Annotated in this window: 111 protein-coding genes and 1 tRNA gene (2 of these 112 running past the window's edge); 51 read left to right on the forward strand and 61 right to left on the reverse strand. The window is 60.2% G+C overall.

Features of this window, described 5'->3' with window-relative positions; genetic code table 11:
- The 4 genes from C4S63_RS12130 to C4S63_RS12145 all read right to left on the reverse strand — a co-directional run.
- On the reverse strand, positions 1–552 hold the 5' portion of the coding sequence (locus tag C4S63_RS12130; protein WP_103917705.1) for a DUF4124 domain-containing protein. The gene continues 177 nt to the left of window position 1, outside the view; 552 of the gene's 729 nt are visible here — the first part of the coding sequence; the start codon lies at positions 550–552; the stop codon falls past the left edge of the window.
- Positions 553–705: 153 nt separating this feature from the next.
- Complete coding sequence (gene glnA / locus C4S63_RS12135; RefSeq protein WP_103917706.1) at positions 706–2,112, reverse strand: glutamate--ammonia ligase; 1,407 nt, start codon at positions 2,110–2,112, stop codon at positions 706–708.
- Between the two features lie 230 nt (positions 2,113–2,342).
- Positions 2,343–2,597: a sulfurtransferase TusA family protein gene (locus C4S63_RS12140; protein WP_231874160.1), complete on the reverse strand. Its 255-nt coding sequence runs from the start codon at positions 2,595–2,597 to the stop codon at positions 2,343–2,345.
- 149 nt (positions 2,598–2,746) lie between these two features.
- Positions 2,747–3,844 carry a tRNA (5-methylaminomethyl-2-thiouridylate)-methyltransferase gene (locus tag C4S63_RS12145; protein WP_103917785.1) on the reverse strand — a complete coding sequence of 366 codons (1,098 nt, stop codon included), beginning with the start codon at positions 3,842–3,844 and terminating at the stop codon, positions 2,747–2,749.
- Positions 3,845–4,002: 158 nt separating this feature from the next.
- Here C4S63_RS12145 and C4S63_RS12150 point away from each other — a divergent pair, with 158 nt between their 5' ends.
- On the forward strand, positions 4,003–4,941 hold the full coding sequence (locus C4S63_RS12150) for a metallophosphoesterase (RefSeq protein WP_235000007.1): 939 nt from the start codon (positions 4,003–4,005) through the stop codon (positions 4,939–4,941).
- On the opposite strand, the gene C4S63_RS12155 is transcribed toward C4S63_RS12150, so the two are convergent.
- The 3 genes from C4S63_RS12155 to C4S63_RS12165 are packed head-to-tail and all read right to left on the reverse strand — an operon-like array spanning position 4,931 to position 8,058.
- Positions 4,931–5,935: an alpha-L-glutamate ligase-like protein gene (locus tag C4S63_RS12155; RefSeq protein WP_062815680.1), complete on the reverse strand. Its 1,005-nt coding sequence runs from the start codon at positions 5,933–5,935 to the stop codon at positions 4,931–4,933. The two genes, C4S63_RS12150 and C4S63_RS12155, sit on opposite strands and share 11 nt — an antisense overlap.
- A gap of 1 nt (position 5,936) precedes the next feature.
- Positions 5,937–7,463: an inactive transglutaminase family protein gene (locus C4S63_RS12160; protein WP_103917708.1), complete on the reverse strand. Its 1,527-nt coding sequence runs from the start codon at positions 7,461–7,463 to the stop codon at positions 5,937–5,939.
- 1 nt (position 7,464) lies between these two features.
- Positions 7,465–8,058, reverse strand: a complete 594-nt coding sequence (locus C4S63_RS12165; protein ID WP_103917709.1) for a RimK/LysX family protein — start codon at positions 8,056–8,058, stop codon at positions 7,465–7,467.
- 332 nt (positions 8,059–8,390) lie between these two features.
- Between C4S63_RS12165 and typA the strand changes: the two genes are divergently transcribed.
- A complete protein-coding gene (typA, locus tag C4S63_RS12170; protein WP_062815677.1) occupies positions 8,391–10,199 on the forward strand; it encodes a translational GTPase TypA in 1,809 nt (602 codons plus the stop codon).
- Between the two features lie 107 nt (positions 10,200–10,306).
- Here the strand turns inward: typA and C4S63_RS12175 are convergent, their stop codons facing one another.
- Positions 10,307–10,627, reverse strand: coding sequence for a DUF2007 domain-containing protein (locus C4S63_RS12175; RefSeq protein ID WP_063508258.1), 321 nt, complete (start codon positions 10,625–10,627; stop codon positions 10,307–10,309).
- A 19-nt stretch (positions 10,628–10,646) separates the two neighbouring features.
- Positions 10,647–10,973: a DUF4377 domain-containing protein gene (locus tag C4S63_RS12180; RefSeq protein ID WP_103917710.1), complete on the reverse strand. Its 327-nt coding sequence runs from the start codon at positions 10,971–10,973 to the stop codon at positions 10,647–10,649.
- 291 nt (positions 10,974–11,264) lie between these two features.
- Here C4S63_RS12180 and trmL point away from each other — a divergent pair, with 291 nt between their 5' ends.
- Positions 11,265–11,735: a tRNA (uridine(34)/cytosine(34)/5-carboxymethylaminomethyluridine(34)-2'-O)-methyltransferase TrmL gene (gene trmL / locus C4S63_RS12185; RefSeq protein ID WP_103917711.1), complete on the forward strand. Its 471-nt coding sequence runs from the start codon at positions 11,265–11,267 to the stop codon at positions 11,733–11,735.
- A gap of 149 nt (positions 11,736–11,884) precedes the next feature.
- Here the strand turns inward: trmL and secB are convergent, their stop codons facing one another.
- From secB to C4S63_RS12200, 3 genes are read right to left on the reverse strand one after another with little or no spacing between them, the layout of a single operon-like run.
- Complete coding sequence (gene secB, locus C4S63_RS12190) at positions 11,885–12,358, reverse strand: protein-export chaperone SecB (RefSeq protein ID WP_062815673.1); 474 nt, start codon at positions 12,356–12,358, stop codon at positions 11,885–11,887.
- 13 nt (positions 12,359–12,371) lie between these two features.
- Positions 12,372–12,650: a glutaredoxin 3 gene (gene grxC / locus C4S63_RS12195; RefSeq protein ID WP_103917712.1), complete on the reverse strand. Its 279-nt coding sequence runs from the start codon at positions 12,648–12,650 to the stop codon at positions 12,372–12,374.
- 2 nt (positions 12,651–12,652) lie between these two features.
- Positions 12,653–13,069 carry a rhodanese-like domain-containing protein gene (locus C4S63_RS12200; protein WP_063508192.1) on the reverse strand — a complete coding sequence of 139 codons (417 nt, stop codon included), beginning with the start codon at positions 13,067–13,069 and terminating at the stop codon, positions 12,653–12,655.
- Positions 13,070–13,181: 112 nt separating this feature from the next.
- Here C4S63_RS12200 and C4S63_RS12205 point away from each other — a divergent pair, with 112 nt between their 5' ends.
- From C4S63_RS12205 to C4S63_RS12215, 3 genes are read left to right on the forward strand one after another with little or no spacing between them, the layout of a single operon-like run.
- On the forward strand, positions 13,182–14,342 hold the full coding sequence (locus C4S63_RS12205) for a murein hydrolase activator EnvC (RefSeq protein ID WP_103917713.1): 1,161 nt from the start codon (positions 13,182–13,184) through the stop codon (positions 14,340–14,342).
- 40 nt (positions 14,343–14,382) lie between these two features.
- On the forward strand, positions 14,383–15,684 hold the full coding sequence (locus C4S63_RS12210; protein ID WP_103917714.1) for a S41 family peptidase: 1,302 nt from the start codon (positions 14,383–14,385) through the stop codon (positions 15,682–15,684).
- Positions 15,684–16,448 carry a divergent polysaccharide deacetylase family protein gene (locus C4S63_RS12215; RefSeq protein WP_103917715.1) on the forward strand — a complete coding sequence of 255 codons (765 nt, stop codon included), beginning with the start codon at positions 15,684–15,686 and terminating at the stop codon, positions 16,446–16,448. Before C4S63_RS12210 ends, C4S63_RS12215 begins: the two co-directional genes overlap by 1 nt.
- A gap of 6 nt (positions 16,449–16,454) precedes the next feature.
- Here C4S63_RS12215 and C4S63_RS12220 read toward each other — a convergent pair whose 3' ends face one another.
- From C4S63_RS12220 to hisB, 5 genes are all read right to left on the reverse strand, one after another.
- Entirely contained in the window at positions 16,455–17,336 is an 882-nt protein-coding gene (locus tag C4S63_RS12220; RefSeq protein WP_062815667.1) for a bile acid:sodium symporter family protein, read from the reverse strand.
- A 235-nt stretch (positions 17,337–17,571) separates the two neighbouring features.
- Positions 17,572–18,348, reverse strand: coding sequence for an imidazole glycerol phosphate synthase subunit HisF (hisF, locus tag C4S63_RS12225; RefSeq protein WP_062815666.1), 777 nt, complete (start codon positions 18,346–18,348; stop codon positions 17,572–17,574).
- Positions 18,349–18,360: 12 nt separating this feature from the next.
- Positions 18,361–19,101: a 1-(5-phosphoribosyl)-5-[(5-phosphoribosylamino)methylideneamino]imidazole-4-carboxamide isomerase gene (hisA, locus tag C4S63_RS12230; RefSeq protein ID WP_063508187.1), complete on the reverse strand. Its 741-nt coding sequence runs from the start codon at positions 19,099–19,101 to the stop codon at positions 18,361–18,363.
- A gap of 85 nt (positions 19,102–19,186) precedes the next feature.
- On the reverse strand, positions 19,187–19,828 hold the full coding sequence (hisH, locus tag C4S63_RS12235) for an imidazole glycerol phosphate synthase subunit HisH (protein WP_062815664.1): 642 nt from the start codon (positions 19,826–19,828) through the stop codon (positions 19,187–19,189).
- A 9-nt stretch (positions 19,829–19,837) separates the two neighbouring features.
- On the reverse strand, positions 19,838–20,443 hold the full coding sequence (gene hisB, locus C4S63_RS12240; RefSeq protein WP_062815663.1) for an imidazoleglycerol-phosphate dehydratase HisB: 606 nt from the start codon (positions 20,441–20,443) through the stop codon (positions 19,838–19,840).
- Between the two features lie 80 nt (positions 20,444–20,523).
- Here hisB and C4S63_RS12245 point away from each other — a divergent pair, with 80 nt between their 5' ends.
- Complete coding sequence (locus C4S63_RS12245; protein WP_063508242.1) at positions 20,524–20,841, forward strand: acetyl-CoA sensor PanZ family protein; 318 nt, start codon at positions 20,524–20,526, stop codon at positions 20,839–20,841.
- A 13-nt stretch (positions 20,842–20,854) separates the two neighbouring features.
- Here the strand turns inward: C4S63_RS12245 and C4S63_RS12250 are convergent, their stop codons facing one another.
- Positions 20,855–22,798, reverse strand: coding sequence for a sensor histidine kinase (locus C4S63_RS12250; RefSeq protein ID WP_235000008.1), 1,944 nt, complete (start codon positions 22,796–22,798; stop codon positions 20,855–20,857).
- A gap of 100 nt (positions 22,799–22,898) precedes the next feature.
- Between C4S63_RS12250 and C4S63_RS12255 the strand changes: the two genes are divergently transcribed.
- The 5 genes from C4S63_RS12255 (at position 22,899) to C4S63_RS12275 (ending at position 27,751) form a co-directional block, all read left to right on the forward strand.
- Positions 22,899–25,106, forward strand: coding sequence for an AsmA family protein (locus C4S63_RS12255; RefSeq protein WP_103917717.1), 2,208 nt, complete (start codon positions 22,899–22,901; stop codon positions 25,104–25,106).
- A 107-nt stretch (positions 25,107–25,213) separates the two neighbouring features.
- Complete coding sequence (gene mutY / locus C4S63_RS12260; protein ID WP_103917718.1) at positions 25,214–26,293, forward strand: A/G-specific adenine glycosylase; 1,080 nt, start codon at positions 25,214–25,216, stop codon at positions 26,291–26,293.
- 34 nt (positions 26,294–26,327) lie between these two features.
- Positions 26,328–26,612 (forward strand): oxidative damage protection protein, encoded by a 285-nt coding sequence (locus C4S63_RS12265; protein ID WP_062815658.1) that lies wholly within the window; start codon positions 26,328–26,330, stop codon positions 26,610–26,612.
- A gap of 53 nt (positions 26,613–26,665) precedes the next feature.
- Positions 26,666–26,741 (forward strand) — tRNA-Phe (locus tag C4S63_RS12270).
- A 218-nt stretch (positions 26,742–26,959) separates the two neighbouring features.
- The gene (locus C4S63_RS12275) at positions 26,960–27,751 is read left to right on the forward strand and encodes a M48 family metallopeptidase (RefSeq protein WP_103917719.1); all 792 of its coding nucleotides are present in this window, start codon (positions 26,960–26,962) and stop codon (positions 27,749–27,751) included.
- A gap of 81 nt (positions 27,752–27,832) precedes the next feature.
- On the opposite strand, the gene C4S63_RS12280 is transcribed toward C4S63_RS12275, so the two are convergent.
- A complete protein-coding gene (locus C4S63_RS12280) occupies positions 27,833–29,368 on the reverse strand; it encodes an NAD(P)/FAD-dependent oxidoreductase (RefSeq protein ID WP_062815656.1) in 1,536 nt (511 codons plus the stop codon).
- A gap of 106 nt (positions 29,369–29,474) precedes the next feature.
- Here C4S63_RS12280 and C4S63_RS12285 point away from each other — a divergent pair, with 106 nt between their 5' ends.
- Positions 29,475–30,494, forward strand: coding sequence for an AraC family transcriptional regulator (locus C4S63_RS12285; RefSeq protein WP_103917720.1), 1,020 nt, complete (start codon positions 29,475–29,477; stop codon positions 30,492–30,494).
- Positions 30,495–30,510: 16 nt separating this feature from the next.
- Here the strand turns inward: C4S63_RS12285 and hldE are convergent, their stop codons facing one another.
- On the reverse strand, positions 30,511–31,929 hold the full coding sequence (gene hldE, locus C4S63_RS12290; protein WP_062815654.1) for a bifunctional D-glycero-beta-D-manno-heptose-7-phosphate kinase/D-glycero-beta-D-manno-heptose 1-phosphate adenylyltransferase HldE: 1,419 nt from the start codon (positions 31,927–31,929) through the stop codon (positions 30,511–30,513).
- A gap of 222 nt (positions 31,930–32,151) precedes the next feature.
- Between hldE and C4S63_RS12295 the strand changes: the two genes are divergently transcribed.
- The 4 genes from C4S63_RS12295 to C4S63_RS12310 are packed head-to-tail and all read left to right on the forward strand — an operon-like array spanning position 32,152 to position 36,192.
- The gene (locus tag C4S63_RS12295) at positions 32,152–33,318 is read left to right on the forward strand and encodes a hypothetical protein (protein WP_062815653.1); all 1,167 of its coding nucleotides are present in this window, start codon (positions 32,152–32,154) and stop codon (positions 33,316–33,318) included.
- Between the two features lie 18 nt (positions 33,319–33,336).
- Complete coding sequence (gene lpxL, locus C4S63_RS12300) at positions 33,337–34,251, forward strand: LpxL/LpxP family Kdo(2)-lipid IV(A) lauroyl/palmitoleoyl acyltransferase (protein WP_103917721.1); 915 nt, start codon at positions 33,337–33,339, stop codon at positions 34,249–34,251.
- Positions 34,197–35,429 carry an O-antigen ligase family protein gene (locus C4S63_RS12305; protein WP_146063380.1) on the forward strand — a complete coding sequence of 411 codons (1,233 nt, stop codon included), beginning with the start codon at positions 34,197–34,199 and terminating at the stop codon, positions 35,427–35,429. The genes lpxL and C4S63_RS12305 overlap by 55 nt, the downstream gene beginning before the upstream one ends.
- The gene (locus C4S63_RS12310) at positions 35,416–36,192 is read left to right on the forward strand and encodes a glycosyltransferase family 25 protein (protein ID WP_103917723.1); all 777 of its coding nucleotides are present in this window, start codon (positions 35,416–35,418) and stop codon (positions 36,190–36,192) included. The genes C4S63_RS12305 and C4S63_RS12310 overlap by 14 nt, the downstream gene beginning before the upstream one ends.
- 19 nt (positions 36,193–36,211) lie before the next feature.
- On the opposite strand, the gene C4S63_RS12315 is transcribed toward C4S63_RS12310, so the two are convergent.
- The 11 genes from C4S63_RS12315 to C4S63_RS12365 form a co-directional block, all read right to left on the reverse strand.
- Positions 36,212–36,721: a DapH/DapD/GlmU-related protein gene (locus C4S63_RS12315; protein WP_103917724.1), complete on the reverse strand. Its 510-nt coding sequence runs from the start codon at positions 36,719–36,721 to the stop codon at positions 36,212–36,214.
- 2 nt (positions 36,722–36,723) lie between these two features.
- Positions 36,724–37,500 (reverse strand): sulfotransferase, encoded by a 777-nt coding sequence (locus C4S63_RS12320; protein ID WP_103917725.1) that lies wholly within the window; start codon positions 37,498–37,500, stop codon positions 36,724–36,726.
- On the reverse strand, positions 37,497–38,450 hold the full coding sequence (locus C4S63_RS12325; RefSeq protein WP_103917726.1) for a glycosyltransferase: 954 nt from the start codon (positions 38,448–38,450) through the stop codon (positions 37,497–37,499). Before C4S63_RS12325 ends, C4S63_RS12320 begins: the two co-directional genes overlap by 4 nt.
- A complete protein-coding gene (locus C4S63_RS12330; protein WP_103917727.1) occupies positions 38,447–39,871 on the reverse strand; it encodes a hypothetical protein in 1,425 nt (474 codons plus the stop codon). The genes C4S63_RS12325 and C4S63_RS12330 overlap by 4 nt, the downstream gene beginning before the upstream one ends.
- A 4-nt stretch (positions 39,872–39,875) precedes the next feature.
- A complete protein-coding gene (gene rfaP / locus C4S63_RS12335; RefSeq protein ID WP_103917728.1) occupies positions 39,876–40,724 on the reverse strand; it encodes a lipopolysaccharide core heptose(I) kinase RfaP in 849 nt (282 codons plus the stop codon).
- Entirely contained in the window at positions 40,721–41,815 is a 1,095-nt protein-coding gene (locus C4S63_RS12340) for a glycosyltransferase family 4 protein (protein ID WP_103917729.1), read from the reverse strand. Before C4S63_RS12340 ends, rfaP begins: the two co-directional genes overlap by 4 nt.
- Positions 41,812–42,837, reverse strand: a complete 1,026-nt coding sequence (gene waaC / locus C4S63_RS12345) for a lipopolysaccharide heptosyltransferase I (RefSeq protein ID WP_063508321.1) — start codon at positions 42,835–42,837, stop codon at positions 41,812–41,814. The genes C4S63_RS12340 and waaC overlap by 4 nt, the downstream gene beginning before the upstream one ends.
- A 23-nt stretch (positions 42,838–42,860) precedes the next feature.
- A complete protein-coding gene (waaF, locus tag C4S63_RS12350; RefSeq protein ID WP_103917730.1) occupies positions 42,861–43,919 on the reverse strand; it encodes a lipopolysaccharide heptosyltransferase II in 1,059 nt (352 codons plus the stop codon).
- A gap of 8 nt (positions 43,920–43,927) precedes the next feature.
- The gene (locus C4S63_RS12355) at positions 43,928–44,854 is read right to left on the reverse strand and encodes a branched-chain amino acid transaminase (RefSeq protein WP_063508319.1); all 927 of its coding nucleotides are present in this window, start codon (positions 44,852–44,854) and stop codon (positions 43,928–43,930) included.
- Between the two features lie 36 nt (positions 44,855–44,890).
- A complete protein-coding gene (gene glnE / locus C4S63_RS12360) occupies positions 44,891–47,761 on the reverse strand; it encodes a bifunctional [glutamate--ammonia ligase]-adenylyl-L-tyrosine phosphorylase/[glutamate--ammonia-ligase] adenylyltransferase (RefSeq protein WP_103917731.1) in 2,871 nt (956 codons plus the stop codon).
- A 270-nt stretch (positions 47,762–48,031) separates the two neighbouring features.
- Positions 48,032–49,768: a GspE/PulE family protein gene (locus tag C4S63_RS12365; protein WP_231866159.1), complete on the reverse strand. Its 1,737-nt coding sequence runs from the start codon at positions 49,766–49,768 to the stop codon at positions 48,032–48,034.
- 318 nt (positions 49,769–50,086) lie between these two features.
- Between C4S63_RS12365 and C4S63_RS12370 the strand changes: the two genes are divergently transcribed.
- From C4S63_RS12370 to C4S63_RS12385, 4 genes are all read left to right on the forward strand, one after another.
- Positions 50,087–50,767 (forward strand): TIGR00153 family protein, encoded by a 681-nt coding sequence (locus C4S63_RS12370; RefSeq protein WP_062815637.1) that lies wholly within the window; start codon positions 50,087–50,089, stop codon positions 50,765–50,767.
- A gap of 10 nt (positions 50,768–50,777) precedes the next feature.
- Entirely contained in the window at positions 50,778–52,046 is a 1,269-nt protein-coding gene (locus tag C4S63_RS12375; protein WP_062815636.1) for an inorganic phosphate transporter, read from the forward strand.
- A 305-nt stretch (positions 52,047–52,351) separates the two neighbouring features.
- A complete protein-coding gene (gene argA, locus C4S63_RS12380) occupies positions 52,352–53,671 on the forward strand; it encodes an amino-acid N-acetyltransferase (RefSeq protein WP_103917733.1) in 1,320 nt (439 codons plus the stop codon).
- Between the two features lie 95 nt (positions 53,672–53,766).
- Entirely contained in the window at positions 53,767–54,192 is a 426-nt protein-coding gene (locus C4S63_RS12385; protein ID WP_103917734.1) for a hypothetical protein, read from the forward strand.
- Positions 54,193–54,248: 56 nt separating this feature from the next.
- On the opposite strand, the gene C4S63_RS12390 is transcribed toward C4S63_RS12385, so the two are convergent.
- Positions 54,249–54,635, reverse strand: coding sequence for a type II toxin-antitoxin system VapC family toxin (locus tag C4S63_RS12390; protein WP_103917735.1), 387 nt, complete (start codon positions 54,633–54,635; stop codon positions 54,249–54,251).
- Positions 54,636–54,875 carry a type II toxin-antitoxin system Phd/YefM family antitoxin gene (locus tag C4S63_RS12395; protein WP_103917736.1) on the reverse strand — a complete coding sequence of 80 codons (240 nt, stop codon included), beginning with the start codon at positions 54,873–54,875 and terminating at the stop codon, positions 54,636–54,638.
- Between the two features lie 216 nt (positions 54,876–55,091).
- Between C4S63_RS12395 and ilvD the strand changes: the two genes are divergently transcribed.
- The 7 genes from ilvD (at position 55,092) to C4S63_RS12430 (ending at position 63,664) form a co-directional block, all read left to right on the forward strand.
- Positions 55,092–56,939: a dihydroxy-acid dehydratase gene (ilvD, locus tag C4S63_RS12400; protein WP_103917737.1), complete on the forward strand. Its 1,848-nt coding sequence runs from the start codon at positions 55,092–55,094 to the stop codon at positions 56,937–56,939.
- Positions 56,940–57,127: 188 nt separating this feature from the next.
- Complete coding sequence (locus tag C4S63_RS12405; RefSeq protein ID WP_103917738.1) at positions 57,128–58,444, forward strand: DsbA family protein; 1,317 nt, start codon at positions 57,128–57,130, stop codon at positions 58,442–58,444.
- Positions 58,445–58,569: 125 nt separating this feature from the next.
- Positions 58,570–58,956 carry an MAPEG family protein gene (locus tag C4S63_RS12410; RefSeq protein ID WP_063508183.1) on the forward strand — a complete coding sequence of 129 codons (387 nt, stop codon included), beginning with the start codon at positions 58,570–58,572 and terminating at the stop codon, positions 58,954–58,956.
- Positions 58,957–59,045: 89 nt separating this feature from the next.
- Complete coding sequence (locus C4S63_RS12415) at positions 59,046–60,041, forward strand: 2Fe-2S iron-sulfur cluster-binding protein (RefSeq protein ID WP_103917739.1); 996 nt, start codon at positions 59,046–59,048, stop codon at positions 60,039–60,041.
- Between the two features lie 199 nt (positions 60,042–60,240).
- Positions 60,241–61,527, forward strand: coding sequence for a paraquat-inducible protein A (locus tag C4S63_RS12420; RefSeq protein WP_103917740.1), 1,287 nt, complete (start codon positions 60,241–60,243; stop codon positions 61,525–61,527).
- Positions 61,524–63,140: an intermembrane transport protein PqiB gene (gene pqiB / locus C4S63_RS12425; protein ID WP_103917741.1), complete on the forward strand. Its 1,617-nt coding sequence runs from the start codon at positions 61,524–61,526 to the stop codon at positions 63,138–63,140. Before C4S63_RS12420 ends, pqiB begins: the two co-directional genes overlap by 4 nt.
- Positions 63,137–63,664 (forward strand): membrane integrity-associated transporter subunit PqiC, encoded by a 528-nt coding sequence (locus C4S63_RS12430; protein WP_103917742.1) that lies wholly within the window; start codon positions 63,137–63,139, stop codon positions 63,662–63,664. Before pqiB ends, C4S63_RS12430 begins: the two co-directional genes overlap by 4 nt.
- Before the next feature lie 216 nt (positions 63,665–63,880).
- Here C4S63_RS12430 and C4S63_RS12435 read toward each other — a convergent pair whose 3' ends face one another.
- The 7 genes from C4S63_RS12435 to C4S63_RS12465 form a co-directional block, all read right to left on the reverse strand.
- A complete protein-coding gene (locus C4S63_RS12435; protein ID WP_062815626.1) occupies positions 63,881–65,110 on the reverse strand; it encodes a heme biosynthesis HemY N-terminal domain-containing protein in 1,230 nt (409 codons plus the stop codon).
- Complete coding sequence (locus C4S63_RS12440; RefSeq protein ID WP_103917743.1) at positions 65,107–66,072, reverse strand: uroporphyrinogen-III C-methyltransferase; 966 nt, start codon at positions 66,070–66,072, stop codon at positions 65,107–65,109. The genes C4S63_RS12435 and C4S63_RS12440 overlap by 4 nt, the downstream gene beginning before the upstream one ends.
- Positions 66,073–66,388: 316 nt before the next feature.
- Positions 66,389–67,087 carry a uroporphyrinogen-III synthase gene (locus tag C4S63_RS12445; RefSeq protein WP_062815624.1) on the reverse strand — a complete coding sequence of 233 codons (699 nt, stop codon included), beginning with the start codon at positions 67,085–67,087 and terminating at the stop codon, positions 66,389–66,391.
- A 5-nt stretch (positions 67,088–67,092) separates the two neighbouring features.
- A complete protein-coding gene (gene hemC, locus C4S63_RS12450; RefSeq protein WP_103917744.1) occupies positions 67,093–68,025 on the reverse strand; it encodes a hydroxymethylbilane synthase in 933 nt (310 codons plus the stop codon).
- 114 nt (positions 68,026–68,139) lie between these two features.
- Positions 68,140–68,451, reverse strand: a complete 312-nt coding sequence (locus C4S63_RS12455) for a TRL-like family protein (protein WP_062815622.1) — start codon at positions 68,449–68,451, stop codon at positions 68,140–68,142.
- An 83-nt stretch (positions 68,452–68,534) separates the two neighbouring features.
- Positions 68,535–69,275: a LytTR family DNA-binding domain-containing protein gene (locus tag C4S63_RS12460; protein WP_062815621.1), complete on the reverse strand. Its 741-nt coding sequence runs from the start codon at positions 69,273–69,275 to the stop codon at positions 68,535–68,537.
- 15 nt (positions 69,276–69,290) lie between these two features.
- A complete protein-coding gene (locus C4S63_RS12465) occupies positions 69,291–70,328 on the reverse strand; it encodes a sensor histidine kinase (protein WP_103917745.1) in 1,038 nt (345 codons plus the stop codon).
- Between the two features lie 192 nt (positions 70,329–70,520).
- Between C4S63_RS12465 and argH the strand changes: the two genes are divergently transcribed.
- Genes argH through lysA form a run of 3 tightly spaced genes read left to right on the forward strand, consistent with a single transcriptional unit; the run spans position 70,521 to position 73,390 of the window.
- Positions 70,521–71,921: an argininosuccinate lyase gene (argH, locus tag C4S63_RS12470; RefSeq protein ID WP_103917746.1), complete on the forward strand. Its 1,401-nt coding sequence runs from the start codon at positions 70,521–70,523 to the stop codon at positions 71,919–71,921.
- A gap of 57 nt (positions 71,922–71,978) precedes the next feature.
- The gene (locus C4S63_RS12475; RefSeq protein ID WP_082810754.1) at positions 71,979–72,146 is read left to right on the forward strand and encodes a lipoprotein; all 168 of its coding nucleotides are present in this window, start codon (positions 71,979–71,981) and stop codon (positions 72,144–72,146) included.
- Between the two features lie 2 nt (positions 72,147–72,148).
- Positions 72,149–73,390, forward strand: coding sequence for a diaminopimelate decarboxylase (lysA, locus tag C4S63_RS12480; protein WP_062815618.1), 1,242 nt, complete (start codon positions 72,149–72,151; stop codon positions 73,388–73,390).
- A gap of 4 nt (positions 73,391–73,394) precedes the next feature.
- On the opposite strand, the gene nhaC is transcribed toward lysA, so the two are convergent.
- On the reverse strand, positions 73,395–74,879 hold the full coding sequence (nhaC, locus tag C4S63_RS12485) for a Na+/H+ antiporter NhaC (protein WP_103917747.1): 1,485 nt from the start codon (positions 74,877–74,879) through the stop codon (positions 73,395–73,397).
- Positions 74,880–75,101: 222 nt separating this feature from the next.
- Positions 75,102–75,944: a 23S rRNA (adenine(2030)-N(6))-methyltransferase RlmJ gene (locus tag C4S63_RS12490; protein WP_063509023.1), complete on the reverse strand. Its 843-nt coding sequence runs from the start codon at positions 75,942–75,944 to the stop codon at positions 75,102–75,104.
- Positions 75,945–76,140: 196 nt separating this feature from the next.
- On the opposite strand from C4S63_RS12490, the gene dapF reads away from it, so the two are divergent.
- The 5 genes from dapF (at position 76,141) to C4S63_RS12515 (ending at position 79,894) form a co-directional block, all read left to right on the forward strand.
- Entirely contained in the window at positions 76,141–76,995 is an 855-nt protein-coding gene (gene dapF, locus C4S63_RS12495; RefSeq protein ID WP_062815992.1) for a diaminopimelate epimerase, read from the forward strand.
- A 14-nt stretch (positions 76,996–77,009) separates the two neighbouring features.
- Positions 77,010–77,732 (forward strand): DUF484 family protein, encoded by a 723-nt coding sequence (locus C4S63_RS12500; protein ID WP_062815615.1) that lies wholly within the window; start codon positions 77,010–77,012, stop codon positions 77,730–77,732.
- Positions 77,729–78,658, forward strand: a complete 930-nt coding sequence (gene xerC, locus C4S63_RS12505) for a tyrosine recombinase XerC (RefSeq protein WP_103917748.1) — start codon at positions 77,729–77,731, stop codon at positions 78,656–78,658. The genes C4S63_RS12500 and xerC overlap by 4 nt, the downstream gene beginning before the upstream one ends.
- Positions 78,659–78,879: 221 nt before the next feature.
- Complete coding sequence (locus C4S63_RS12510; RefSeq protein ID WP_062815991.1) at positions 78,880–79,587, forward strand: HAD family hydrolase; 708 nt, start codon at positions 78,880–78,882, stop codon at positions 79,585–79,587.
- Complete coding sequence (locus C4S63_RS12515; RefSeq protein WP_103917749.1) at positions 79,580–79,894, forward strand: YqcC family protein; 315 nt, start codon at positions 79,580–79,582, stop codon at positions 79,892–79,894. Before C4S63_RS12510 ends, C4S63_RS12515 begins: the two co-directional genes overlap by 8 nt.
- A gap of 303 nt (positions 79,895–80,197) precedes the next feature.
- On the opposite strand, the gene C4S63_RS12520 is transcribed toward C4S63_RS12515, so the two are convergent.
- Positions 80,198–81,160, reverse strand: a complete 963-nt coding sequence (locus C4S63_RS12520) for a ChuX/HutX family heme-like substrate-binding protein (RefSeq protein WP_062815612.1) — start codon at positions 81,158–81,160, stop codon at positions 80,198–80,200.
- A 193-nt stretch (positions 81,161–81,353) separates the two neighbouring features.
- A complete protein-coding gene (gene hemP / locus C4S63_RS12525) occupies positions 81,354–81,530 on the reverse strand; it encodes a hemin uptake protein HemP (RefSeq protein WP_062815611.1) in 177 nt (58 codons plus the stop codon).
- 224 nt (positions 81,531–81,754) lie between these two features.
- On the opposite strand from hemP, the gene C4S63_RS12530 reads away from it, so the two are divergent.
- The 3 genes from C4S63_RS12530 to C4S63_RS12540 all read left to right on the forward strand — a co-directional run bounded on the left by C4S63_RS12530 (position 81,755) and on the right by C4S63_RS12540 (position 83,757).
- Positions 81,755–82,273, forward strand: a complete 519-nt coding sequence (locus C4S63_RS12530) for a DUF6231 family protein (RefSeq protein WP_062815610.1) — start codon at positions 81,755–81,757, stop codon at positions 82,271–82,273.
- Between the two features lie 196 nt (positions 82,274–82,469).
- Positions 82,470–83,153: a hypothetical protein gene (locus tag C4S63_RS12535; protein ID WP_062815609.1), complete on the forward strand. Its 684-nt coding sequence runs from the start codon at positions 82,470–82,472 to the stop codon at positions 83,151–83,153.
- Between the two features lie 184 nt (positions 83,154–83,337).
- The gene (locus C4S63_RS12540) at positions 83,338–83,757 is read left to right on the forward strand and encodes an OsmC family protein (protein WP_235000009.1); all 420 of its coding nucleotides are present in this window, start codon (positions 83,338–83,340) and stop codon (positions 83,755–83,757) included.
- A 250-nt stretch (positions 83,758–84,007) separates the two neighbouring features.
- Here C4S63_RS12540 and C4S63_RS12545 read toward each other — a convergent pair whose 3' ends face one another.
- The 4 genes from C4S63_RS12545 to C4S63_RS12560 form a co-directional block, all read right to left on the reverse strand.
- Positions 84,008–84,517: a dihydrofolate reductase gene (locus C4S63_RS12545; protein ID WP_062815607.1), complete on the reverse strand. Its 510-nt coding sequence runs from the start codon at positions 84,515–84,517 to the stop codon at positions 84,008–84,010.
- Positions 84,518–84,607: 90 nt separating this feature from the next.
- Positions 84,608–85,441 (reverse strand): thymidylate synthase, encoded by an 834-nt coding sequence (locus tag C4S63_RS12550; RefSeq protein ID WP_103917751.1) that lies wholly within the window; start codon positions 85,439–85,441, stop codon positions 84,608–84,610.
- Positions 85,438–86,250, reverse strand: a complete 813-nt coding sequence (gene lgt, locus C4S63_RS12555; RefSeq protein ID WP_103917752.1) for a prolipoprotein diacylglyceryl transferase — start codon at positions 86,248–86,250, stop codon at positions 85,438–85,440. Before lgt ends, C4S63_RS12550 begins: the two co-directional genes overlap by 4 nt.
- Before the next feature lie 5 nt (positions 86,251–86,255).
- Positions 86,256–87,059: a sulfite exporter TauE/SafE family protein gene (locus C4S63_RS12560; RefSeq protein ID WP_063509016.1), complete on the reverse strand. Its 804-nt coding sequence runs from the start codon at positions 87,057–87,059 to the stop codon at positions 86,256–86,258.
- A 154-nt stretch (positions 87,060–87,213) separates the two neighbouring features.
- On the opposite strand from C4S63_RS12560, the gene C4S63_RS12565 reads away from it, so the two are divergent.
- Positions 87,214–87,963 (forward strand): NRDE family protein, encoded by a 750-nt coding sequence (locus tag C4S63_RS12565; protein ID WP_103917753.1) that lies wholly within the window; start codon positions 87,214–87,216, stop codon positions 87,961–87,963.
- Positions 87,964–87,972: 9 nt separating this feature from the next.
- Here the strand turns inward: C4S63_RS12565 and C4S63_RS12570 are convergent, their stop codons facing one another.
- The 3 genes from C4S63_RS12570 to C4S63_RS12580 are packed head-to-tail and all read right to left on the reverse strand — an operon-like array spanning position 87,973 to position 92,259.
- Positions 87,973–89,403 carry a M20/M25/M40 family metallo-hydrolase gene (locus tag C4S63_RS12570; RefSeq protein WP_103917754.1) on the reverse strand — a complete coding sequence of 477 codons (1,431 nt, stop codon included), beginning with the start codon at positions 89,401–89,403 and terminating at the stop codon, positions 87,973–87,975.
- Between the two features lie 44 nt (positions 89,404–89,447).
- A complete protein-coding gene (ptsP, locus tag C4S63_RS12575) occupies positions 89,448–91,724 on the reverse strand; it encodes a phosphoenolpyruvate--protein phosphotransferase (RefSeq protein ID WP_062815601.1) in 2,277 nt (758 codons plus the stop codon).
- Entirely contained in the window at positions 91,717–92,259 is a 543-nt protein-coding gene (locus tag C4S63_RS12580) for an RNA pyrophosphohydrolase (RefSeq protein WP_103917755.1), read from the reverse strand. Before C4S63_RS12580 ends, ptsP begins: the two co-directional genes overlap by 8 nt.
- A gap of 211 nt (positions 92,260–92,470) precedes the next feature.
- Here C4S63_RS12580 and C4S63_RS12585 point away from each other — a divergent pair, with 211 nt between their 5' ends.
- Positions 92,471–93,124, forward strand: coding sequence for an HAD family phosphatase (locus tag C4S63_RS12585; protein ID WP_062815599.1), 654 nt, complete (start codon positions 92,471–92,473; stop codon positions 93,122–93,124).
- A 26-nt stretch (positions 93,125–93,150) separates the two neighbouring features.
- On the forward strand, positions 93,151–94,059 hold the full coding sequence (locus C4S63_RS12590; RefSeq protein ID WP_103917756.1) for a hypothetical protein: 909 nt from the start codon (positions 93,151–93,153) through the stop codon (positions 94,057–94,059).
- 279 nt (positions 94,060–94,338) lie between these two features.
- Here C4S63_RS12590 and C4S63_RS12595 read toward each other — a convergent pair whose 3' ends face one another.
- Entirely contained in the window at positions 94,339–94,950 is a 612-nt protein-coding gene (locus C4S63_RS12595; RefSeq protein WP_103917757.1) for an outer membrane beta-barrel protein, read from the reverse strand.
- A gap of 223 nt (positions 94,951–95,173) precedes the next feature.
- On the opposite strand from C4S63_RS12595, the gene C4S63_RS12600 reads away from it, so the two are divergent.
- From C4S63_RS12600 to C4S63_RS12630, 7 genes are all read left to right on the forward strand, one after another.
- Positions 95,174–97,645 (forward strand): heavy metal translocating P-type ATPase, encoded by a 2,472-nt coding sequence (locus C4S63_RS12600; protein WP_103917758.1) that lies wholly within the window; start codon positions 95,174–95,176, stop codon positions 97,643–97,645.
- Complete coding sequence (locus C4S63_RS12605) at positions 97,642–98,037, forward strand: cupredoxin domain-containing protein (RefSeq protein ID WP_063509769.1); 396 nt, start codon at positions 97,642–97,644, stop codon at positions 98,035–98,037. The genes C4S63_RS12600 and C4S63_RS12605 overlap by 4 nt, the downstream gene beginning before the upstream one ends.
- Positions 98,034–98,540 carry a DUF411 domain-containing protein gene (locus tag C4S63_RS12610; RefSeq protein WP_103917759.1) on the forward strand — a complete coding sequence of 169 codons (507 nt, stop codon included), beginning with the start codon at positions 98,034–98,036 and terminating at the stop codon, positions 98,538–98,540. The genes C4S63_RS12605 and C4S63_RS12610 overlap by 4 nt, the downstream gene beginning before the upstream one ends.
- 266 nt (positions 98,541–98,806) lie before the next feature.
- Positions 98,807–99,430, forward strand: coding sequence for a LysE family translocator (locus C4S63_RS12615; RefSeq protein WP_062815594.1), 624 nt, complete (start codon positions 98,807–98,809; stop codon positions 99,428–99,430).
- A gap of 207 nt (positions 99,431–99,637) precedes the next feature.
- On the forward strand, positions 99,638–99,997 hold the full coding sequence (locus tag C4S63_RS12620) for a hypothetical protein (protein WP_103917760.1): 360 nt from the start codon (positions 99,638–99,640) through the stop codon (positions 99,995–99,997).
- Positions 99,998–100,033: 36 nt separating this feature from the next.
- Positions 100,034–101,878, forward strand: coding sequence for a copper resistance system multicopper oxidase (locus C4S63_RS12625; RefSeq protein WP_103917761.1), 1,845 nt, complete (start codon positions 100,034–100,036; stop codon positions 101,876–101,878).
- Entirely contained in the window at positions 101,875–102,612 is a 738-nt protein-coding gene (locus tag C4S63_RS12630; protein WP_235000010.1) for a copper resistance protein B, read from the forward strand. Before C4S63_RS12625 ends, C4S63_RS12630 begins: the two co-directional genes overlap by 4 nt.
- 110 nt (positions 102,613–102,722) lie before the next feature.
- Here C4S63_RS12630 and can read toward each other — a convergent pair whose 3' ends face one another.
- Positions 102,723–103,370, reverse strand: a complete 648-nt coding sequence (gene can, locus C4S63_RS12635; RefSeq protein ID WP_062815591.1) for a carbonate dehydratase — start codon at positions 103,368–103,370, stop codon at positions 102,723–102,725.
- A 49-nt stretch (positions 103,371–103,419) separates the two neighbouring features.
- Complete coding sequence (moaA, locus tag C4S63_RS12640; RefSeq protein WP_103917762.1) at positions 103,420–104,433, reverse strand: GTP 3',8-cyclase MoaA; 1,014 nt, start codon at positions 104,431–104,433, stop codon at positions 103,420–103,422.
- A 272-nt stretch (positions 104,434–104,705) separates the two neighbouring features.
- On the opposite strand from moaA, the gene C4S63_RS12645 reads away from it, so the two are divergent.
- Entirely contained in the window at positions 104,706–105,194 is a 489-nt protein-coding gene (locus tag C4S63_RS12645; RefSeq protein WP_062815988.1) for a peptidylprolyl isomerase, read from the forward strand.
- Between the two features lie 263 nt (positions 105,195–105,457).
- On the forward strand, positions 105,458–106,465 hold the full coding sequence (locus C4S63_RS12650; protein WP_103917763.1) for a putative solute-binding protein: 1,008 nt from the start codon (positions 105,458–105,460) through the stop codon (positions 106,463–106,465).
- 62 nt (positions 106,466–106,527) lie between these two features.
- On the opposite strand, the gene C4S63_RS12655 is transcribed toward C4S63_RS12650, so the two are convergent.
- The 7 genes from C4S63_RS12655 to C4S63_RS12685 all read right to left on the reverse strand — a co-directional run.
- The gene (locus C4S63_RS12655) at positions 106,528–107,184 is read right to left on the reverse strand and encodes a class I SAM-dependent methyltransferase (protein WP_103917764.1); all 657 of its coding nucleotides are present in this window, start codon (positions 107,182–107,184) and stop codon (positions 106,528–106,530) included.
- 14 nt (positions 107,185–107,198) lie between these two features.
- Entirely contained in the window at positions 107,199–108,665 is a 1,467-nt protein-coding gene (locus tag C4S63_RS12660; protein ID WP_103917765.1) for a cobyric acid synthase, read from the reverse strand.
- Positions 108,666–108,797: 132 nt separating this feature from the next.
- The gene (gene cobO, locus C4S63_RS12665; RefSeq protein WP_103917766.1) at positions 108,798–109,409 is read right to left on the reverse strand and encodes a cob(I)yrinic acid a,c-diamide adenosyltransferase; all 612 of its coding nucleotides are present in this window, start codon (positions 109,407–109,409) and stop codon (positions 108,798–108,800) included.
- Positions 109,410–109,593: 184 nt separating this feature from the next.
- A complete protein-coding gene (locus C4S63_RS12670; RefSeq protein WP_103917767.1) occupies positions 109,594–110,358 on the reverse strand; it encodes an ABC transporter ATP-binding protein in 765 nt (254 codons plus the stop codon).
- A complete protein-coding gene (locus C4S63_RS12675) occupies positions 110,358–111,299 on the reverse strand; it encodes an iron ABC transporter permease (protein WP_103917787.1) in 942 nt (313 codons plus the stop codon). Before C4S63_RS12675 ends, C4S63_RS12670 begins: the two co-directional genes overlap by 1 nt.
- 25 nt (positions 111,300–111,324) lie before the next feature.
- Positions 111,325–112,224, reverse strand: a complete 900-nt coding sequence (locus C4S63_RS12680; RefSeq protein ID WP_369826430.1) for a cobalamin-binding protein — start codon at positions 112,222–112,224, stop codon at positions 111,325–111,327.
- A 19-nt stretch (positions 112,225–112,243) separates the two neighbouring features.
- Positions 112,244–113,414: the 3' portion of a TonB-dependent receptor domain-containing protein gene (locus C4S63_RS12685; RefSeq protein ID WP_103917768.1), read on the reverse strand. Its footprint extends 659 nt past the window's final position; 1,171 of the gene's 1,830 nt are visible here — the last part of the coding sequence; the start codon falls outside the window, past its right edge — the gene reads right to left on this strand; the stop codon is at positions 112,244–112,246.

Here is a 113,414-nt window from a genome sequence, read left to right on the forward strand (position 1 = left end):
ATTCTGCACCGTACTGCGATGGATATACACCTGCACCGGCTCAGAGCTGATCAGAACCTCGTCATCAGAATTGAGCACTTTGACCACGAGAGTGTGCGTACCCCGAATAACGGTATTTAGCGCCATACCTGGCTGGGCCTCCCCATTATCGAAAAGCACCAGTCGGTCATCTCCCTGAAGGGACGGCTGCAGATCCACAGAGACCACTACCGGTTCTTGCTGATTACGGATAGTGCTTTCCGGCTCAGGACGGGTAATCACAAGAGAACGATACCCTTCGGGCGGCTCGTCCTCCTCAATCTGAGACTCAGCTTCAGGCAATTTGACCCTCTTCATGGGCACCGCATTGGGAGGTCGAAGGTGCACCTCTTCGGAAGCGCTTGCGCCCTCTGCAGGCTGATCACTGAAAATCACATTGCCATTCTTGTCGACAGACCGATATATCTTTGCCGATGCATTGGGCTCTTCCCCGTCAACCTCTACCGCTGTTTCGGCACGTAGCCCGCCAGAGCACATCAGCAAGGCAGTCAGCAACATTCCTGCATTCTTCATGATTGCCTCCCTTGAACACCCTTTGATTCTCACCCGCCAAGCCAGCACAAGAAAGGGCCAAATGCACAAATTCTGTGCTTATTTCAGACTCATACAGACAAAAAAAGCCCCCGACTAGCGGGGGCCTTCTTTCTGCAGATTTCCCGAAGGAGATCAGCAGGAGTAGTACATGTCGAACTCGACCGGGTGCGGAGTCATGTTGAGACGCTCGATCTCACCACGCTTCAGGCTGATGTAGCCTTCCAGCATATCCTTGGAGAACACGTCGCCTTCGGTCAGGAAGTCCATGTCGGCTTCTAGGCAATCCAGCGCCATGGTCAGGGTATGGGCCACGGTCGGGATGTCCTTGGCTTCTTCAGCCGGCAGATCATAGAGATCCTTGTCCATGGCATCGCCCGGGTGCAGCTTGTTCTTGATACCGTCCAGACCTGCCATCAACAGGGCCGCGAAGCACAGGTACGGGTTGGCAGACGGATCCGGGAAGCGCGCCTCGATACGACGGGCCTTGGCGTTGCTCACGAACGGAATACGGATGGAAGCAGAACGGTTACGGGCAGAGTAGGCCAGCATTACCGGGGCTTCGAAGCCGGGCACCAGACGCTTGTAGGAGTTGGTGGAACCGTTGGTGAAGGCATTCAGGGCACGAGCGTGCTTGATGATGCCGCCGATGAAGTACAGGGCTTCGTCGGACAGACCTGCGTAGCCGTCACCGGCAAACAGGTTCTTGCCATCTTTACCCAGGGACACGTGAACGTGCATACCGGAACCGTTATCACCGATCAGCGGCTTGGGCATGAAGGTGGCAGTCTTGCCGTAGGCGTGAGCCACGTTGTGCACACAGTACTTGAGGATCTGCACTTCGTCGGCCTTGGCGGTCAGGGTGTTGGCGCCAACACCGATTTCACACTGGCCCGCAGTACCCACTTCATGGTGGTGCACTTCGATGTTCAGGCCCATTTGCTCCATGGCGGAACACATGGCACCACGCAGGTCGTGCAGGCTATCTACCGGCGGAACCGGGAAGTAGCCGCCCTTCACACCCGGACGGTGACCGATGTTGCCACCTTCGAAGTCCTCGTGGGATACCCACGCGGCTTCTTCGGAGTGAATGTTGTACATGGAACCCTGCATGTCGGATTTCCACTGCACGGAATCAAATACGAAGAATTCCGGCTCAGGACCAAACAGCGCAGTGTCGGCGATGCCAGTGGATTTCAGGTATTCCTCGGCGCGACGAGCCACAGAGCGGGGATCACGCTCGTAACCCTGCATGGTGGACGGCTCAAGGATATCGCAACGCAGGTTGATGGTTGCCACGTCAGTGAACGGGTCCAGTACAGCGGAGGAATCATCCGGCATCATCACCATGTCGGACTCATTGATGCCTTTCCAGCCGGCAATGGAAGAACCATCGAACATTTTGCCGTCCTGGAAGAAATCTTCGTCGATTTCACCCACGGGGAGGGTTACGTGCTGCTCCTTACCACGGCTATCGGTGAAGCGCAGGTCCACCCATTTCACATCATTATCTTTGATCAGCTTGAGGGTCTTTTCAGACATTGTCGTGCGTCCTCCTAAGGAACAGCGGGTTTGTCTCTGACTCGTTGCCCCACCCCGCATCAGGGCAGAACAGAGAGCCGGTATTCTCGGCCACCAGGCCTGCTTTGCCAATAGGGAGGCAAGTTCCATGCCAGCCCTTTTTTAGCGCATTTGACGGTTAAACGCGCAACCGAAGGAAAGCATACACCCTTACAGTGCATTAATATGGTGCGATGCACCATTATTATGCACTAAAAAAGTGCGCCGTTATCCTCCCCGACCCGCAAAACCACAAATACCTCGTTGCCGGCCTCGCCGGTTTCCAGCACCTCATGGCCATTGATGCGGCACCAGGCAGGAATATCGTTCAGTGCACCAGGGTCGGTGCAGACCACTCGCAGGCAATCGCCAGTCGCCAAAGTGCGCACCTTGTTCTGCGTCTTGATCACCGGCATGGGGCACAACATGCGGCGCACATCCAGTTCATGAAGGGCTTCGGTCATCATCAAAGCGTACCTGCTTCAGCGTGTTGAGGGAGCGGTTCTATTCATGGAGAAAGAGACGAACAAGTCAGTGGCGAGTTGCGAGAAGCGAGGCTCGAAGAGCAACCCGGGTTTTACCTGTCGGTCCTAGAGACTTGCTTCTCGTCACTGATTTACCCCACATTCCATGCCAGCGGCACCGCATCCGGTTGCACCGGCGCCACGGTCACCTGGCGGGCCACGCCATCCGGGCTGCGCACCTCCAGGGTCACCTCGTCCAGGGAGCGACCCTTGGAATAGCGGGCAATAATAGCGGCGGCCTGCTGCAGCTCAGCTTCGCTCTCGAAGTTGCCATCCACCAACGCAAGGGGCCCCGGGCAGCTGACCGTGGTAATGCTGGTGAACTGGTAACGGTAACCTTCCAGAAAACGGTTTTCCCCTTCCTCGCGGCTGATGATCAATTTGTAGTGGGGCTGCGGACGCAGATGGCGCCCCACCTTCAAGAGCATGATGTCATCCAGTTCATAGCGGCGCTCGTTACGCGCCTTCCAGAGATCCGCCAGCTTGTTGGAATAGGATTCGTCGGTGAGGAAACAGCAGCCGCCGGCAGGCTGGGCAAAATCATCCAGCCCAAACTCCTTGGCAAGCGCCATCTGGGGCTTGCGGTTACGGCCGGTAAAACCGTATAGCGCTTCGCGATTCACCCAGCCCTCGCGCTCCGGCAGGGTAGGAGGCAGGTTTCTGGCGCACAACGGGCGCAGCAAGCGGTCATCCGCCCCGGACTCCTGGCTGATGATCGGCATGGTTTCCTTGCGCTGGCTTTTGGGTCGCTGGCCAATCACTTCGCCGGTCACAATAAAATCGAAGCCCCGGTCACCGGCCAACTCCCGCGCCTTGTTGATCATCAGGGTGGCCTGATTGACCATGAAAATCTTGCAGTCAAGGCAGGGGTTCAGATTGGCCCCGTAGCCATGTTTCGGGTTGAGCACCACATCCTTGTACTCCTCGGAGATATCAATGATGTGCATTTTTATGCCCAACTGCTCAGCCACCCACAGGGCATTGTTGCGCTTTTCCTTGTTCTGGTCTTTCTTGCGGATGGCATGGGTATGGCCTTCCACACAGAAGCCGGTGAAGAAATTAACGCCTTCCACCTCGATCCCTTGCTCCTGCATCACTTTCACTGCCAGCATGGAGTCCAGCCCGCCAGACACCAGAGCGATAGCGCGGCGCTTGATCGGTTGGATTGACTCAGTTACCGAAGACGTCATGTGAAAAAACCTGCTGCCTTGATTGGCGCTCAAAAAATGGGCGGCGAAGTATAGCAATCACGCACTCCTGACGCACCCTTCACACCCGGGGCATGTCACTTCAGGGTCATATCAGCACAGCACAATTGGGCTCCAGACCGGCCCGGGAGCCCAATCGTTTGCGACAACTGCTGCGCCTACTTACCCTGCTGATTGCTGCAGCCAGCCTTGGCTGGTGGTGGCATACCCCCCATGGCCCCTGGCTAATGCACAAGGAGCCACTGGCGGGGCAGCGCCTTTGCGTCATTGGCGACGGAGGCTGGGGCAATGCCCCCTCCCTGGCAGTGGGGCAAGCGCTGGTGGAGCTGAACTGCGACCAGATCCGCTATCTGGGGGATCTGGTCTACCCGGACGGCATCACGGGTCCGGAAGACCCCCTACTGGAAAGTCGCTTTTTCGCCCCACTGGGCCCGGCACTGGATGCCGGCATCCCGGTTTATCTGGTATTGGGCAATCATGACTGGAAACAGAATGCCGAGGCCTGGCTGGAGGTGGCCCGGCAACACCCGCTGATCCACTTCCCTCACTACTACTATTTCGAGCAATGGCCAGACGCCTGCGCCTTCAGCCTGGAAACCACCTGGTTCGAAAAATGGTATTACCTGCGACGCCAGGGTGCCTGGCTGACACAGGCCATGGAGACCGCACAAGATCGGCAATGCGGGTTCAGCATGGCCTTTTCCCACCACCCCATGATCAGCTCCGGCTCCCATGGCAATGCCGGGGAAATGATTCAACTGCACCTCAACAGCAAGCTGATTGGCAGACTGGACCTGCTGCTGGGCGGCCACGATCACATTCTCTCCGACGAGGGGGAATATCAGGGCACCCGGCAGCTGATCTCCGGCTCCGCCAGTATCAACAATGACCTGGGCCCGCCCAGTGACAACCAACGCTTCACCCGCGCCACCCATGGCCTGGTGACCCTGGATATCCACGACGATGGCAACAGCCTGCGGGCAAACTACCGCTTCTACAGTGTGCTGGGCGACCCTGACGACCCACTGATCACGCTGTTATGGGAGGGAGAAAAACGCGGCCAGGGGATCAGGGGGTGACAGGGGGAGCCGGCTCGCTCACCGGCACAGGGCCAGCAATGGCAAAGTGGGTTTTCGAAAAGGCGATACGCTCGGCCGCCGGGCGACGAGTGTTGCCCAGCCTGTCCAGGTGATCCTCAATAATCCGGCAGCGACGCAGCAGACCATCATCCATGGCAATCTGGATATTCAGCCCGGGACGGGCATTCAGCTCCAGCATCATCGGCCCGAACTCCCGATCCATCACCAGATCCACACCGAGATAACCCAGGCCGGTGAGATCATAGCAGCGAGCGGCGAGCTCAAGACACTCTTCCCAGTCAGGCACGGTAAGACCCGCCACCGCATTGGCGGTATCCGGGTGCCGCTCGATCTTCTGGTTGTGCCATGTGCCCCCCAGGGTCACACCACTGGACAGATCCAGACCCACGCCAATGGCCCCCTGGTGCAGGTTGGCCTTGCCCTGGGACTGGCGGGTGGGCAAACGCAGCATGGCCGCCACCGGGTAGCCTTGCAGCACGATAATGCGGATATCCGGCACCCCTTCGAAGCTGATGCGATTGAACAACTCGGTGGAACGCACACGGTATTCGATCAGGGCCTGGTCACGGTGGCCGCCCAGGGAATAAATGCCGGAGATAATCCCGGAAATATGATGTTCCAGCTCTTCGGTGGTCACGATGCGCCCGGAGGCAGAACGGAAATAATCTTCAAAGCGATCGGCAATCACCATGATACCGTCACCGCCCGCCCCCTGGGCCGGCTTGATGACGAAATCCCGATGGGTCTCCACCACCCGGTGCAGGGTGGAAATACCCTGCTCCGTGGCGATGGCACCGTACAGTTCCGGCACCCGGATGCCCGCATCCAGCGCCATCTGCTTGGTCTGCAACTTGTCATCAACCAGCGGATACAGGCTGCGTTTGTTATAGCGCAGAATGTAATCGCCGTTGCGCTGGTTGATACCCATCACGCCACGGGCACGCAGTGCTTTGCGGGTCTTGGACCAGAACATGTCAGCGCTCCACCATGGCCCGGAAGCGCATCAGCTCGGTGAGCCGGTAGCCCCGGTAGTGCCCCATCAAGACCATCACCGCGGCCAGACAGAGCAACACTCCCGGGAAGGTAAAGACGAAATACACCAGGGGCTGCCACACCATCAACAAGTGGCACAACACCGCCGCAACCAGGGTGCCCAGCGCCACTTTCAGGGACTGGGAACCGCCCCGCTCTTCCCAAACGATGGAAATCCGCTCGATCACCATGGTGAGAATGACCATGGGAAACAGCGCCACGGACAGACCTGACGACACACCCAGCTTGTAGCCAAGCAGGCTGATCACCGCCATCACTATCACCACAAAGGTGAGCACAATGGACAATCGTGCCAGCAGCTGAAGCTTCAAATGCTCAAGATAAGAGCGCACTGACAGGCCGATGGCAGTGATAAAGGTAAACAACAACACCCCCCAGATAACCTGGGTTTCCCGGAATGCCAGGGCGATCAACACGGGGGTAAAGGTGCCCAGGGTTTCCATGCCAACCAGAGAGCGAATCAGCAGCACCAGCAGCACCCCAACCGGGATCATCATCAGGATGCGGAACAGCTGCTGCGAGGGCAGAGGCAACTCATAAAGCGAAAAGTCGATAAAGCTGCTGGCATCCTGCAGCCGCAAAGAGCGCGCCAGCTGCAGGGCACTCATTTCATTGCGATGGACGCTCAGTGTCAGGTTGGCAGAACGCCCCCCTTCGATATTCAGCAACGGCTCGTTGCCGCTCCACCACACCACACGATCACTGGGCAAACCCTGCTGGCCATCCAGCGGGTTGAAGTACAACCAGCGTTTGCCGTTGTAGGTGCGCAACCACAGTTCCGGCTGTTGCTCCTGGCTTTCCACCAGTCGCAGGGTATGCACCGGCTGAGCCGGAATGTGGGACATGGCCAGCAGCAGATCCACTACCTGGGCCCGGTTCTCCGGACTCACATCCCCACCAAGCAACAACTGGACGTTGTCGTTTTCCAGCTCGTTCACGCGCTTGATGGTTTCGCCAATAAAGGTTTCCACATCGGCGGAGTGCTGACGAATCGGTTGCAACAGCGCCTCAGCGGCCAGCTTTTCCACGCCATCCAGCACCGGTGCCGGCCGGAACTGTGGCCCGGGCTCATTCTCGCGGGTTTCCGCAAAACGGGGGGTGAGCATCAGCCGGTAGTAAAGGTATTGATTGCCCTCGGCACGGCGGGCCGACCAGGTGACCTGCCGGTTACCCTTCTCCACATTGACGTTCACGCCGTAGTTATTGGAGACAAAGCTCTCATTGAGGGTGGTGTAGCCCGCCCCTTGCGGTGGCACAAACATACGCACCTTGATGGGCTTGTTGGCCCTGGCCGTAAAACTGACCTGGGCGTCCACCACCCATACCGGGTCTTTCTCGTCCTGGGTCAACGGCACTTTCTGCACCAGCAACTGGTACGCAATGCTGCCGCCACCCAATAGCAAAAGAAACACGGCCAGAATCCGTGCCTGAAATTTGACAGACCCCATGTTAATGCGCCCCGGCAGCCTCCATCGTCAGTGTATCTTCATTCTCATCACGGCAGCGTGGCCTGCCCAAAGACATGGACAGCGACGGATCTATCAAGGCGCCCAGGCCCTTCAGGGCGTCAGCTCCAATCAACAGCGGATAACGAAACTCGCTGCGATCGGTCAGATTGACATCAATCTGTTGGCGCCGATTGCCTACGCATACCGTCAACGTCACCATCGGCCGGCGACTGAAATCCCGCTCGCCATCCTGCACGCTTTCCGCCCGGCGTTTGATCCGCACATGCCCGGCCAGGGGCAACTCTATGTCATCCCACTGGCTCTGAGTGATGCCCCATTCTTCGCGGTCATCTCTGTCGATGGCGATATCAAACTCAACCATTTTCACCCCGTCACGCTCAAAGGTCTTTATGTAACGGGCGCTCAGGGAGGCTGAATCCGCTCCCGTGTCCAACTTTGCCGGCACCGTAATGCCCAATTCACGGATATGCACACTTTCGTGCAGACCATAGATTCTCTTGTTGGCTGGCGGCGCCTTGGACAGAGTCACAGCAGGCACCAGCACCCCTATCAACACCAAGGGGATTCGCATCATAACAACCTGATTATAAAAGCATTATTGCCGAAAAATCGGCACCGACAACGGAGAATGACAGTGGCTCTGACTCTTCTCCGAGGAAATGGTTGCGCCATTCTAGGCGATCCGCCGCCGACTCGCAGGAACAACTGTGAATTTTTGAATCTTTTCACATTCGCAAATCTTACGCGAAAGCCTGACCGACGGGCTATCACCTGCGCGCAGCGCTGGTATAATGCGCGCCCCCGCGAGATGCAAGCGCCTTTTTTCAGGGCCACCAGGCGGGGCCACGTCCATGTCGGAACAAGGCCCCTGGCGCATTTCGCCCATTTCTTAACGGAGCTACATCTGTGATTGAACGTCTGCGCAATATCGCCATCATCGCCCACGTTGACCACGGCAAGACCACCCTGGTGGACAAGCTGTTGCAACAATCCGGCACCCTGGGAGATCGCGCTGGCGATATTGAGCGGGTAATGGACTCCAACGATCTGGAGAAGGAACGTGGCATCACCATCCTCTCCAAGAACACTGCCATCCAGTGGAATGAATACCGCATCAACATCGTCGACACCCCCGGCCACGCCGACTTCGGTGGCGAGGTGGAGCGGGTCATGTCCATGGTGGATTGCGTACTGCTGCTGGTAGACGCGGTGGATGGCCCCATGCCGCAAACCCGTTTCGTCACCCAGAAAGCCTTTGCCGCCGGCCTAAAGCCCATCGTGGTCATCAACAAGATCGACCGTCCCGGCGCACGTCCGGACTGGGTCATGGATCAGGTGTTCGACCTGTTCGATAACCTGGGCGCCACTGACGAGCAGCTGGACTTCCCGGTGATCTACGCCTCCGCCCTGAACGGCATCGCCGGCCTGGAAGCGGACAACATGGCCGACGACATGACCCCGCTGCTGCAGACCATTGTCGACAAGGTGGACTACCCGAACGTGGACGCGGACGGCCCCTTCCAGATGCAGATCTCTTCCCTGGACTACAACAGCTACCTGGGCATCATCGGCATCGGCCGGGTCAAGCGCGGCAAGATCAAGGCCAACAGCCCGGTCAAAGTCATCGGCGCTGACGGCAAGGTCCGTAGCGGCAAGATCCTCACCATCATGGGCTACCACGGCCTCGAGCGGGTCGACGCCCCCACGGCCTCCGCTGGCGAAATCGTCTGCATCACCGGTCTGGACCCGCTGAACATTTCCGACACCCTGTGTGACCCGGCCAGCGTGGAAGCCCTGCCGCCACTCAGCGTGGACGAGCCCACCGTGAGCATGTTCTTCCACGTGAACACCTCGCCGTTTGCCGGCCAGGACGGCAAGTTCGTCACCAGCCGCCAGATCCGCGAGCGCCTGGAAGCCGAGCTCAAGCACAACGTGGCCCTGCGCGTGGAAGAAACCGGCAGCGCCGACCAGTTCCGCGTTTCCGGCCGTGGCGAACTGCACCTGTCGGTGCTGATCGAAAACATGCGCCGGGAAGGTTTCGAGCTGGCTGTGGGGCGTCCCCAGGTCATCATCCGTGAAGTGGATGGCGTCAAGCAGGAACCCTACGAAACCGTGATTGCGGATGTGGAAGAGCAACACCAGGGCGCCATCATGGAGCATCTGGGTCTGCGCCGCGCAGAAATGACCAACATGGAACCGGACGGCAAGGGTCGCGTTCGCCTGGAATTCCTGGTGCCAAGCCGCGGCCTGATCGGCTTCCGCAGTCAGTTCCTGACTCTCACGTCCGGCACCGGCATCCTCAACAGCACCTTCAGCCATTACGGTGAATTCAAGGCCGGAGACATGGCCAAGCGCATCAACGGTGTGCTGGTGTCCATGGTGAAAGGCAAGGTGCTGGGCTTCGCCCTGTTCAACCTGCAGGAGCGTGGTCGCATGCTGATCGACCCGAACGTGGATGTGTACGAAGGCCAGATCATCGGCATTCACAGCCGCGGCAACGACCTGGTGGTCAACCCCACCAAGGGCAAGCAGCTGACCAACATGCGTGCTTCCGGCACCGATGAAAACATCGTCCTGACCCCGCCGATCCGTTTCAGCCTGGAGCAGGCCCTGGACTTCATCGAAGATGACGAGCTGGTGGAAGTCACCCCGAACTGCCTGCGCATCCGCAAGAAGCTGCTCACCGAAACCGAGCGCAAGCGCGCAGGGCGCTAACCCAACACTGGCCAGAGCAAGCAATACGCACAGTCGCATTGCTTGCCCAGCGCCAAGGTTGCATAAAAAAAGCCGGGCATTGCCCGGCTTTTTTGTATCGATTTCTTTTAACGCAGCAATACCAGCATCATCACCGCACCAAGAATCATCCCCAGCAACAGACCCCGCGTAAAAGAAGCCTGCGCCTGTGGGCGATGGGTCTCCGGGGAGTCCGCCGGCTGACTGGCCTCGAAATCCGTGATCACTTCACGGGCCCGCGCTTCATCACTTTCGGCAACCCACACCGATGCCAGCCCTGCCGCAGGCAATTCGCCGACAGCCCCCTGCAACATGTCGCCCTGCACCTGTGCCATGATGCCGACCTGATCCAGCAGGTCCGCCAGCATATGCGCCTCAATGGCATCGCGGGCCCGAAACACACACTTCACGACACCCTCCAGCCTTGCATCAAGGGTTGACCGCCTCCTTCTTCACCACCTCCAACAGGGTATAACGCAAACTGCTGGCATCCGCTGGCGGTGACGCCACATCTTCTATCCGCACGCGCAACGTGTAATTGTGCCCGGGCTCGAACTCAAACCCTTCGATATGATTATAGAAAAGCTGAAAGTTGGTCTCGCCATCACTGCGCACCCGCAGGCAGTCCATGGGCCCCGCGCCGATACAGGCCGAGGTATAAGGAGCGACATGCAGGATTTCACCGGCCTTGTCTTCCTTTTCACCACAAGCCACCAGTAAAAACAGCACCGCAAACAGCATGTGTTTCAGTATCATGGTACCAGCCTTGTTCTTTTCGCTTATCAGGCGTTAAGCAGTACCATGAGCCGCACGCCAAGGCAAAAGAAAGAACCTTTTTGCAGCCTGTATACACCCAGTCAGCAACTGTAAATGTCGCCATACCGTAACGAGATGTCAGGACCTGGCTCACCGTCCCCCAGGGGAAAACGGCCGCCAGCCCGCAAGGCTCTGCTGATAATGTAAGATGCCCGCACGGCTCAATCGCAATCACGCCCCGGCGAAAAACGTCCTCCGGCGCCACTGCGTACACACTTGAAACAGGTACCCATGCTCCATATCGCACTGTTCGAACCGGAAATCCCGCCCAATACTGGCAATATCATCCGCCTGGCCGCCAACACCGGGGCGCATCTGCACCTGATCGAACCACTGGGTTTTTCCCTGGAAGAAAAGAAGCTGCGCCGGGCTGGCCTGGACTACGACGAACTGGCCCATCTCACTGTGCACGCGGATTTTAAGGCTTTTCTGCAAGCCATGGCCGGCCGACGCCTGTTTGCCCTCACTACCCGGGCCAGCCAGCCACACAGTGATGCCATTTTTGCGGACGAAGACGTGCTGCTGTTCGGCCCCGAAACCCGCGGCCTGCCCACCGACATTCTCAACAGCCTGCCACCCACACAAAAACTGCGACTGCCCATGGTGGCCAACAGCCGCAGTCTCAATCTGGCCAATGCGGTGGCGATAACGTTGTATGAGGCGTGGCGGCAGTTGGACTACCTAGGGGCAGTGAATAATTAATAGTTAATAATTAATAACGGCGCGATCCCGCTCTATACTAGCCCGAAGCACAAGAGGCCGCGCCCAAACCATGGACGCGGCCTCCTTGTTTTGAGTAACGGCTACGTTGCTCGCGTAGCTGTCAACTGCCCACTATCAACTGTCAACTTTTACTGCACCGTCTCACCCTCAGCTTCCGCCTGCGCTTTTGCCTGCTGTTGGCGTTGCTGCTGGTACAGGGCATCGAAGTTAATGGGCTGCAGCACCATCTGCGGGAAGGAGCCCTTGGCGACCAGATCCGAGACCACTTCGCGTACGTAAGGGAACAACAGGTTCGGACAGTAGGCACCCAGCAGCTGGGCCCGTTCTTCGCCTTCCACACCCTTTACGGTGAAGATACCGGCCTGCTTCACTTCTGCCAGATAGAAGGTTTTTTCTTCCTTCTCATCCTTGGCGGTGACGGTAACGGTCAACTCCACTTCGAATTCATCGGTCTCACCAATGCGGCGGGCACCGTTGTTCAGCTGTACGTTGACCTTGGGTTTCCACTCTTCCAGAAACACCTGCGGGGCGCCCGGGCACTCAAACGACGCGTCTTTCAGATAAATGCGCTGCAGCTGGAAAACCTGTTGTTGTTCGGCCATCTTTTTTCTCCTGTTACCGTGTTCCCGACTCCCCCGAATTGGCACCGAGCAGCGTATCCAGCTCCCCTGCGCGCTCCAGAGCGTAAAGTTCATCACAACCGCCGATGGGGCGATCATCAATAAAGATCTGTGGCACCGTGCGCCCCCCACCGCGCTGCATCATGACTGCGCGCTGGTCCGGCTGACGGTCCACATCCGTTTCCTGGTACGACACATTCTTGCTGTTAAGCAACTGCTTGGCACGAATGCAGAACGGGCACCAACCTGTGGTATAAAGCTCGACCTTAGCCATGCCTACCCCTTCACCACGGGCAGGCTGGCACCACGCCAGGCATTGAGCCCGCCCTGGATACGATAGAGCTCCACAAAGCCCTTGCCGCGCAGCTGACGACCCAGATGTGAGGCCTTGGCACCCATATCACAAGTCAGAATAATGGGTTTGTCCTTGTATTTTTCCAGTTCTGCAATACGCTCAAGGGCCTGGCTGGCAGGAATATTGATGCTGCCGGCGATATGACCCGCACGAAACTCATCGCTGTCGCGCAGGTCGACTATCACCGCATCCTTCTGGTTCACCAGATTGGTGGCCAGCTGAGGACTCAGAGCCTTGCCGCCACGGCGGGACTCAAGCACAAAGAAAACGGCCCACAGCAGAAAGAAGGCGGACACCAGAAGGTAATGGTTACTGGCAAATTCAAGCAATTGGCTCATTGGAACCCCGAATCAGTGGCAATGGGCGAGGCTGTGCAGAAAATTGGACAGCCCCACGCCGACGGAAAATCGGCGCCAAGTATACACACCCGCAAGGGGGTAAGGTAAAACCATGCGCCCCGGATTACTGCTGTTACTCCTTCTACCCGCCCTGGCCTGGGGCGAGAGTGCACCGTCAAAAGCCCAACTGAAGCAGCTCAAGGAACGCATCAGCGAACTCAGTGCTGCCCAGAACCGGGAACTTCGCGAGCGGGATTCGGTTCAGGCTGATCTGCGTGAGGCAGAGCTGCGCATCAGTCGTCTGTCCCGGGAACAACGCAGTCTGGAACAACAGGCCGACAAGGCCCGCCAGCGGTTGGCAGAACTGGAACAGGAACAGGCTCAGCTGGCCCGGGAAAAACAGACCCAGCTCCGCTGGCTGGCCAAAACCGTTCGTGCCAGCTACCAGGCCGGTCGCCAGGAACGCATCAAACTGCTCCTCAACCAGGAGCAACCGGACCAGATTGCCCGCCTGCTGCGCTACCAGGAATACTACCAGCGTGCCCGCAGCCAGCGCTTGCAGCAGGTTAATGGAGAACTGGATGAGCTGATGGCGGTCAGTCTGCGCGTGGAACAGGCCCGCCAGACAATGCTCGACAAACGAAGCGAAATGCAACAGCACGCGAACAAGTTGCAAGAAGCCCAGAAAAACCGTCAGCAGACCCTGGCCAGCCTGAACCGCTCACTGGACGACCGCAGCACAAGCCTCAGCCAACTCAAGCGGGACCAGCAACAGCTGGAAAAACTGCTTTCAGACATGCAGCGCAGTCTGGACGACATCCCCGCGGACCTGGGCGGCAAACCCTTCGGCAAGTTGGCCGGCAAGCTCCCATGGCCGGTACAGGGGAGCATCGGCACCCGCTATAACAGTGCCCGCGAAGGCGCCCTGCGCTGGCAGGGCGTGATCCTCAATGCCCCTGCTGGCACACCGGTACGGGCGGTCTACGCCGGGCGGGTCGTGTTCGCTGACTGGTTGCGCGGCTACGGCCTGCTCACCATTGTCGATCATGGCAATGGTTACCTGACGCTGTACGGCTATAACCAGAGCCTGCTGCGGGAAGTGGGCGAATGGGTATCCGCCGGGGACAGCCTGGCTCTGGCCGGCAATTCCGGCGGCAACCGCGCCAGCGGTCTGTACTTCGAGATACGCCATCGGGGCAAGGCGGTGAACCCCACACGCTGGTGTAATCGCCGTGTTACACTGCCGCCACTGGCCCACAACACAAACGATTAAAGCACGCCCACTGAGACCGCGTGCCTGCCGGGGATTCTGAATGCCAACGCCGACCTTCTCTTTTCTGCGCACCGCCATGGTGACAGCATTATTGTCCGCCGCCCCCCTTGCCGTGCTTCATGCTGAAGACCCGGCGCTGGATCAACAGGCCCGTCAGCAAGGTGTACCGGTGGATGAACTGCGTGCCTTTGCCGAAGTGATGGAGCGTATTCGTGGCGCCTACATTGATGAAGTGGATGACCGGGAACTGCTGGAGTCAGCGATTCGCGGCATGCTCTATGAACTGGACCCCCACTCCAGCTACCTGACCCCGGATCAGTTCGACGATCTGCAGGTCACCACCACCGGCGAGTTCGGCGGCCTGGGTATCGAAGTCACCATGGAAGACGGCTTCGTCAAGGTCGTCACCCCGGTGGACGGCTCCCCGGCCAGCAAGGCCGGCATCCAGGCCGGCGACCTGATCCTGAAAATCGACGAGACGTTCGTGAAAGGCCTGACGCTGGGCGAAGCGGTGGAGCTGATGCGCGGCGAGGTCGGCTCGGAGATCGAACTGATGGTGCTTAGCGAGGGGGACGAAAAACCGCATCAGGTCACCCTCACACGCGACAAGATCCAGCTGCACAGCGTCAAATCACGCATGCTGGAACCGGGAATGGGCTATTTGCGGATTTCCCAGTTCCAGAACAACACCGGCGACGATGCCCGCAAGGCACTGGACAAGCTGGCCAAGGAAGATACCTTGCGCGGCCTGGTGCTGGACCTGCGCAACAACCCCGGCGGTGTTCTTGGCGGCGCCGTGGAAGTGGCCGACCTGTTCATGGACAGCGGCCTGATTGTCTACACACAGGGCCGTGAGCAAAGCAGCCGAAGTGACTTCAATGCCAAACCCGGCGATCGCCTGAATGGCATGCCCATGGTGGTGCTGGTGAACGGCGGCAGCGCGTCCGCCTCGGAAATTGTTGCCGGTGCCCTGCAGGATCAGGGCCGCGCCATCGTGGTAGGCAATCGCACCTTCGGCAAGGGTTCGGTGCAGACCGTGCTGCCGCTGAGCAAGGACAAGGCCCTGAAGCTGACCACCGCCCGTTACTACACGCCCGATGGACGTTCCATCCAGGCCGAAGGCATTGAACCGGATATTGTCGTGGATGTGGTCACCAAACTGGAAGTCCGTGAAGACATGCAGGTACGGGAAGCCGACCTGCCACGCCACCTGAACAATGAAAACGGCGAGAGCCAAAACGATGGCAAGCGCCAGTCGCTGGCCCAGGAAGATTATGCCCTGGCGCAGGCGCTGTCCGTGCTGAAAGGCGTGGTATTGGCCCGCAGCAACGAAGGCCGCTGATGCGCCGTTTCGCAACCGCTCTGGTGCTGCTGCTGGCAGTCACCACGGCCACGGCGAAGCCGCGCATCGCCATCATCATTGATGACCTGGGCTATCACCGTTACCACGGCCAGGCCATTGCCGACCTGCCGGCAGCGGTTACCTGTGCCGTAATTCCCTATTCCCCCCATGGCCGCAAGCTGGCCGAACGCGCCAGTCTGGCCGGCAAGGAAGTTCTGGTGCACATGCCCATGGACGCCGGAGACCACATCCGCCTGGATCGCGGCGGCCTGCGACTGGGAATCAGCGAACAAGAACTGCTGGATACGGTGCGTCAGTCTCTCAGCCAGATCCCCCAGGCCCGGGGCCTGAACAATCATATGGGCAGTGCATTCACCGAACAGCCAGAGCCCATGGGCTGGTTGATGGCGGAACTGAAAGCCCACCAGCTGTTCTTTGTAGACAGCCGCACCAGTGGCCGCTCGGTGGCCCAGCGGATAGCCCGGCAACAGGGACTGGCCAACGCCGGTCGTGACATCTTTCTGGATAACGATCGCAATCTGGTCAAGATCAACGACCAGTTCAACAAACTGATCCGCCTGGCCCGTGAACGGGGCCAGGCCATTGCCATCGGCCACCCCTATCCGGAAACCGTGCACTATCTGCAGCAGGTATTGCCATTGATGGACGATGCCGGCATTGAGGTGGTGCCCGTCTCATCCCTGCTGGAAACCCCGACTCTGGATACCGCCACCACCGGTGACGGTAGCCACGCCGGATCGTGAACCCGGTTACGGGGTCACCTGACCCTTGCCAATCCCGGTAAGCCGGGCAAAACCGATCATCAGGAAACCGAAAACAAACATCAGCACCCCGTAAACCGCCGATGGCACCGACATGGCTTCCGAATGCAACAGGGTCAGGGTCACCATCAACCCGAGTGTGCCATTCTTGATGCCCAGCTCGATGGCCACGGTAAAGGCCTGGTCCCGGCTCAGGCCGATCAGGCGCCCGCCGACCAGACCCAGCAGCAGGCCGGCAACATTCAGAATCATCGCCGACAACCCCGCCTTGCGGAACAGCTCCAGGGCTTCCTCACCCAGCTCCACCATCAGCAACACGATGACTGCCACCAACACCAGCAGGCCCAGCAGCCCCACGGCCTTCTCCCCTTTTTCCGCCCAGTCCTGGCGGAAATGGCGAAGGGTCATGCCGATGGCCACCGGCAGCAGGATAATCACAAACAGGGTGATGATGGTGCGCAATACCGGCAGCTCCAGCACCTTGTCCGCATCCTGGAAGCGCTCCAGTGCCCAGCCGGTAAAGGCCGGCAGGGTAACAATGGTAATCAGGCTGGCCAGCACTGTCAGCACAATGGACAGGGCCACGTCACCGCGACCCAGATAGACGAAAAGGTTGGACGTCGTGCCACCAGGGCAGGCAGCAATGACGATCAGGCCCACCGCCAGTGCCGGGGACAGGTCCAAAGCCAGCGCCACACCCAGGGCAATGATGGGTAACAGGAGAATCTGGGCCAGCAGACCAAAGAAGGTGCCGCGGGGGGCAATGACGACTTCACGGAAGTCCTTGGGGGTCAGGGTCATCCCCATCCCCACCATAATCAGAAACAGCGATACCGGCAGGCCGACATCGATTAGCGCATTGGAACCCATTGCCACTCTCCCGAGGTATTATTCTTGGTAAAACCTCGAGAGTAGAACAGGATTTCACCGCCATCCAGTACAAAGCGGCTAGGTTGACGCATATGCCACCCGGGTCTGACGTTTCCCGACCTATATCCGTTGGCGCTTTGCTCGCAAGACAAAGGGTAAGGGCAACCGAAAGATTGACGCTGCCAGCAAAGCGCCAGCGCGCCAGGCGGCACGCGCCGGGGAAGTATCGCGGACGCTAGTCCAGGCGCATCTCCACACCGGCGGCCTGCATGAACTGCTTGGCCTCCTGCACGGAATACTCGCCGAAGTGGAAAATGGATGCCGCCAGCACCGCATCGGCACCGCCCTGTACCACGCCGTCTACCAGATGCTGCAGGTTGCCGACCCCGCCGGACGCAATCACCGGCACCGGCACCGCGTCGGCGATGGCGCGGGTCAGGGCAATATCAAAACCGTTCTTGGTGCCATCCCGGTCCATGCTGGTCAACAGGATCTCGCCGGCACCGTAGTCGGTCATCTTCCTGGCCCAGGCCACCGCATCCAGCCCGGTGGGCTTGCGGCCACCATGGGTGAAGATTTCCCAGCGATTGGTCTCGCTCTCGGCACTGACCTTCTTGGCATCAATGGCCACCACGATGCACTGGGACCCGAAACGCTCCGCCGCCTCGCGGACAAATTCCGGATTGTGCACTGCCGCCGAATTGATACCCACCTTGTCGGCACCGGCATTGAGCAGATTACGGATATCTTCCAGAGTCCTTACGCCGCCGCCCACGGTGAGGGGAATAAACACCTGGCTGGCGATCTGCTCCACCGTGTGCAGGGTGGTGTCACGCTCCTGGTGACTGGCGGTGATATCCAGAAAGGTAATCTCGTCAGCGCCGGCGTCGTTATAGCGCTTGGCAATCTCCACCGGGTCACCGGCGTCGCGGATATCCACAAACTGGACACCCTTGACCACCCGACCGGCATCCACATCGAGACACGGAATAATGCGTTTGGCTAAGCCCATAATGCGTTCCCGTCAGGCGCTGGTCAGTTCGTCGGACAGAGCCTGGCCTTCGCCGAAGTCCAGGGTGTTTTCGTAGATGGCGCGGCCGGTGATGGCACCACTGATGCCCTGGTCCGCCACCGCGCACAGATGACGCACGTCATCCAGATTGGTGATGCCGCCGGAAGCAATTACCGGGATGGACATGGACTGGGCCAGGCGCACGGTGGCGTCCACATTGACGCCCTGCAGCATGCCGTCACGGCTGATATCGGTATAGACGATGGCAGAGACACCATCGTTCTCGAACTGTTTGGCCAGATCAATCACATCCACATCGGTCACATTGGCCCAGCCATCGGTGGCGACCTTGCCATCCTTGGCGTCCAAACCAACGATGATGTGGCCGGGGAACTGCTGGCACATTTCCTTGACGAACTGCGGCTCATTGACCGCCTTGGTGCCGATAATGACCCACTGCACCCCGGCATCCAGATAGGCCTGGATGATTTCCGGACTGCGAATACCGCCACCGATCTGGATCGGCAGATCCGGGTGGGCCTTGGCAATCGCCTTGACGATGTCGCCATTCACCGGCTCACCGGCAAAGGCACCGTTCAGGTCCACCAGATGCAGACGACGGGCACCGCGCTCCACCCAGTGGCTGGCCACCGCCACCGGGTCATCGGAAAACACCGTATCGTCTTCCATGCGCCCCTGCTTCAGGCGTACACATTTACCGTCTTTCAGATCAATGGCGGGAATCAAAAGCATAGCTAGGTCTCAAAACGAAGGCTGCCCTCGCAGAAGGGCAGCACAGGAAATAGTGGTTTGTGCTGACAGCGGTTCTGCCGCTGTATCAGGGCCGCCAGCGCAGAAAATTTTCCAGCAGGGTCAGGCCGGCATCGGCGCTTTTTTCCGGATGAAACTGCACCGCAAAAACATTCTTTCTGGTCGCCGCCGCCGCAAAACTCAGACCGTACTCACAACGGCCCGCCACTTCCTCATCGGCCAGCCCGGTAACGCAATAGCTGTGCACGAAGTAAAAACGGGTGTTATCGGCAATGCCGGCCCACATGGGATGCGCCATACCCTGCTGCACCTGATTCCAGCCCATGTGGGGCACCTTCAGGCGGCCACCGGTATCGCTCTGCAGCTCCCCGAAAAAAGTGACCTGGCCGTCAAATACGCCCAGGCACTCGACGCCGTTGTTTTCCTCACTGCGCGCCATCAGGGCCTGCATGCCCACACAGATACCCAGCACCGGCTTGCCGGCAGCAATCACATCCAGAATGGCCTGATCCAGGCCGGTTTCGCGCAGCACGGCGATACAGTCCCGGATGGCACCCACACCGGGAAACACCACGCGGTCGGCGGCTCGTACCTGGGCCGGATCACCGGTAATCACGATCTGCTGACCACTGGCAACCTTCTCCAGCGCCTTGCCGGCGGAGTGCAGATTACCCATGCCGTAATCAATGACGGCTACTACTTCACTCATACGCTACGGTTACTCGCTTTCGCTGAGGGTGCCCTTGGTGGACGGGGTAATGCCGCTCATGCGCGGGTCCGGCTCCACCGCCATGCGCAGGGCACGGCCAAAGGCCTTGAACACGGTCTCTGCCTGGTGGTGGGCGTTTTTGCCGCGCAGGTTATCAATGTGCAGGGTAATCATGGCGTGGTTGACCAGCCCCTGGAAGAATTCGTAGAACAGGTCCACATCGAAGCCGCCGATGCTGCCCCGGGTAAAGTCCACGAACATCTCCAGGCCGGGACGGCCTGACAGGTCCAGCACCACGCGGGACAGGGCTTCATCCAGTGGCACATAGGCATGGCCGTAACGGCGCACCCCTTTCTTGTCGCCAATGGCTTTGGTAAATGCCTGACCCAGAGTAATACCGATGTCTTCCACCGTGTGGTGGGCATCGATGTGCAAATCGCCCTTGGCGTTGATCTCGATATCCACCAGGCCATGGCGGGCCACCTGGTCCAGCATGTGCTCCAGGAACGGCAGCCCGGTATCCAGTTTGCACTGGCCGGTGCCATCCAGATTGATGGAGACCTGGATCTGGGTTTCCAGGGTGTTGCGCTCAACAGTGGCGCTGCGCTTGCTCATCTCTATCTCCAGGGGTTACCCAGGGCAGTGGGCCGGTTATTATACGCACCCTGACAGAGCCTAACCAGCGGAGCAATTCCATGCCGATCAGTGCCGAATCCCACCCCCTGTCGCCGGAGCAGGCCGCCACCTTCGATCAGGTACTGCGCGATGACCCGCAATACCGGGAAAAACTGGACGCGGCGGTGGCCGCCGGGGGCAAACGCTTGTTTGCCGCCCATTTCAACGGCAAGCGCGTGGCGGTGGCGCTGGTAGAAGAAGACCGGCCCGAGCTGGACTGGGTGGTGGTACACCCGGCCACCCGGGGCCGGGGCGTCGGCAAGGACTTCCTGCGTCTGATCGGCCAGCAACTGGGGGCCATTCTGGCCATGCCCAGGGAATGCGGCCCGACACGCTGATGGGCTGTCAGGGCTAGGCCCGCGGTGCCTGCATGTCCGAAAGCGGCAACCGGATATGCAGGGTAAATCCCTGACCGGGGCCGGGGCTTTCCGCCCACAACTGGCCGTCCACCTGCTCAATCATCACCCTGGCCATGGCCAGGGAAAGGCCAAACCCTTCCTCGTGGTGGCGCGAGCCCATGACGAAGAACGGCTCGAGGATATGTTCAAGCTGCTCCGCGGTCGCGCCCTTGCCCTCATCCTGAATGCGAATTTCCGCGTAACCACCGGGCACGTCCACTTCACTGGATATATCCACACTGTCGCCTTCGGCACTGAAACGCAGGGCATTATCCAGACCAATGGACAATACCTCCTGCAATTCCCCCTCACTGGCATTGACCCGCAAGTTCGGTGATACCCGGTTGCGCACGGCAACGCCGCTTTTCTCAATCCTGGCCGTCTGTTCACGCAGAATCGCATCCAGCACCCACATGGGCTGACAGTTACTCACCGGGGGCGGCTGATTCCGGTCAGACAAATCAAAATAGCGCAGCGAGGTACTGACAATGCCTGTCAGCCGCCTCTGCCCCTTGCGCACCATGGCCCAGACATCCACCTCCTGGTCGCCCCTGGCATCCTGGCCCAGGGAGTCCGCCGCCCCAATCCAGTTGATCGGTGTATTGAGCTCATGACTGATGTACTGCAGGAACATGGACTTGTCCTGGTTCATCTGCTCGATATCCGCCAGGTGGCGCTCCAGGTTCTGCTGGGCCTCATGGGCAAGTTGCTTGCGCTCGGTTTCCAGAAAGCGAATGCGATCCCCCAGGGCCAGGGACAGCATTACCACCACCCAAAGAGCGCCAAAGTGCGGCAGATACGGCACAAACACACTGTAGGGCATCAACCCCAGGTTCCCCATGGCGAACAGGAATATCGTCAGAAGAAATACGGACCATGCCAGCACATAGAGCCGTGCCACCCGAAACCCTTGTCGCCAGACCATCCAGCCCAACCAGCTGAACAGCACAATGGTCAGCAACGCAACCGCGGTGGAGAGGTGGTAGGTCCAGGGCGGCTCCATCAACCACTGCAGCAGGAACGCCCCACCAATCATGATCAGGTAGTGCTTGAGCAGGCGGTCATATCGGGGGAAGCGCTGGGCCAGTTGCAGGAATTGTCGGGAATACAGAGCCAGCGCCAATGCAATCACATAGGTACTTAGCCAGAAGTATTCATTAATCCCGGGCGTTTCCGGCCAGAGGTATTGCAAGCCGAAGCCACTGACATTGATATTGAAGAAAATCACGCCGCCCAGAAACATAACGAAATGCAGCTGCACATTGTCACGCAGCGAGAGGTAGAGCAGCAGGTTATAGACCAGCATGATGCCCAATGAACCGTAAAACAGGCCCTGCATCAATTGCTCAAGGTAAGTAAATTCCACCAGCCCTTTGGCGCTGAACAACACCGGCATCATGTTCAGCGCGCCCTTGCCGCGCACTTTCAGGTAGTACTCTTTGACACCGGGCTCGTCAGTGTCCAGTGCAAACACGAAGGCCCGGTGATTCATCGGTCGCTGACCAAAACCCCGGGTATCGCCCACTGCCTGGGCAATGTAATTGCCTTGGTCGTCAGGGGCATAAAGCGTTAGCTCATCCAGGATCGGGTGGCGTTCCACCAGAAACCAACTGCCCTCCACACCGGACGTATCCACTGCAATGCGCAGCCAGAAGGTGCTGCGGGTAAAGCCGAAGTTCAGGGCACTGCTTTCACTGGCACGAAAGCGACTGGCAAACTGATCCCGCACCTGATCCAGGGTCCAGTCGCCTTCCGGATCCTCCAGTATCTGCATGTGTTCGCCCAGCAATACCTTATCCCCGGCATTGCTCAGCGCCACCGTCCTGTCCTGGGCGGCCGTCGCCAGGCCGAACCACATCAACAGGAGCGTCAACACTGAAATTTGGAACTTTTGCAAAGGCCCTTCCCCTAAACACATACCATCAATGCTAAGTTATGGTCAGTTATTTCCGACTGGTATAATCCCGATCCATCGGCCAACACGCAAGGAGAGCTCCATGGGACGCCTCGTAAAAATTTTGCTGATCACATTTTTTGCCATCATTTTGCTATTGGCCATTGCCGTTTTTGTGATCACCCAGGTCATTGATCCCAACGAGTTCAAACCGGAAATTGAAAAGCAGGCCAGGGAGCAGGCCAACCTCACCCTGGATATCCAGGGTGACCTTGCCTGGCAATTCTGGCCCTCCCTGGGTGTCAGCCTGGGCAGGACCGAGGCGCGCATTGCTGACGAGGAAGAACTGTTCGCGGCCCTCGACGCGGCCAGCGTCAGTGTTGCGGTCCTTCCCCTTCTTTACGGTCAGGTTGAAATGGACGGCATCACGCTGGCTGGCCTGGATGTGAACCTCGTCGAAGGGCCTGATGGCGCCAACTGGGAGCAGATTGGCCCGCAAACCACAGCGGAAGAAACGCCGGAAGAAACCCCCGCCGACCCGGAAGGAGAAAGCAGCAGTCTGGATATCCCCCTGACCATCCCCAGCGTGGCCATCACCGACGGCAAGGTTCGCTATCGCAACACTGCCGATGGCACCGATATCGTGGTGGAACACTTCAACCTGAACGCCCAGGACGTCAATCTGGACGAGGCTTTCCCGCTTCAGATGTCCCTGCGTTATCAGGACCAGAGCGACATGCGCGTGGACCTGAATCTGGATACCACCCTGAACGCCAATCTTGACGCCAACCACTTCATCCTCGACCCGATGACACTGGACGCCAACATTGCCGGCGCCACCACCATGCCGGTGGATGTTCATCTGGAGCAGAAGCTCGACGTGAATCTCAACGAGGACACCGTCTCCATCAAGGATCTGCTGCTCACCGCCGCCGGCACCGAAACCCGCGGCAATATCGATATCACCGCGCTCACCGGCGACATGCAGCTCAGCGGCAAACTGGCCACCGCCTCCTTTGATGCCAACAAGGTGCTGGAAGCCATCGGCGAAGCGCCCATTGAAACCACCGACAGCAAGGCGCTCAGCAACATCGCCATGGAAACCTCTCTGGGGGGTGAGCCCGGTAGCATCATGGCCAATCCGCTGAAAATCACACTGGATGACAGCACCCTCAGCGGCAGCGCCGGCCTGGCCAGCCTGGAGAGCGGCAAGATTGTCTTCGATCTGGCATTGGACCAGATCACCCTGGACGGCTACATGCCCCCCTCCTCCGGCGAGCCCGCCACTGCAGCGGCAGGGGGCGGCAAGGAAGGCGGCACCGCCAACCTGTCGACCGCGGAATTGATACCGGTAGACACCCTTCGACCGCTGGTGCTGGATGGCAAATTGCGCATCGGCAGCCTTAAATACGACACCATCGATGCAAAGAATATGAAGTTTGCCGTGACGGCCAACAACGGCGTGCTGCAGCTTAGCGAAGCCAGCGGCGAAACCCTGGGCGGCAGCTTCAGCGCCAAGGGCAAACTGGATGCCTCCGGGAATACGCCCAAAATCACCGCCAGCAACACCGTTACCAGTGTGCAGATCCAGCCGCTGGTGCAAATGGCGTTGGGAGACGATCTCGGTAAGGGCGTATTCGCCATGAACGGCACTTACAGCGCCAGCGGCAACAGCGAAAAAGCCCTGATGGATTCCGCGAAAGGCAACATCGATATCTCCCTGGCTGACGCCACTGTGCGCGGCCTGAACCTCTACCAGACGCTGGTTGGCGGAGTGAACGACATGCTGGGCCAGTTCCAGGGCCTGGCGACGGCTCTGATACCCAACCAGGAGTCCGGCAAACTGCCCAGCGCCCTGTCTGAGGACACCAAGATCGTGGACCTGACCACCAAGGCCCGTCTGGAAAAGAACGTGGCCTACCTGGACAGTCTGGATGCGGTGTTGAGCAAAGGCGAAATCACCGGTAACGGCTGGATGAATATCCTCAACCAGGATTTTGACCTGAAAATCGGCATGCAGTCCCCGGAACTGGGAACATCCAAGTATCTGCAAGGCACCACCTGGCCCTTGCGCTGTGAAGGCAACCTGGCTGGCAGCCCCGCCAAGTGGTGTGGCCCGGACAAAGACGGTTTCAAGGACATCGGCAAACAGGTTGCTGCCAAGGCTGCCCAGGAGAAAATCAAGGATAAGCTGGGCATCGAGGGTGAAGGCGACACCGCCGAGGAAGTGATCAAGGATGCCGCCAAGAAAAAGGCCAAGGAAGAAGTGGACAAGCAAATCAAGGACGGCCTGAAAAAGCTGTTCAATTAATTTCCGTCCGCACCCGGCCGGAGCGACCCTCGCACGCTCCGGCCTCTTCCGCTGCAAACACACCGACGCGCTTGCCCTGCCCGGTGTTTCCGGGTACAACTCGCGGCATGCCCTGTCCTTCCCCCATCGATCCCGCCACTTTCAGCACCGCTGTGCTGACCTGGTACGACCAGTACGGACGCCAGAGCCTGCCCTGGCAACACCCACGCACGCCCTATCAGGTGTGGATCTCGGAAATCATGCTGCAACAGACCCAGGTTGCCACCGTAATTCCTTTCTTCCAGCGGTTCATGGAACGCTTCCCGGATGTACACAGCCTGGCCAGTGCCGCCCAGGACGAAGTGCTCCACCTGTGGACGGGCCTTGGCTACTACGCCCGCGCCCGCAACCTGCACAAATGCGCCCAGGTGCTGGTGAGTGAGCATGATGGCGATTTCCCGCATACCGTTGAAGAGGTCTCCGCCCTGCCCGGCATCGGCCGCTCCACCGCCGGCGCCATTCTCGCCCAGAGCCGCGGGGTTCGAGCCGCCATCCTCGACGGCAACGTGAAACGGGTCCTCGCAAGGCTGCACGCGGTAGAGGGATGGCCCGGCAAGAAGCCGGTGGAAAACCGACTCTGGGAGCTGGCCGAGCACTACACGCCCCATGAACGGCTGGCCGATTACACCCAGGCGATGATGGATCTGGGCGCCACCGTCTGCACCCGTGGCACCCCGAACTGTGGTGCCTGCCCACTGCAGCCCCACTGCCATGCCCATGGCAACGGCAATCCCCAGGATTACCCCGGCAAGAAACCCAAAAAAGCGCTGCCGGTACGCACCACCATCATGCTGATTCTCCGTGACCACGAAGGCCGGGTCTGGCTGGAACCCCGCCCGTCACAGGGCATTTGGGGCGGCCTCTGGTGCTTCCCCCAGACGGAGCAGAGCGACGATGTCGAAAACGCCCTGAAACAACGGGCCTTGCGGGCCAGTGGTACACCTCAGCCCCTGACGGAGTTTCGCCATACGTTCAGTCATTTCCACCTGGATATCTCCCCCCGGGAGATCCGGGTGGAGGTGGTCGGCACCGGCGACAACAATGGCCGCTGGGTGAACCCGGCCGCCCCCGGGGAACTGGGGCTCGCCGCCCCGGTAAAAAAACTGCTGGGCCGACTCGACACACCCCGCCAGACCAGCATGTTATAGTCTCGCCACACAAACGCCGTATCACGGAGACGTTATGAGTCGCACGGTTTTCTGCCGAAAATACCAGAGCGAGCAGGAAGGGCTGGCACGCCCGCCCTTCCCCGGTCCCAAGGGCCAGGACATCTACGACAACGTATCGAAGCAGGCGTGGCAGGAATGGCTGCATGAGCAGACCATGCTGATCAACGAAAAACACCTGAACGTGATGGACCCGGAAGCGAAACGCTTCCTGGATGAACAACGTGATCGTTTTCTGAACAACGAAAACTATGAAAAAGCGGAGGGTTACGTTCCCCCTGCTCACGATGCGAACAAATAAACGCGCATCCCTTGACGCCCCCGGCTCTAGCCGCTTTAATACGCGCCCTGATTGCCCGGATAGCTCAGTCGGTAGAGCAGGGGATTGAAAATCCCCGTGTCGGTGGTTCGATTCCGCCTCCGGGCACCATACAAAAGGCCTCGCTCAACAGAGCGGGGCCTTTTTTATGGTGTCTGGCCACGCCTCCCCCGCCGGTTACCACCACCGTTGGCGCTTTGCTCGCAAAGCGAAAGCCGCAGAGGGCACGAAGCCAGCCCCCCCCATTAACTTGCCAGCATGCACTCAAGGGACTACCCCCCTCCGCGCGTCCCCCTTATCCTGTCAATGCACACACCGCAGGATAGTCCATGCTAATACGTCTTCTCATAGTCACCGCCTCGCTGCTACTCAGCGGCTGCGACAAGACTCCCACCGGTCGCGATCAGCTGGCTCTGATACCGCCCTCCATGATGGCCCAGTTTGGCAGCCAGGCCTTTCTGCAGATGCAGCAGCAGATCCCCGTGAGCCAGGATGCCGACAGTAATGCCCGGGTGCAGTGTATCGCCCGGGAGATCCTGCTGGTGGTGGGCGACCGCTTTCCCGGCATCCCCATGCCGGAAACCTGGGAAATCGTGCTGTTCGACGACCCCACTCCCAACGCTTTCGCCCTGCCCGGCGGCAAGATCGGGGTCAACCAGGGGCTGCTGAAAGTGGCGGTCAATGATGCCCAGCTCGCCGCAGTGATCGGCCATGAAGTGGCCCATGTGCTGGCCCAGCACGGCAATGAACGGCTCACCCAGGAACTGGGGATCAAGGCACTGTTGCTTCTGGTGGGGCTGTTCAGTGAGGGGGATGCGGACAGCGAACGCATTATTCAGGCGCTGGGCCTGGGCGCCCATCTCGGCATTGCCCTGCCTTTCAGCCGCGCCCATGAGGAAGAGGCGGATTTGATGGGGCTGGAACTGATGGCCAGTGCCGGCTTCGATCCGCGGGAGAGCACACAACTGTGGCGCAATATGGCCGCTGCAGGGGGCGGGCAACCCTTGGAGTTTCTTTCCACCCACCCAAACCACGAATCGCGAATCGAGGAGCTGCAAGCGCGAATGAACGAAGCGTTTCAGCGTTATCAGAAGCGCCCGCCAGCAGCCTGCAACCAATAATCTTCGCCTTGCCAGCAAGGCTCCAACAGCATGAAAACCACCGTTGGGGCCTTGCTCACAAGGCGAAATCGCCGCTGACCGCTATACAGCCCTGGCCGACTCTGCGCCCGCAGTCACTTGCTCGGTGGCCGGCTGCCAATCGTAGTCCTTCATGTTCACGGTCCAGGTGCGGGCCATGAACTGGAAGGTGGCATGGGGCCACAGTGCCGTGTTGCGGCCATCGGCCTGCTGGTACCAGCTCATGCAGCCGCCGGTCTGCCAGACAGTGCCTTTCAGCTCATCCTGCAGCTTGGCGTTATAACGGTCCTGCACGTCCTGCTTCACATCCAGCCAGGCATCGCCGCGCTTATCCAGCTTGGTGATGGCATCCATGATGTAACGGACCTGGCTTTCGATCATGAAAATAATGGAGTTGTGACCCAGGCCGGTGTTCGGCCCTACCAGCTGGAACATATTCGGGTAACCGCTGACGGTGGTCCCCAGGTAGGCCTCAGCGGCGTCTTTCCAGTCATCCTGCAGGCGATGGCCCGGCAGACCGGTGATCTCGAAATCCTTCATGTAGATGCGCGGATCCACGATGAAACCGGTACCCAGCACGATGCAGTCGGCCTGCTGTTCGGTGCCATCACTGAACACGATGCTGTTCTCGCGGATTTCCTTCACACCTTCCGTCACCAGTTCCACGTTGTCGCGGTTAAAGGTGGGGTAGTAGTTGTTGGAAATCAGGATGCGCTTGCAGCCCAGGGTGTAGTTCGGCACCAGCTTGCGGGCGGTCTCCTTGTCCTTCACCTGGTAATGGATGAAGGCCTTCAGCGCCGGCTCGGCCAGCTTGGCCAGGCGCGGATTGAAAATCGGCAGTACCCGGGCTTCATTGCTCAGGTAGAGGCGCAGGCGGTGGAGTTTGCGCAGGGCCGGGAAGCGACGGAAGATCCATTTGCTCAGGCCGGAATAGGCGCGCTCGTCCCGGGGAATGATCCACGGCGGGGTGCGCTGCACCACCGTCAGATGACCCGCCTCCTTGGCCACGTGGGGCACATACTGGATCGCGCTGGCCCCGGTACCAATGGACACCACCTTCTTGCCGGCCATGTCATAGTCATGGTCCCACTGGGCCGAGTGAATGATCTTGCCCTTGAAGGTGTCCATGCCCTTGAAATTGGGGAACGACGGCACGTGCAGGGGACCACTGGCCAGCACCCAGTGCTGACAGATCACCTGGGAGCCATCCGCCAGGTCCAGGGTCCACAGGGCTGCCCGGTCATCAAAACGGGCTCCGGTCACTTCCGCATTGAAACGGGTGTACTGACGCAGCGCATGTTTGTCGCTCACGCCCTGGATGTAATTGTGAATTTCCTGCTGGCCACTGTAGCGATGGCTCCACTCCGGGTTACCCTCAAACGAGAAGGAATACATGTGTGACTGCACGTCGCAGGCCGCACCGGGGTAGCTGTTGTGGTACCAGGTACCGCCTATGCCGCTGCCTTTTTCCAGCAGCAGAAAATCATCAATGCCGGCCTCACGCAATTTAATGGCCATGCACATGCCACCAAAGCCGCCACCGACGATGGCCACTTTGACGCGGCGGGTTTTCACATTGATCTTGGCCTGACTTGTCATTGGTATTCTCCTGGGATGCTCATGGGCTCCTTGATGACAACACTCTAGCCTTGTCCATCATCAGTGAATACATGTTAACCTGACTGAAAAATTGATAATTCCGGCCATGTCTGAACGTTCGATCCTCGCCCTCATCTACACCATCGACCTGCTCGAAGACGAGAAGGGGATCGACTGTGCGCCCGTTTTGGCAAAGCATGGCCTGGACCGCAACAAGCTGGATCCGAACAGCGAAATCGGCCGGGACCGGGAACTGCTGATCTTTACCGAATTGTTGCCCCGGGTGGACGACCCGCTGCTGGGCTTCGAAATGGGCAGCCGCTTCGGCTTTGCCGGCTACGGGCAGCTGGCCATGTTACTAATGACCAGCGAAACGGCCTTTCAGGGCTTCCAGTTCGGGGTGAGATATCAGGCACTGACCTACCTGTACGGGGAAATCGCCCTGATTCCCGGTGACACCACCACCGCTCTGGAGCTGCATCCCATCCCCCTGCCCCCGGAGGTGAGCCGCATCCTGATCGACCGGGATATGGTGGGCACCTTCAAGCTGATCAACGATATCCAGACCCAACTGAACCTGCATCTGAAACCGTTGGAAGTGTGGATGCCCTACCCCAGACCGGACCATGCCCGGATATTTGAGGATTATTTCGGCTGCCCGGTGCACTACGACCAACCCTATTGCAAGGCGGTAATCCGCAACCAGGACATGGCCTTGCGCATGCCCGGCTACAACAAGATGGCCCAGGACATGTACCGGGAACAATGCGAGGCCATGCTGGCCCGCCGGGAGACCCCCACCGATCATCTGGGAGACCGGGTCACCGCCTACCTCAACCTGTTCGTTCGCACTTTTCCCACCGCAGAACAGGTGTCCCGGGCCTTCGGTATTCCCGAGCGCACCTTTCGCGGTCAGCTGAGCAAGGAGAACCGCCCCTTTCAGGGACTGGTGGATCAAGTGAAAGCCGATAAAGCCAGGCGCTACCTGGCCGACTCCGGACGCAGCGTGGCCGAAATCGCCGAATTGCTGGGTTACAGCGAATCGGCGGCTTTTGTGCGGGCCTTTGAGCGGTGGACAGGAAAGACGCCCGCCCGCCATCGCAAAGAAGCCAGGGACGGGCAGTAGGGGCGTCGTAGAACGATCAGTCCTGACGAATCCGTTCAACGATCTTGGTGGTGGAGATGTCGTCAATAAAGTCCAGCACCTTCACCTCGCCACCGTAGCCCTGAACAAATTCATGGCCGACCACCTGATCCACACTGTAGTCGCCACCCTTCACCAGCACATCCGGCTTGATGGCCTCCAGCAGTGGCTCAGGGGTATCGGTGTCGAAAGGCACGACCCAGTCCACTACCTCCAGGGCTGCAAGCACTGCCATGCGGCGCTCCAGGGGATTGATGGGACGGCCAGGCCCCTTCAGGCGGCGGATGGATTCGTCGCCGTTCACTGCCAGTACCAGGCGATCGCCCTGGCGTCGTGCAGAATCCAGATAGCCGACGTGGCCAGCGTGGATGATGTCGAAGCAGCCATTGGTGAAAACAATCCTTTCCCCCTGGGCCCGGGCATCCTCAATGGCGATCAGTAACTGCTCTTCAGTCATCACCCCGCGGCCCAGACCCCCTTCCTGATGCACCGCCCGACGCAACTCCGGGGCAGACACCACGGCAGTGCCCAGCTTGCCGACCACGATACCCGCGGCAATATTGGCCAGCGCCACCGCGTCCGCCATATCTGCACCGGCAGCCAGAGACACCGCCAACACCGATATCACGGTATCCCCGGCGCCGGTCACATCGAATACCTCGCGGGCTCGGGCAGGCAGATGCAGCTCCGGCTGACCATCGCGCAACAGGGTCATCCCCTTTTCGCTGCGGGTCACCAGCAGGGCCTGCAGGTCCAGATCCCGGATCAGTTGCTGGCCCTTGGCGATCAGATCCTGTTCATCCTTGACCTTCCCCGCCACAGCTTCGAACTCGCTGAGATTGGGCGTCAGCAAGGTAGCGCCACGGTAATGACGGAAATCGGTACCCTTGGGATCCACCAGGACCGGGACACCGGCCTCCCGGGCCAGGGCAATCAGTCCCGGGCAATCACGCAAGGCCCCTTTGGCGTAATCGGAGAGAACCAGAGCACCGCAATGGACCAGCTGGTCTTTCACCCTGTCGGCGAAGGGCGCCGGGTCCTGGTCATGGAAGGCTTCCTCGAAATCCAGGCGCAGCAACTGCTGCTGGCGGCTGATCACCCGCAACTTGGTAATCGTCGGCAAACCGTCGATTTTCTGAAAGTGACAACCCACTTCCGCCGCACCAAGCCGCTCTTCCAGAATCGCAGCGGCCTCATCATCACCGGTAATTCCCACCAGCTCGGCACGGGCGCCCAGCGCAGCCATATTGAGGGCCACATTGGCGGCCCCGCCGGGCCGGTCTTCCAACTCGGTTACCCGCACAACAGGTACCGGCGCTTCCGGCGAAATACGCCCGGTCGGGCCGTGCCAGTAACGATCGAGCATGACATCGCCAGCCACAAGAACGCGGGCCTTGGCAAAAGCGGGAATTTGCATAGATTCTCCAAAACGCAACAGTGCCGGACTTCGATGCAGTGTAGCATAGGCAAGTAACCAGCTAACCTGCTGAAAGGACTCAAGGAAACGGTCACATGAACCGGTGAGGGGCAGAGCCAGTGTAGTGGATCCACCTTTACACTTTGCCGCGGCTACGCATCCCTCCATCAGACAGGTATCATGTGCGCCAATTAAGCCGACTTCAGGAGCTACAGGAACGCTATGCCGCCTCTTCCCCCCAACATCATGCAAGGTCGCTGGCTACGCTGGTGGCTGACCCTGTCCTTTGCGGTGATGTTCAGCGGCACCTTCCTGTTCAATTCCCGCATAGGTTTTCTCAACGTGCTGGATGTGCTTTTCTTCCTGCCGGCACTCACCTTGCTGACCCGCGCCGTGGTCAGCGGCGACTATCGGCTGATGACTTCACCGCTGCTGGTCCCGCTCTACCTGTTTATCGGTTGGGCCGCTCTGAGTTTCACCTGGGCGGAAGAACCCAATACCTCACGGGCGGTGCGGGGCATGGTGCAGATCATCGTCATGGTGGGTATTTTCCGTTGGCTGCATCTGTATTTCCGCAACACTTTCAAACAGGCGCTGGCCAATGGCGCCCTCTGCGCCATGGTTGTGGTTACCATGGTGATGATCAGCTACTACACCACCCAGCCGCTTAGCAGCCCGCTGTTCAGTGAACCGGCCAACCTGATCTTTCACCTGCCGTCCCTGGACCCCAGCGTCGCGCTGATGGCCATGGTCGCCCCAACCTTTATTCTTCTCGCTCAGGGAATGGAAGAGGGATTCAGCGGCAAAGGGGGTCGCCGACTGGTGGGCGCCGCCGTGGGCTTTGTCTTCTTGTGCCTGACTTCCCTGCCTTTGGGCCTGATGGCAGTCATGCTCGCCCTGAGCTGGCTAGCCAGCCGTCAGCGCCGCGCCTGGCTGGCCGTTGTCCCTCTGTTGGCCGGTGTCTATCTGATGCTGGAGGGGCGTAGCGACTTCACCCTCAGCAACTATTTCCTGCACCCACTGATCGGTAATGGTCTTAATCAGGAGACACTCAACAGCGTACTGGCCCGGGACAATGACCGTCTGCTCAGCCTGGCACATCCACGAAATCTGTTTGTGTTGCTGATTCATAGCGTAGGCCTGGTCGGGCTGGTGCTGTTTCTCGCCAGCTGGATCAGCCCTTTTACTGCACTTCTGCAACGGCAGATCAACTGGCATGAAGACGCGGCCTATTCCATCGCCGTTCTACCCGGTCTTTTCATGGCATTTTCCGCTGGTGCCTTCCTGCTGGTGCCCTTTCATGCCAGCTGGCTCAGTGTCTGGTTGCCTCTGGCCCTGTTACTGGCCCGGCTGAGCGAGCGTCCTTCAATCAGGCCCAATAGCCGATAGATCTGTTCCGAGTCTTGCATGGGAAAACGTACAAACCGCCCTACCCGATTGTCTGATCCCAGACTGTACCCTTCCTGGATCGGTGTGGGACTGTTCTGGCTGGTTGGCCAGCTCCCCTGGAACTTTTTGCTGGCGACAGGCAGAGGGCTCGGGCATCTGGCATGGCGACTGGCAAAAAGACGCAGCCACATCGCCCGTACCAACATCCGGCTTTGCTTTCCTGAATTAACCCCTGAGGAGCAGGAGAATCTCGCCCGCCGCAGCGTGATCAGCACCGGCGAGGCCATCCTGGAAATGGCCGGCAGCTTCAGCAATCACCGCATCGATCTGGATAAGCGCCTGGTGATCAAGGGAATGGAGCATATTGAACGGGCTCGCGCTGACGGCAAAGGAGTCCTGTTGTTGGGAATGCACTTCAACAGCCTTGATGTGGGATCGCGGCTGCTTGGATATCTGATGGATTTCTACGCCGTTTACCGGCCCAATGACAATCTGGTCATCGACCGTTTGATCAATCAGGGCCGCGGCAACTACCTGAAAGGCAATGTTCCCCGCAGCGATATCCGGCAAATGATTCGTCTGCTCCGCAATGGCGAAGTGCTCTGGTACGCACCGGATCAGGACTACGGCATCGCCCACGCGGTATTCGTACCGTTCTTTGGTATCCCCGCCGCCACCATCACCGCCACCAGCCGCATTGCCAGAATGGGCAAGGCTCGCGTTATCCCCACGGCTCACTACCGCCTGCCCGGCGGCCGTTACCAGATTGAATTCGGTCCGCCACTGGAGAATTTCCCCAGCGGCGATGAAGAAGCCGATACCGCTCGCATAAACCGGACAATTGAGCATTATGTGCGCAAACACCCGGAGCAGTATTTGTGGGTGCACAAGCGATTCAAGCATCAACCCGCCGGCCAGCCAAAGCGTTATTAATGACTACCTTTAAAGAACCTCGCACCTACCGTTTTTTTTCGGTCTGGATAACCTCAGGCTTGGTGCTCTATCTCTGCGGTTTTTTCCTCGCTCCATCAAGCAAGGCACAGTATCTCACTCTATATATAGGCCTCATCCTACCAGCCCTATACTTTTCTCTTTGGCAGGGAAAACGCTATTTTCTTTTAGAAGACCGCACCTTGCTATGGGTACTGGCCATCACCCTGGCTCTCTATCTTCCCAGCCTATGGGTTACAGGAGATGCCCTGGATACCCTTAGGAAGAACCTGAAGGGAGTAGTATTCGTAATGAGTCTCGCTGTAGCTGTGCGGCATCTTCACATGCACTATCCAGCTCTCGCAGCTCGTATTCCTGCCATTTTATTCGCTTCAAGCCTTGCAGCCCTGTGCCTTTTTTATGTCGTTCTCGCTCAGCAAGGCCTGCTCAGCAATGGCAATATCGGCATGGGCAATCTGGGCGACAACCCCAACGAGGCCGGCCTTGCTCTGTCAGTAGGGCTTCTTATCCTCGCTATTCATTTGATAAAGCAACCTAGCATTACAGGCTTCCTGCTTGTCATCACATTCGTGCTAGCCATTTACCTGGCCAATAGCCGCTCGGCAATGCTGGGCCTGGCTGTTACATTACCGTTTGCTTTTCTATTCGAGCAACAGCAACGTAAACTCGCAATCACTTACCTGCTCGCCTGTATAATTGGAGCTGGCATTATTGTTATTTTAATGCTGCAAGGCATACTTGATGGTGAGAGGCTATTGAGTAGCCGCCCCTCTCTATGGGCCGAGTTTCTCAGCCACTACTCAAACTTCAATTTATGGTGGGGAAGTGGCCTTGCCGGCAGCATTACCGTTTTTTCCAACGTACAGGGAGTCAAGCTGGAGCCCCATAGCCTCTACTTCGCACTGGTATTACGCGGAGGCCTGCTGGCGGCAGCCCTCTATGTTATTTTGGTTATTTTGGCGATCCAAAAGCATACTTCTTCAACTCCAGCTAATAATATCTGGCTCTATATACTTCTCTTTGGTTTGGTCACCCAGGGATTTGAAGGGGTCTATCCTGTGCGCCCACCAAACAGTTTCTGGCTGTATACCTGGATTCCCATCCTTATGCTAATAATGAACACGAACAGAGAGTACAGACCCCGGCATGAGCAGCTCTGAACAACGATATAATATCCTGGCCATAGCTCAACCCACCGAGGTAGAGCGCAGAAAGCATCTTGATAAGATGCTTTCGTCACTCGGCATGCACTACGAGCTGGTCAAAACGTCCCCACCGGTTCCGGCAAATAAGTGGCATGAGGTGGGGTTCAACCACAAAAAATCCAGAGCACTTCTCGGCAGGGATTTATCTTGTGGTGAAATCGGTTGCTTTCTCAGCCACCGGGCAGCCTGGAAGGCGGCGGCAGCCTCAGATCGCCCTTCACTAATCCTGGAAGGTGATGCGCAGCTGGACAATAACTCCCGGAATGTCTGTGAAATGCTGATTGATGGGAGAGCCAGCTGGGAGCTGGCCATGCTTTACTACTCCAAATGCATCCCGTCCGTCTGGCATCAGCAGCGCCTGGACAGCACCTTCCGGCTTGCCAAGTTCGCCAACCGTAGAGCCTACTGTCTAGCCGCCTACATGCTAACTCCTGCCGGCGCCCAAAAACTGGTTGAGCTCAGCGAGAGCTTTCATTTACCGGCAGATGATTTCGTCTCCGGAGGCTGGATCCGTAAGGACCTGGACATGTTTGCCATTGTCCCCAAGGCTGCGGGGCTGTGTCCCGTCCAATCAGACAAATCCAATCTCGAAGACGACCGACAACAGAACAAGACCCGCAAACACAAGAAAAAAGACAACTCTCGTTTCTTTCGTCGGTTGGAGCTATATCTGCGGGAACTTGGCCAGCGTTACCGTCCACCGCGGAAAAGCCTCTAGCCACCGAGGCCTCAGCACTTTAACGCAAGGACTTGATCGTCTTTGCCGGCACGCCACCCACCAGTGTAAAAGCCGGTACGTTGCCGGTCACAACCGCACCGGCAGCAACAACGCTGCCCTCGCCGATCTCCACACCTGCAGTAATAATTGCCCCGGCACCGAGCCACACATCATCACCAAGGGTGATCGGCGCGCCGGTTGTGCCACGGCGACCTTTCTCGTTGAGATAAAGACTGTGCTGAGCCCCTTCAAAGCAGACCCTGGGGCCGATACGACATCGTTCACCAAGAGTGATTGGTGCTTTCGGGCAGGCGAAGCGGACTTCGGTATTGATAAAACAGCCCTTGCCAATGCGAACATTGCTGGCACCGCCAATCGGGCGCAGCACCACAGGACCATAGACCGTGGAACGTCCCTGCATATCAAAACCGGCAGCCTTGAGAAGCAGCCAGCGCCACTTGTCACTGAACCGCAGGCGAGGCAAGTGGTTGGCCAGCCCCAGAAACACGAACTCACGAAGGGTTTGCATGATCAAAGCCCTCTGTCACGGAAATAGCGTCGGCGCTTGCCGATAAACCGCAGCTTCTGTTCCAGATGCTTCCAGAACTCGGAAGAGTCGGAATAACGACAGGGAAAGGTCTCGGCTGTCACCCCCTCCAGCTGCGCCTGCCAGTCATTATTGCTTTCGTAACCATGGGTGATCAGATCCTGCACCAGCTGAGGGTAACGCTGTAGCTGCTGCTTCAGACGTGGCAGATGCTCCCGCCAACCGGCGATCCGCGACAGATCCACCTGGCGCAGCCCGCCAAGCGCATTCTGGGCATCTTCACCAGCCTCAGCCACTTCGTGAAATCGATCAAAATCATGGCTTCGTTGAAGAAAAGGGAAGATGTCTTCCATACGTTGCTGCACGCCTTTGGGGTCACTGACCAGATCCTCGTAGCGCAGCACCATCACCCTGGGGTGGGCCTGGATTTCCGTTATAGCTTTTTCTGCCCGCTTCCATACCGGATAGTTGCAGAAATACATGCCAGGCCAGGCCTTGTGCATGCTGCAGATCACCGAGCGGGGGTCCCGCATCATGGCAATGACATAAAGATTTGGGTCACGCTCAAGCAGCGGCGCCATCCACAAGGCATCGTTGGGTTTTTTCGAAAGCCGCAGCCCACTTGCCTGGGGCTTCACCTTGAAGATAGTTTCCTCATGCTCCGAGTGGCCCTCATGGGGATAGCAGGCCACCAGCATTTCCGCCATGAGAGTTGTGCCACTGCGCGGGCATCCGACTACATGCAGATAGGTCGCACTCATTTACCGGCTCCCAGCAATCGTACTTTATCCCGCCAGTTCGGCGATGGGGCGGTCTTGATATCCGCCGCCAGCAGGGCGGGGAAGGTGGCAGCCCGACAGGCCCAGGTATGCTTCTCCCTGACAACGACCTGCCCTGCCCGGGCAATCGCCGCCGCTTTATCCGGATTGGAATGAAGCCATTGCAACTTTTCATGCAGTTCGGCTTCACTGTCGTACAAGACAATATTTTCGTTTTCCACGAAACCCAGCTCCTGCTGCTCCAGGGCCGGTTGCCGCCAGGCCAACAGCACACATCCCGCCGCCATGGCTTCAAAATTCTTGATCATGTATTCGTTGAAGCCAATGTCCGCACTGACAAACACCCGAATCGTATTAAGCAACCGGTTATAAGGCTCACCCGGTTCTGCACGCAAAAGCTGCACCTTGCCGAGCTTCTCCTGTCTGAGCAAAAAACGCTTTCGTTTTTTGTAGACCTTGTTTTTTACGCGGCCCACAAATGCAGATTCGACAGTGCGCTCCAGACCCAGATCGGAAATAGTGTTGCCGTCGTAGCCTTTGGGAAGGAAGCAGGCATCAATCCCTTCATCACGGAGTTGTTGCGCCAGGCCGGCACCGGAAACAATGATTCTTGCTCTTCCAAGGTCGCGAAGCACGGCGGGATAACGATGATACCACTCGCTGGTAGGAACGTTATTCTGACAAACATCATGATCAAAGATCACTAGCCCGGGCGCCTGTTTCAGGCAAGAGTAGCGCTTGCCAAGCCGACGCAGATTGGTATCCGCGATGACGCGATCATAGCCACTGAAATCTGCCTCATTGAAATAGACTTCCAGTCCATGCTCGCGGGTCACTTCCACGTGATCGAAATCAAAGTACTGCTTTGCCGCTTCCCAAATGGGGCGCGTCACCATCAGCTTGCCGTCAGTGGACACAACCAGGGTTTTCATAACCAACTCTCGATGGATTGGATTCGCGCGTCGTACAACGCCTGAAATTCCTGACGGGCTTGCGGTGCCAGCGCCTCGCGGGGACGCCAGCTTTCAAAGAGCCGCTCGCGCTGCGCCGCCAGATCCTGTTCCAAACCACGACCCGGCTCCCGGCTCATGCCATCCAGATCCAGCACCTGCAGTTCCCCGTCACGGAACAGAAAATTTGTGTACTTGCTGTCACCGTGACTGAATGCCATCAGACGCATCACCGCAAAAAAATCCGCCATCTGACTCAACGCACGGCTTCGCAAGATCCCGCCATCTTCACAGATCTCCGGCAGCATTTTTCCCTGTGCATTGCGGCAAACCAGATACTCTCGATCGGTTAATCCGGCCTGCTTGCTGGACAGATAACAAACCGCTTGCGGTGTTTCCACATGCACCAGACCCAGGTAGGCGGCATTGAGCCAGGAGTTTCTTGCCCGGCTCTTGAACTGACGCGCCAGTTTTTTCCAGGCACTTTTCACGTTATACCGCTTAATAACCAGGCTTTCACCATGAAGGCGAACCCGACCGACGGTGGCGCTGTTGCCGTCCTTCAACCGCTCACTGTCTTCCAGCAGCGCATCCAGACCATGGTCGAGCAAGGCATCAATCAGTGACTGATCCTGACGTCGCCCCATACCGGTATATCCCTTGCCATCCAGCTCCACAAATTCGGTACAGTTTCGCAGGGACTTTTTAACCAGTTTGCGCAAACGTGCCTGGCGTGTTTTTTTCAGGCAGTCTGCCAGCTGCTGTGGCGAAAACGCATCTCCGTAGGCGTCCGCAACCTGTTGCGCGGAAGGGAGGGATAGAGGAGGAAACTGGGCAAGCAGCAGTGACAGGTTGGCCAGGGCCTTGCTCTTCTCTACGGGAGCATCAGCCACCTCCACATCCCCCGCATCAATCACATGCCAACTACCTTCGGCTGAAATAAAGTTATCCAGATGGATATCATTTTGCACCACACCCTGGCGGTGCATGTTGCGGGTCAGCGCCACCAGCTCCAGTACCAGACCAGGGATCTCCCCTGCAGACATTTTTTGCAAACGCACCTTGGCCGACATCTGCCCCAAATGTTCCAGTACCAGCAAGGCTGCCTCACCGGGGTAATCCCGCAACAATACCCGGGGGGCAGGCACCTGCTTTTCAGCCAATGCCGCCAGTCGTTGGTGCTCGGTTTGTACCTCGCGGCGGGAGCGGGGGTGTGCAGAAAACAGCTTGATAATCACTGGCTGCCCATCCAGCAGCCCGGAATAGACAGCGCGTCGTTCCGGCATGAAACGCAGCAAGGCTTGCAGCTCCAGCACATGCCCATGCGGAGTCAGCGTCACCGGCAAAGCGGTTTCACGGCTGGCCAGCAGGGTTGCGGTGGGGTCCCGTGACGAATCCGCCATCAGCTCAGATATCCTTTCCCGGGTGTTCGTTGAACTGCAGCGGGAGCTTTGGCTCCACTTCAAAATAGCGACGATAGATTTTTTCTGCCTCGCGACGGGCCCCCGACCAGATATTGTCGTCAGCCAGCGCCTGCCGGAGCGGCAAACCACTGTAGCCACGAATAAACCGCAACAGATCGCGATGTGTCATACCGAACCGGGCAGTGGAAAAATACAACCCACCCAGATCCTTGATACGCCAGCGACGGGGAACCTGGCTACGGACCTGGGAGCGATGCAGGTCAATCAGGTACAAGGGGCCATCCGCATTATTCGCCGCCGCATCTTCATCGCGCATCAGAAAATGGGCCAGATAGAAATCCCGGTGATTAATCCCCGCGCCATGCATGGTGCGGGCAATCGTGGCCACACGCTCAATCAGTGCCCGCTTGAAGGTCGGCGGCAACGCCTGAGGATCCTTTACCCAGCGCTCACCGAGATCTTCCAGGCTCAACGTACCCACCAGATCATCGGTTACGATGAAAGACTCCACCGACGCCGGATTCCTTCCCCGGGAACCATAGGCGGCAATCGTCATGGTATCCAGGCCTGCGCCACGCACCGCATCAATGGCTACCACTTCATCCATGGCACCCAGCACGGGCAATTTTCCCTGGGTCAGATTCTTGAAGATTTCCTTCCAGCCAATGCCACCATGGTATTTGAGAAAATAGCTGCGACCATTGCCTGCAAAGCGCAGGGTGCGGCGGCCCTCCCGGGCCCGGAAGATATCACCTTCCTGCTCGGCGGCCTGGTCGAAAGGGTCACGGTCGCCCCACAGGGCGACAATGTCATCGCGCAGGAAAAGCTTCATGGTGTCCAGTTCTCCACCTGATCCATCACTGTCTGGGCCAGACAATAGAGGGCCGGGTTGCGTCCATACTCCACACCATTTTCCTGCCAGGGCCCCGGCAACTGGCGCACCATTTTCTGCAGGGTGTCATCCAGCGCCTGCTGGCTGAACGGAGACAGGATAATTTCACCGGAACCCGCTTCACGCACGTAGCGGGCATAGCCACAGGTATCCGTAGTCAGCACCGGCAACCCCGCTACCGTGGCCTCCAGCAATACCATACCGGCAGACTCCCTATAGGCAGGATGCAACAGCATATCTGCCGCCTGCATCAAGGCGGTGACATCATCCCGTGGCCCCAGCACAAGAATGCGACAGCGCAGGGATTCGGCCAAACCTGACAGATAGGCATCGGCCTGATCGTTGCCCACGATCATCAACTTCGCGGTTTCCGGCAAAGTGGCGAAAGCCTTGAGGGCCCGATCCAGACCTTTGACCTTAAAGCCGGAACCAAGAAACAACAGCAGGGTTTCCTGCTCATCAACACCCAGGCTTTCCCGGGTTTGTTGCCGCAGGGCCTCATGATCCGCAGGCCGTTGACGATCTCTTTCAATGCCCGGCGGCAGCACCGCATAGCGATTTGCCGCCAACGGATAATGGCGCAGGTACTGATCCCGTTGATCGTCGTTGAGAAACAGAATCAGAGGGCCATTCGCCGCCGTCACTGCCTGTTCCAGTTTCAGGTAACTGGCATAACGTGGAAGCCAACGCACGGGTGTCGGCTTACTACTGAGGTGTTCGGCAAAGCAACTATCAGCAGCGAAATACACATCCAGACCAGGCAGGCGATTAAAACCCACCACCCGGTCAAAGCCTCCAGTTGCCCGGGCGGCAAGAACGCCCCTCGCAAAGGAGCGCATGCGTCCATGATTGCTGCCGCCTGACACGTGGATGCGCTGCACGGTGACACCGTCAATGGTTTCACCCTGCCAGTCGCTCACCAGCGCCACGACCTCATGCCCCCGACTCACCGCCTCACGGGCAATGCGCGCAAAATCCCGCTGCAGGCCGCCATAGGGGAAGTAATGATAGAGCGCCATGGCCAGTTTCATGCGGTGCGCCTCCGCAATTCCCGCCACACCTGTTTCGGTTTCAGGCTGCTGAAACAGGGCGGCTCCACTCCCTTGCCCAGCTCACCGCGATAGGTGCATTTCTCCTGTACGCAGGGCGCACAGGGAAAATCCGCTGCCAGAGAGTGGGCGCGGGCGCCCTGCACCCCGGTGAGCACCGGGTCGGTGGGGCCGTAAAGTGCCACGCCAGGCAGACCCGCCGCCGCCGCCAGATGGGCCAGGCCGGTATCCACGGCAATAAAGGCGTCCCAGCCGAGCAACTTGTCGGTGAGGGCATCCAGGCCCATTTGCGGCAGCACGTGCGCTCCGCTCAGCCCATCGGCGAGACGAGTGGCGCGGTCCTTTTCCATCGGGTTACCCCAGGGAAGAAAAACGCTATGCCCCTCCGCGCTGGCCAGCTCCACAAGCTGGCGCCAGAAGGCTTCCGGGTAATGTTTGGTGGGCCAGGTGGTGCCATGACAGAACACCAGCTGCGCCGGTCGATTCAAGGATGTGGGAACGTGGCTGCGCGGCAAGCCGTAGTCCGGGGCGCTGCCGGGCAATGTATAACCCAGCGCCAGGGCAAAAAGCTGTCGCACCCGATCGATGGCATGCTGCCCTTTTGCCACGGCCAGAGGATGATCCAGCACCCGGGCGGAAAGCCCTTCCCGGGCGGAGTGCTTGTCCAGGCCGAAACTTGGCCCCCGCCCCAGCCGGGTCACAAAGGCACTCTTGATCAGCCCCTGGGCATCGATGACCGCATCGTATTTACTGGCTTGAACGGCAGATTTGAAGGTCGCCCACTCACCGGAACGGCGCGCCTTGAAAGGATGCTTGCGCCAGCGACGCAGGGCACAGGGGAACACCTGATGCACCGCCGGGTGGCGGCGAGCCAGATCGGCAAAGGCCTCCTCCACCACCCAATCCACCTGTAGATCGGGGATGGCCGCCAGGGCATCGGTCAGTGCCGGCAGGGTGTGGATCACATCCCCCATGGAGGAGGTTTTGATCAGCAGCACACGCATGTCAGAACCCGCTCGCCGTGAACTCAGGCATCCGCGCTTTCCAGCTGCTGCAGGGCATCGATCACCTGCGAAGGGGGCAGCTGGCGCAGACAATTCAAATGCCCCAGCGGGCATTCCCGTTCGAAACAGGGGCTGCATTCCAGCCCCAGCCTTACCACTGCCACTCTATCACCCAATGGCGGGGTAAAACCTGGGGACGTGGAACCGTACACGGCCACCAGCGGCCGCTTGAGCGCCGCAGCGATATGCATCAGGCCGGAATCGTTGCTGACCACCGCGGTGGTCGCCGACAGCAGATCCACCGCTTGTTCCAGGGAGGTATTGCCCGCCAGTACCGCTGCCTGCTCGGCGGCGCCGTTTTCGAGCATCTCGACAATGGCTCTGGCCACCGGCTGATCCTTGCCGGAGCCAAAGATCCACACTTGGCCCCCATGGTCGATCCAGTGCTGGGCCACCGCTGCGTAATGATGTTCCGGCCAACGCTTGGCCGGGCCGAACTCCGCACCAGGGCAAAGGCCCAGCACCGGTCGCTGCGTCGTCAACACATGGGCCACCATGGCCTGCTGCAGTGAGTCTTCACTCACCTCCAGGTGCGGCGCGGTAATGGTATCCAGCTGTGACACCGACGCGTCGGCCGGCTGAGCCAGCGCCACAAAGCGCTGCACCATCAACGGATAGCGGTCCTTGTCCAGCTTGCGGACATCGTTGAGCAACCCATAGCGCATCTCTCCGCGCCAACCGATGCGACGGGGAATCTTCGCCGCCCAGGGCACCAGGGCAGACTTGAGGGAATTGGGCAGCACATAGCTTTGCTGGTATTTGCCCCGCAGGGACTTGCCCAGGGCATGCCTCTCACCCAGCTTCAGGTCACCATGGTCGAACGGCAGCGACAGGGCCTCGCGCACTTCCGGCATGCGCGACAACAGTGGCCGACACCAGGCCGGTGCCAGCACATCAATGGCGCAATCGGGGTATTGGCGACGCAGTTCGGAAAACAGGGTCTGGGCCATGACCATGTCGCCGACCCAGGACGGGCCGACGACAAGGATGGCGGAAGGCGAGTCGGACAAGGTAGCCGGCATACGCCTGCTCAGCCCACGTAAGTGAGCCAGTCTCCGTAGTCGTCATCCAGCTTGCCGCGCACCAGATCAAAGTACACCGCCTGCAGCTGCTCGGTGATCGGGCCACGCTTGCCTTCACCGATGATACGGCCATCCAGTTCACGGATCGGCGTCACTTCGGCAGCGGTGCCAGTAAAGAAGGCCTCATCCGCCACGTAGATTTCATCCCGGGTGATGCGCTTCTCGCGAACTGTATAGCCACGCTCTTCGGCCAGCTGGATGATGGTCTTGCGGGTGATGCCATCCAGGCAGGAGGTGAGCTCCGGGGTGTAGAGGACCTGCCCCTTGATCACGAAAATGTTCTCACCGGAGCCTTCTGCCACGTAGCCTTCGTTGTCCAGCAGCAGGGCTTCGTCGGCACCGCCGGACAGGGCCTCATTCAACGCCAGCATGGAGTTGATGTAGTTGCCGTTGGCCTTGGCCTTGCACATGGTGATATTCACGTGGTGGCGGGTGTAGCTGGAGGTGCGCACCTTGATGCCCAGCTCCAGGGCTTCCGGGGACATGTAGGCCGGCCATTCCCAGGCCGCGACCATCAGGTGCACCTTCAGGTTATGGGCGCGCAGCCCCATGCCCTCGCTACCGTAAAACGCCATGGGGCGCAGGTAGGCATGGGGCAGGTTGTTCTCTTTCACCGCAGCAATTTGCGCAGCGTTGACCTCGTCCTTGGAGAACGGGATCTTCATGTTCATGATATGGGCACTATTGAACAGGCGGTCCGTGTGTTCCTTCATGCGGAAGATGGCCGGACCCTTGGCCGTTTCGTAGGCGCGCACCCCTTCGAACACCCCCATGCCGTAATGCAGGGTGTGCGTCAGCACATGCACCTTGGCCTCCTGCCAGGGAACCAGTTCGCCATCCAACCAGATAAAACCGTCTCTTACAGCCATCGACATGGCAGTGATACTCCCAGAACTAAGGACCGGCAGGTGTCAGCCCTGCAGGTCGAACCAGTGCTTCCAGATCGCTCGCACGCCTTCACGCAAATCGCGGAATTGGGTGTCGTCGACGATGGATTTCTCTTTGCGCAACGAGGCGCGATGAGCCGCGGATCGGTAAGCGAGGTACGCTTCCCGCAGCAAGCCGGCATCCTGCGCCGACATAATATCCAGTGCAGCCAGTGTTTCGAGCAGCCGCACATTATCGGTGAAGCGGGTCAGTTCACCGTGGGAGGAGGCCCATCTCAGAACCCCGTATTGCACCATAAATTCGATATCAACGATACCTCCCGGGTCCTGCTTGAGATGAAAACGGTCCTCGCCCTTTTCGCCCAGGTGGTCAACCATCTTGTCGCGCATGGCCAGGACATCCTCGCGCAACTTGTCCAGCGGCCGCTCCAGGCACAGCACCTGATGGCGAATGGCGTCAAAGCGGGCCCGCGCCCGGTTGCAGCCAGCCACCACACGGGCCCGCACCAGGGCCTGATGTTCCCAGGTCCAGGCATCGTTGAGCTGGTATTTCTCGAACGAATCCATGGAGCTGACCAGCAGACCGGCACTGCCGGAGGGGCGCAGGCGCATATCCACTTCGTACAACTGGCCACTCATGGTACGGGTGGAGAGAATATGAATGATGCGCTGGCCCAGGCGGGCGTAGAACTGTTCGTTGGACACCGGCTTGTCGCCGTCGGTCATGCCGCCGCTGGCCGCATCATGCAGGAACACCAGATCCAGATCGGAGTTGTGCCCCAGCTCGATACCGCCCAGCTTGCCGTAACCGGCCACCACAAAATCCGGATTGCAGGGCTGGCCATCCAGACGCGAGGGGCGACCGTGGCGCTCTACCAGCGGCTCCCAGGCCAGCATCACCACCTGGTTGAGGATGCTTTCCGCCAGCCAGGTGAGATAGTCGCTGACCTTCATCAACGGCAGCACTTCGGTGACTTCCGAGGCGGCCACGCGCAGCAGGTGGGCCTGCTTGAAATTACGCAGCACCTCCATCTGCTGTTCCAGATCATCCTCGGCCACCCGCAACAGCTGCTGACGCAACTCGTCATCCAGCTCCGCCCGCTCCGGCGGCGAATAGAGGGTGCGAACATCCAGCAACTCGTCCAGCAGCACCGGGTGCAGGGTGAGACGCTCGGCGATCCAGGGGCTGGCCCCGGACAACTTCACCAGCTGGGTCAGGGCGCTGGGGTTTTCCACCAGCAGCGCAATGTAGGCACTACGACGCAACACGGCTTCCACGAAGGCCAGCAGGCGCACCACCGTGGTTTCGCCATGGCCCTGATAGCCCAGGGCTTCCAGCAGCAGCGGCATCAGCCGGTCCAGTCGCTCACGGCCAATCGCCTGCATGTTCTGCACCGAACGGCTTTCGCGGAAATCATTCAGGTGAGCGTAGACCTTGTCACCTTCCTGCACCCCAATGGCTTCCAGCTTGGCAGCCGCCTGGGTGGCATCCAGCTCGCCCAGCCACAGATCCAGCAGCTCCTGATCGGCGCCCTGGGCCGCATCGGTTTCCTGTTCCGGGTCGGCAATCACCTGGCTGAAATGGTGACGGACACTCTCCCGGTAACGTCGCAACTTGCGCTCGAAGGCGGCACGGGCAGAAAAGCCCATGGCGAAGGTCAGTCGTTGCCAGCCCAGCTCGTCGTCAGGCAGGCGCTGGGTCTGCTTGTCCGCAATTCCCTGCAGCCGATGCTCCACATCCCGCAGGAACAGATAGGCTTCGGTCAGCTCCTCCGCCACGTCCTCCGGCAACAATTCCAGTTCCACCAGTTGCGGCAGCACCTTGATCAGGTTGGGCTCCCGCAGGGCCGGCAGCTGGCCACCCCGAATCAACTGGAAGGCCTGGACGATAAATTCCACTTCACGGATGCCGCCGGCACCCAGCTTCACATCCGCCTGCATGCCCTTGCGGTTCACTTCCCGTTCGATCAGGGACTTCATCTCGCGCAGGGAATGGAAAGCGCCGTAGTCGATATAACGGCGGTAGACGAAGGGATTGAGCCGCTTGATCAGGCGCTTGCCGGCCTGCAAATCGCCGCCGACCGGGCGCATCTTGATCAGCGCGTAGCGCTCCCACTCACGGCCCTGGGTTTCGTAATACCCTTCCATGGCATCGAAGCCGATGGCCAGCACGCCGCTCTTGCCCCAGGGACGCAGGCGCATGTCCACCCGGAAGACAAAACCATCGGCGGTGGGCTGGTCCAGGGCCTTGATCAGCTGCTGCCCCAGACGCACAAAAAACTGGTGATGGCTCAGGCTGCGCCGCTCACCTTCAATTTCCCCTTCATGCTCATAGGCAAAGATCAGGTCGATATCCGAGGACAGGTTCAGCTCCCGCGCCCCCAGCTTGCCCATGGCCAGCACTACCAGCTGGACCGGCTTGCCATCCGGCCCCATGGGGGTGCCGCTTTTTTCGCAGGCCCAACCATGCAGCACGCTCAGTGCTTCCTGAATCAGGGTGTCCGCAAGCAGGGAGAGGTCCGCCACGGTGGTGTGGTAATCCCCCATCCCGGCCAGGTCCCGCCAGATGATGCGCACCATGTGCCGGTGACGCAGCCGACGCAACGCCCGTTTCAGCTCATCCTCATTATGGCAGTCGCCCAGCAATTCGCGCACGGTCTGGCGCAGGGACGCCTCCGCCAGGGGCTGAGTCGGATCGCTGTCCTGCAGCCACTGACCCAGGCCCGGATCACGCTGAAACTGTTGCGCCACATAGTCGGAGCCAGCCCACACCCGGGGCAGGTCATCAAGAAGGGAGTCAGGGATACGATGACCGGATTCCACGAAGTGTTGCCAGTGCTGACTGACCAGCACCGATAGTTCATCCGGCAGAGCGTGATATTGGGGTTCTGTCATGGGCGGCTATTGTCGTACGGGAGGGCGCGAAAGGCTAGAGGCCAGGAGGGAGTTGCAAGTTGAAAGTTCAAAGTTGCAATCAGGAACAGCCGGGGACGCTTAACGCAGGCCATGCCCGCGATTCACGATCCGCAGGTTCGCCATGCAAGCATAGCTCCTACACCTGCCGCATGAGCCATGTTCACAGGGCGAGCCAACCCTGCCGCGCGAAGTGCCGCCTTTCCCGGCGACGGCCAATCCTTTGTTCACGCCCTTCAACCTGCTCCTTTTCTACCCCAACAAAATATCCTGCGACGGCGTCACCCGCATGACCTCTTCAATGGTGGTCAGACCCTTGGCGACCTTCATGGCACCACTGATGCGCAGGGGCTTCATGCCGTTTTTCAGGGCCTGGCGGGTCAGGGTTTCCAGCTCGGAGCCCCGGGAAATATGGTTTTTGAGGCTGGTATTCAGAGGCATGGTCTCATAGACCCCCACACGCCCCAGGTAACCGGTATCCCGGCACTCCAGGCAGCCCACCGGGCGATAGGTCTTTTCCGGCGGCTTCATCTTGAAGGGGCGAACCAGCTCTTCCCAGGCCTGCACATCGGTTTCCGTTGCCTGCTTGCAATGGGGACACAGGGTACGGATCAGACGCTGGGCCATGACCCCAAGCACCGTGGCACTGATCATGTAGGCCGGCACGCCCAGATCCACCAGACGGGTAATGGACGAGGGGGCATCGTTGGTGTGCAGGGTGGACAACACCAGGTGACCGGTGAGGGCGGCCTGGATGGCCATATCCGCTGTGGCCAGATCGCGGATCTCACCTATCATGATGATATCCGGGTCCTGACGCAGCATGGCCTTCACCCCCTGGGCAAAGCTCACATCAATATTGGCCTGCACCTGCATCTGATTGAAGCTGGGTTCCACCATTTCGATGGGATCCTCAATGGTGCAGACATTCACCTCGCTGGTGGCCAATTGCTTGAGGGTGGAATAGAGGGTGGTGGTTTTCCCCGAGCCGGTGGGGCCGGTCACGAAGATGATGCCGTGGGGATGGGAAGTCATCCGCTGCCAGGCCTGGTAATCCTCATTGGTAAAGCCCATCTGCTCGAAGCTGCGCACCAGCACATCCGGGTCGAACACCCGCATGACCATTTTTTCCCCGAAGGCGGTGGGCAGCGTGGAAATACGCAGCTCGATCTCTTCCCCCTCCGGTGACTTGGTCTTCAAACGACCGTCCTGGGGTTTGCGCTTTTCCGCCACATTGAGGCGGCTGAGAATCTTCAGGCGGCTGGTGACCGCCGCCATGATCGCCGCCGGCAGCTCATACACATCGTGCAGCACGCCATCGATGCGGAAACGCATCTTACCGGTCTCCCGGCGCGGCTCCAGGTGAATATCGCTGGCCCGCTGGGAAAAGGCGTATTGCAGAATCCAGTCCACAATATTGACGATGTGCTGGTCGTCCGCGTCGTGGTGCCCCTTGCCCACTTCCAGCAACTGCTCGAAGTTGGTAATGCCGGACATTTCCTGGCCGGTATTGCCGGAGGCCCCGGCGATGGAGCGGCTCAGGTTGTAGAACTCCACCCGGTAGCGGCGCAACTGCTCGGGATTGGCCAGCACCACCTCCAGCTCCCGGTCACGCAGCACCTGCTTGAGATGGGCCTGCCAGTCGCGCACAAAGGGCTGGTCGCAGGCCACCACCACCTTGTCCCGCTGCACTTCCACCGCCACGATGCCGTGACGCTCGGCAAAGGCATAACTCATCACATTGGTCACCTGATCCACATGGACCTTGAGCGGATCAATGTGACACACCGGCATACCCGCCTTTTCCCCCAGCCAGCGCGTCAGGAAATCCACATCCAGCAGCTGGTGGGTATTGGTCCGGTCGGTGAGCCGATACTTGGCCAGCACCTGAATCGGGTGCCAATTCAGCTCCTTCTTCTCCCGTGGCGTGGTGGAAATGACGTTGAAGTCTTCCTGGCTGACGCGACCTTCTTCCAGCAACTCACGCATCAGCCAGCGCACATCAATCAGCAGACCATCCAGTTTGGCGGGGCGGGCAGTGACGTTCACGGATACTCTCCGGGTCAATAGGCGGGCAGAACCGCCTGTCTAATTATTTTGTAGTACTGTAACGATAACAGGTAAACCCTGACAGCCCCGATGGCTTTGACTATACTCGCGGCCAGATTCATGACACATCTGTGACAGTTGCACGACTGTGCCATGAACATTCCTTTCCCCATGGGCGACTGCCCGGGAAAGTGGGACACTGATTCTGCCTGAAGCCCCTGCTTCAGGTTTTACTCTGACTCTGGACCCGAGGCGCCTATGTCCTTTGGAAGCTCCATTGCCGGCCTGTTTGGCCGCTCACCGATCAAGCCCCTGCAGCAACACTACGACACCGTTCACGACTGTGCCCGGACCCTGGCGGACTTCTTCGCCGCCGTGACCGAAGGCGACTGGGACAAGGCACGGGCAGCCCGCAAGCGCATTGCCGAGCTGGAAAACCGGGCCGACGAACTGAAAAAAGAATTCCGCCTGAACCTGCCCAAAAGCCTGTTTTTGCCCATGCCGCGCACCGACCTGCTCGACCTGATCAGTGTGCAGGACAAGGTCGCCAACAAGGCCAAGGACATTTCCGGGCTGATGCTCGGCCGGCAGATGACCATTCCCCCCATATTGGCCGATGTGATGCGCGACTATGTGCAGGGCGCCATCGATACCTCCGCCCAGGCCCAGAAAGCCATCAACGAGCTGGATGAGCTGATCGAGACCGGCTTCAGCGGTCGCGAAATCCAGATCGTGGAAGAGCTCATCGAGGAGCTGGACCGCCTGGAGCGCAATAACGACGAGCAGCAAATCACCATTCGCTCCACCCTGTTCAAGCTGGAAAACGAACTGCCCCCGGTGGATGTCATTTTTCTCTACAAGATCATCGAATGGGTAGGCGATCTCGCTGATCGCGCCCAGAAAGTGGGCGGCCGCCTGCAGATGTTGGTCGCACGCTAGGAGTTGTCTTATGGAGTGGATGATTGAACACAGCTACCTGATGCTGTTGCTGGCCGGCGCGTTCGGCTTTCTGATGGCATGGGGTGTGGGCGCCAACGACGTGGCCAACGCCATGGGCACCTCGGTGGGCTCCGGAGCCCTGACCGTGAAACAGGCGGTGATGATCGCCATCGTCTTTGAATTCTGCGGCGCCTACCTGGCCGGTGGCGAAGTGACCGCCACGGTACGAAAAGGCATCGTCGATGCCAGCGTCTTTGCCGAATTCCCCCATTATCTGGTCTACGGGATGATGTCCGCCCTGCTGGCCGCCGGTATCTGGCTGGTGGTGGCCTCCTGGTTTGGCTGGCCGGTTTCCACCACCCATTCCATTGTCGGCGCCATCGTGGGCTTTGCCGCCGTGGGTGTAGGCATGGATTCGGTACAGTGGGACAAGGTCGGCAGCATTGTCGCCAGTTGGGTCACCTCACCCCTGCTCGCCGGCTTCATCGCCTTTGCCTTGATCAAGAGCGTGCAGCGCCTGGTGCTCAACCATGATGACCCATTCGAACGGGCCAAACGGGTGGTGCCCTTCTACATGTTCCTGGTGGGCTTCGCGATCACTGCCGTGACCCTGCTCAAGGGCCTCAAGCATATCGGCCTGGAAATCAGCTTCGCGGCCAGCCTGGGCTGGGCCGCCGTGGGCGGCGTCATCATTGCCCTGATCGGCGCCATGATTCTCAGCCGCATCAAGCCCAACCCGCAAGCCGACAAGGAATTTCGTTTTCACTCCGTGGAGCGCATCTTTGCCGTGCTGATGATCTTTACCGCTTGCGCCATGGCCTTCGCCCACGGCTCCAATGACGTGGCGAACGCGGTGGGCCCGCTGGCAGCCATCAACAGCGTCATCGTCAACGAAGGTGTTATCGGCGGCGAAGCCGCCATGCCCAGCTGGATCCTGCTGGTGGGCGCCATGGGTATCGTGTTCGGCCTGGCCATTCTCGGCGCCCGGGTCATGGCTACCGTGGGCAAGAACATCACCGAGCTGACCCCCAGCCGCGGCTTCGCCGCCGAGCTGGGCGCCGCCGGCACCGTGATCCTGGCCTCCGGCACCGGCCTGCCCATCTCCACCACCCACACCCTGGTGGGGGCGGTACTGGGCGTGGGCATGGCCCGCGGCATCGGTTCCCTGAACCTGCGGGTGATCGGCACCATCTTCACCTCCTGGGTGGTCACCCTGCCCGCCGGCGCCCTGCTGTCGATCCTGTTCTTCTACTTCTTCAAGGGCCTGTTCGGCGCCTAATACCGCCGACCCGCCACGGAGAACACAACGCCGCCTTCGGGCGGCGTTTTGGTTTCTGTTGCCATGCCCAGCCTGCAAGCAAAAGGATCGAGTGACGAGAAGCGAGTTTCGAGTTGCGAAAACCTTTAAAGCGGGCAGGGTTTTGCCTTTCGAAACTCGGTACTCGCAACTCGAAACTGGCTGCTTCGTTCGGATGCCCTTTCGCTTGCAGGCAAGCTCCTCACCCCTCCCCGCCGGCACATCTGGCATCCAACGCCCCCCGCTGGCTATACTGGTCTGTCAGTCATCCATCACCGAGACACGCCGTGCCCAGCACCACCCCCGACAATCAGGTCCACTGGTTCCGCAATTCGTCCCCGTACATCAATGCCCATCGGGGTCGCACCTTTGTGGTGATGCTCTCCGGCGAACTGCTGGACGGCCCGCGCCTGCCCACCCTGGTTCACGATCTGGCGCTGCTCAACAGCCTCGGCATCAAGCTGGTCCTGGTCCACGGCGCCCGCCCGCAGATCAGCGCGCGGCTGGCGGAATCCGGCATCGAATCCACCTTTGAGCAACACATGCGGATTACCGACAGCGCGGCGCTCAATGGCGTCATGGCCGCCGTGGGAGCCCTGCGCCTGAAACTGGAAGGGCTGTTTTCCATGGGGCTGGCCAACTCCCCCATGTACAACGCCGGCATCCGCCTGATCAGCGGCAACTTCGTCATCGCCAAACCGGTGGGCGTGCGCAACGGCTTCGACTACCAGCACACCGGCGAAGTCCGGCGCATCGAAGTGGATGCCATTCGTCAGCAACTGAGCAATGGCAACGTGGTACTGCTGTCACCGCTGGGCTGCTCGCCCACCGGCGAACTGTTCAATGTGAACGCGGAAGAGGTGGCCTCCACCGCCGCCATCGCCCTGGGCGCCGACAAGCTGATTCTCATGGGTAACGACCTGCGGCTCGCCGACAGCAACGGTGACATGGTGCGCGAACTCAGCCCCCAGCAAGCCGGCAAACTGCTTGCCGACGACCAGCTCCAGGACAATGGCGTGGACCGGCAGCTCACCGCGGCCTGCCATGCAGCCAGCAATGGCGTGGGTCGCGCCCACCTGATCAACGCCAATGACGACGGCGCCCTGCTCAAGGAACTGTTCACCCGCGACGGCTGCGGCACCCTGGTCACCCGGGAAACCTACGAAACCCTGCGCGGCGCACGCATCGACGACGTGGGCGGCATCCTGGAACTGATCGAACCTCTGGAAGCGGACGGCACCCTGGTGCGCCGCTCCCGGGAACTGCTGGAAAACGAAATCCAGCGCTTTGCCATCATCGAGCGGGACGGCATGGTCATCGCCTGCGCCGCCCTCTACCCCTTCCCGGACGACAAAACCGGCGAACTGGCCTGCGTGGCCGTACACCCCGGCTACCGCAAGGGCGAACGGGGTGCACAGCTGCTGGCATACGTGGAACGGCGAGCCAAAGAACAAGGACTCACCAGCCTGTTCGTGCTCACCACCCTGACCGCCCACTGGTTCCAGCAGCAGGGCTTCGAAGCGGCGGGCGTGGAAGCGCTGCCGGGAGCCCGGAAGTCGCTGTATAACTGGCAGCGGAATTCGAAGGTGTTTGTGAAAAAGTTGTAGGAACGTCCATTCGGTCAGAGTTCCTGCGTGCTTCGCTGCTAAACCTATGCCAATACATTCTAGATGAAAGCCTCAAAAAAAGAATGAAGCGACCAATGAGTGCCAAAGAGTTTGTTAACCAACTAATTCAGGGGATAGAAAGCATGTGGCGCAGAAAAACCCCTGATGCCCGGCTGATGCGAGGCACGTTCATAGTAAACTTGGTGGGTTTATTAGGCATAATCTTGCTAATTGCAGCGATCGGCGGCGGCCCCTCCGGGATGACCTTCTACGTGTTATCGACCATCCTCGCCCCATTTATGTCTTTTGTCGTTACAGCGCTTTCTGTAGGTCTCTTCGACGCATATGAAGGCTGGCGTGGGAAAAAGCAAGGCCTGGTAGATACCTGGGATATTTTGGAGTACAAAAAGCAACGAACAACTTATTGGGCCTCATCAACCGGGCGAATCATTAGATTTAGCGTGATAGTAAGCTCACTGGTGTGGGCTTTCTTTTTAATTTTCGGTGTAGCTTTTAGCTAGGCAACACAACAATGGATAGGATGGCGGAGCCTTGCCAGCCCTTTGCCCCAGCACAATCAGACCTTCCTGATCGGCCCCGGATACTGCGCTACCATTTCATCCCCGGTCAGCAGTAAAAAGCCCTCGTACTCAGCCTGCGCAACCAGAATACGGTCAAACGGGTCGCGGTGAATCGGCGGCAAATGGCTGACGCCAAGCGTATGACTGCTGATGATCGGCAGCTCTTCATAGCCATTTTCCAGCAAGCCACGCCGGAACAAATGGGGATCGACCCGAAAATCGGATCTCCCCAATCCGTTCTTGATGGTGATTTCCCAGATACTCGCCGCACTGAAGTACACCCGGTTTTCTGCGTCGGCGATTAACGACCGGACCTCTTCAGAAAGGCGCTCGGGCATCCCTGCTGCCCAGAGCAGGATATGGGTGTCCAGCAGCAGGTTCATTTAGCCCTCGAACATGTCGGCAATATTGTCTTCATCCAGGCGATCAAAATCGTCCGGTACCTGAATCTGGCCCTTGAGGAACCCCAACCGCCGTGCAGCAGCAGGTTCCGGCGCTTCAATGGCCGACACCCGCGCCACTGGCTTGCCTGCCCGGGCGATGATGAAAGGCTCACCCTTGGCAGCTTTGTCCACCAGTTGGGATAACCGAGTTTTGGCGTCATGCATGTTGATGATATCCATGGGAGCCTCATTAGCTAATTCTTATTAGCTAATGCTAAACGAACAGCAGCTCGAAGCAAATCCTACCCGACTACCATCGGTCCGATTTGCCACTCCCCCTGATCTCGACATTCCGCCGAACGACACCTTCTTCGCCTTGCGAGAAGGCTCCAACAGTGGGGTGCTGTGGGTTACAATGTTCGGCTATGTCCCGCTAGTTACCATTACGAGGTTCCCATGCCGCAGTATCGCTCCCGTACCACCACCCATGGCCGCAACATGGCCGGCGCCCGTGCCCTGTGGCGCGCGACGGGCATGAAGGACGGGGACTTCGGTAAACCGATTATTGCCATCGCCAACTCCTTTACCCAGTTTGTACCCGGCCACGTGCACCTGAAGGACATGGGCCAGCTGGTGGCCGGCGAGGTGGAGAAGGTCGGGGGCATCGCCAAGGAATTCAATACCATTGCGGTGGACGACGGCATCGCCATGGGCCATGACGGCATGCTCTATTCCCTGCCCAGCCGGGACATCATTGCCGATTCTGTGGAGTACATGGTCAACGCCCACTGTGCCGATGCGCTGGTGTGCATTTCCAACTGCGACAAGATCACCCCCGGCATGCTGATGGCCGCCATGCGCCTGAACATCCCGGTGATCTTCGTGTCCGGCGGCCCCATGGAAGCGGGCAAGACCAAGCTGGCCGAGGGCAAGCTGGACCTGGTGGACGCCATGGTGATGGCCGCCGATGACAGCGTGGACGAGGAAACCCTCAACGAAGTGGAGCGCTCCGCCTGCCCCACCTGCGGTTCCTGCTCCGGCATGTTCACCGCCAACTCCATGAACTGTCTGACCGAAGCTCTGGGTCTGTCCCTGCCCGGTAACGGCTCGCTGCTGGCCACCCACGCGGACCGCCGCGAACTGTTCCTGGAAGCGGGCCGGCGCATCGTGGATCTGGCCAAGCTGTACTACGAACAGGATGTGGAGGCGGTACTGCCACGCAATATCGCCTCGGTGAAGGCCTTCGAGAACGCCATGAGCCTGGATATTGCCATGGGCGGTTCCACCAACACAGTACTGCACCTGCTGGCGGCGGCCCTGGAAGGCGAAGTGGACTTCACCATGGCCGATATCGACCGCCTGAGCCGCAAGGTGCCCTGCCTGTCGAAAGTGGCCCCGGCCACCCAGAAGTACCATATGGAAGACGTGCACCGCGCCGGTGGCGTGATGGGCATTCTCGGCGAACTGGACCGGGCTGGTCTGTTGCACCGGGATATCCCCATGGTGCACTCCGCCAGCGTGGCGGAAGCGCTGGAGCACTACGACATCATGCGCACCAGCGATGAAGGCGTGAAAAAAATGTTCACTGCCGGCCCGGCAGGCATTCCCACCCAGACCGCCTTCAGCCAGGACACCCGCTGGGACAGCCTGGATGACGACCGGGAAAACGGCTGTATCCGTAATTACGAAAACGCCTACAGCAAGGACGGTGGCCTGGCGGTACTGTACGGCAACATCGCCGAGCGCGGCTGTATCGTGAAAACCGCCGGGGTAGACGATTCCATCCTCACCTTCACCGGTCGCGCCCGTGTGTTTGAATCCCAGGATTCTGCCGTGCGCGCCATTCTCGGCGACCAGATCGTGGCCGGGGATGTGGTGGTGATCCGCTACGAGGGCCCGAAAGGGGGCCCGGGCATGCAGGAAATGCTCTACCCCACCAGCTACCTGAAATCCAAGGGTCTGGGCAAGCAGTGCGCCCTGCTCACCGATGGTCGTTTCTCCGGCGGTACTTCCGGCCTGTCCATCGGCCATGCCTCCCCGGAAGCGGCGGAAGGCGGCGCCATCGCCCTGGTGGAAGAGGGCGACACCATCGCCATCGACATCCCCAACCGCACCATCAACCTGGACATTTCCGATGAGGAACTGGCCCATCGTCGCAGCAAGATGGAAGCCCGCGGCAAGCTGGCCTACAAACCCATGGAAATGCGCCCACGCCGTGTTTCCACCGCCCTGAAGGCCTATGCGGCCCTGACCACCAGCGCCGACCGCGGTGCCGTGCGGGACCTGAGCCAGCTCAACCTGTGACCGACCCGGGCGGCCTTCGGGCCGCCCTGTTCGTTGCCCCTCTTGGCATCCGCCCCGCCGGTTTCATGACCGTTGCCGCACCCCGGTAGACAGGGTGTTGCCACACGGCGCTTTCTGAACAAGTATCGTAGGCGTGTTTTCCCGTCGGCGACCCCGGCCTGTGCCCACTTACGAGGAGCACTCTGTTAATGAGTCTGAGACAACGTTTGATGCCACTGGTGGCCAAGCTGATCACCAGCGAACGCCTGCAACAATGGCGACGGGCCTTTCGCGAATCGCGCCGCAAGCTGCAACGGCGCCCTCATCAGACGGTGTTCTACTTCCGCATTGATGACCCCTATTCGGTGTTGATGGCCCAGGTACTGCCCCGCTTTGCCCGCCACTTCGGCATCACGATTACCCCCCGGGTCATGCTGTATCTGGATCAGCAGATGTACCCGGCGGCGGACATGCTGGAAGAACTGGCCCCCCGCGACGCCACCCAGCTGGCGCGCCTGCACGACCTGGACTTTCCCCACCACTGGCAACTGCCGCCCCGGGAAGTGAGCCTGGCAGCGACACGCTGCCTGCTGAAACACGAGGGTGACGAGCGTTTCTGGAGCCTGGCCGCCGCCCTGGCCGATGCCCTGTGGCGCAACGACCACGACAGACTGGAAGACCTGCTCACCGAACACGGCCAGATGCCCGCCGACCGGGCCCAGCTGGCCCTGGAAGCGCGCCGCGACCAGTTCCTCAAGGACGGCCACTACCTCACCGGCACCCTGCACTACGAAGGCGAGTGGTACTGGAGCGTGGAACGGCTGGACCACCTGGCCCACCGCCTCAACGACCTGGGGCTGGGCAGCGCGGACTGGCCGCTGCCCTACGGCCGCGCCAAGCGGGCCCGCCTGAAAGACGTGCCGGAGGGCCTGAAAGGCAAACCCCTGGTGCTGTTCTTTTCTTTCCGCAGCCCCTACTCCTATCTGGCCCTGGCCCGCACCTATGCCATGGCGGACCATTACGGTCTGAACCTGAAGATCCGCCCGGTCCTGCCCATGGTCATGCGCGGGCTCTCGGTGCCCAAGGCCAAGCGTTTCTACATTCTCAAGGACGCCGCCCGGGAAGCCCGGCTGCACAGGGTGCCGTTCGGCAAGGTATGCGATCCGGTGGGTGCCGGCGTGGAACGCTGCATGGCTATCTGGCCTTTCGCCGAAAAGGAAGGTCGTCTGCGTGAATGGCTGCGCGCCGCCGCCACCGGCATCTGGAGCCAGGGCATCAACGCCGCCACCGACAATGGCCTGAAGTTCCTGGTGGAAAATGCCGGGTTGGACTGGAACCGGGCCCGCCGCTGGCTGGACGACGACAGCTGGCGCGATCGCGCGGAAGACAACCGCAACGCCATGATGGCCGCCGGCAGCTGGGGCGTTCCCAGCTTCCTGACCGAAAAGACCATGGTCTGGGGCCAGGATCGTTTTGCGGTGATCGAACAGTGCCTGCTAGCCTCACAGACCGATGACAAGGACTGAGATAGCCTCAGCTTCATTTCCGTAGGAGCGGCGCTCGAGCCGCGAAGCCGTTTTCGAAAAAATCTCTGGGCGCTTCGCGGCTCGAGCACCGCTCCTACGGCTTATAAAAACCACGGAGAATCACTATGACCCTTGCTTACTGGTGCGTGCTTGCCGCCATTTTCCTCCCTTACCTGAATACGGCTCTCGCCAAGTTCCAGGGCGGCTTTGGCCCGAAACAGAACCATAACCCCCGGGAATTCCTGGAAACCCTGGAGGGCAGCCGCAAGCGGGCCCATTGGGCCCAGCAGAACAGTTTCGAGGTGACCCCCGCCTTTGCCGCAGCCGTGATCATTGCTCACCTTGTGCAAACCGCGCCCCAGGGCACCATCGACGGCATCGCCCTGGCCTTTGTGGTCAGCCGGGTCATGTACACCGTCTGCTACATCGCCGACTGGGCCAGCGCCCGCACCCTGGTATGGGCCTTCGGTATGGGCTGTATTGTGGCCCTGTTTGTGGGCGTAGGCAGTTAACGAAAGTCGCGAGTGACGAGGCGCGAGTCGCGAAAGATAAAACCGGTTTGGGTTTTCGAAACTCGCTCCTCGTCAGTCGCAACTTTTCAATGCCCAGGATCTATACCATCTCCGTCAACGGCAGGGATCACTTCCCCTGCCGCCCTGACCAGACCATTGTCGAAGCCGGCCAACAGGCCGGCTTTGGCTTTCCGGTGGCCTGTCGCAATGGGGTGTGCGAACGCTGCACGGGCCGCCTGCACAGCGGACACGTTCAGCAAAGAAACCACATCATTCATGCGGGCGATGCCGATAGCTCCCGGGTGTTATACTGCGTCGCCCAACCACTCAGCGATTGCGAGATAGATGTGCCCGAGGTGACCGTTCCCGGCGAACTGCCAAGCCACGACGTCAACTGCCAGATTCAGCAGATCGAAGTGCTCAACCATGACGTGAGCCGGGTCTGGCTGCAATTGCCCGCTGGCAAGCGGATCCAGTGGCATGCGGGCCAGTACCTGATGCTCAACCTGAACGGCGAAGGCTACCCCTTTTCCATTGCCAACCACTGCGATGGACGCGCTCTGGAACTGCATATCCGCCATGGCGACGATAACAGTGCCGCCCAGGACATCATGGCCTACCTGGAATCGGCCAGCACTGTCAGCATCACGTTGCCCGCCGGCCTGCGCTTTATCGACACGGCCCCGGCACAACCGGTGTGGTTTATCTGCGGTTCCACCGGATTTGCCCCGGTGAAGGCCATGGTCGAGCGGCTGATCGCCCTGGATTTCGATCAGCCGGTGCGTTTGTTCTGGGGCGCCCGCACCCCGGAGGACCTCTATCTGTCGACCCTGCCGGCCCAGTGGAAAACCGCCCTCAAGGACTTCGATTTCACCACCTCCCTGTCCGACATCCGCCACCCGGATCACGCCGAGGGTCTGGTCCACGAGGCGGCGCTGGCCGCTCTGGACGAACCGGACCTGCCCCTGTTCTATCTGGGCGGCTCCCCGCCCATGGCCTGGGCGGTGTTCGATGCACTGGTGGCAGAAGGGGTTCCCGCCGGCAATATCCATTGCGACGTGTTCGATTACGCGCCGAGGGATTAGCGACAAGCTTCAAGCTACAACGCGGGCTAAGCTCGTGCCAACCGAAGAGGCCTGAGCCCGCGCTGCGAGTCTAATTCGTCACTGGGCATCTAGCATTCACCTCGAATCGCGGCCAAAACGTTACCGGACTGGCAACAACCGAGCCCGCGTTGTAGCTTGTAGCTTGCTGCTTGTAGCTGATTTCCAAGGAAAGGATGCGATGGCGCAGGATTCTCCGCCCACAGTGCATAACCAGACACTTCTGCTGCCCTGCCATGAATGCGATCTGGTCTGCGAAGTGGTCCCTGGCGAGAAGGGCGGCTGGCTGCAATGTCCCCGCTGTCGGCACCCGCTGATGCGCCAGGCGCAGAGTGATCAGCTGACACCTGCGCTGGCGTTCACCGCCCTGATCCTGCTCGGCCTGTCTTTGCTGTTCCCCTACATCGGCTTTGAAAAAAGTGGTATCGAGCGTGCCATGACCGTCACCGATGCGGCCTGGGAACTGGCGGTCTATCACCACCCGGCACTGGCGGTGATCGTGATTGCCACCATCATCGTGATACCGGCCCTCTATCTGTTGTCGATCTGCTGGGTGCATCTGAGCCTGGCAGCGCCCCGCCAGCTGCCCGGCAGTCTGTTGCTGGCCCGCTGGCTGCCCCGCATGCAGCCGTGGATGATGGCCGATGTGTTTGCCATTGCCGCCCTGGTCAGCCTGGTGAAGATAGTCGCCATGGCACATATCCAGCTGCTCTCTGCCTTCTGGACCTTTTCCGGCTATGCCCTGTTATTGCTGATCACCGTCACTCGCATGAATACCATTAGCCTGTGGCAGCGGCTGCTTGGCAATCTGCAGCAGCCCGTTGCTGCCCGCAGCGGGCTGACCGCCCGCGCCCAGGGCCTGATCGGCTGCCAGTGGTGCGGACAGTTGCAGGCCATGCACCACCACCATTGCCAACGTTGCGACAGCCCCCTCCATGGTCGTCATCCGTTGACCCTGCAGCGGGTCTGGGCATTGCTGATCACGGCCATTCTCTGTTGCTTCCCGGCCCACCTGTTTCCGATCATGACCACCACCAGCCTGGGACAGAACGAGCCATCCACCATCATTGCCGGTGTCATGCTGTTTCTGCGCCACGGCGACTGGCCCATTGCCCTGATCATCTTTACTGCCAGCGTGCTGGTGCCGTTCGGGAAAATCCTGGCCCTGGGTTGGCTGTGTATCGCCAGCCGCCGGCGGGACACCCTGGATATGAAAAACCAGATGGCGCTTTACCGGATCACCGAATGGGTGGGCCGCTGGTCCATGATCGATGTGTTCGTGGTGGCCATCATTGTCGCCCTGTTCCAGATGGGCAATATTCTTACCGTGACCCCGGGCGTGGGTGGCGTGGCGTTTTCCGCCGTGGTGATATTCACCATGCTGGCCGCCCACCAGTTTGATCCCCGCCTGATTTGGGATCAGCAACAAACCCTCACCCGCAACACGCAACCGGAGCATCAGCCTTGAGTGACACCCAAGCCGAACCCCGCCGCACCCGGCTTTCCGCCGTCTGGCTGATCCCTCTGGCCGCGGCCCTGATCGGCCTGTGGCTGGTGTTCAGCTACCTGTCCAGCCAGGGGCCGGTGATCACGCTGACACTGGCGGATGCGGAAGGCATCAACGCCGGCAAGACCCCGGTAAAAACCCGCAACGTCCAGGTGGGGCTGGTGGAAAGTGTGCGGCTGTCCGATGACATGAGCCACACCCTGCTCACCGTCCAGATGCAATCGGATACCGACCGCATGCTGGCCAGGGACACCCGCTTCTGGGTGGTCAAACCACGCATCAGCCGGGAAGGGGTCAGTGGTCTGAACACGGTCTTGTCCGGCTCCTATATCGAACTGATGCCCGGCGAAAGCAGCAAGAAAGGCAAGCGCTTCCAGGTACAGGACAGCCCGCCGCCGGAGACGACCGGCGCCGGCCTGTTCCTGAAGCTGGTCAGTGCAGCGGGCACCAATGTGGACGTGGGTGACCCGGTGAACTTTCGCAGCCTGAAGGTGGGCCGGGTGGTAGAAACCCGCTTCAACGCCGCCGACAAACGCTTCCATCACCGCATCTTTATCCAGAAACCCTATGACGTGCTGGTCTCGGACAGCAGCCGTTTCTGGCAGGTCAACGGCCTGGGCTTTCAGCTCGACGCCCGTGGCTTCCAGGCCCAGATCCATTCCCTGGAAGCCTTGATCGGCGGCGGCATTACCTTCGCGGTGCCCGATGGCAACATGCGCGCCGGCGACCCGGTAGAGGACGAGCGGGAATTCACCCTGCACAACGATGAAGAAAGCGCCCGCCGGGCGCTCTACACCGACACCCTGGATTATGTGTTGCTGGTGGAACGCAGTGTGCGCGGCCTGAAAAGCGGCGCCCCGGTGGAATATCGGGGCATCCGGGTGGGCACGGTGGAACAGGTGGCCTGGGGCTTTGGCGAGTCCGGCCCGGCCACCATCAGCAGTGCCCCGATTCCGGTACTGATCCGCCTGGAGCCCCAGCGCATCACCCACCAGAACCACGAAGACACGGCACAATGGCGACAGGAAATCGACCGCATGATCGGTGACGGCCTGCGCGCCAGCCTGAAGCCGGGCAACCTGCTCACCGGCTCCCTGTTCGTGGACCTGGATTTTCACCCGGAGAGTCCCGCCAACTCTGGCGGCGAACGCTATGCAGACGTGGCGGTGTTCCCCACGGTCAACAGTGGCGGCATCAGCAAGATCGAGGACCAGATCCAGCAACTGCTGGACACGCTCAACGACCTGCCCATGGAGTCCATCGCCGGCAATCTGAACCGCAACCTGGATAATCTGGCCGACGCCACCCGGCGCCTGGACACCTTGCTCGCCAACCCGGCGCTCAATGCCCTGCCGGAACGACTCACCGGCACCTTGGGCGCCCTGGAGGGCACTCTGCAGGGCTGGCAGTCCGGCGGTGAGGGCTATCAGCAGCTGCAAGGCACCTTGCAGAAGCTGAACCGTCTCCTGAATGAAGCGGAGCCATTGCTGGATACCCTGAACCGGCAACCCAACGCCCTGATCTTCCAGCGCCAACCGGCCCCCGACCCGCAACCCAGAGGCCCCCGCCAATGAAATCTGTCCTCATTCCCGGCCTGCTGGCCGCCCTGATGACGTTGCTGAGTGCCTGCAGCCAGACCCCTCCGGCACCGGCGCCGGATTACCTGCTACCGGGCGCCAGCCACAGTGGCCACACCCCGCTGCGGATTCACGTGACCCTGGCCAGCTACCTGGACCAGGGCGGCATTGTGTTGCAACTGAGCGATACCGAGCTGCACGTGGCTCGCCAGCACCGCTGGGCAGAACCGCTGGGCTCACAATTGCAGCGGGCACTGGCGGCCACCCTGGCAAGCCAGGCAACACTCCCGGAACAGGGAAAACTGGCACTACAAATCAGCCGCTTTCAGGGCGTGCAGAACGCTGAAGGGGATGTGGCCAGGATCACCGGCACCTGGCAGTTCACGTCAGACGCGCAAAGCCGAAAGGGCCCCATAGAGTGGCAGGGACCCATTAATGGCGAGGGCTATGCGCCACTGGTTGAAGCCCTGGATCAGGGGTGGCAGGACGTCGGGCAGGCCATCGCCCAGGCCCTGAAATAAGGCGCCACACGGTATCGCAAGGGCCCGATTGGTTTTGTAGGAGCGCCGCTTGAGGCGCGAACAGCATTAGAAGCGAGTCAAGAGGTTAGAGTTTCGAAAATCGTTTCGTCCCTCGTAACTCGACCCTTTTCGCGCCTCAAGCGGCGCTCCTACAGCAAAAAGGCCGCAACCGGATTCCCCGGCGCGGCCTTTTGATTTTCGTTTTCCAATACCGCTCTATAGCGACTTCTCCGGCATCGGCAACGCGGGCAACTGCCCTTCCAGTTGCTGCAAGCGCCGCTCGAACGCTTTCTGCGCCTTGCTGGAATCTCCCAGCGCCTGATACAAGCGCGACAGCTCAGCCAGCGCTGTGGCGCTCTGACTGGAGTTGGCGGCCGCTTCAAAGAAGCCTTGGGCCTTGCCCCACAGGCGCGCCTTCAGCGCCACCCGGCCAGCCGTAATCAGCACCGCCGCATTGCCAGGACGTTCCGCCAGCCAGCCTTCCAGCACCTGTAGCAGGTCATCCGGAGAAATATCGTCGATGGCCTCCAGCACCGGCGGCAGACGATCATCCCATTCCCGGGAAAGGTGTTCCCGCACCAGATTCAGAGCCCCTTTGCCGCCACCCAGCTGTGCCAGAAAACCGGCATAGCGGGCCACCATGGCCGGGTCATTTTTCAAATGCACCGGCACATCTTTCCACAGCTTGCGCAGCTCTTCGCGGCGGCCATCCGCATCGTTAAACCCGGGCTTGCGCGCGGTTTCCTGCAACAGCGCCAACCAGGCCCGACGCTCACGTCGGGATTCCTTGCCCTCACCGAAGGCACGCTTGAGCCGCGGCATCAGGGCGCACAGGGCCGGCCAGTCCTTCTGGCTTTCCAGCACCTCCGCATAGGTACGCAGGATACGCTTGTTTCGCGGCGCCAGGTCCGCCAGCACCTTCAGTTCCTGGCGGGCCTGCTCCGGGTAACCATCGTCCAGGGCGAAACGGGCCTTCATCAGCCCGGCCACCAACTGACCGCGACGATCACTGCTGGCGTTTTCCAGATAGCGCTGACTGGCCTCCACGTTCTCCTGCTCCTGGGCCGCTTCCGCCGCCAGCAACCAGGCCAGCAACGGCCAGTCGCCGTCTTCACCGGCGGCTACCAGCAGGCGCTCGGCCTTTTCCTGTTCACCATCCACCAGTTGCAGAAAACCACTGCGCAGACGTCGGGCCGCCACCGCTTTTTTCCAGCGACGGGTGGCACGCACCGGCTCCAGGGCATTCCAGGCAGCATTGCCGAGCAGGGTCAGAATGACAATGGCCACCGCCGTCAGCAGCGCGGCCAGCACCACGAAGCCCAGGGTGGTATCCATGGAAAAATCATCGCGGATCACCAGCACATAGCCGGAGTCCGCCGCCATCCAGCGCCCCAGCGCCAGAGCGGCAACCAGGGCGATGACGATCAGCAGGGCGACTTTTTTCATGCACCGCCCTCCTTGCGTTTCAGTTCTTCAATGGCGGCCAGCCCCGCACCGATTTCCGGCAGCGCCTGGGCCACATTGCCGCCACCCAGTTCTTGCAGGGCCTTGCGCATCTGCGCCGCCCGCGGCTCATCTTCACGGAACCACTGGGCCAGCGTGGAGCGCGCCGTATCCAGGGCCTGCTGATAGGCCTTGGCCCGGCCCTGCATCAGGGCCAGTTGCGCTTGCTGCAGGCTACCGTCCAGCGTCAGTCGCACCAGGGACGCCTGCTCCGCGGACAACGGCAGCGGCACCGCACCATCATGATGGCGCACATTCACGGGGAGCCGGTCGAGCACATCCTGCCACCAGGGCTGGCTCACTTCCGGCATGTCGCGCTCGGGGGGAGCTTCTTCCACCGGCACCGCCAGCTCGGCGACGATCTGACGCAGGGCGCCCAGGCGCAGCACCATGCCCTGTACGTCCACCTGGCCGGCGCCACTGAGCTTTTCCATATCCATGGCCAGCGCCTGACGGGCCGGCAATACCTTGGGATCATCCAGACGTGCCAGGGTCTCATCGGCGGCTTTCAGCAAACGCCGCGCCGCAGACGCGTCCTGGGTCAGCAGCAGGCGCTGACTGGCCAGGCTGGCCAGCGCCCGCGCCTCATTGACCAGCCACAGGGTCTGGCCTCCGCTCTGCATGTCGGCCAGCACCGCCCGATCCTTGACCATGCGGGCGGCCAACTCCGCCTGCTTTTTCTCGAAGGAGGACAACGCACCCTGAACGTCGCTGCGCTGACTGGCCATGGCGGCTTTCAATTCGCTGATCTGACCGGCAAGACCGGCCTTTTCTTTCTGCATCTGCTGGAATTGCTGCCAGCCCCACCAGCCACCGGCCCCCAGGGCCGCCAGAACCACCAACACCACCAGTACTACCCAGACGCTCTTGCCTGTCTGGCGGGAATAAAGACGTTCCTGCGTCATGTCAGCTCCATGTTCTGATTATCTGGCACCCCCGAACGGGCGATCCGTAAAGCCTATTTAGGATCTATCCGCGGCTGCGTTGCCAGCCGCCGGCAAGGGCACGGGCTTGTGCAGGACAACATCACCGCACAATCCGACTCATGTACCCGATCAAACAACGAATTCCGGCGCGACGGCATATAGATCTTAAATAAGCTCTCAGCGAAAACCTTAATTGGGGCTGCGCTGAGTGTCCATTAAACAATGTAATAGGGAAGGCAAACAGGGCATCAAATCGCTACCTTTGCCTGGAGAGGGACACCGTTATGCATGGACGTCACATGGAAGGCAGCGCTGCCAGCATATCCTCATCGTGGGCGCTCGCCGCCACTCGCAATGGCCCGCCATGTTGCGCACGGACAGGTGTGGCCACCCGCTCTCCGGCGGCCACGACACCCACCGCAGAGGGGATGTGTCCGCTGATTGCCTGCCAGCTTTCCACGCTGGTGACCATGACCCAGTCGCATCCCTCGGGGCAATGGAAAGCGGTGCTGGGCACGCGACGGTAAAACGGCAGGGATACAACCTCGGCACCGCGCTCGGCAAGGGTCTTCGCCAACAGTTCCCGGCCGCTTTCTCCACGGCACAGCAACACTTTCTTTTCAGCCAGTTGCTGCAGGCAAGGCAGCGCCAGCACCGCTTCGGAATTGAACCCGCCATCCGGCACCGTCGGTTGCAGATGCCAACGGGAAATCTCTGCCGCCGTGGCCTTGCCCACCGCCAGCCAGTGAAGCCCCACCGGCCACTGTGGCCAGATATCCGCCATGGCGGTCAGAGCCAGGCGCGCAGCATTACTGCTGGCAAAGAAAACCGCATGAAACAGGTCCAGATCCATGAGTACCCGGCGGCTGGCATCGCTGACCGGCAACGGCTCGATATGCAGGGCCGGGCTGTGCAGAGGCCGATGGCCAGCCCGGCTCAGGGCATCCATTAACGCCTGCTGCTGGCCCCGGGGACGGGTAATCAGCACCTGCATGGCCGTTAGCTCCGCTCGTAGAGCGCCTTGAGGATCTCGTCCGCGCCCTGGGCCAGCAGTTGCTCGGCAATCTCCACGCCCAGCTCCGCGCCGCGCTCACGGGGAGCACGACCTTCCGCGCGCAACACCTGCTTGCCGTTTTCTTCGGCAACCAGGCCGCGCAGCCATAGCTGTCCATCTTCCAGCAGGGCAAAACCGGCGATGGGCACCTGACAACCGCCCTCCAGGCGCCGGTTCATGGCGCGCTCCGCCACCACCCGATCCCAGGTATCCCGGTCACTGAGGGGGCTGAGCAGTTCGATGGTGCGGGCGTCACCATCGCGGCATTCGATACCCACTGCGCCCTGGCCCACCGCCGGCAAGGATTCTTCCGGCGGCATTTCGTAGCGGATCCGCTCGTGCATCTCCAGACGCTTGAGGCCGGCAGCCGCCAGGATAATGGCATCAAACTCCCCGGCATCCAGCTTGCCCAGCCGGGTCTGCACATTCCCGCGCAGGCTTTTTACCACCAGATCCGGACGATTGGCCTGCACCTGGGCCTGACGGCGCAGGCTGGACGTGCCGACGCAGGCCCCCTGGGGCAGCGCCGACAGGCTGTCGTGATGATTGGAGACGAAGGCATCGCGGGGATCTTCCCGCTCGCAGATCACCGGCAGCGCAAAGCCTTCCGGCAATTCCATGGGCACATCCTTCATGGAATGCACGGCAATATCCGCACGACCGTCCATGATGGCCTCTTCCAATTCCTTCACGAACAGGCCCTTGCCACCGATTTTTGCCAGCGGGGTATCAAGAATCTTGTCCCCCTGGGTCTTGATTCGCACCAGCTCCACACTCAGGCCTTCGTGCAGACTTTCCAGACGCTGCTGAACGTATTCCGCCTGCCAGATGGCAAGCGGGCTGGAACGGGTGGCGATACGCAAGACTTCGCGGGACATGGGGGATCCTGTGATTCTGAAATGAGGAGGACAGTTTACAGGAAGAGACGCTCATACCGTAGGAGCCATGTTCGCCATGGCGAGCATGGCTCCTACAAATTCAAAGGGGAGGAATCAGTTGCCGTAAACCACCACGGTAAACTCCGCCAACACCCCGAAGAAATTCTGGGACTCATAATCCACGTGGTGGATCTCGGTGATGCCCCCGTTGCGGGCAGCGGTCTGGATGCTGGCATCGCCGGAGGCGATGATGCCGAGAATGGAACGGGCACTGGCTCGGCCGACCCGGGTGGCTTTTTCCGTGGACGCGGTGGCAGTCAGGGGCGCTTTCACATTCCCGTATAACAGACCGGTCACCGGCATGGCGGACGAGGCACAACCACTCAGTGCGACAGCACCGACCAGCAGAAGAAGAAGCTTTTTCATGGCAGATTTCCTGTTCTTGTTATTAATGATTGGCACATCTTCAGGGGCTCAAGGCTAGCACGCCCACCCCCCTCTGTTAACGCTTACAGATTCTGCAACACCCGGCGCAAACCTGCCACATGACGGCGGCTGACGGTCAGCCGTTCATCGATACCACGCAGACGTACCTGGTGGTGGCCGGCGGTGGCCATTTCCATCCCCTCGATAAACTTCAACGCCACCAGGGCATTGCGGTGTATACGCACAAACTGGTCACCAAATTCCGTTTCCAGCTCCTTGAGGGTTTCATCGATCAACACCTCACCTTCTCCGGAGCAGACGGTGACGTATTTCTGGTCGGCCAGGAAGTAGCGCACCTCATCCACCGGCACCAGTTCCAGCCCGCGATGGGTCCGGGCACTGATATGTCCACGGCGGCGGGGTTTTTCCTCACTGACTTCCCTGCCGATTTCCGCCAGCTGCACCCGGTTCAAGGTACGGGCCTTGCCCAGGGCCGTTTCCAGGTCCCCGGCGCTGACCGGTTTCAGCAAATAGTCCACCGCATGGACCTTGAAGGCCTGCAGGGCATGCTCATCATAGGCCGTGCAGAAAATCAGCGCCGGCGGATTATCCATCTTGCTGAGATGCTCGGCGGCTTCCATACCATCCATTTCCGGCATGCGAATATCCATCAGGATCACATCCGGCCTGGTGGCCTGGGCCTGCTCAATGGCTTCCCGGCCGTTAGCCGCTTCTGCCACCACTTCAACCCCGTCGGTCTTTTCCACCAGCCGCTTGAGCCGGTCCCGCGCCAGTTGTTCGTCGTCGCACACAAGCACCCGCATAATTCCCATCCTTTTTTATTGCAGCGGATATCGAATTTCGATCTCGTATTCTTTTTGTTGCGGCCGTGACTCCACCGCCACCTCGTCACCATACAATGCTTCCAGCCGGTGACGAATGTTCTCCAGCGCCATACGGTTACCCTGGTGATGCCCCCCGCCTTCCGGTTTGGGGTTACTCACCGAGAGCACCAAGTCGCCATTTTCTGCCAGCGCCCGGATTGTCACCACGCCGCCGGCGGTTAATGGCTGTATGCCATGATAAATGGCATTTTCGAGCAAGGGTTGCAAGGTTAACAGCGGAATCATCACGGTTTTTGCTTCCACGCGAATGTCCCACTCCACCTGCAACCGCTCGCCCATGCGCAATTGTTCAATATGAATGTAGCGCCGGCACAGCTCCAGTTCTTCTTCCAGCGTCGCCTCATTGCCGATATTTTTCAGGCTGGCACGGAACAGCACCGACAGGTCTTCCACCACCTTTTCGGCGGCGTCCGGGTCCACCGCGATCAGGCTGGCAATAATGTTCATGGAATTAAACAGGAAATGCGGGCGGATACGCGACTGCAAGGCTTGGATGCGCGCCTGCAATTCTGCCTGCCCCTTTTGCCGCAACTGCTCCTGCACATAGAAATAGCGCATGACCAGGCCGGCAATAATCGCGGCAATCAGGCCATTAACGGCAATTTCCCAGGACCACAATGTGCCCGGTACAAGACTTCCTGTGACCCAGCCCATGACCAAAGTCGCCACCACACTGAATACCAGGGTGTCGATCACCACCAGCAACACCACGGCCACCGCCGCCCACGCCGGCGCCAGCCGATTCAGACGGGACCGCAACTGGCAGACCAGTGCCGCCGAGGTCAGCCCCACCCATTGCACAAACAGGGAGGTAATCGCCAGCCGGCCCATGCTGAAATCGCTGTAGTACGTGGCCACCAGGTTGATCACCAGGGCCATCAGCTCGGCTACCACCACCACCACCAGCACCGCACGGGTGCTGCACAGGTCGGGCAGGAAACTGGAGTTGGGCTGGTCGTCCGTGGCCGCCATCGTGGCTCCCGTCAGTAAAAATCACTAGTTACAGGCAGTTATACCTCAAGCCGTCAGATCACCCAAGTAATACCCGCAGGCTACGTCGAGTATGCCAGGAGTGATTCAGCGGCTCCCTGATGTTCAGGGGGGCCCCGGTCCCTGCTATACTGCGCGCCTCGCAAATCCGGCTTTATGCATGGGAACCGTACGATGACCGACAAGCAGCAGAACAAACTCTGGGGCGGCCGCTTCAGCGAATCCACCGACCAGTTCGTGCAGGAATTCACCGCCAGCGTGAATTTCGACCGACGCATGTACCGTCAGGACATCTTCGGCTCCCAGGCCCACGCCACCATGCTGGCGGAGGTAGGCGTGCTCACCAAGGAAGAGCGCGACGCCATCATCAATGGCCTGGCGGAAATCCAGAAAGAGATCGAAGCCGGCGAATTCCAGTGGTCCGTTGCCCTGGAAGACGTGCACATGAACATTGAAGCGCGGCTCACCGACAAGATCGGCATCACCGGCAAGAAACTGCACACCGGCCGCTCCCGGAACGACCAGGTGGCCACCGATATCCGCCTGTGGCTGCGTGACGAGATGCTGATTCTGGAAGAACAGTATCTGCACCTGATGACCGGTCTGCTGGACCTGGCCGAGCGCGAAGCGGCCACCATCATGCCCGGTTTCACCCACCTGCAGACCGCCCAGCCGGTGACCTTCGGGCACCATCTGCTGGCCTGGTTCGAAATGCTCAAGCGTGACCGCGAGCGGTTGCTGGACTGCAAGAAGCGGGTCAACCGCATGCCCCTGGGCGCCGCGGCACTGGCCGGCACCACCTACCCGATCAACCGGGAGCGCACCTGCGAGTTGCTGGGCTTTGACGGCATCTGCGAAAACTCCCTGGACGCGGTGAGCGACCGGGACTTCGCCATCGAATTCTGCGCCCTGGCCGCCCTGACCATGACCCACCTGTCACGGATCAGCGAAGAGCTGGTGCTGTGGACCAGCGCCCAGTTCAACTTCATCAATCTGCCCGACCGCTTCTGTACCGGCAGCTCCATCATGCCGCAGAAGAAGAACCCGGATGTGCCGGAACTGGTTCGCGGCAAGACCGGTCGCGTGAATGGTCATCTGATCAGCCTGCTGACCCTGATGAAGAGCCAGCCGCTGGCCTACAACAAGGACAACCAGGAAGATAAAGAACCGCTCTACGACGCCGTGGACACTCTCAAGGGCAGCCTGCGCGCCTTTGGCGACATGGTGCCGGCCCTGGAACCCAACCGGGAAGTGATGCGCGAAGCGGCCCGCCGTGGCTTCGCCACCGCTACCGATCTGGCCGACTACCTGGTACGCAAGGGCATTGCCTTCCGCGATTCCCACGAAATTGTCGGCAAGGCCGTGGCCTATGGGGTAGAGAAGAAGAAAGACCTGAGCGACATGTCCCTGTCCGAACTCAAGCAGTTCAGCGACCAGATCGAGGACGACGTGTTTGACGTGCTCACCCTGGAAGGCTCGGTCAGTGCCCGCAACCATATCGGGGGTACCGCCCCGGACCAGGTGCGCGCCGCAGTTGCCCGTGCCCGTGAAGCGCTGGACAATACCGGCAACTGATCAACGTCGGGCGGAAAGCACGCCGCGATCCGCCTTCGCACGCACACTCGGAGCTTGATGATGCGCATCATCGCCCTGCTATTTGTCGTTCTGCTGGCCGGCTGCGGCCAGAAAGGTCCGCTTTACTTCGCCCCTGAAGAACCCGCCGCCGAGCCGGTCGCGACTCAGGACGACAACACCGACCAACCCGCCGTATCCGACCAGGATGACGGGGAACAGGAATAATCATGGATCACTTTCAGTACCGCGACGGCGAGCTGTTCGCTGAAGAACTGCCGGTAGAACAGCTGGCGGACCGCTTCGGCACACCGCTGTATCTCTATTCCCGCGCCACCCTGGAGCGTCACTTCCAGGCCTTTGACGAGGCCTTTGGGGACCATCCCCACCAGGTCTGTTATGCGGTAAAAGCCAATTCCAACCTGGCGGTACTGAATGTGCTGGCCCGTTGCGGCGCTGGTTTCGATATCGTTTCCGGCGGTGAGCTGGAGCGGGTACTGCGGGCGGGCGGCGATCCGGACAAGATCGTGTTTTCCGGCGTGGGCAAAACCGCCGACGAAATGGCCGCCGCCCTGAAAGCCAACATTCACTGCTTCAACGTGGAATCCGCCGCCGAGCTGGAACTGCTCAACCTGGTGGCCGGGGAACTGGACCGTGAAGCCCCCATCGCCATCCGGGTGAACCCGGATGTGGACGCCCAGACCCACCCCTATATTTCCACCGGTCTGAAGGACAACAAGTTCGGTGTAGATATCGCCAAGGCACCGGCGCTGTATCAGCGCGCCGCCGAGTTGCCGCACATCAAGGTACTGGGCATCGATTGCCATATCGGCAGCCAGCTGACCAAGCTGTCTCCGTTCGAAGATGCCTTGGAGCGGGTGCTCAAACTGCTGGATCAGCTACAGCACCTGGGTATCGAAATTCACCATCTGGATCTGGGCGGTGGCCTGGGCGTCACTTACAACGAGGAAGCGCCACCGGCGCCGGCCGATTACGTGCAGGCCCTGCTCAAGCACATCCCCGGCGACCTGCCGGTGCACATCGAACCGGGCCGGGCCATTGCCGCCAACGCTGGCATCTTTGTCACCCAGGTGCTGTTCCTCAAGCCCACCGAACACAAGAACTTCGCCATCGTCGACGGCGCCATGAACGACCTGATCCGCCCGAGCCTGTATTCGGCCTGGCAGAACATCGTGCCGGTCAAACCCCATGATGCGGATTGTCGGGATTGGGATATCGTCGGCCCGGTCTGCGAAACCGGCGACTTCCTGGGCAAGGACCGGGCCCTGTCCCTGGAGACCGGCGACCTGTTGGCGGTACGCAGCGCCGGCGCCTACGGCTTTGCCATGGCCAGCAACTACAACAGCCGCAACCGCCCCGCCGAAGTGATGGTGGATGGTGATCAGGCCTTTGTGGTGCGTCAGCGGGAAACCGTTGAGGACCAGCTGAAGCTGGAATCCCTGCTGCCCTGAGCCCTTACCCTTGCGAGGCGCGCCCCTCGCCGGCCAATGCCGGCGGGGTCAGGCGCAGCACCTTGATCCCCAGCCAGGCATACACCAGCGCCAGCAGCGGATTGATCAGGTTGAAAAACGCAAAGAACAGATAGTCTGTCACCGGCACCAGCAGCACCGACTGCATGTAGGCCCCGCAGGTATTCCAGGGAATCAGCGGGCTGGTGATAGTGCCACCGTCCTCCAGCGCCCGGGACAGATTCACCGGCGCCAGCCCTTCCTTTTCATAGGCCTCACGGAACATGCGCCCGGGCATGATGATGGAAATGTACTGGTCGGCAGTGAGGATGTTGCTGCCCAGGCAGGTGGCCAGCGTCGCCGTGATCAACCCCGCCGCGCCCTTCACCGCCGCCAGCAACCCTTCAATCAGCTTTGCCAGCAAGCCCGCATACTCCATGACGGCGCCAAACGTCATGGCGCAAAGAATCAGCCAGACCGTGTTGAGCATGGACGCCATGCCACCCCCGGACAGCAGATCATTGAGCGCCGCATCGCCGGTTTCCACGGTGATGCCCGCATAGAAGGTCTGCCACACCACTTTCAGTGACGCCACCATATCCGCCTGCGCCACGCCCGCCTGGGCGGCAATGGCCTCGGGCTGGAACAACAGCGCCCAGACCCCGCCCAGCAAGGCCCCCAGGAAAATTGCCGGCAACGCCGGCATGCGTTTGAGCGCCAGCACCAGTAAGACCAGCAGGGGAATCAGGTGCAGAAAGGAAATATGGAACTGGCTATCCAGGCCAGCCAGTAGCGGACGAATACGATCCACCGAGTCACCGGCCACCTCCGCGTTAAATCCCATGAACAGGAAAATCAGCAGGGCGATGACGATGGAGGGGACCGTGGTCCACAGCATCAACCGGATATGGGCAAACAGATCCGAGCCGGCCACTGCCGGAGCCAGGTTGGTGGTTTCGGAAAGCGGTGAAATCTTGTCGCCGAAATAGGCCCCGGAGACCACCGCCCCGGCGGCCACCGGCAGCGATAACCCCAGGCCGCTGGCCACCCCGATCAATGCCACCCCCACGGTGGCCGCCACCGTCCAGCTGGAACCGATACTCAGGGCAATAATGGCGCAGATCAGGCAGGCCGCCGCATAAAACAGGGCCGGATTCATCAGCTCCAGCCCGAAATAGATCAGCGACGGTACAATGCCGGCCAGGCGCCAGGTGCCGATCAGGGCACCCACACTAAGCAGAATCAACACCGCCCCCAGGGCCACGGCAATGCCCTTGATCATGGCGGTCTCGATCTCCCGCCAGGTCATGCCGTTCTTGAAGGCGATCAGCGACGCCAGCCCGGCGCAGAACAACAGGGCAATCTGGTTGGGGCCGGAAGAGGCACTGTCGCCGTAGAGGTACACCGCCGCCGCCAGCAACACCACCAGCACCACGATGGGCAGCAGGGCATCGAACAGGCTGGGGCGACGGTGTGAAGAGGACTGTGTCATGGCTGGCTACAAGACGGTGTCTTTCCGGTTATGGGCCTTCGCCGGCGAGTGAGCGCTTACCGGGGGCACGAAAAGCGGCGCAGTCTACCAGCACCCTGGCAAAGGCGCATTGCCGGTGGTCGGCCTGCTCGACGAGTAACGAGTAGCGAGTTTCGAAATGCGCAGCAGTGGATTTTCGCTCCTTGCTCCTCGTATCTCGTATCGTATCTCGTAAAGGCGCTGTCAGGCCTCGCCAGTCAGCTCTCTAACCAGAGTATGGCCGTTGGGTTCGCACAGTGCACTCTTGAGCACCGGCATGGCCTGGGCCATATGCTGGGCCAGCGTGTAGGGCGGATTGATGATCAGCATGCCGGAGCCGGTCATGCCCCGGCCGGAGGCATCCGGGCGCGGACAGCACTCCACCCGCAGCAGGTTGGGGATCTCCGCCTTGACAAAACGGCGGATGAAACTTTCGGTACGGTTGCGATCCAGCACCGGGTACCAGATGGCATAAGTGGCAGTGGAGAAACGCTCCATGGCCATCTGCAGCGCCGGCAACAGCCCCAGGTAGTCCGCTTCCATTTCATAGGAAGGATCGATCAGCACCAAGCCACGGCGATGCTGGGGCGGCAGCATCGCCTTGAATCCCTGCCAGGCATCCAGCTTCTCCACCCGCACCCGCTTGTCATCGGCAAAGCGACGCTGCAGCAACTCGAAGTCGGTGCTGTGCAGCTCGGTACATTGCAACCGGTCCTGTTCCCGCAACAGGCTGGCGCTGATCAGCGGCGACCCCGGGTACTCGGTAAGCTTGCCCACCGGATTGAGCTTTTTTACCAGCGCCACGTATTGATCAATCACCCCCACGCCAGTGCGGCTATCCATCAACCGGGCAATGCCATCCTGGTATTCCCCCGTCTTCTGCATATGCTCGCTGGCAATGGCATAACTGCCGGCCCCGGCATGGGTATCGTGCACCGTGAAGGGTTTCTCCTTTTTCTTCAGGTACTCGATGATCGCCACCTGGACGATGTGCTTGAGGACATCGGCAAAATTGCCGGCGTGGTAGCTGTGGCGGTAGGAAAGCATGGTGGCAACCTGAAGAAATGTAAGGGCACATTGTACACCTGACGCCGTCCATGTAGGAGCGTCGCTTGCGGCGCGATCCCAGACGTTGAATCATCGCGCCGCAAGCGACGCTCCTACAATAAAGCCGAAACGCCATCACCTGACGCCACCGGAATCCCGGAGTACAATGGCCTTTTACCCGTACCGGACAATCCGCATGAACCTGCGCTTTACCAAAATGCACGGCCTGGGCAACGATTTCATGGTGATCGACGGCATCCGCCAGTCGTTGCCGGAAACCGGCGTGCCGTTTTCCGCCGACGAAATCCGCCGTCTGGGCGACCGGCATTTCGGCGTGGGCTTTGACCAGATGCTGATCGTGCAACCGGCCCGCAGCGCCGGGGCGGATTTCCGTTATCGCATCCTCAATGCGGACGGCTCCGAGGTCAGCCAGTGTGGCAACGGCGCCCGTTGCTTTGCCCGCTTCGTGCGCGATCATGGGCTGACCGACAAGGCCGAGATCGTGGTGGAAACCGCCGCCGGACAGATGACCCTGGCCGTGACCGACGACGAGCAGGTGACCGTGGATATGGGTGCGCCGCGCTGGGCGCCGGACGCGATTCCGCTGATCGCCAAAGCCGAACAGGACACCTATTTCCTCATCGCTGACAATAACGCCTATGAAGTCGGCGCCGTCGGGCTGGGCAATCCCCACTGCACCCTGCTGGTGGAAAATGTGGACACCGCACCGGTGAACACCCTGGGGCCGCTGCTGGAACGCCACGAACAGTTCCCGGAACGGGTCAATGTGGGCTTCATGCAGATCGTCAGCCGCAATGAAATTCGCCTGCGCGTCTACGAACGCGGTGCCGGGGAAACCCTGGCCTGCGGCTCCGGTGCCTGCGCTGCCGTCCTGATTGGCCAGCGCCGGGGCTTCCTGGATGAGGACGTGACTGTGCATTTACCCGGCGGCACCCTGCGGATTCATTACGATGGCCAGGGCGGCGTGCGGATGACAGGCCCCGCCACCCCTGTCTATGATGGCAGCATTGATGTAATCGCGGCGCAATAAAAAGGACACCCCCCATGACGGAGAACACCAAGGCCAGTGCCGACCAGGTTGCCGCTTACCTGCGCGACAACCCGGATTACTTCCAGCACCGCCCGGAGTTGCTGGAGCTGCTGCGCCTGCCGGACTCCAAGGGGGAGGCCGTCTCCCTGCTGGAGCGCCAGGCCTCCATCCTCCGCGACCGCAACAATGAACTGCGCGACCGCCTCAACGGCCTGCTGGACGTGGCTCGGGAAAATGATCACCTGTTCGACAAGACCCGTCGCCTGACCCTGTCCCTGCTGGAAGCGCGCGGGGCGGAAAAACTGTTCCGCAACCTGCTCGCCAGCCTTGGCGATGATTTCCACTGTGACCGTGTCGCGCTGATGCTTTATGACCGGGAAATCCCCATCCTCGGCGACCTGCGCAACCAGATTCGCTGTGTCGACAGCGACGCCCTGCCCAGCGCCCTCAACCACCTGCTGCGTAACGGCAAGGCGGTGTGCGGTGCCATGCGCGAAGAGGAAATGCAGGCCCTGTTCCAGGAGCACGCCACCGACATCCGCTCCGCCGCCATGGTCCCCCTGGAGTACCAGGGCAAATTGGGACTGCTGGCCATCGGCAGCAAAAGCGCCATGCATTTCCGCAGCTCCCTGGGCACCCTGTTCATTACCCACATCGGCCAGGTACTGAGCCGACGCCTGCATGAAGTGCTGCGGCAATACCCGCATCAGGCAGCCAAAAAGATCAATGAACAGTGAACAGCGGAAGCCGCGATAAAGACACCGTTACTGCCTTCCTGCAACATCTGGAGTTCGAGCGCCGCCTCTCCCCCCACACCGTCAGCAATTACCAGCGTGACCTGAAAGACGCCTTCCGTCTCACCGGGCAGCGGGACTGGGCCACGCTCACCGTGCACGACATGCGCTCGCTGGTGGCCACCCTGCACCGGCAGGGAAAAGGCGGCAAGACCATTGCCCGTCTGCTCTCCACCCTGCGCACTTTCTACAGTTATTTGATGCGTGAGGGGCTGGCCCGTGATAACCCGGCGATGGATGTGCGACCACCGAAAAGCGGCAAGCGTCTTCCCAAGGCCCTGGATGCGGATCAGGTAGGCCAGCTGCTGGATGCGGGCACGGAAAAAGGCGACCCACTGAGCCTGCGCGACCAGGCGATCATGGAACTGTTCTACGCCTGCGGCCTGCGCCTGGCAGAACTGCTGAGCCTGGATCTGGATAGCCTGGACCTGAGTGCCGGCCAGCTACTGGTCACCGGCAAGGGCAACAAGACTCGCCAGCTGCCCATCGGCAAGCCGGCCCTCACCGCCGTACGCCGCTGGCTCAAGGCCCGCACCCTGTTTATCAAGGACAGTGAAGAGAAAGCGCTCTTTCTGAGCAAGAATGGCCGACGACTGTCCCCGTCCAGCGTGCAACAACGCCTTAAACGTCACGCTCTGGAGCGGGGCCTGGATGACCACTTGCATCCCCACAAGCTGCGCCATTCCTTTGCGACTCACCTGCTGGAATCTTCCGGCGACCTGCGTGCGGTGCAGGAACTGCTGGGCCATGCGGACCTGGCCACCACCCAGGTCTATACCCACCTGGATTTCCAGCACCTGGCCCAGGTCTATGATGGTGCTCACCCCCGAGCCCAGCGCCGCAAGGGGAACGACGAGGAGTCCTCCTGACCTCTGCCGCTTCCCGTAGGAGTTCCCTTTTCAGGGGACGAACCTCACGCAGCGAGGCGACAAAGGAGATCATTGTTCAAGGCTCTATCGCGCCTGGATATCCCTGATCACCCTATGGCCGATTCCGTGCTACGTACGGTTCGCCCCCTGGAAGGGAGCTCCTACAGCAGCTTCGCCTTCATGGCCGGGCCTCAGCCCTTGCCATGCGCTACAATAGCGCCATGAGCCGACTCAAACTGATTACCTTTGATCTGGACAACACCCTCTGGCCGGTGGACGAAGTGATTCGCCGGGCGGAGAAGGCATGCAGTGACTGGATCATCGACCGCCACCCGGAAGCCGCCCAGGCGCTGAGCGCCGAACGGGTCCGCGCCGTACGTACCGCCCTGCTGCGGGAACGACCGGACTATCTGGACAACCTGACCGCCCTGCGCCAGGACGCCATGGCCCGGGCCTTTACCGAACACGGCTTCAGCGCCGGCGAGGCGCGCAAGATTGCCGAGGAGGCCTTCCTGGTTTTCCACCGTGCCCGCAATCAGGTGACCTTTTTCCCCGGCGCCCTGGAGGTGCTCGAACAGCTGGCCGACAGCTACCAGCTGGGCGCCCTGACCAATGGCAACGCGGATCTGCAGCAGATCGGCATCGCCGGTCTATTCAGCTTCCACCACTCCGCAGAAACCATCGGGAAACGCAAACCCGCCCCGGACATGTTCCAGGCGGCCCTGGCATCCGCCGGCGTCGACGCCAGCCAGGCAGTCCATGTGGGGGATCATCCCCTGGAAGATGTGCATGCCGCGCGTGAACACGGCATGCATGCCATCTGGGCCAACCTGATAGATCTGGACTGGCCGGTTGATCTGGCCCACCCGCGTCACCATATCCATAATCTTCACGAACTCACTGACCTGGTACCCCTTTTCGATGACTAAGCGCGCGCAACTCGCCATCCTTCTGGACGACCTGCAGACAGAACTGGACCAACAGGGCCTGTGGGAACAGCAACCCCCTACGCCCGCTGCTTTCAACAGCAGCACGCCTTTCTTTGCCGACACCATGGCGTTCAGCCAGTGGCTGCAATGGGTGTTTATCGCCCGCTTCCGGGCCATTCTCGAGGCCGAGCACCCCCTCCCCGGTCAGTGCGACGTGAGCCCCATGGCGGAGGAAGCCCTGAAGGGCATGGAGCAGGATGTGAGTGAGATCATTGATCTGCTGAAGCAGTTCGACGAGCACTTTTAAGGGCGGCGGCAACAGGGAGCCGGAGGCATTTATCTGTAGGCGGTTACCTGCAAGCGAAACCCGAAAAACTGTAGGAGCGGAGCTCGAGCCGCGAACCGGGAGTGACACCAATCAGCTGGATTTGGCCTCGCACTGAGCAGGACCTGGCGCGCTCTGATATTCCTGATCGCCCTGCGGTCGATTTCCGCGCAAGCGCGGTTCGCACCTCAAGAGGTACTCCTATAGCGGCTTCGTAGGTATCTCGGAACTTGAGAAACTTTCCAGTCTTTCCCTATCCAATCGAGCGTAGCTTGTAGCTTGTAGCTACCGAATCACGCTATCCCTCAATAACGCCCGCCAGTCAGACTCCGCTTCGCCGGCGGAAAGCGTCCACAACCAGTCACCGTTTTCATCCAGCGCTTCCAGCGCCGTGATCACCTGCCCATCACCGGGCTTGCGCAGCCGCCACAGGCTCTGCATTTTTGCCATATCCAGCGACACCAGGGCACCGTTATGGACCAGATGACAATGGCTGTCTTGCCAGCGCGGTGACGACCAGGGTGCCGTCATGCACAGACGCACACCTTGATTGCCCACACACAGCGTGGTCGCCTCATCACGCCGCGAGGCTTCCGCCAGCACCGCCGGCAGGGTTTCCGGGCGTACCGGGCAGGCAAAGCTATCCCGCACCGAACGGTACAGAACCGACCGCTGGTTATCACAGCGCTGCAACAGGTGGGTGAAGTCCTCGTCATCGGCACTGCCGGCCCAGTCCCGCTCCAGCTGAGAGAGCGGCCCCAGTTCACCCGCCACCGCGCGGGGAAGTCCGGCGGGCAAGTTCAGGGTTTGCTGGTCGGGATGCAACATGGCGCAAACCAGCTCCTCGAATGCCAGACCTCCACTGTTCGGGGCCACCGCCATCTGTTGCAACGGTTGCCCCTGGCGATCAAAGAACACCAGACTGCGGGCGGGTAACGCACCGGTGGGCTCCAGCACCGCCAGCACCGAATGCCACTGGGACACCTGCAGACTTTGCCGTAACCGACAACGATCGCCCACCGATTCCAGCCACCATTCCCCTTCATGGAACGCCGGGTAATGCATGTTCTGGGAAACCCGGGAGCCACTGGTAAACGTCGTTACCACCAGTGAACCAAGTCGGTAGAGGGCCTTGAGAATGGCCAACGGTTCGTCCTGCAATCGTAAAACCCGATCACCGAGTGCGGCACCGCACTGACGAAGCAGAGGGGATGCCGCCGGCGCCGGGGACCACGCCATCACTGACATGCTGCCTCCAGATCGCCGCACCATCGATGCCTTGTCGACGGTGCTTGTTATTAGGTGTGGAAAGCTGGCGGCGGCTGGCGATCCACGTCAGGGAGAAAAGGGAGAGGCGTCTCGCAACGTACCTGAGACAACGAGACACTACCGCCCGACACGCACTGGGCGCCTCATTGCTCCAGGCATGATGCGTGCCTGATCACTTGGTAAGAATAAGCCGGTTATTGGACGTGCGGCGAAGCAGGTAACGCTCGCCGGCATGCTCGATCCAGAGTTTGCCCTGGTGGTTGAGCAGCAGACTGCTGGCAACACTGCTTTCTGCATTGATAGAAACCCGGCGGGTGGTGGCGGTGACGTTCTTCTTGAGCTGAGTCATGCTGGCCTCCTTGTCTGTATATGAGAATCATTATCATTATTGATTGGACAACCGTCAATCCTCATTTTCGTTTTTCTGACCAGGGTCACAAACCCGGTCAGACATCCCCGCTCTATCCACGCCAAAACGCTTTTGACATGCCAAGCCCCTTGCTGTTTTCCTCGCCGGGCAGGTTTTTACGTTCCCCTATCGAAAGCCCTGCACAACCGCGCTAGACTGAAATCATGAATACCGCGATGGCACACCCCATGACCGAATCCCCCCAGGAACGTCTGGCCGCTATCCTGGATAGCCACCAGCCTTCCTCCGTTGTTACCGTCAGCCTCAACCCCATCCCCGTCGTCAGCCAATGGTGCAAGGACCACGACTGCACGCTGGTGGAAATCCAGGAGCAGGACCCCTTTGCGGCACTGGAAGAGATCGAACGGGTGGATATGGCCATCGTGGCCGACCAGCTGGAATACATGAGTCAGCGTGATGGCGAAGCCCTGATGGGCTTGCTGCGCAACCTGCACACGGACTCCATGGTGGCGGTGTACCAGCCCAACCTGGCGCCACAGAAATTGCGCTGGCCCAGCAACGGGTTTCTGGCACTGGGTTGCCGGGAGCAGGGACACTTTGCCCAGGAAGGTCGTGAGCTGAATATCTACAGCTACGATCTGGACAACTACAACTTTGAGCGCAAATGGAACAACCCGCGCTTCTGGGCCAACCCGGAAAACTGGGGCAAGTACTGGTGGTAAACACCCCACCGGTTATTCCGTAGGGTGCACTGAGCCTAAGGCGAACTGCACCCTACCTGCGGCCAACCCCATTACACGACCCTCCCATCACAAGCCCGCAACGCCTATTCGCCCGCTTTCTCTGTGAACTGCGCGCCCGCTGTGGTGAAATAACGCCTTTCCCGCTGAACTTTCCAGCCTCAACTTTGCAACCGACATGATCAGCCAACGTTTTCGCGAAATTCTCTATTTCTGGTGGCGCAATCTCGGGCCCATTTTTCTGGTGACGGCCCCCTTTGCCCTGCTCACTGAAGCCAGCCAGTGGCTGTTTGGACCCAGCTTTGTGTTCCCGGAAGAGGCTGGCGGGGCGCTGCAGTTCAGCGGCATCAGCCTGGCCATCGTGCTGCTCAGTCGTCCGCTGGCAGAAGGGACACTGATTGCCCAGCTGGCTGCGGCGCGCTCGGGCAAACCGGCGGGCCTGCTTCATTGTCTGGCCGCTGCCGTGCTGGTCTACCCCATGTTGCTGGCCACCTATGCCATCATGGCTGTTGGCGTCTCGCTGGGCTGGCTGGCGTTTTTCTTCCCGGCCCTGTGGGTCTACACGCGCCTGTGTTTTGCCCCGTTTCTGGTGGTTCTGAAACGCCGCAATCCCATCGATGCCCTGCGCCAATCCTTCGCCATGACACAAGACCAGCAGTGGCCTCTGCTGCTGATTCTGGTGCTGGTATTCCTTGCCTTTGTGTTGATGAGCAGCATCCTGGCATCGCTGGTCACTGCCGTCGTCAGTCAACCCCAGGCGGCGGCGCTGCTGGTGGGCCTGCCGGTGAGTCTGATCAGCGCGCTGGTCAATGTGGCGGTGTTCCGCTACTGGGAAATGGCCCAGGACAACGTGACCCATTAAAACCGCATCGGGTGGCGGTCCCGGTTTCAGGTTACCGTCACCCCTCCCGCACCCGCCGCAATAACTCCCGCAACCCCGACACCCGCCACTGACGTTTTGTCACCGACTTCGACCAAAGCCCCCATGGCATGCGGGCGTTTTGATGGCATACTGCCCTGAAGAATAAACCAACCGGGGATATGTCGTGCCACAACACACTATGCATCTGAGCTGGAACGCCCATGGCGAGGATCACTACCTCTGGCACCTGGCCGATGGCAACGAAGTCCGTGTGGTGGATGGCCATCATGGCCAGCAGGAATTCATGGAGCCGGAGGAGGCCTTTATCGCCGCCCTGGCCAGCTGTCACCTGCTGTCATTTCTCACCGAAGCGGCCCGCGACGGCCTGTCCGTAACCAGCTACGACGATGATCCCCAGGCGACCCTGGGCCAGAACGAGCAGGCAATGATCTACGTGCGGCAGGTATTGCTGCAGCCGTTGGTCACTTTCAGTGGAGAACAACCGGACGCCGCCAAGATCCAGGCCCTCCACCAGCGCGCCCACGAGAAATGCTTTATTGCCCAGTCAGTGAAGAGTGAAGTGTTGATCGAGCCGAGAGGATGAATCAGCGACGAGCTTCCAGCTGCGACGTGGGCAAGACAGAGCGAATCGATTGAGCCCGGTTTTATGTAGGAGCTATGCTTGCATGGCGAACCGCACTTGCGCGGAAATCGCCCGTGGGGCGATCAGGAATATCAGCGCTCGACAGGTTTCAGAAAGAATGACGGGCAGACATGGGGCCCGGTTCGCCATGCAAGCATAGCTCCTACAGCGGCTTCGTAGAGGTGCCTATCCAACCGAGCGTAGCTCGTCCCTATTTCCGTTCGTAGACCACGAAGGAATAATCGTAGGGATTCGGCCCTTCTGCGGGAAAATCTTCCCGGCCGATCTCTTTCCATTCGGAGGTGTCGTACTCCGGAAACCAGGTATCGCCATCCACCTCGGCATGCACTTCGGTGAGATAGAGCCGGTCCGCTTGCGGCAGGGCCAGGGCATAGATCTCCGCCCCGCCCATCACCACGGCTTCGTCCTGTCCTTCGATGAAGGCCACGTTCTCCGCCAGGGTCACCGCTTCGTCCAGGGTCGCCACCACCTTGGCTCCCTCCGCCTGAAAATCCGCTTGGCGAGTAATCACGATATTGGTACGACCCGGGAGCGGCTTGCCCAGGGAATCCCAGGTCTTGCGACCCATGATCACCGGCTTGCCGAAAGTGACCTGCTTGAAGTATTTGAGGTCGTTGGGCAGATACCAGGGCAGCTTGTTGTTACGCCCGATGACACGGTTACTGGCCTTGGCCACCATCAGGGAAAGTCGGATGGACATGAAAAAACTCTATAGTCTGACGCCGGACGTCTGAAGTCGGACGCAAGGATTTTAGTCGTCAGACGCCGGCCCTCCGACGTCAGACTCGTCTCAAATTGCCACCGGCGCCTTGATATGGGCGTGGGGCTCGTAATCACTCAGGGTGAAGTCGTCGAAGGTGAAGGCAAACAGGTCCTTCACCGCCGGATTCAGGGTCATGGTGGGCAGCGGGCGCGGCTCCCGGGACAGCTGGGTATCCGCCTGCTCCAGGTGATTGGAATACAGATGCGCATCCCCCAGGGTGTGCACGAAATCACCGGGCTGCAGATCGCACACCTGCGCCATCATCAATGTCAGCAATGCATAGGAGGCAATGTTGAACGGCACGCCCAGGAAAATATCGCCGCTGCGCTGATACAGCTGACAGCTCAACTTGCCATCCGCCACATAGAACTGGAACAGACAGTGGCACGGCGGCAGTGCCTGCTTGCCGGCAGCCGCATTGTCCTTCGGGGAGATGGACGGATCCGGCAGCACCGCCGGGTTCCAGGCACTGACCACCAGACGACGGGAATCCGGATTGCGTTTGATCTCCGCCAGCACCTCGCTGATCTGATCAATGACACGGCCATCCTGGGTTTTCCAGCTGCGCCATTGTTCGCCATACACCGGGCCCAGCTCGCCGTCAGGCGTCGCCCACTCATCCCAGATGGACACCCCGTTTTCCTTCAGATAACGGATATTGGTGTCGCCGGACAGAAACCACAGCAGCTCGTGAATGATCGAGCGCAGATGCAGCTTCTTGGTAGTGACCATGGGAAACCCTTCACCCAGATCAAACCGCATCTGATACCCGAACACCGCATAGGTGCCGGTGCCGGTACGGTCTTCCTTGAAGGTGCCATGCTCACGCACATGGCGCAGCAGATCGAGATATTGCTTCATGAACGACTCCGGGAAGGGGTAACGGCGCGATCATCATGACGGTAGGCCCAGACCATCATGGCGGCACCGAGAAGTATCATCGGGATGCTCAGCAGCATTCCCATGGTCAGCCAGCCACCGGCCAGATAACCCAGGTGGGCGTCCGGCTCACGGAAGAATTCCACGAAGGTGCGGCCCAGGCCATAGCCCACACCAAACAAGCCGGTTACTGCCCCGGCGGGCCTTGGCTTGGCCGAATAGAACCACAGCACGATAAACAGCAGCACCCCTTCCAGCGCAAACTCATACAGCTGGGACGGATGACGGGGCAGGCGATCCGGATCCGTGGGAAACACCATGGCCCAGGGCACGTCACTGGTGCGCCCCCACAGCTCCGCATTGATAAAATTGCCCAGCCGGCCGGTGGCCAGGCCGATCGGCACCATGGGTACCATGAAATCCGCCACCTGGAAAAACCGCTTGTTGGTCTTGCGGCCGAACAGCCAGAACGCCACCAGCACGCCAATGGCGCCACCGTGGAAGCTCATGCCGCCGTCCCACAGCTTGAACAGCCAGATCGGATCATCCAGGAACTTGCCGAAGTTATAGAACAGCACATAGCCCAGACGGCCACCCAGGATCACCCCCATGGCGCCGTAGAAGATCAGGTCTCCCACCTGGTCCTTGGTCCAGCCTGAGTTCGGCTGTTTGGCGCGATACACCCCCAGCAGCCAGGCGGCGGCAAAGCCGATCATGTACATCAGGCCGTACCAGTGCACCTTGAGGGGACCAATGGCAATCGCCACCGGATTAATCTGCGGAAATTCCATAATGCCTATCCCAAAACCAGCCTGAGGCCGATGATAAACAACACCACCGCGAACACCTTTTTCAGCATGGCTGAAGGCAGCCGGTGGCTGAGTCGCGCCGCCAGTCGGGCGAACGGAAAACTGGTGAGCACTATACCGGCTGTTGCCGGCAAAAACACATAGCCCAGCGCCCCTTCAGGGAGGCGGGTTTCCTGCCAGCCGGCCACCGCAAAACCCAGGGTGCCGGCGACGGCAATGGGCAGGCCACAGGCGGACGCGATGGCCACCGCTTCCTGCATTCTCAGACGGCACCAGCTCAGAAACGGCACCGTCAACGAGCCGCCGCCAATACCGAAAATGGCAGAGCCGGTACCAATCAGCACGCCGGCCACACCCAGCCCCGCGGCACCGGGCACCCGCTCCGGCAGGTTCGCCTCCGGCGCCTTGCGGCCCGTCAGCGCCATCTGTAAGGCAATTACCATGGCAAAGAGACCGAACAACCGGGTCAGCAGTTCCCCTTTCATGGCATCGGCGATAAAGGCCCCGGCGAAGGCCCCCAGCACAATCCCCACGCCCAGCCGCAACACCACCGGCCAGCGCACAAAGCCCGCCTTGTGATGGGTGCGCACCGCGCTGATGGAGGTAATCATGATGGTGCTCAGGGAGGTGGCCACCGCCATCTTCGCCACCAGATCAGCAGGAAAACCAAGCCCGTGAAACAGGAAAATCAGCGCCGGCACGATGACCACGCCACCGCCCAGACCCAGCGCCCCGGCCAGCAGACCGGCGCCCACACCGACTCCCAGACAAATCAGAAACAGTTCCCACATTGGCCAGCCCTTAGCGCCGGTTCATAATCTCTACGCAAGGCAGGTATGCTAGCACGCTACATGTGTCACACGCTGGCGGGATTACCCTTCCCGTTGGAGCCTGGCTCGCAAGGCGAAGGCACCAACCCATCCCCCTGATTGACGGGCAAGTTTCATGTGCATTGTGCTTTTCGACTGGCAACCGGATTCCCCGACTCCCCTGCGGATGGCCGCCAACCGTGACGAATTCCACGCCCGCCCCGCCGAGCCCGCCCGCTGGCGCGGCGATATCTTCTGTGGCCTGGATCTGACCGCCGGCGGCACCTGGCTGGGTATCCACCGCCATGGTCGTATCGCCGTGGTCACCAACTACCGGGAACCCATTGCCGAACGGCAAACCGGCGAACGCTCACGGGGTCTGTTGCCGCTGGCCTTCCTGGAAGGCAACGACTCCCCGGAACGGTTCTGTCAGGCGCTGGCCGAAGAGCAACATCACTACGGCGCCTTCAACCTGCTGGTGGGCACCCCGGAGAGCCTCTGGTACATCGGCAACCGGGGAGCCCCACCCCAGGCGGTCACACCGGGCGTTCACGGCCTGTGTAACGGTCTGCTGGACGACCCCTGGCCCAAGGTGCAGCGGGCCAAACAACATCTGGCCAACGCCATCACCGCCAACTGCAGCACAGAACAGCTCATGGAAGTGGTCAACGATCACTACCAGCCACCGGACAGCGAACTGCCCGATACCGGCGTCGGCATGGAACTGGAACGTCTGGTGGCCCCGGTCTTTATCCAGTCCCCCGGCTACGGCACCCGGGCCAGCAGCGTCGTCGAACTGTCCCGCCACAGCGATCCGATCATGCTGGAACAGGGCTGGTTGCCGGACGGGACGGCGGACGGGGCGCTACGGCGCAGCCACCCCTGACCGGACCGGTTATCGACCCAGCATCAGCCCCGCATAAAACCGCACCATGTGCGGGTATTGCTCACGGGGAAGACGTTCGTTATGGCCGTGAAAGCGGGCCAGATCGTCCTGTCCCAGGGACACCGGCATAAACCGGAACACCTGATCGGAGAGAGACTGATAGTGACGGGCATCGGTGCCGGCAATCAGCAGGTAGGGCGCGACCACCGGCTGTTCCGGTAACGCCCGCGCCAGCGCCGCCAAGCGATCAAAGGTGGCAGAGGGAATCCCGGTGACCGGGGAAGGGTCGGACAGGAAGGCCCCCCTGGACGTGACGCTGATACTGTCCGGTAATGCTTTTTCCAAATAGGCCCGCAGACTGTCCCGGGTTTCTCCCGGCGCCAGCCGGAAATTCAGGGTGGCGCTGGCGGTGGCCGGCAGCACATTTTCCTTTACCCCGGCACTCAGCAAGGTGGGTGCCATGGTGGTACGCAGCAACGCATTGGTTTCCGGCTTGCCTTCCAGCTGACGCACAATCAGCGGCTCGAACAACCACAGATTGGCCAGCACCAGTCGTTTGGCAAAGGGCTGGTGCGGCGCGACCTGCTCCAGCATTTTGCGCGTCGGGCCACTCAGAGACGCCGGACGGGGATGGGTCTGCAGGTGGTCGATGGCCGCCGCCAAGTCACCGATGGCGGTTGTCTGCGGGGGGCGTGACGAATGCCCGGGCTCGGCCTCTGCCTGCAATTCCACCGTCATGTAGCCCTTCTCGGCAATGCCCATCAGCGCCACCGGACGATCCAGGCCCAGGGTGCTGCCCGGCAGCATCATGCCCCCCTCATCCAGAATCAGGGCAAAGCGCAGGCCCTGCTCTTCCAGCCAGGCGGCCATCTTCATCGCCCCCTCGCGCCCGCCGATTTCCTCATCGTGACCAAACGCCAGATAAACATCGCAGGCGGGCGTCTGGCCAGTTTTCAGCAAGGCCTCCGTGGCTTCCAGAATCGCCATCAGGCTGCCCTTGTCATCCAGGGCGCCGCGACCCCAGACAAAGTCGTCATCCACCACACCGGCGAACGGCGGATGCTGCCATTTTTCCGGGGATGACACCGGCACCACATCCTGATGGGCCAGCAACAACTGGGGTGGACAGTCATTCTGGCTGTCCCAGTGATACAGCAGGCTATGGCCAAAGGGCTTCACAGAGAGGGTCTGGTGGGTCAACGGAAAACGGTCGCGGAGAAATCCATGGAACCCCACAAAGGCATCGGGCTGATCCGGCAGAGTCGGAAACCGCAGGGCCATTGCCAGCCGCTCCACCATGGCGTCCTCGTCCACGGCTTGCGTCAAATCGGGCAGTTCAGCAACCCGGCTGTCTGCCTGCGGCAATGTCAGGGTGTGATAGAGCAATACCGCGAGCAGGATAAGCACGGCCAGCGCCAGCAATTGCAGCAAGCGTTTCATGTTCAGCCCTCATGTCTTGTTGTTATGGCTGGCGCGCTGTGTGGTCAGACCAGCGCCTTGCGATTACGCAGCAATTCGCCCAGCCCAGCCTTGTCCAGTTGCAGATCCACGTAGGCAGCGATGACCTCGCCGTTATCCATGGCCAGCACTTCGTTGAGCAGCTGACGGGTAAAGCTGGCTTTCACCTGGCGCACGGCGGCTTTCACCTTCAGCAGGTTGGAGGCATTCATGGACAACGCATTGACCCCCATGGCCATGAGCAACAATGCCGAGCCCACTTCCCCGGCCATTTCCCCGCAGACAGACACCGGCACTCCTTCCTCATGGGCCTGCTCAACCACATGCAAGATGGCGTGCAGCACCGCCGGGTGATAGGAGTTGTAAAGGGACGCCACCTGTCGGTTGTTGCGGTCCACCGCCAACAGGTACTGGGTCAGGTCGTTGGTGCCAATGGACAGGAAGTCCACCCGCTGGGCCAGCGCCCGGGCCTGGTAGACGGCAGCGGGCACTTCGATCATCACCCCCACCTGGGGCATGGGAATGTCCAGCCCTTCATCACGGACTTCCAGCCAGGCCCGGTGAATCAGGTGCTGCGCCTCTTCCGCTTCAATCACGCTGGTGACCATGGGCAGCATGATGCGCAGGTTGTCCAGGCCATCACTGGCCTTGAGCATGGCGCGCACCTGCACCATGAAAATTTCCGGATGATCCAGGGTGACACGGATCCCCCGCCAGCCCAGGAAGGGGTTTTCTTCCTCGATGGGGAAGTAGCTCAGTGACTTGTCGCCACCGATATCCAGGGTCCGCATGGTTACCGGATGCGGCGCGAAGGCAGCCAACTGCTCCCGGTAGATGACTCGCTGCTCTTCCTCGGAGGGAAAGCGATCGCGAACCATGAAGGGAATTTCCGTGCGGTACAGTCCGACACCTTCAGCACCGCGCTCGATGGAGCGGTTGATGTCGGTCATCAGTCCGGTGTTCACCTGCAGAGGGATACGGACACCGTCCAGGGTTTCCGCCGGCTCATCGCGCAGCTTTTCCAGGCCCGCCTGAAGATTGGCTTCCTCGGCGATGATCTCTTCGAACTGCTCCTTGAGCTCCGGCGAGGCATTGGCCACCACCCGGCCACGGAAACCATCAACGATGATTTCCTTGTCGTCCATTTGTTTCAGCGGCAGGTTCTGGGCGCCCACCACGGTGGGAATGCCCATGGCCCGGGCGACGATGGCCATGTGCGAGTTGCGCGAGCCCCGGGTCGTCACGATGCCGCGAATTCGCTCACGGGGGACTTCCATCAGCATGGGCGCGGAAATATCTTCACCCAGCAAAATGCAGTCATCCGGAAACACGATATGCCGGCGATTCTGGCTCTGCAGCTGCGCCAGCACCCGCCGCCCCAGATCGCGCACATCCGCCGCCCGTTCGCGCAGATAGGGGTCATCCATCATCTCGAAGTTGCGCACATGGGCATCCACCACAGTACGCAAGGCCCCCTGGGCCCACTGGCCCTCACGAATATGCACGATCACTTCAGCGGGCAGCGCATGCCGGTCCAGCATGCGCAGGTAGACATCAAACAGCGCCTGCTCTTCCGCACCCAGGCTTTTCGAGGCGCGCTCGGCCAGGTCCCGCACTTCCTGACGCACCCGCACCAGCGCATCATCCAGGCGAGCGATTTCCGCGCTGACATCCTCCACCTGACGATCCGGCACAGCCGACAGATCCGCCGCCGGGAACAGCAGAACCCCGAAACCGATGGCCGCACCCGGGCAGCCCGGTAGACCATCATAAAAACTGGGCAGGTCCACCCCGCCCGCATCCAGCTGATCGAACAGCACCCCGGAGGCATGGGCGTGGGCAATCACCGCCGACAGCTGGGCGGAGATGGTAACCAGAAAGGCTTCTTCACTCTGGTCGAAACGGCGCACATCCCGCTGCTGCACCACCATCACCCCCAGCACCTTGCCATGGTGCATCACCGGCACACCGAGAAAAGCATGGAACGGATCTTCGCCGGTTTCCGCCAGGTAATGGAATTTGGGATGACTGAAAGCGTCTTCCAGGTTCACCGGCTCTTCGCGCAGGCCAACCTGGCCCACCAGACCCTCCGACAACCCCAGGCTCACGTGACCCACCGCTTCCTGCTTGAGCCCCTCGGAAGCCATCAAGACATAACGCTGCTCTTCTTCGTTACGCAGATAAATGGAGCACACTTCGGTGCCCATGGCATCGCGGACCCGCTTTGCCATCAGGTTGAGCGCGGAAGGGATATCCGCCGCGTTGTTCACTTCCTGGACAATGCGGCGCAGGGTATCAAGCATTGGGGTTGTCTCCCGGTGACATCGGCTTTCTCTCCTGCTCCGCCCGCTCGCCCTTCAGCGCCGGGGCCAGTTCACGCAGGGCACGGGCATAAACGCCCCGTTTGAAATGCACCACCTTGCGAATCGGGTACCAGTAATTTACCCAGCGCCAGGCCTTGAATTCCGGGCTCTCGCTGGCGAACAGATCAATCGCCTCATCTTCCGCCGTCAGGCGCAGCAAAAACCATTTCTGTCGCTGACCAATACAATGGGGGCGATTTCTCGGCCGACGCAGAAAGCGGCGCGGCAGACGATAGGTCAACCAGCCCTCCGTGCTGGCCACAATCTCAACGTGTTCAGGGCGGAGTCCGACCTCTTCTTCCAGCTCACGGAAAAGCGTTTCCTCCGGTGTTTCGCCGGGCATCATGCCCCCCTGGGGAAATTGCCAGGCATCGCGGTTACCCACCCGGCGACCCCAGAATACACGGCCATCCTGGCCGGCAATGATGATCCCGACGTTCAGCCGGAATCCCTTTTCATCAATAATGCCTGTCATGGTGTCTCTACGAGCCGACACACCATTGTCGACTCTGGCTCCTTGTTGACCCATTAAACCTTGCCGGGCAACCCGCAATCAATGCACAACCGTGCAACATCCGGTCCACAATCCACGATCCCCCTGCCGGCAAGGCCCCGAGCCATCCTGTCGCTCCCTATAACTTGTCATTCGCTTCGCATAAACTGTGCCGTTCACGTAAGGAGAGGCCATGACGCTCGCAATTTTCGACCTGGACAACACCCTGATCGCTGGCGATTCCGACCACCTGTGGGGGGACTGGCTGGTGGAAAAAGGCATTGTCGACCAGCAGCACTACAAGGAAACCAACGACCAGTTCTATGTGGATTACCAGAATGGTCGGCTGGACATCATGGCGTACCTGCGCTTTTCCCTGAAAGTGCTGGCCGAGCATGACATGGCCCAGCTTCACTTCTGGCGCGAGCAGTTTCTGGCGGAAACCCTGGATGCCATGTGGCTGCCCAAGGCAGAGGCCCTGCTGCAGAAGCACCGGGACCAGGGGCACACCCTGATGATCATTACCGCCACCAATGATTTCGTCACCGCACCGCTGGCGGACCGGCTGGGCGTGGACCACCTGATTGCCACCGTGGCGGAATGCAAGCGCGAGCGCTACACCGGCAATGTGGCCGGCACTCCCAGCTATCGGGATGGCAAGGTGGAACGACTGGCGGAGTGGCTGCGCGCCAACGACGAAACGCTGACTGACAGCTGGTTCTATAGCGATTCCCACAACGACCTGCCGCTACTCAGGAAAGTCGACAACCCGGTGGCCGTGGATCCGGATGCCACCCTGGATCGGGAAGCGCGTGAGCAGGGTTGGCCAATCATCAGCCTGCGCTGAGACTGATACCAAGGGGAAGGGGAACCATGCGTTATTTTTTCGCCGTATTACTGGCACTGGTGTTGGCCGCTTGCGACAGCAACGCACCGGAACCGGCGCCGAGCGAAGAGAGGGATACGTCCATCACCGAGGCGGAGATCCCCGCCAGTGACTGGCAGCAGAACGCCGATAAGGCTTTTCAGGACAGCGCCGCCGCGTGGCAGCAAGCCCTGCATGATTTCACTGAGACCCGTGAACAGGCCCAGCTCGACGCGTTGCGCGATCGGCTTGAGGAATGGTATGCCGCCTTTGTGGATCACTACCTGCTTGCCGCCAGTCGCGCCTGCCAACTCAAGCAACAGGAATTGCTCAACCGCATGGACACCTGGCCCCTTTACCCCGGCTACCTGGATGCCCTGCCGGAATGGCCCGAGTCCGGCCTGATCAGTGATCCCTATCTGGAAATGACCCGAAAATCCCTGCGTGTCCAGCACGGCGCCACGGATGCCAGTGAAGCCAGCCTGGGCTTTGCCGCCCTGTTTGTGGCACTCAATGGCACGGGGGAGACCGCCAAGGCATTACCCCTGCTGGCTGGCGATGACGAGATCGCCCTGCGCCGCCGCCAGTATCTGCAGCTGGCTGGCGAGCAACTACAGGCCGATGCCAAACTGCTGTCCGTGGACGCCCCCCTGGATTCACCCTCCCTGAAATGCGGGCTGGAACATACCCTGGCCCGTACCGCCCACAGAGACAGCACCGATCTGGAAGCGGAAGGCCTGTTTATTCCGGCAACCGTGCGCGAAGTGAATGCAAAACGGTTGATGGAGGGTGTGCGCAATATGGATCAGACCACTCTGGAAGCCTGGGCAGAAAAAGCACCGGGGATTGAAGAAGCCATCGCCGCATCGAAGAAAGCCGGCAGCGAGGCGCTGCAGGAGTGGCTGGATCAGCCCTGAGCGAATAAAGCCTTTGCAGGAGCGGCGCTCTAGCCGCGAAGAAAAGCGTTTCGAGAAACGAGTCACGAGGAGCGAAAACCTGGTCTCTCCGTCTTTCAGGTTTTGGTTTTCGAAACTCGCTTCTCGCAACTCGATACCGTGATAATCGCGCCGCCAGCGACGCTCCTACAGCCAATCACAGCAATAGGCGAAGAGATTCTCACGTCGGCAAGAATCACTACCCACAAAAAAAGCCCGACGGACTTTCACCCGGCGGGCTTTTTTTGTGCTGAACGCTACTTAGAAATTGTAGCGGCCAAACACACCGTAGGTATCACGGTCGCCACCCACAACAACGCGGGCGCCCAGATCCACCACCGGGGTCAGTTTGAACAGACCCTGGCCGTAAACACCCAGATCATCATCGTACAGGTCCATGTAGGTCAGGCCACCGGACAGCTCCAACTGCTCGGTCGTCGCGTGACGCAGACCACCGCGCAATTCGAAACCGATTTCATCATCGGAATTGCCCGGATCAAAATCCCGGTCATCGTAAAGGATGTCGGCAGTGGTCACGAAGTCCAGACCCCGCTGCAGGGGGGTATGGAAACCGGCACCGGCGGAAAGGCGAGTGCCATCCACGTCGCCGTCAGGGAACGGGCCACGGTCATAATCACCGTCAAAGAAACCCAGGCTACCGCGCAGGAAAATATGCTCATCCAGAGCGAATGAACCCTCAGCGGTCAGCGCGTCCACATCCACATCGTTATCCAGATCCCAGCGATCATAGGCCAGCTGGCCGTAGGTGTAGGAAAAGCCGTTATCGCGAACCATGGACGTCCGCTGCTCCGCCATGGCCGGTGCAGCAACAGCCAGGGCAATCCCTGACACAAGCAAAGTTTTCTTAAACATAGAAAAGGTCCTCTCAATATTGATAAACGGCATCAATGTGCTCGCACTGTAGTGGCAATATGGAGTCTCAGGCGCGCGAGCAGTTCCGCCTTTTTGACAGTTTTATAAAAATTTTCAATGCCGGCACCGGGTTATAGCACGGGCTTGACCTTGGGGTTACCCTGAAGTTTGACAATCTGTGACAGCAGGCATGGTTCCATCCCCATCGCCCACGGAGACCCGGATGCAGACACAGAGGTTCGCGATTCAGGGCGCCAGCTGCCAGGGCTGCGTCCGCAAGATTCACCAGTCGCTTGGCGCCCTCCCCGGCGTCGACGATGTGCAGGTGGATCTGGACACCCAGCTGGTGACCGTCACTGGCAACGCCGACAGCGCCGCCGTGCAGGCAGCCCTGTCCAGGGCCGGCTATGCTTCCGATACGCCGCCGCAGGAGGCTCCGTCCTCCCCCGCCAGCCGCGACCATGAGCAGCAGCTGGCCATCACCGGCGCCACCTGTGCGGCCTGTGTACGCACCATCGAAAACGCCCTGCGCCACACACCCGGCGTCACCCGGGCCCAAATGAATTTTGCCGATCGCACTGCCAGAGTCAGCGGTACTGCGGATACCCAATCCCTGATTGATGCTGTGGAGCGGGCGGGCTATGGCGCCAGTCCCGTGGACGACAACGATGAGGATGGCGCCCGCGAGCAGCAGGAACAACAGCACTATCGTCAGTTACTCCGCCATATGTGGCTGGGCCTGGGGCTGGGTGTCCCGTTAATGGCCTGGGGGCTGCTGGGTGGCGACATGATGGTTCGCCCCGGCCAGACCAGCCAGTGGGCCTGGCTGGGGATCGGCCTGATGACCCTGGCGGTGCTGGCGACCGCAGGCCGCCATTTCTTTGTCGGTGCCTGGAAAGCGTTTCGCAATCACAACGCCAACATGGATACCCTGATCGCCCTGGGGACCGGCGCCGCCTGGGTCTATTCCATGGCCGTGGTATTGATCCCCACCGCCCTGCCGGAAGCCGCCCGCCACGTGTACTTCGAAGCCAGCGCCATGATCATCGGCCTGATCAACCTGGGTCAGGCACTGGAAGTCCGTGCCCGGGGCAAAACCAGCGCGGCGGTAAAACGCCTGCTGGATCTGGGCGCCAAAACCGCCCGGGTAGTCCGCGATGGCCCGAATCAGGAAAAACGGGAAGAGGATATTCCCGTGGAGCAAGTGCAGACCGACGACATCCTGCGGGTGCGCCCCGGAGAGAAAATTGCCGTGGACGGTATCGTCGAGGAAGGGGAAAGCCGGCTGGATGAATCCATGCTCACCGGCGAACCCATGCCGGTGCGCAAGGCCATCGGTGATACGGTCAGCGCCGGCACCCTCAATGAAGGCGGCACCCTGCTCTACCGGGCCACCGCCGTGGGCAAGGACACCGCCCTGTCGCGGATCGTGGCGCTGGTAAAGAAAGCCCAGGGCAGCAAGCCGCCCATTGGGCGTCTGGCCGACCACGTCTCCGCCGTCTTCGTGCCTGCCATCATGCTGATCGCCGTGGTCGCTGCCCTGGCCTGGTTCAACCTGGGACCGGAGCCACGCATCACCCACATGCTGATCAGTGCCACCACGGTGCTGATCATTGCCTGCCCCTGCGCCCTGGGGCTGGCCACCCCCATGTCGGTCATGGTCGGCGTCGGCAAGGCCGCGGAACACGGCATTCTGATTCGTGAGGGGGACGCCCTGCAGACCAGCAGCAAGCTGGACACCATTGTGCTGGACAAGACCGGCACCATCACCGAAGGCAAACCGGCGCTCACCGAGATTCTCTGTGCCGAGGGCCAGCAGGAAGACACCCTGCTGCAACTGGCCGCCAGCCTGGAAAGCGGCTCCGAGCATCCATTGGCACGCGCCATCGTGGGAGCGGCGGAGCAGCGTGAAATCAGCCCGGACCGGGCCGACAATTTCCAGGCCCTCAACGGCAAGGGCGTCAGCGCCACCCTGAACGGCAAACACTACCGGCTCGGCAACCGCCGCTGGCTGGAAAGCGAAGGCATCACCGTCAGCCTGAACAGCGACTCGCTCACCGAGCGTGGCGCCACCCCCCTGTTCCTGGCCGAAGACAACACCCTGCTCGGCATCCTCGGCGTGGCCGACCGTATCAAGGAAGATTCCCGGGAGGCCATTGCCCGTCTGAAAGATCAGGGCCTCACCGTGGTGATGATGACCGGTGACATCCAGGCCAGCGCCGACGCCATCGCCAAACAGGTGGGCGTGGATCAGGTGATGGCGGAAGTGCTGCCTGAAGACAAGGCGAAAAAAGTGAAGTCACTGCAGGAAGAGGGCCGTATCGTGGCCATGGTCGGCGACGGCATCAATGATGCCCCGGCGCTGGCCCAGGCGGATGTGGGCTTTGCCATCGGCACCGGCACCGACGTGGCCATCGAATCCGCCGCCATCACCCTGATGGGCGGCTCCCTGCACGGCGTCGCCGATGCCATGGCAATCTCCGCCGCCACGGTACGCAACATCAAGCAGAACCTGTTCGGCGCCTTTATCTACAACAGCCTGGGCGTGCCCGTTGCCGCCGGGGCGCTCTACCCGCTCACCGGTAGCCTGCTCAGCCCGGTGATTGCCGGCGCCGCCATGTCGCTCAGCTCGGTGACCGTGGTCAGCAATGCCAACCGGTTGCGGCTGTTCAACCCTCAGCGAGGCAAGTCATGACACTGCTGATCAATCTTGCCGGCCTGTTGCTGATGATGGGGATCGTCTGGTGGTTCTGGCTGTCCAATTCCACTGGAAAAAGCCAGGCTGTCAGTGATCAAGACACCACCATTGTAGTCGCGGATGGCGTCTACAAGCCGGCCACCCTGCATGCCAGGGCCGGGGAGACTCTGACCCTGCACTTCGACCGACGGGATCCTTCCCCCTGCGCCGAGCAGGTGGTGTTCCACGGGCTCGACGTGAGCGAATTTCTGGAAACAGGTAGCATCACCACCGTGACCCTGAACAACCCGCCCGCCGGCGAGTACCGTTTTACCTGTCAGATGCAGATGTATCAGGGCAGATTGATTGTCAGCCCCGCAACTGCCCCACGCATGAAAGAGGAAACATGATGAAAGTCTTTTCGGCACTCCTGTTAGCTTTTCTGGTCACCGCCTGCGGTGATGACGGTCCGCCCGAGCCCCAGGCCACCGAAGCGGCTCCCGCCGCCGCTGAAGCAACAAAAACCGCCAGCACCGACAAGGTCCTGGAAGTCTACAAATCCCCGACCTGTGGCTGCTGTGGTGCCTGGGTGGATCACATGAAAGACAATGGCTACCAGGTGGTTGTCCACGAACAGCAGAACCTGCAATCCATCAAGGAAAAGGCCGGCATCCTCCCCGGACAGGGCTCCTGCCACACCGCCTTCATCGACGGCTATGCCATTGAAGGACATGTACCGGCTGCCGATGTGGACCGGCTACTGGCCGAGCGCCCGGACGCCAGGGGACTCACCGTGCCCGGCATGCCGGTGGGTTCCCCGGGCATGGAAATGGGCGACCGCGTGGATGCCTACGACGTGCTGCTGTTTGATGAAAACAGCACCGAAGTATTCAGCCACTACCCCGGGAACTGAATAGCGCCAGACCCGGCCGTAGGAGCGTCGCTGGCGGCGCGATATCCCAACTGCTGAAAAGACGGATTGACCACAGAAAGCACAGATATCACGGAGAACAAGACAAGTTTTCTCTGTGTGCTCTGTGCCCTCGGTGGGGAAAATGCTTTTGATCCTGGTGTGAAGGATCGCGCCGCCAGCGACGCTCCTACGGCCAGGACTGACCACCTACAGATTGTCACCGAAACCCGCTACAGTTTCCCCTTTTGCGTGTAACGAGACCCTGAATGCTTCCTCTCCATGACTGGCTGCTGCTGGCCAGCGTCTGCGCCCTGGGTGCCATGGCACCGGGCATCAGCCTGGCGGTGATCACCCGCCACACCCTGCATGGGGGAGCCCGGGCGGGCGCCCTTGCCGGCGCAACCCATGCCCTGGGAGTCGGCATCTGGGCCACCGCCACCGTCACCGGGTTGGCGGTACTGTTCCACCGCTACCCGTCCCTGGAACTGGCGTTCAGTCTCACCGGCGCCCTGTTTCTGTTATGGATGGCCTGGAAAAGCTGGCAGGCGGGCAAACAACCGTTGCCGGCTGCCGATGCCGACAGCCAGTTCAATGTCCTGCACGGGGCCGCCCGGGACGGTTTCCTGGTGGCCTTTCTGAACCCGAAGGTGGCACTGTTTTTCCTGGCCCTGTTCAGCCAGTTCCTGCAGGCAGACATGGCCCAGGCCGCCCGCATCCAGATGGTGCTCACGTCCATGTTCATTGATGGCGGCTGGTATGTGCTGGTGGCGGTATTGCTTGGCCGCAGCCGTTTCCTGCCCTGGCTGCGGGCCCATCATCACTGGGTGGAAAAAGGCACCGCCCTGTTACTGGTAGTGATTGCCGCCAGCGTGGTCTGGCAGGCGGCGTGAAGCCAGGAAGCCGGATTCACCGCTCCGAAAGCGTCAAAAGGCTCCCGACATCAATGCCCCCTTGCCCGCTTCTGCGAGTGACGAGGTACGAGTTTCGAAAGGCAAAACCAAACTCGGCTTTCGCGACTCGCACCTCGTCACACTCTGTCCGTCATTCCTTTAATTCCCCTTTGACCTTGGGGTAACCCCGAGGTAAATAATGGTTTCATGAAACGATACCTGCGCCCCAATCACCGGTCCTTGCTGGCCGGCCTGCTTGCCATCCTGATGCTGGTGGTGACAAGCAGTTTGTCTGCGCAGGTTTCTGTCGGTCATCGGGATACCACTCCCCAGACCCACTGCCATCACCATGCAGAGATGGCACAGCCAGATCATAGCGACAGTCAGCACTGCCCCCAGGATGACGCCTGCCAGTGTCTGACCGTCTGCCAGATCAGTGCCACCACTATGGCCCTGTTCAGCGGCCAGGCGGAAATTCCCGATCGCCCGTGGCACCCCGGTCTGGAGAGCAGCCTGCACGACGGCATCCACCACCTGCCGTTACGGCCACCCTCCCTGATTGTTTGAGTTCGTTTTCACACTCAAACAATCAGGAGATAAATCATGAAAACCGCAGATCCGTTTTCCCTGCCACGACGTCGTTTCGTGCAGGGTCTGGCGCTGGGCGCCACCGGCCTGGGACTGGGGCTGTCACCCGGCCAGCTGCTGGCCCGCCAGGGTCATACCGGCGCCCCCACCCTCAGTGGTGACACCTTCCACCTGACCCTGGGCGGCGCCGACGTGAACATCACCGGCAAGACCCGACCGGCCACCACCATCAACGGCATCGTCCCCGGCCCCACCCTGCGCTGGCGCGAAGGCGACACCGTCACCCTCAAGGTCACCAACATGCTGCCGGAAACCAGCTCCATCCACTGGCACGGCCTGCTGCTGCCGTTTGAAATGGATGGCGTGCCCGGCCTGTCATTCGATGGCATCAAACCCGGTGAAACCTTCACCTACCGTTTTCCGGTCAAGCAGAGCGGTACTTACTGGTATCACAGCCATTCCGGTTTTCAGGAACAGACCGGCCTGTACGGTTCCATCATCATTGATCCGAAAAACCCTGAGCCGCATGCCGTGGACCGGGACCAGGTCATCGTGCTGTCAGACTGGAGTGACGAGGACCCGAAGCACATCTTCGCCACCCTGAAAAAACTCAGCCACTACTACAATTTCAATGAGCGCACCGTGTTCGACACCCTGCGCGATTTCCGCCACAAGGGCGTAATCCAGACCCTCAAGGATCGCCATATGTGGAACACCATGCGCATGAACGACCGGGACCTGGCCGACGTGACCGGTTACACCTACACCTACCTGATGAATGGCCAGAGCCCCAACGGCAACTGGACCTGCCAGTTCAATCCGGGTGAACGCCTCCGACTGCGCTTTATCAACGCCAGCGCCATGACCTTCTTCGACATCCGCATTCCCGGCCTGGACATGACGGTGATTGAAATGGATGGTCAGCCGGTCAGACCGGTGCCTTTCCACGAGGTGCGCCTGGGTGTGGCAGAAACCCTGGATGTGATCGTGGAACCCAAAGCGGACCAGGCCTACACCCTGTTTGCCCAGAGTATCGACCGCAGTGGCTTTGCCCGCGGCACCCTGACCCCGAACCCGGCCATGTCAGCGCCAGTGCCGGAGATGGATCCGCCACCGTTGCTGGGCCATACCGAAATGGGCATGGGCGCCATGCAGCACGGCGACGGTCATGAAGGCATGGACCATGGGCAGATGAACCACAACATGGCAGGCATGAAGCACAGCGATCACGGCAACGCCGTCCCCTTTGCCATCGATCCCAACAACCCGGACCTGCCGCCTAGGAACAACGCCACCGACCATGCCGCCACGGAATATGGACCCGGGGTGGACATGCGCGCCATGGCCCCGGGTGAGATGCTTGCCGACCCGGGTATCGGCCTGCGTGACCGGGACTGGAAAGTGCTCACCTATGCGGACCTGGAAACCGCTGGCGGGCCACCGGACAGCCTGCACCCGGAACGGGAAATCGTGTTGCACCTGACCGGCAACATGAGCCGCTACATGTGGAGCTTTAACGGCATTCCCTTTGCGGATGCCGTTCCCCTGGAGCTTTACCACAACGAGCGGGTTCGCATTACCCTGGTCAACGACACCATGATGACCCACCCCATCCATCTGCATGGCCTGTGGAGCGATCTGGAAGTAGGCGATGGCAAACTGCTTCGCAAGCACACCGTCACCGTGAAACCCGGCGAAAAACTCAGCTACCTGGTGCGCGCCGATACCCTGGGCCGCTGGGCCTATCACTGCCACCTGCTTTACCACATGGACGCGGGCATGTTCCGGGAAGTGCGTGTGGTCGAAGCGCCAGCGGATGGCAGCCACGCACACCATGGCGCTCACGGGGAGGACGCATGATGAAAACACCGCCCCTTCTGCTCAGTGCCCTGACAGCCATGACCGTCGCCATGCCGGCCTGGTCCATGAGCGAACACCCGCCCCGCTTCAGCAAAGTACTGGTCGACCAGCTTGAGCTGCGTGACAGCGACGAAGGGACGGTGCTGGGCTGGGATGCCAACGCCTGGTACGGCAGCGACCTGAACAAGCTGTACCTGTCCACGGAAGGCGAACGGCTCATGGACCCGGAACACGGCGACGAAGACGCCGGCACGGAAAGCGCACAAACCCGCCTGGCCTGGAGTCACGCCTTCGCCCCCTACTGGGACTGGCAACTGGGCTGGCGCCGCGACTGGCAACCCGACCATCCCAACCGGGACTGGGCCAGCCTGGGTATCCAGGGCCTGGCACCCTACTGGTTCGAGGTTGATGTCCAGCTGTTTCTGGGCAAAGACAGCCTCAGCGAACTGCGAGTGGAAGCGGAATACGAGCTGATGCTGACCCAGCGTCTGGCGCTGGTGCCGGAGGTGGAAGCCCGCTTTTACGGCAAGGACGATGACGACCTGGGGGTTGGCGATGGTCTGGTGGCCATCGAATCCGGCCTGCGACTACGCTACGAAATCCGCCGGGAGCTGGCGCCCTACATCGGCGTGCACTGGGAAAAGCAGTACGGCGACACCGCCGACAGCACGCGGGCGGCAGGCGGTGATCCGGAGGAGGCATCGTTGGTGGCCGGGGTCTACTTCTGGTTCTGACGAACCCAATGAAATCTTGCGTAGGGTGCCACTGAGCCTGAGGCGAACTGCACCGTTGGCCGGAGGTGGTGGTGCAGTTCGCCCTAGGCTCAGTGCACCCTACGGGGCACCTATGCCGAGGAATTATCGTATTCCTCGTTTTCCAGCGTCCGCAGTTCCCGGTTGTTCTGAATCTGGATATCCAGATCCCGCAGGCGACCGTCGCCGATACCGTAAATCCAGCCATGGATGGTCAGTGGCTGATCCCGGCGCCAGGCTTCCTGAACCACCGTGGTGTTGGCCACATTGATGACCTGACGGGCCACGTTCAGTTCACACATGCGGTCCAGTTGGGCCTTTTCATCGGGCAGCTTGATCAGGTGTTTGCGGTTACGCAGATACAGCTCACGCACCTGCCGCAGCCAGTTGTCGATCAGACCATGGGGCACATCTTCCATGGAGGCTTTGACCCCGCCGCAACCATAGTGCCCCACCACCATGATGTGCTTCACCTTCAGCACATCCACGGCGAACTGCAGCACCGACAGCAGGTTCAGGTCGGTGTGATTCACCAGATTGGCCACGTTGCGGTGCACAAACAGCTCGCCGGGCATCAGCCCCACCACCTCGTTGGCCGGTACGCGAGAGTCCGCACAGCCAATCCACAGATACTGCGGACTCTGCTGTTCGCCCAGCGCCTTGAAGAAGCCCGGGTGCTCCTGCTCGATGTCGTGGCGCCATTGCTCGTTGTTGCTGAAGAGTTCGGGAAGGGATTTCATGGTCTCTCGCTACATTCATGGACTGGACGCCAGGCAGGCCACCCGGGCGTTAACCACCGGTCATATTCATGAACCGTACCAGTTGCTCGCCCGGGGCCAGGTTAAAGTCGTGCCGTTCCGGTTTGATTGCCATGGCATCAATGATTGCCTGACGCAGGGGGGCATCATCCGTGGGGTGCGCCCGCAGTACCGCGCGCAGGTCCACACTGTGTTCGTGCCCCAGGCAAAGAAGCATACGGCCCTCGGCGGTAATCCGCACCCGATTACACAAATGGCAAAAATTTTGTGAGTGGGGAGAGATAAAGCCGATACGGCTGTCACTGCCCGGTACCTGCCAATAGCGGGACGGCCCGCCGGTCTTTTCCGCCATGGGTACCAGGGTCAGGCGCTCGCAGAGCTGATCCCGGAGTTCTTCGGAGGAGACAAACGCCAGCCCCCGGTCATGCTCACTGATCTCCCCCAGGGGCATTTCCTCGATAAAAGAGATATCCAGCCCTTTATCGAGGGCGAAATCCACCAGCGCTGGTACCTCGTCCTGATTTCGACCACGCAGGATCACGCTATTCAGCTTGATACGGCGGAAGCCGGCCCGGCGGGCCGCCTCAATGCCCGCCAACACCTTGCCCAGGTCGCCGGTGCGCGTCAGGGCGCGGAAACGTTGCGGGTCCAGGGAATCCAGGCTGATATTGAGTCGATCCAGACCGCCAGCCTTCAGATCCCCCGCAAAACGGCCCAACCCGGCGCCGTTGGTGGTCATATTCAGTTCATCCAGCCCCGGGGTCGCACCAAGATAGCGCACCAGATTTGTCACATCACGGCGCACCAGCGGCTCCCCCCCGGTCAACCGGATCCGCCGTACCCCCAGCGCCACCAGCACCCGGCCCAGCCGCCCCATCTCCTCCAGAGTCAGCACCTGGGCCCGGGGTACAAAGGCCATATCCTCCGCCATGCAGTACACACAGCGAAAATCGCAACGGTCCGTCACCGACAACCGCACATAGTCGATAGTGCGACCAAAGCGGTCCTGCAGTAGCGGATTGTCAGTGAAAGTATCAGCGGCCATGGCGGTACTGTAGCAAATGCGGGGCCAAGCCGGGGAACCGGCGCTTACTCGGGCAATAACATCCCGGTTCCGCCCTCCTGTGGAGCCCTTCGTGGCTCCCCAGCCCCTGTTGGCTACCCCACGCCCGTCGGCCGGTACTGGCTCCGGTTGGTCAGGCCCTTGCCGGTCTTGTTAGAATGTTCGCCGACCTGAATGCGGGGCGCAGCCGGACCATGAAACGCCATGTCCGCCATACCCCTTATTCCGAATTCATCCACCCCAAAAGGGTTTCCATGCAAATTTCTGAAAACACCGTAGTGTCCATCCACTACACCCTCACCAACAACGCCGGCGAGACCATCGATTCCTCCATCCAGCGTGGCGAGCCCCTGGCCTACCTGCACGGCGCAGGCAATATCATTCCCGGTCTGGAAAAAGCCCTGGTGGGTAAGGCCGCCGGCGACAAGCTGGACGTGACCGTTAACCCGGAAGAAGGCTATGGCGAGCGTCACGAGCAGCTGATCCAGCAAGTGCCGAAAACCGCTTTCGAAGGCAACGAAGAGAACCTGCAGCCGGGCATGCAGTTCCAGGCCCAGACCGAAGCCGGTCCGCGCATCTTCACCATCACCGCTGTGGAAGGTGATGAAGTGACCGTTGATGGCAACCACCCGCTGGCAGGCGAAACCCTGAACTTCGCCGTGGAAGTCACCGAAGTGCGTGAAGCCTCCGACGAAGAAAAAGAGCACGGCCACGTACACGGCCCGGAAGGCCACGACCACTAAGGTCTGACCCTCCAGAAAAAAGGCGCCATTGGCGCCTTTTTTATTTACTCCCTTAACCCCCCACAAACCTGTACCACAGTGAATGCAGGGTGAATTCGGCACCGTTTTCTGCCTCCTTTCTTATCAAAATGACAGCGCTCCCCGGCTTGCTCCACTTTCTTGTTGTCGATTATGCAGACTTTTGTAAAGCCATATTGAATGTATCCTCAGCGGCCAAATAGGATAGATGCTCTTTGATTTTTCTGTTTTTACGGGAGAGCTTCATGCGCTACATAACGATATTAATTCTTTCCGCTTTGCTTTCGAGTATTTCCTTGTCTGCTCACGCACTGGAAAAACGAAAATTCTGTGTTTTCGACATCATTGGCGCTAACGGTGATATCTATAACATCATGAAGGATTACAAAACCGCCGCCGTTGCCTGGGGCGTGGATGTGGAACTCAAGCCCTTCACCGATGAAAAGATCGCAGCAGAAGATCTGAAAGCCGGCCAATGTGACGCCGCCGTCCTCACCGGTATTCGTGGCCGTCAATTCAACAGCTTCACCGGCAGCATGGACTCCATTGGCGCCATCCCCAGCTATGAAGCCATGAGAACCGTGATTTCTGTTATTGCCAGTGACACCCCGTCCATCAACAAGCAACTGGTATCCGGCCCCTACGAAGTTGGTGGCGTGGTTCCCATGGGCGCGGCATTTCTTTTCCTGAAGGATCAGGAACTGGATACCGTAGAAGAGTTGTCCGGGAAATCCATCGCCGTGCTTGAATACGACAGCGCCCAGGCAAACATGGCCTCCCGTGTTGGCATGTCACCGGTCATGTCCGACATCACCAACTTCTCTACCCGCTTCAACAACGGTTCCGTGGATATCTGCTTCGCTCCCATCATGGGCTTTTCTGCCCTGGAACTGTACAAGGGCATGGCACCGGATGGTGGCATTCTCGACTATGTGCTGGGCCAGCTCAGCGCCCAGATCATTCTCAAGAAAGACCGCTTCCCTGCGGGCTATGCCCAACAGTCCCGGGAATTCATGTATGGCCAGTTTGACCGTGCCATGCGTGTCATTGATAACGCCAGCAACGAAGTGGATGACAAGTGGTGGATCCGTATCCCGGATAACGACAAGCTGCGTTACGACGAGATGATGCGCGAAGCGCGTGTGGCCCTGACCCAGGACGGAGTCTACGACAAGTCCATGATGGGTCTGCTGAGAAAGGTCCGTTGCAAGCTGGAACCGTCACGGGCGGAATGCGTTAACCCCATGGAATAATCTTTCGGGGCCGGGAATTTCCCGGCCCTTTTTTCATCCTGCTAAACACCACATCAAAAGCCTCAAGGCCTGCTCCCTGAAAACAGTGCCATGCACCCTTTCACCTGAACGTCCACTTGATCCAGCCGGCTTTCCAGTGCCTGCTTCAAACTGGCCAGCGAATCATTCTGATTGGAAAAGATGCCCTTGCGGTTATACACCTTCATCGCACCTCGGGCGGCAAGGTTGCGCGGCACATCGCCTTGCAGGATCGTGGCACCAAACACCCGGGCACCGGGATTCAGCAATGGCAGCAGGTGATCGAACGCACAGGCTTTCTCGAGCATGGTTCCGGGTAGACAGTGCAACAGCAGGTTCATGCCGAGTGAATCGAATTTGTCACCCTGATAGTCGATGGGCTCCAGCACATTACGCTGCAGGTTTTGCGGTTGATAGCGCTCTATGCGCCGGGAGCAGAAGTCCAGGCTGTTGGGGTTCAGGTCCATCAGCGCCACGCGCGGATTCAAGGCGGGGAAATTGACTTTATCCAGAAAGTAACCGCTGCCCACGCCAACATCCAGATGATTGTCGCTGATGTTCTGCTGATAATGGGCCAGCAGAATAGACGCAGGGCAGCGCCACAACCAGCGACAGGACAACCCCAGAACTCCCATATCATAAAGAGTGAGAACAAAAGGGCTGTAAACAGCCTGGCCAGCGTGAGCATCATCCTTGTGCATGTGCATCTCCGTTTCTAATAAATAATCCTGGGATGGTTTAGCCCATGGCTGGTCGGGAGAGCCGAACGCAGTCTCTTCATATCCAGGTGCTGCTCAATCATTCCCGCCAGCCGGTCCAGGTCCTGCTGCCGATGGTCATCGTAATCCACTGCCCGGTCACCGCGAAGCCCCGCCCACTGCAGTAGCGCGTTGCAGGCTACGGCATTATCGAACAGACCGTGCAGATAACATCCCATGATCTGATCATCGTCACTGATGGCGCCCTCATCCCGGTCACCCAGCTGCAACATGGGCCTTAACAAAGCCGGCCCTTCGCTGATACCATTGTGAATTTCGTAACCGTGGATGGCGGCTCCCGCTGGCAAGAAAACGCCCTGCACAGTGCGCAACTGCTTGCCGGAAATTAGACGAGTGGTCATGGCCAGCCAGCCAAGCCCCGGGCTGCTGCCCGCATCGCTTTCCAGCCCGTCAGGATCCTCAATCCGCTCACCCAGCATCTGGAAGCCCCCACAGATACCCAAGACCTTGCCACCATAACGCAGGTGTTTTTCGATCTGTTTGTCCCAAGCCTGCTCGCGCAGGAATGCCAGGTCAGCGCGGGTTGCCTTACTACCAGGGAGGATGATCAGATCCGCCGCCGGCCAGACCTCACCCATCTTCACAAAACGCAGGTCCACCTGAGGGTGCAGGCGCAAAGGATCGAAATCATTGTGATTGCTCATGCGCGGCAACACCGGTACCACCACCTTGAGGGCATCGTGCTCATGGTCACCGGGATCGGCCACCGCGTCCTCCGCATCCAGCGTCAGGCCATGCAGGTAGGGCAGCACCCCGAACACCGGTTTGCCGGTGCGATCTTCTAGCCAGTCCAGCCCGCCCTGTAATAACGACAAGTCACCACGAAAACGGTTGATGACAAACCCCAGGGTGCGTTGCTGTTCTGTTTGGGAAAGAAGGTCCAGCGTGCCGGTGAGATGGGCAAAGACCCCACCGCGATCAATATCCGCCACCAGAATCACCGGGCAATCCACCATTTCGGCAAAGCCCATATTGGCAATATCGTTGTCACGCAGGTTGATTTCCGCCGGACTGCCTGCGCCTTCGGCGATAATCACATCATAACGGGAAGAGAGATCCTGCCAGGCCGCCAGCACTGCCTCACGGGCGGTGTTCTTATAGGCGTGATAATCCAGTGCCTGCATGTTGCCCAGCACCTGGCCACGGAGTATCACCTGGGCCCCCATATCGGTCTGCGGCTTGAGCAACACCGGATTCATGTCACTGTGCGGTTCAATCCCGCAGGCCAGGGCCTGCAGTGCTGTCGACCGTCCAATCTCCCCACCGTCCACGGTCACTGCACTGTTCAACGCCATATTCTGCGGCTTGAACGGCGCCACCGAATACCCCCGCTGAGCAAACCATCGACACAACGCCGCAACAACCGTACTTTTCCCGGCGTCGGAAGTGCACCCCTGAACCATCAAAGTCAGTGGACAGTTGATAGTGGACAGTTGACAGCTAGAACCTGAATTGTCACCGCCTGTCTTCAACTTTCACCTCAACGTTTTTTCGCCTTTCGCTGTCAACTTTCAACTGTCCACTGTCAACTGCCTTCAAAGCTCCACGCCCTTCTGCGCCCGCACCCCAAGATCCTTGAAGGCATGCTTTACCACTTTCATTTCGGTGACGGTGTCGGCCAGCTCGATCAACTCTTTCGGCGCATAGCGACCAGTGACAATTGCGTGCTGCATGACGGGACGGTTCTGCAGATCGTCGAGCACGGTATCCAGATTTAGATACTCATAACGCAACGCAATGTTCAGTTCGTCCAGCAATACCATGTGGTAGCTATCGTCCTGTAGCATTTTTTTTGCAATATTCCAGGCAGCACTGGCAGCAGCCACATCCTTTTCCCGATCCTGGGTGTCCCAGGTGTAACCCTCACCCATGACGTGATAATCCACGTTGGGCAGGTTGCGGAAGAAGGCTTCCTCACCGGTACTGAATGCGCCCTTGATAAACTGCACCACGCCCACCTTCATGCCATGCCCTAGGGCTCGGGCCAGCATGCCGAACCCGGAACTGCTCTTGCCTTTGCCGGATCCGGTGAGCACCAGCAGGATGCCCTGATCCTTGTCCGCATTGGCAATCCGCTCACGCATGATTTGCTGTTTCTTTTCCATCCGCCAGGCATGGCGCTCAGGGCTCTTCGGATCGGGTTTCATACTGTTTTCCATTTTTTGGTTCTTTTCTCAACGCTTTTGACTGCCGCTATTAACCCGGCAATACAATAAACATGATTTCTGGTGGTTCACTCCGTAGGAGCTATGCTTGCATGGCGAACTGACGGGCGATCTAAGCAAGCCGGTTCGCCATGCAAGCATAGCTCCTACAGACCATTAACAGCTTTCATCCCGGCACAAAAACCGGCACACCATTGATGTTCCCCACACTGAGTTTCTGGTCGTACAACCGCTCCAGGGCTGCCGGCACCAGCATGGTCTCGGCAGGGCCGAAGCACAGCTCGCCATCGGGATAGAGCAGCAACAGGTGATCACACCAACGGGCGGCCAGGTTGAGATCATGCAGACACATGAATACCGCCGCGCCCTCTTCCGCCTGGCGATGCAGCAGCTCCATCACCGCCACCTGATGATGCAGATCCAGATGATTGGTGGGTTCATCCGCCAGCCAGATGGCCGGCTGCTGGGTCAGTGCCGTGGCAATGGCCACCCGCTGGCGCTCCCCGCCGGAGAGGGTGCTGACCAGCCGATCACCGAGCAACCCCAGCGACAGGGCCTCCATGGCCTGATTGGCCAGCCGCAGATCCCTGGCGGTTTCCCGCTGCCAGGGCGACAGAAAAGGGTGACGGCCAATCAGCACCGTTTCCCGAACCGTGGCCGGAAAACTATCCTGACGTTCCTGAAAGACCACCGCCAGTTTTTGCGCCAGTTGCCGACGGCGCAGTTGAGTCAGACAGTCACCGTCCAGCAACACCTGACCACTGCGTGGCGGCCTTAACCCGGCCAAGGTATGCAGCAGGGTGGACTTGCCCGCACCATTGGGGCCCAGCACCCCCCAGCGCTGTCCCGGCAAAATCCGCGCGGAAAATGGCTGCCCTGCCGCACGGCCGGGAATATCCACCACCAGATTGCTGGCTTCGAGGATCGCCATCACCGACTCCGGTACAACAGAAACAGAAAAGTGGGCACCCCGAGCAGCGCCGTAATCACCCCCACCGGCAACTGCTCCGGGGCCATCATGGTCCGCGCCAGGGTATCGGCGATGGTGAGCAAGGCACCACCCGCCATGACACTGGCCGGCAGAATCAGGCGCTGATCATTGCCCAGCACCAGTCGCAGCATGTGCGGCACTATCAGGCCCACAAAACCCACACTACCGGCTGTGGTCACGGCTACCGCCGTGAGCAGACTGGCCAACCCATAGACCAGCCAGGCCAGTGGCTTCACCGCCACCCCCAGGGCCGCGGCCTGCAATGGCCCCCGGGCCAACACATTGAGGCTGCGCCCCAGCGGCAGGGTCACGACCAGCACCGGGATCAACACCAGCCAGGCCAGCCACGGCGAGCGGGCATAACTCAGATCGCCCATCAGCCAGTAGAGCATGCCGGGCAAACGGTCTGCGGGACTCAGCGACAACATGAAGGTAATCACTGCCCCCCAGCCGGCCGCGATCACCACACCGGTGAGCAACAGCCGCGTCGGCGTCCAGCTGCCTCGCCCCTGGGCCAGACCGAACACCAGCAGGGTGGAAAGCAGTGCACCGGCAAAGGCGGAGCCGGACACCATGGCGGTACCCAGTCCCAACAACATGGACGCCAGCGCCCCCACCGCCGCACCACCGGAAATACCGAGCACGTAAGGATCCGCCAGCGGGTTACGCAACAACACCTGCATCAGGGCGCCGGCCAGGGCCAGCAAACCACCGGTGGCAAAGGCCGCCAGGGCACGGGGCAAACGCAGGGAAAACACCAATTCACCGAACAGCGGATCTCCCCGACCAGCCACCGCCATCGACAACTCCGAGAGGCTCATGGACACACTGCCAACGGTCACCGCCAGCAATAGCGACAGCACCCCCAGTGCCGCCAGCATCAGCAGGGAATAGATGGCCCGGCGACTAATCACGGGCGCGCACGGTATCGAGATGGCTGCACAGGGTACGGGTGCCCGCCAGCATCTGTGGGGTGGGCCGCTGCAGGGTGGACGGTGCCACAAAGAACAGGTTGCCGGACTGCACCGCACGCAAGGAAGCAAACTGCTTCCAGGGCTCCAGCCAGGATGGATCATCCTCGCCCATGCCTCCGGCGATGATCACTTCCGGGTCCTTGGCCAGTACCGCCTCACGGCTGATTTTGGGTGCCAGCGCGGCCAGCTCACCGAACACATTGACGCCACCGCAAATCTCAATCGCCTCGCTGATCAGGTGCGCGTTATTCACGGTCATCAGGGGCTCTTCCCAGACCTGGTAGAACACTATCACCGGTGCCGCCTCCGCATAGCGTTGGCGCAGGGAATCCATACCACTGCGCAGGGAATCTGCCGCCCCCTGCCCCACCGCTTCGGTCCCGGCCAGCACGGCCAGGCGTTCCAGGGTGGTGCTGATATCGTCAAAGCGACGCGGCTCGCTGTGGTACACCGGCACGCCCATGGTCTGCAGGCGCTCCACCTGCTCCATGGGGTTACCACTCTGCCAGGCAACGATCAGATCCGGCTTCAGAGCCAGTATCGCCTCCAGGTCCAGCCGATTGTAGCTGCCCACCCGCGGCAGTTTTTTTGCCGCCGGCGGATAGTCACTGAAACTCACCGCCCCGACCAGCTGTTCACCGGCACCGGCGGCGAACACCAGTTCGGTGGCACCGGGAGACAGGGCAATAACGCGAGTGGCCGGCTGGTCCAGGCAGACCTGCCGATCCGTATCATCGGTGACACAGACCTGTGCCCGGGCCAGCCCGCTCCCCAGCCACAGCATGACGGCCAACAGGGGAAGACAACGGCATAACAGACGGGCTGGGGGCATGGCGGACTCCGGGTTTCAGTTACTGCACATCGTAACGCAGGCTTACCATTACGGAACGCCCGGCGTTCAGATAGTTCCAGCCGCTGAAGTTCCTGGCAGTGGCATACTCTTTATCGAGCACGTTTTTCAGCGTCAGGCGGGTGGACCAGTTCGGCGCGAACTGCCAGCCGGCACGCAGGTCCAGCAGACCGAATCCGGACAGACGCTGGGTGTTGGCGGCATCGTTGTAGCGATGCCCCTGGAAACTGGCAGTGCCCCCCAGGGTCACGGTGCCGATGCGTCGATCCACATCCACCCGACCCAACCGCTGGGCACGACGGGGAATGACGGTATCGGTATCCCGGTCTTCCGGCTTCAGGGCAGAGAACGCCACCCGTACCTGCCACTGTTGCCAGTCCATCCCCAGGGCCAGTTCCGCGCCTTCGATACGGGCCTTGTTCACATTGAACGAGGAGCCTCTGCTGCCGTCATAAACAATCAGATCATCAATGTTGGTACGGTACACTGCCGCATCCCAGAACCAGTGTTCATACTGGCCCCGCACACCCAGCTCACCGGTTTCCGAGGACTCCGGCTTCAGATTCGGGTTGCTGAAAAAGAACGGCGGCGAATCCGGGAAATACAGATCGTTGAAGGTTGGCGCCTTGAACGCCGTGCCGTAACTGAGCCGCACCCGATGCGCAGTGTCCAGCTTGCAGCCCAGTGCTGCAGCCCCGGTCACTTTGCTGCCGTAGGCATCGTTGTCGTCGTGCCGCAGGCTGCCCTGCACATCCAGCGGGCCGAAGTGCAAGAGCGCCTGGCCAAACGCCGCCTTGTTGTCCCGGTCGGTCACGTCATACTCGTTGCTGCTGGTGATCTCGTCACGCAGATACTCGCCGCCCAGCACAAACTGATGGGCACCGACCGCGAAAATATTCTGCCAATTGACAGTGCGGGTGCGGGTATCGAAGACACCATTGCTGACGTCATTGGCAAAGTCTTCGCTTTCGTCCTTGGCCTGGCTGATCAGCACCTTGGTCTGCCAGCCATCGGTGAGCATCACCTCGCCTTTCAGGCCAGCCACTTCCAGTGCGTAGTCGATATTTCTGTCGTCCGCCGGGGTGCTGCCTTCGAATTCGGTATTCCCCTGGGTATGAAAACCGAACACCCCGATTTCACCACGATCGCCAAAGCGATGGCTGATTTTGGCA

The organism is Alcanivorax sp. DSM 26293, from assembly GCF_900107995.1.
Lineage (GTDB): Bacteria > Pseudomonadota > Gammaproteobacteria > Pseudomonadales > Alcanivoracaceae > Alcanivorax.

Bases quoted from the DNA above. Each gene is read 5' to 3' on its own strand.
- can (WP_062815591.1), bottom strand. From the start codon at position 103,370: ATGAAATCCCTTCCCGAACTCTTCAGCAACAACGAGCAATGGCGCCAC.
- ptsP (WP_062815601.1), bottom strand. From the start codon at position 91,724: ATGCTTGATACCCTGCGCCGCATTGTCCAGGAAGTGAACAACGCGGCG.
- C4S63_RS12180 (WP_103917710.1), bottom strand. From the start codon at position 10,973: ATGATACTGAAACACATGCTGTTTGCGGTGCTGTTTTTACTGGTGGCT.
- C4S63_RS12585 (WP_062815599.1), top strand. From the start codon at position 92,471: ATGACGCTCGCAATTTTCGACCTGGACAACACCCTGATCGCTGGCGAT.
- C4S63_RS12370 (WP_062815637.1), top strand. From the start codon at position 50,087: ATGTCCTTTGGAAGCTCCATTGCCGGCCTGTTTGGCCGCTCACCGATC.
- C4S63_RS12560 (WP_063509016.1), bottom strand. From the start codon at position 87,059: ATGTGGGAACTGTTTCTGATTTGTCTGGGAGTCGGTGTGGGCGCCGGT.
- C4S63_RS12600 (WP_103917758.1), top strand. From the start codon at position 95,174: ATGCAGACACAGAGGTTCGCGATTCAGGGCGCCAGCTGCCAGGGCTGC.
- dapF (WP_062815992.1), top strand. From the start codon at position 76,141: ATGAACCTGCGCTTTACCAAAATGCACGGCCTGGGCAACGATTTCATG.
- C4S63_RS12475 (WP_082810754.1), top strand. From the start codon at position 71,979: ATGATGCGCATCATCGCCCTGCTATTTGTCGTTCTGCTGGCCGGCTGC.
- cobO (WP_103917766.1), bottom strand. From the start codon at position 109,409: ATGAAACCCGATCCGAAGAGCCCTGAGCGCCATGCCTGGCGGATGGAA.
- hisB (WP_062815663.1), bottom strand. From the start codon at position 20,443: ATGAGCAAGCGCAGCGCCACTGTTGAGCGCAACACCCTGGAAACCCAG.
- C4S63_RS12645 (WP_062815988.1), top strand. From the start codon at position 104,706: ATGCAAATTTCTGAAAACACCGTAGTGTCCATCCACTACACCCTCACC.
- C4S63_RS12550 (WP_103917751.1), bottom strand. From the start codon at position 85,441: ATGAAGCAATATCTCGATCTGCTGCGCCATGTGCGTGAGCATGGCACC.
- C4S63_RS12535 (WP_062815609.1), top strand. From the start codon at position 82,470: ATGATCAGCCAACGTTTTCGCGAAATTCTCTATTTCTGGTGGCGCAAT.
- C4S63_RS12155 (WP_062815680.1), bottom strand. From the start codon at position 5,935: ATGTTCTGGTCCAAGACCCGCAAAGCACTGCGTGCCCGTGGCGTGATG.
- C4S63_RS12340 (WP_103917729.1), bottom strand. From the start codon at position 41,815: ATGAAACTGGCCATGGCGCTCTATCATTACTTCCCCTATGGCGGCCTG.
- C4S63_RS12630 (WP_235000010.1), top strand. From the start codon at position 101,875: ATGATGAAAACACCGCCCCTTCTGCTCAGTGCCCTGACAGCCATGACC.
- C4S63_RS12365 (WP_231866159.1), bottom strand. From the start codon at position 49,768: ATGCGTGAGTTGCTGGAAGAAGGTCGCGTCAGCCAGGAAGACTTCAAC.
- lgt (WP_103917752.1), bottom strand. From the start codon at position 86,250: ATGGAATTTCCGCAGATTAATCCGGTGGCGATTGCCATTGGTCCCCTC.
- waaC (WP_063508321.1), bottom strand. From the start codon at position 42,837: ATGCGTGTGCTGCTGATCAAAACCTCCTCCATGGGGGATGTGATCCAC.
- C4S63_RS12355 (WP_063508319.1), bottom strand. From the start codon at position 44,854: ATGTCGATGGCTGTAAGAGACGGTTTTATCTGGTTGGATGGCGAACTG.
- C4S63_RS12200 (WP_063508192.1), bottom strand. From the start codon at position 13,069: ATGAGCCAATTGCTTGAATTTGCCAGTAACCATTACCTTCTGGTGTCC.
- C4S63_RS12390 (WP_103917735.1), bottom strand. From the start codon at position 54,635: ATGAACCTGCTGCTGGACACCCATATCCTGCTCTGGGCAGCAGGGATG.
- C4S63_RS12430 (WP_103917742.1), top strand. From the start codon at position 63,137: ATGAAATCTGTCCTCATTCCCGGCCTGCTGGCCGCCCTGATGACGTTG.
- nhaC (WP_103917747.1), bottom strand. From the start codon at position 74,879: ATGACACAGTCCTCTTCACACCGTCGCCCCAGCCTGTTCGATGCCCTG.
- C4S63_RS12415 (WP_103917739.1), top strand. From the start codon at position 59,046: ATGCCCAGGATCTATACCATCTCCGTCAACGGCAGGGATCACTTCCCC.
- lysA (WP_062815618.1), top strand. From the start codon at position 72,149: ATGGATCACTTTCAGTACCGCGACGGCGAGCTGTTCGCTGAAGAACTG.
- C4S63_RS12145 (WP_103917785.1), bottom strand. From the start codon at position 3,844: ATGACGTCTTCGGTAACTGAGTCAATCCAACCGATCAAGCGCCGCGCT.
- C4S63_RS12570 (WP_103917754.1), bottom strand. From the start codon at position 89,403: ATGAAACGCTTGCTGCAATTGCTGGCGCTGGCCGTGCTTATCCTGCTC.
- C4S63_RS12460 (WP_062815621.1), bottom strand. From the start codon at position 69,275: ATGCGGGTGCTTGTGTGCGACGACGAACAACTGGCGCGGGACCGGCTC.
- C4S63_RS12445 (WP_062815624.1), bottom strand. From the start codon at position 67,087: ATGCAGGTGCTGATTACCCGTCCCCGGGGCCAGCAGCAGGCGTTAATG.
- C4S63_RS12615 (WP_062815594.1), top strand. From the start codon at position 98,807: ATGCTTCCTCTCCATGACTGGCTGCTGCTGGCCAGCGTCTGCGCCCTG.
- C4S63_RS12310 (WP_103917723.1), top strand. From the start codon at position 35,416: ATGAGCAGCTCTGAACAACGATATAATATCCTGGCCATAGCTCAACCC.
- C4S63_RS12565 (WP_103917753.1), top strand. From the start codon at position 87,214: ATGTGCATTGTGCTTTTCGACTGGCAACCGGATTCCCCGACTCCCCTG.
- rfaP (WP_103917728.1), bottom strand. From the start codon at position 40,724: ATGAAGCTTTTCCTGCGCGATGACATTGTCGCCCTGTGGGGCGACCGT.
- C4S63_RS12455 (WP_062815622.1), bottom strand. From the start codon at position 68,451: ATGAAAAAGCTTCTTCTTCTGCTGGTCGGTGCTGTCGCACTGAGTGGT.
- ilvD (WP_103917737.1), top strand. From the start codon at position 55,092: ATGCCGCAGTATCGCTCCCGTACCACCACCCATGGCCGCAACATGGCC.
- C4S63_RS12280 (WP_062815656.1), bottom strand. From the start codon at position 29,368: ATGACAAGTCAGGCCAAGATCAATGTGAAAACCCGCCGCGTCAAAGTG.
- C4S63_RS12315 (WP_103917724.1), bottom strand. From the start codon at position 36,721: ATGCAAACCCTTCGTGAGTTCGTGTTTCTGGGGCTGGCCAACCACTTG.
- C4S63_RS12285 (WP_103917720.1), top strand. From the start codon at position 29,475: ATGTCTGAACGTTCGATCCTCGCCCTCATCTACACCATCGACCTGCTC.
- C4S63_RS12610 (WP_103917759.1), top strand. From the start codon at position 98,034: ATGATGAAAGTCTTTTCGGCACTCCTGTTAGCTTTTCTGGTCACCGCC.
- hisF (WP_062815666.1), bottom strand. From the start codon at position 18,348: ATGGGCTTAGCCAAACGCATTATTCCGTGTCTCGATGTGGATGCCGGT.
- grxC (WP_103917712.1), bottom strand. From the start codon at position 12,650: ATGGCTAAGGTCGAGCTTTATACCACAGGTTGGTGCCCGTTCTGCATT.
- C4S63_RS12680 (WP_369826430.1), bottom strand. From the start codon at position 112,224: ATGCCCCCAGCCCGTCTGTTATGCCGTTGTCTTCCCCTGTTGGCCGTC.
- C4S63_RS12275 (WP_103917719.1), top strand. From the start codon at position 26,960: ATGCTAATACGTCTTCTCATAGTCACCGCCTCGCTGCTACTCAGCGGC.
- C4S63_RS12595 (WP_103917757.1), bottom strand. From the start codon at position 94,950: ATGTTTAAGAAAACTTTGCTTGTGTCAGGGATTGCCCTGGCTGTTGCT.
- C4S63_RS12160 (WP_103917708.1), bottom strand. From the start codon at position 7,463: ATGGGGTCTGTCAAATTTCAGGCACGGATTCTGGCCGTGTTTCTTTTG.
- C4S63_RS12545 (WP_062815607.1), bottom strand. From the start codon at position 84,517: ATGTCCATCCGACTTTCCCTGATGGTGGCCAAGGCCAGTAACCGTGTC.
- mutY (WP_103917718.1), top strand. From the start codon at position 25,214: ATGCCCTGTCCTTCCCCCATCGATCCCGCCACTTTCAGCACCGCTGTG.
- C4S63_RS12210 (WP_103917714.1), top strand. From the start codon at position 14,383: ATGCCAACGCCGACCTTCTCTTTTCTGCGCACCGCCATGGTGACAGCA.
- C4S63_RS12215 (WP_103917715.1), top strand. From the start codon at position 15,684: ATGCGCCGTTTCGCAACCGCTCTGGTGCTGCTGCTGGCAGTCACCACG.
- glnA (WP_103917706.1), bottom strand. From the start codon at position 2,112: ATGTCTGAAAAGACCCTCAAGCTGATCAAAGATAATGATGTGAAATGG.
- lpxL (WP_103917721.1), top strand. From the start codon at position 33,337: ATGGGAAAACGTACAAACCGCCCTACCCGATTGTCTGATCCCAGACTG.
- C4S63_RS12245 (WP_063508242.1), top strand. From the start codon at position 20,524: ATGCCGATCAGTGCCGAATCCCACCCCCTGTCGCCGGAGCAGGCCGCC.
- C4S63_RS12625 (WP_103917761.1), top strand. From the start codon at position 100,034: ATGAAAACCGCAGATCCGTTTTCCCTGCCACGACGTCGTTTCGTGCAG.
- C4S63_RS12620 (WP_103917760.1), top strand. From the start codon at position 99,638: ATGAAACGATACCTGCGCCCCAATCACCGGTCCTTGCTGGCCGGCCTG.
- C4S63_RS12405 (WP_103917738.1), top strand. From the start codon at position 57,128: ATGAGTCTGAGACAACGTTTGATGCCACTGGTGGCCAAGCTGATCACC.
- C4S63_RS12660 (WP_103917765.1), bottom strand. From the start codon at position 108,665: ATGGTTCAGGGGTGCACTTCCGACGCCGGGAAAAGTACGGTTGTTGCG.
- C4S63_RS12330 (WP_103917727.1), bottom strand. From the start codon at position 39,871: ATGGCGGATTCGTCACGGGACCCCACCGCAACCCTGCTGGCCAGCCGT.
- hemP (WP_062815611.1), bottom strand. From the start codon at position 81,530: ATGACTCAGCTCAAGAAGAACGTCACCGCCACCACCCGCCGGGTTTCT.
- C4S63_RS12420 (WP_103917740.1), top strand. From the start codon at position 60,241: ATGGCGCAGGATTCTCCGCCCACAGTGCATAACCAGACACTTCTGCTG.
- glnE (WP_103917731.1), bottom strand. From the start codon at position 47,761: ATGACAGAACCCCAATATCACGCTCTGCCGGATGAACTATCGGTGCTG.
- C4S63_RS12325 (WP_103917726.1), bottom strand. From the start codon at position 38,450: ATGAAAACCCTGGTTGTGTCCACTGACGGCAAGCTGATGGTGACGCGC.
- hemC (WP_103917744.1), bottom strand. From the start codon at position 68,025: ATGTCCCGCGAAGTCTTGCGTATCGCCACCCGTTCCAGCCCGCTTGCC.
- C4S63_RS12220 (WP_062815667.1), bottom strand. From the start codon at position 17,336: ATGGGTTCCAATGCGCTAATCGATGTCGGCCTGCCGGTATCGCTGTTT.
- C4S63_RS12530 (WP_062815610.1), top strand. From the start codon at position 81,755: ATGAATACCGCGATGGCACACCCCATGACCGAATCCCCCCAGGAACGT.
- C4S63_RS12440 (WP_103917743.1), bottom strand. From the start codon at position 66,072: ATGACGCAGGAACGTCTTTATTCCCGCCAGACAGGCAAGAGCGTCTGG.
- C4S63_RS12675 (WP_103917787.1), bottom strand. From the start codon at position 111,299: ATGCTGGCGGCACTGGGGGTGCTGTCGCTATTGCTGGCGGTGACCGTT.
- hldE (WP_062815654.1), bottom strand. From the start codon at position 31,929: ATGCAAATTCCCGCTTTTGCCAAGGCCCGCGTTCTTGTGGCTGGCGAT.
- C4S63_RS12670 (WP_103917767.1), bottom strand. From the start codon at position 110,358: ATGGCGATCCTCGAAGCCAGCAATCTGGTGGTGGATATTCCCGGCCGT.
- C4S63_RS12510 (WP_062815991.1), top strand. From the start codon at position 78,880: ATGAGCCGACTCAAACTGATTACCTTTGATCTGGACAACACCCTCTGG.
- C4S63_RS12465 (WP_103917745.1), bottom strand. From the start codon at position 70,328: ATGGCGGCCACGGACGACCAGCCCAACTCCAGTTTCCTGCCCGACCTG.
- C4S63_RS12580 (WP_103917755.1), bottom strand. From the start codon at position 92,259: ATGACAGGCATTATTGATGAAAAGGGATTCCGGCTGAACGTCGGGATC.
- C4S63_RS12655 (WP_103917764.1), bottom strand. From the start codon at position 107,184: ATGCACAAGGATGATGCTCACGCTGGCCAGGCTGTTTACAGCCCTTTT.
- argH (WP_103917746.1), top strand. From the start codon at position 70,521: ATGACCGACAAGCAGCAGAACAAACTCTGGGGCGGCCGCTTCAGCGAA.
- C4S63_RS12320 (WP_103917725.1), bottom strand. From the start codon at position 37,500: ATGAGTGCGACCTATCTGCATGTAGTCGGATGCCCGCGCAGTGGCACA.
- C4S63_RS12375 (WP_062815636.1), top strand. From the start codon at position 50,778: ATGGAGTGGATGATTGAACACAGCTACCTGATGCTGTTGCTGGCCGGC.
- C4S63_RS12385 (WP_103917734.1), top strand. From the start codon at position 53,767: ATGAGTGCCAAAGAGTTTGTTAACCAACTAATTCAGGGGATAGAAAGC.
- hisH (WP_062815664.1), bottom strand. From the start codon at position 19,828: ATGAGTGAAGTAGTAGCCGTCATTGATTACGGCATGGGTAATCTGCAC.
- secB (WP_062815673.1), bottom strand. From the start codon at position 12,358: ATGGCCGAACAACAACAGGTTTTCCAGCTGCAGCGCATTTATCTGAAA.
- C4S63_RS12265 (WP_062815658.1), top strand. From the start codon at position 26,328: ATGAGTCGCACGGTTTTCTGCCGAAAATACCAGAGCGAGCAGGAAGGG.
- waaF (WP_103917730.1), bottom strand. From the start codon at position 43,919: ATGCCGGCTACCTTGTCCGACTCGCCTTCCGCCATCCTTGTCGTCGGC.
- C4S63_RS12490 (WP_063509023.1), bottom strand. From the start codon at position 75,944: ATGCTTTCCTACCGCCACAGCTACCACGCCGGCAATTTTGCCGATGTC.
- C4S63_RS12500 (WP_062815615.1), top strand. From the start codon at position 77,010: ATGACGGAGAACACCAAGGCCAGTGCCGACCAGGTTGCCGCTTACCTG.
- trmL (WP_103917711.1), top strand. From the start codon at position 11,265: ATGCTCCATATCGCACTGTTCGAACCGGAAATCCCGCCCAATACTGGC.
- C4S63_RS12255 (WP_103917717.1), top strand. From the start codon at position 22,899: ATGGGACGCCTCGTAAAAATTTTGCTGATCACATTTTTTGCCATCATT.
- moaA (WP_103917762.1), bottom strand. From the start codon at position 104,433: ATGGCCGCTGATACTTTCACTGACAATCCGCTACTGCAGGACCGCTTT.
- C4S63_RS12395 (WP_103917736.1), bottom strand. From the start codon at position 54,875: ATGGATATCATCAACATGCATGACGCCAAAACTCGGTTATCCCAACTG.
- C4S63_RS12590 (WP_103917756.1), top strand. From the start codon at position 93,151: ATGCGTTATTTTTTCGCCGTATTACTGGCACTGGTGTTGGCCGCTTGC.
- C4S63_RS12295 (WP_062815653.1), top strand. From the start codon at position 32,152: ATGCCGCCTCTTCCCCCCAACATCATGCAAGGTCGCTGGCTACGCTGG.
- C4S63_RS12515 (WP_103917749.1), top strand. From the start codon at position 79,580: ATGACTAAGCGCGCGCAACTCGCCATCCTTCTGGACGACCTGCAGACA.
- C4S63_RS12410 (WP_063508183.1), top strand. From the start codon at position 58,570: ATGACCCTTGCTTACTGGTGCGTGCTTGCCGCCATTTTCCTCCCTTAC.
- C4S63_RS12650 (WP_103917763.1), top strand. From the start codon at position 105,458: ATGCGCTACATAACGATATTAATTCTTTCCGCTTTGCTTTCGAGTATT.
- C4S63_RS12165 (WP_103917709.1), bottom strand. From the start codon at position 8,058: ATGATGCGAATCCCCTTGGTGTTGATAGGGGTGCTGGTGCCTGCTGTG.
- C4S63_RS12605 (WP_063509769.1), top strand. From the start codon at position 97,642: ATGACACTGCTGATCAATCTTGCCGGCCTGTTGCTGATGATGGGGATC.
- C4S63_RS12140 (WP_231874160.1), bottom strand. From the start codon at position 2,597: ATGATGACCGAAGCCCTTCATGAACTGGATGTGCGCCGCATGTTGTGC.
- C4S63_RS12205 (WP_103917713.1), top strand. From the start codon at position 13,182: ATGCGCCCCGGATTACTGCTGTTACTCCTTCTACCCGCCCTGGCCTGG.
- hisA (WP_063508187.1), bottom strand. From the start codon at position 19,101: ATGCTTTTGATTCCCGCCATTGATCTGAAAGACGGTAAATGTGTACGC.
- C4S63_RS12520 (WP_062815612.1), bottom strand. From the start codon at position 81,160: ATGTCAGTGATGGCGTGGTCCCCGGCGCCGGCGGCATCCCCTCTGCTT.
- C4S63_RS12435 (WP_062815626.1), bottom strand. From the start codon at position 65,110: ATGAAAAAAGTCGCCCTGCTGATCGTCATCGCCCTGGTTGCCGCTCTG.